The sequence below is a fragment of the Caballeronia zhejiangensis genome, from assembly GCF_000698575.1.
Taxonomy (GTDB): Bacteria; Pseudomonadota; Gammaproteobacteria; order Burkholderiales; family Burkholderiaceae; genus Caballeronia; species Caballeronia zhejiangensis.
In genome coordinates this window covers 55775-169151 of the sequence record NZ_JFHD01000005.1, presented here as the reverse complement: position 1 = coordinate 169151, position 113377 = coordinate 55775, and the positions used below count along the sequence as shown (strand labels likewise).

Below are 113377 nucleotides of genomic sequence, written 5' to 3'. Positions count from 1 at the left end.
AAGGCGCGTCAGTCGAGCGACGATGACGCCGCCGCCGTGCTCGACTGGCTGAGCCACGGCGCATCGGGAATGGCGCGGGACTGAAGCGCTTTCGAAGCGCGATGAACGAAGGGCCGCCGATGCGAATCGGCGGCCCTTTGTCTTGCGGATCGAACCGGCGCGTCAGAACGAGTGCTGGATGCCCGCGTACACGCCCGACTGGCTGTGTCCGACGAGCGGGTTGTCCGTCGCCGCCGACGTGCCGTAGTTGTTGGCGTTCAGGCCGTAGTTCGCGGTGCTGCTGTTGCGCACCGTGGCGATCTGAATGTCGAACAGCGTGCGCTTCGAGATGTTGTACGAACCGCCGACCGAATAGATGGTCGCGTTGCCCGCGCCGTTGTTGCCGTTCACGTGATACACCGCGCCGATCAGCGCCGCTGCCGGCGTGGCTTGCCACGTCACGCCGCCCCATTCGTGATCGAGCGTGCTCGGCTGGCCGGGCAGCAGGTTCGTCATGCCGGACGTGCGGATCGCCTGATAGCCGCCCTGCAGCTTGAACTGGCCGAGGAACACGTTGAACATCGCCGTGTATTCGCGCGAGTAGGCGTAGGCACCGTTGCCCGTGCTGTAGTCACCGCCGAGCGTGCCGTTCGCCGGGTTGCGGATCTCGTCGTAGATGCCGCGCACCTGAAACAGCGGCGATGTGTAGGTGATCTGCGCACCGGCCTGACGGCCCTGCGGCGTGGTGCCGTTGCCGTTCCAGTTGGTCGCGTTGGACAGCGCGTACTGGCCGTAGAAATCGAAGCCCGCGAACTTCGGCGACTGATACGAAATGTTGTTGCTCGACTGCGGCCAGTTGCGGCCACGCACCAGCGATGCCGACGACCAGTTCGACTGACCGAACGGATCGAAGTCCCATATGCCGTTCGAGATGAAGAGCTCACGGCCGAGCAGAACCGTACCGAACTGATCGTTGGCGATACCGACCGTCGCCCAGCGATTGAAGAGGTTGCCTTGCGCCTGGCCGTTCATCGCGTTGAAGCCGTTTTCCAGCCGGAAAACGGCGCGGTTGCCGCCGCCCAGGTCCTCGGCGCCCTTGATGCCCCACAGGCTCGTGCCCCAATCGCCGCTTTCGGCGCGAAAACGATGCGTGCTGCCGCCGGCGCCGTCGGGCACGCCGCTCATGTATTCGAGTCCCGCGTCGATGCGGCCGTACAGCGTCACGCTGCTCTGTGCATGTGCCGCTGCGCTGAACGCCATGAGTGCTGCCGACGCGAGCAATACCTTCTTCATCATCCCCTCCAAAACGCTGTCAAAGAAAACATGTGCATGACGAGGCATCGCGATCACGCCGCGATCCGCGTCATTTCTCGAATTCGGAGGGATTGTGAAGTAGAACTACTTTGTCGGATGCCCGGTTTTGTAGTTTTAGTTGCCGAGTTGACAAATGTCGTGCGCGGGCAGGATACCGTCGGCATCGACGTTCGTTATGCCCGAGCTGCAAACGCCCGAAAGTCTCGCGATCCAATAAAAAACGGTGCGATACCCTTTCGGGCACCGCACCGATACGCGCCTCTCGCAGCAGCGTGAAAACCTTCTAAAAGACTTTTCTGTCAGACCCGTTGCTTAGAACGAGTGCTGGATACCTGCGTACACGCCCGTCTGGCTGTGGCCAGGGAACGGGTTGTCCGTCGAAGCAGCCGAGCCATAGTTGTTGGCGTTGAGACCGTAGTTCGCGGCCTTGCTGTTCTGCACCGTCGCAACCTGCAGGTCGAGCAGCGTGCGCTTGGACAGGTTGTACGAGCCGCCGACCGTGTAGATGGTCGCGTTACCCGCGCCGTTGTTGCCGTTGACGTGGTACACCGCCGCGATCAGCGCTGCTGCCGGCGTGGCTTGCCACGTCACGCCGCCCCATTCGTGATCGAGCGTGGTCGGCTGGCCGGGCAACTGGCCCGTCATGCCCGAGCTGCGGATTGCCTGATAAGCGCCCTGTACCTTGAACTGACCGAGGAACAGGTTGAACATCGCCGTGTACTCGCGCGAGTACGCATAGACGCCGTTGCCGCCCGAGCCGCCGTCGATCGGGTTGTACGCGCCGCCGAGCATACCGTTTGCCGGGTTGCGGATTTCGTCGTACATACCGCGAATCTGGAAGAGGGGCGTCGTATAGGTGATGTACGCGCCCGCTTCGCGGCCTTGCGGCGTCGTGCCGTTACCGTTCCAGTTCGTCGCGTTCGAGAGCGAGTACTGACCGTAGAAGTCGAAGCCCGCGAACTTCGGCGACTGGTACGAAATGTTGTTGCTCGACTGCGGCCAGTTGCGGCCACGCACCAGCGATGCGGACGACCAGTTCGACTGACCGAACGGATCGAAGTCCCATACGCCGTTGGCGATGAAGAGTTCACGACCCAGCAACAGCGTACCGAACTGATTGTTCGCGATACCGACCGTCGCCCAGCGATTGAAGAGGCCGCCGCCGCCCGGGCCTTGACCCGTCATGGTGTTGAAGCTGCCTTCCAACTGGAACACGGCGCGATAGCCGCCGCCCAGATCTTCGACGCCCTTCAAACCCCACAAGCTCGTGCCCCAATCGCCGCTTTCCGCCTTGAAGCGGTGCGAAGAGCCGGTGGCGGGCGCGCCGGCCGGACCGGTCGGCACACCGTTCATGTATTCGAGCCCCGCGTCCAGGCGGCCATACAGCGTCACGCTGCTCTGAGCGTGCGCCCCCGCGCTGAACGCCAGCAGTGCTGCCGACGCGAGCAAAGCTTTCTTCATCATCTCCTCCAACCCTGTCAAGAAATAGAACCCAAGTGCTGCTGTGTGGTTCGATGCGAGCGCACCCAACCGAAAATGTTTTCAGAGGAAGGACACGCGCGGGCTGTAGTGCTAGTGACGATTCGCACGTCGTGGGCGCGAATCTGACCCCGATCCGTCGATCGGTGCCGTTCCTCAGTTTCTTTTGGACTTTTGAAGTAAAACTACTTTTTGTGTACTTCGTTTTGGTACTTTCGTTACCAATTTAACAAATTACGTTATGGTCGCCAAAGAAAAATGACGATCGCCGACCGTTTGTGTCAAAAATGCAATGCCCATGTGCTAGGCAGTCGACCCACAGGATGGGAAATACGCCGCAAAGCCTTATTCCATCAGGGCTTCAGCGGCATGTAAGTTTCGGGGTCAGGTTTGTCGCCTATTGACGGGCGCTCGCCGCGGCGCTAGGTCGAGGCAGGGCGCGAAAGAGGTCTAAAGCCTTGCGGCCGGGCGTAAAAAAAGCGCCTCACGGACGCTTTTTTTGGAGTGGAAGGCTGCTTCCGGCAGCGATCGCTTACTTCAGGCTGCCCGACAGAAACTGCTTCAGGCGCTCGCTCTTCGTGTTGCCGAACACGGCATCCGGATGGCCTTCTTCCTCGATGCGCCCCTGATGCAGAAACACCACATGGTTCGACACGTTGCGCGCGAACGCCATCTCGTGCGTGACGACTATCATCGTGCGGCCTTCCTCGGCGAGCGTCTGCATCACCTTCAGCACTTCGCCGACGAGCTCTGGATCGAGCGCGGAGGTCGGCTCGTCGAAGAGCATGACATCGGGATGCATCGCGAGCGCCCGCGCGATGGCCACGCGCTGCTGCTGCCCGCCCGACAGATGCGACGGGTACTGCTTCTCCACGCGCGGCGCGAGCCCGACTTTCTCCAGATAGGTGCGCGCGCGCTCCTCCGCTTCTTTCCGCGAAAGTCCGAGCACGTTGACGGGCGCCTCGATCACGTTCTCCAGCACGTTCATGTGCGACCAGAGATTGAAGTGCTGGAAGACCATCGACAGTTTCGAGCGAACCTGCCGCAATTGCTGCGCGTCCGCCGCCTTCAGCGCGCCGGTCTTGTCCTTCATCGTGCGGACTTCTTTCCCGTCGACGAAGATGCGCCCCTGATTCGGCTGTTCGAGAAAGTTGATACAGCGCAGCATCGTGCTCTTGCCCGAGCCCGACGACCCGATGATGCTGATGACGTCGCCGGCCTTCGCCTTCAGCGACACGCCCTTGAGAACTTCGTTGCTGCCGTACTGCTTGTGAATGTCATCGACGAAAAGCTTGTGCTGCTGGGAAATCATGAACGGTCCTTGAGCGGCGGTGAACTTATTTGCCTTGCGGCCGCAAATAAGCGAGCCAGCGATGCTCGGCGCGGCGGAACAGCCACACGAGCGCGAACGAAATGCAGAGGTAGAGCAGGGCGGCGAGGCCGAACGCCTCGAACGACTGATACGTCGCCGAGTTGACATCGCGCGCGATCTTGAGGATGTCCGGCACGGTCGCCGTGAACGCGACGGTGGTCGCGTGCAGCATCAGAATGACTTCGTTGCTGTAGTAAGGCAGCGCGCGCCGCAACGCCGACGGAAGAATCACGCGCCGATACAGCGTGAAGCTCGACATGCCATACGCGCGCGCGGCTTCGATTTCGCCGTAGGGCGTCGCCTTGATCGCGCCGGCGAAAATCTCGGTGGTGTAGGCGCACGTATTCAGCGTGAACGCGAGCAGCGTGCAGTTCATCCCGCTTCTGAAGAACTCGGAAAGCAGCATGTGATCGCGCACGACCTGGAGGCTATACAGGCCCGTGTAGCAGAGCAGCAACTGCACATAGAGCGGCGTGCCGCGAAACACGTAGGTATAGAGCCACACCGAACGCGAGAGCAGCTTGTTCTTCGACACCCGCGCGACCGCGAGCGGCACCGAAAGACAAAAGCCGAGGCCGATGGAGATGACGAGCAGCCACATCGTGATCGCGAGACCGGTGATGCGGTAGCCGTCGGTGAAGAGGTAATTCTTCCAGTATTCCTGGATGATTTCGATCATGATCCCTGCCGCCCTGTAATGGACCGATTAGAGGTCGGCCTTGCGCACGCCGATGGAATAGCGCCGCTCCAGCCAGATCAGCACGAGATTCGAGATCGTGGTGATCGCGAGATAGATCGCGCCCGCGAGCAGCGTGAAGAAGAAGAAACGCAGCGTGCCCTTGCCCGCGTCCTGCGAGGCCTTGACGACGTCCGCGAGACCGATGATCGACACGAGCGCCGTCGCCTTGACCATCACCTGCCAGTTGTTGCCGATGCCCGGCAGCGCGAAACGCATCATCTGCGGAAACATGATGCGCGCGAAGGTCTGCCACGGCGTCATGCCGTAGGCCGCGCCCGCTTCGAGCTGGCCGCGCGGCACGGAAAGAAACGCGCCGCGGAAGGTTTCGGTGAAATACGCGCCGTAGATGAAGCCGAGCACCAGAATGCCGGCGAGGAACGGATCGATGTCGATCTGATCCCAGCCCATCGCGTCGGTGAAGAGATTCAGCCAGATCTGGATGCTGTAGAAGAGCAGCAGCATCAGCACGAGATCGGGCACGCCGCGGATGAGCGTGGTGTAGACGGTGCCGACGCCCGACGCGACGCGGTTCTTCGACAGCTTCGCCGCCGCGCCGATCAGGCCGATCACGAAGGCGAACACGAGCGACAGCACCGCCAGCTTGACGGTCTGCCAGGTGCCCGCGAGGATCAGCGGACCGTAGCCTTGCAACATGGTGATTCCTTGGTAAGGTGCCTGACGTGCATGGAGTGTGACGAGCGCGGCGGTCGGTATTCTAGATGGCCAAAATTGCGAGCAGCCGCTGCTGCTAACCCTGCCAACGTTTCGGATGCGTTTTTCCGGCGCATCGCGGCGCGTTCCGGCGTCTCGCGGGCGTTCCCAACCCGTCGCCGCCCGGAAAAGCGCGGTATTTTACCCGAAGCCGGCCAGGGCGCGAGTTCGAAGCAGGATGTGTCCGATTACATGCATCAGCGGAACGATGTAGTGCCGTGGCGCGCGTTGTTTCGGAAGGGCGTCGCCCTTACATTCTCTCCATCGCAAAACAACGCCTTGGGCGGGAGCAAACACCATGATCGAGATTCGCCGCAGCAACGAACGGGGTCACGCCAACCACGGCTGGCTCGACTCGTATCACAGCTTCTCCTTCGCCGATTACTACGATCCCGAGCACATGCACTTCGGCGCGCTGCGCGTGATCAACGAGGACCGCGTCGCGGGCGGACAGGGCTTCGGCGCGCATGGCCATCGCGATATGGAAATCGTGAGCTACGTGCTCGAGGGCGCGCTCGCGCATCGCGACAGCATGGGCAACGGCTCGACGATCCGTCCCGGCGATGTCCAGCGCATGAGCGCCGGCACCGGCGTGCGCCACAGCGAATTCAACGGTTCGCCGACGGACACCGCGCACTTCCTGCAAATCTGGATCATTCCGGATGCGCCGGGCGGCGCGCCCGGGTATGAGGAAAAGCGCTTCGCCGACGATGAAAAGCGCGGCCGCCTGCGGGTGATCGCATCGCCGGAAGGCACCGACGGTTCGGTGAAGATCGGCGCGAACGCGCGCATCTTCGCGGGACTTTTCGACGGCGACGAGCGCGCGGACTTCGACGTGCCGGCGGGCCGCCGCGTGTATGTGCATGTGGCGCGCGGCGCGGTGACGGTCAACGGCGAAGCGCTCGGCGCGGGCGACGCCGTGAAGCTCGAAGACGTGTCGAAGGTGACGATCGAGAAGGGCGATAACGCGGAAGTGCTGCTGTTCGACCTCGCCTGATCGTTCCACTGATGTAAAGAAGGCCGCGGAGCGCATGCTCCGCGGCCTTCTTTCATGCGCCGAGACGGCTTACGGCTTGGCCGTGGCGGATGCGCCCGCCGCCGCGCCCGGTGCGCCGTCCGGGCCGCCGCGGTGCTTGCCCCAGCGCTCGTGCATCTTCTGCTCGTGCTCGCGCATCTTCGCGAAGTGCTTCTTCAGCGCCGTGCTGACCGTCGTCTTCTGCTGGTCGTTCAGCGCGTTATAGAAGTTCAACCACGCGGTCGCGGTCTGCTCGCGCAACTGCTCGTTCTGCTGCTCGATCTTCTGATGCGCGGCGTGCATCGCGTTCAGGTCGAGGATCGGCTGGTTTTCCATCGACTTCATCTGATCGTGCATCTGCCTGAAGCTTTCGCGCATCGCCTGACGATTCTGCTTCATCGTCGTGAGCGCGGTCTGCCACAGCTTTTCCTGATCCGCGTTCAGCTTCAACTGGCCGTGCAGTTCATCCAGCTGCTTCTGCATCCGCATTTCCATGCGGTGGCCGCCGTGACCGCCGGGGCCGCCCATCATGGCCGGACCGCCCGGAGGCGGCGGGGGCGGCGCGTCGTTCGTCGCGGCGTAGGCCGTGCCGAACGTCAGCGCGATTGCGGCAGCGGCGGCGGTGAGGATGCGATATTGCTTGGCCATCTTGGTACTCCCTTGATTGTTTTCGAAGCCGAAGCCGCGAAACCTGCATCGACGTACGGGTTGATGCGTGGAGGTCTCGCGCTTGTCGGTGAGACACAGCGTAGGGGTTCGCCGTGCACGGCGTGTTACGGCATGGTTTAGGCTTGTTACGCAGGTTTACGCCTCGCTTTCGTCGTAACACCCCGTAACCCTTATGGCAGGCCTGTCATCAATCGAGGTCTGACGCACGCGCTAAACTCCATTCCATGACTACGCAAATACTTGTCGTCGACGACGACGCCGAACTGCGCGACCTTTTGCGCGACTATCTGGTCCGGCAGGGCATCGAGGTATCGGTGCTGCATGACGCCGGCGGTCTCGAACGCCGCATCGAACGCGAGCGGCCCGATCTCATCGTGCTCGACCTGATGATGCCGGGCGTCGACGGGCTGACCGCGCTCAAAGCATTGCGCGCATCCGGCGACGACATCCCCGTCATCATGCTGACCGCACGCGCGGACGACGTCGACCGCATCGTCGGCCTCGAACTCGGCGCGGACGATTACCTCGGCAAGCCGTTCAATCCGCGCGAACTGCTCGCGCGGGTGCAGGCCGTGCTCCGCCGCCGCCGCACGATTCCGTCCGCCGCGCCGGAGCAGCGCGAACCGTATTCGTTCGGCCGCTTCAGGCTCGACTTCCAGTCGCGCACGCTGCAACAGGACGACAGGCCGCTCACGCTGTCGGGCAGCGAATTCGCGCTTCTGAAAATTTTCGTGAACAACCCGATGCGCACGCTCACGCGCGAGCGCCTGCTCGAACTGCTCCACGGTCCGGAGTACGACGGCACCGATCGCGGCATCGACGTGCAGGTGTGGCGCCTGCGCCGCATCCTGGAAACCGATCCGTCGGCGCCGCGCTTCATCCAGACGGTGCGCGGACGCGGTTACGTGTTCGTGCCGGACGGCGAGCAAAATGCGCCGGGCAATTGACACGCTGTTCGGCCGGCTGGTCGTCATCGTCATCGGCATGTTGGTGTTGTCGCATGTCGCGTGGTTCGCGATCATCCGCTTCGAGCGCGATAACGTGCAGACGCGCTTCGCCGTCGAGGAGGCCGTGTTCCTGGTCGAGGCGGTGCGCCAGCACATCGCCAATACGCCGGATCAACCGCTGCCGCCGCGCGTGCGCCTCGTGGCGCTCGATAGCCCGGACGTGCCGAAGCAGCCCGACGAGGGCACGCCGCCGCCGCTGCAGCGCTTTGTCGAGGATCTGAAAGACCGTCTGCCCGACGGCACCGACGTGCGTCTCAACGAGCCCGGCGGCCCGCCGAGCGTCTGGGTGCACGGCGCGAAGGACGCAGGCTGGGTCGTCGTGCCGGTGCAGCCGCTGCGTCCGCCGCGCTCGCGCGACCGCATGCTCGTCTGGCTCGCGCTGATCTTTTCGACCGCCGTGCTCGCCGCGCTTTTCGGCGCGTGGCAGCTGCAGTCGCCACTGCGCGCGCTCGCGCAGGCGGTCGGGCGCTTCGGACGCGGCCAGCCGACGCCGCCCGTGCCGGAGCGCGGTCCGCGCGAATTGCGGCAGCTCACGCACGGCTTCAATCAGATGGTCCGCGAGGTCTCGCAGACGGAGAACGATCGCGCCGTCATGCTTGCAGGCGTCGCGCACGATCTGAAGACGCCGCTCGCGCGCCTGCGTCTGCGCGCCGAAATGATGGACGACGACAAAATGCGCGACGGCGTCGTGCGCGATGTCGATTCGATGGCGCATATCGTCGACCAGTTCCTCGTGTTCGCGCACGACCGCCCGGACGGCAGCGAGCCGGTTCCCGTCGACGAGCAGTGCGAGCGGATCGCGCGGGCGTATCGCGCGGTGTCGCCGGACGCGCAGCCGATCCGCCTGAAGCTCGAAGCGGGGCCCGCTTTCGCGCTGCCGGCGGCGTCGCTGGACCGGTTGTTGTCGAATCTGCTGGATAATGCCCATGCATACGGCGCGCCGCCGGTCGTCATCGAGACGCGGCGGGAAGCCAAGGGCTGGGTATTGTCGGTGTCCGATCACGGCAAGGGCATCGCGCCGGACGATCTCATCAAGGCGAGCCGGCCTTTCGTGCGGCTCGATCCGGCGCGCGGCGGCAGCGGCCACAGCGGGCTCGGACTCGCGATCGTGGAGCGGCTCGCGCGACGTGCGGGCGGCGAGTGCGAGATCGGCAATCGTGCCGACGGCGGATTGCAGGTCACGATGACCTTTCCGTTCGACAGCGCCACGCGGCCGGTGCAGGAGCGCCGCGCCGGGTCGCAGCACGAAGAGCGCGCGCTGTAACGGCGCGCTCGGTCAGAGAGGCGGAGCGGCGTCAGTCGAACAGGGTTTCGAGCGCGGACGCCGCTTCGCTGTCCACCGTGTTGTACGTCACCGTCGACGCCTCGAAGATGTAGTGCGTCGTGTACTTGCCGAGGCGCGAGAGAATCTCCTCCTGAATCACCTCGGGCGCGAGATCGATCTTCAGGAACCACGTCGTCGACGACAGCCGCGTCTGAAAAGAGCCGTACTCGGCGAGCAGGTGGTCGAACGTTTCTGCGTCCTGATCCCGGCACACGATGACCAGATTTCCCTTCATGCAATCCTCCCGATTCACGCCAGCGGCATTCGATTTCGAACATCGATGATACCTGCGCGATGCGTGCGCGTCGCGGCACGCGCATGACCGTGCGGTGACTCGACGCGCCGGTTCGGCCGGCTACTTGCCGGCCAGCGTGTCTTCGGGATGCCGGGTGGACGGGCCGGGATCGGCGGGGCGCACTTCGCTGCGGTCGCGCCCGCGCGATTTCGCCTCGTAAAGCGCGAGGTCGGCGCGCGAGAGAATCCATTCGAGCGCGTCGTCGGGCGCGAGCTCCGTGATGCCGATGGATACCGACAGCGCCGCGTCGTCCGGCAGATGCGCGCAGTGCTCGTGATGGAAGCGCTTCCGCAGGCGCTCAAGCACGGCGTGCGCGTCGGCGAGCGGGGTTTGCGGCAGCAGGATGCCGAATTCCTCGCCGCCGAGCCGCCCGATCGCATCGCTCGGACGAAGCTGCGCACGGCACACTTCGACGAAATGCTCCAGCGCGCGATCGCCCGACGCGTGCCCGAAGCGGTCGTTGATCTGCTTGAAGTGATCGAGATCCGCGATCGCCACCGACAGCGGGGTGCCGACCGAGCGCGCGAGCTCCACTTCGTGACGCAGCGTGTCGAGGAAATAGCGGCGCGAGAGGGCGCCGGTGAGCGCGTCGTGGCGCGCTTCGGCCGAAAGCAGCGTATTGGCCGACTGGAGCTGTTCAGCGAGATCGCGGGTCGCGCGGTGCAGGCGCCGCTCACGCGAATACGACGTCGCGATCACGATCGCGAGCGTCACGACGCCGAGCATCGTCAGGAACACGAGGAAGCGGTCGCGGCTGTGATTGCGGCTGATCTCCGGCCAGCTCGTGAGCGGATGCACGATATGCGCCGACAGTCCCGAATTGAGACCCGTGCGCTCGTCGTAGAGCGAAGGCACGTTGCTGCCGTTCGCGGCGTAGAAGGTTTGCGCGAGCGCGGGCGCGAGCCAGTGCTCCGAGGCGCGCATCTGCTCGCCAATGTGCGCGATGCGCAGCTCCGGAAACGACTCGCGCCGATAGTGCTCGACGCGTTCGCGCTCCGTCATGCGCGCGATGGGCGCATTGGGCATCGCCTGGTATTCGAGCCGGCCGTCGTGCGCCATCACGACGACGCCGTTTTCATCGGTCACGAAGGTGCCGGCGCGCGACACCCAGTGCCGCAGCCGGTCGATGCTCACTTTGGCGATCACCGCGCCGACCAGGATGCCGTCTTCGTAAGCGGGCGCCGCGATGAAGATGCCCGGCTCGCCGGACAGCCGCCCGACGCCGTACATCTCGACGAAGCCGCCGAGCAGCGCGCGGGCGACATAGCCCCGGGCGCTCATGTCGTAGCCGATGAAGCTGTCGTCGTCGGCGGCGTTGCTCGACGCAATGCAGAAGCCGCGCTCGTTGACGAGCCAGATCGAGTCGAGGCCGGAGAAGCCCTGCGCGTCGTGCAGGAAGTGATTGACCTTTTCGAGCGCGGGGCGCGCGGTCCAGTCCTTGCGGCGTTCGAGTTCCGTCCCGGCCGGGTTCGAGGCATAATTCCGCGACTCCGCGAGCGCGCGCTGCGTGAGGTCCATCTGCGCGAGCGTGGCGGGAATGGCGCGCGACATCGCCAGATCGCTCGCGATGATCTGCGCCATGTTGTCGACGATCGACCCCGCCATCTGACGCTCGGTACGCACCGTCGCCGTCATCTCCTGTTGTACCATTCGGTCCGACAACAAGCCGGCGGCCACCCAGCACGCGCACGCCAACGCGGCGATGCCGAGCGTCGCGATCACACGGTGCAGGATGAGTTTGTTCATCGGACGCGCGCGCATGGGAGGTTCACGCGAGACAAAGGTCGCATGCGCCATGCCGGCCATTCGGCGCGGTGTGCACATGGCGGTCGACGCGGGCGTGTGGATTGCAGCGCGTGATGTCTGCCGTATTCCGGCTTGTGCTCGCAACGGGGCGGCGGGCGCGGCTCAGGCGGTTATTCGGCTCGGATCTGGCGTCTCGCATCGCATCGGCGCTCAAATTATTGTTTGTGATAAGCCCAGATTGGACGATGTTTTTTGCCGCCTATCAAGCGCCATGTCACGGCGTGCGACGTCTGTCCAACACAACGGACGCGCGCCGGGCGCACGCGCTGGCGCTTCTTCGTCGAATAGCGGCGAGCCGCAGCCAAACTGAAAGGAAGCGAAAGCACGAGCGCCGGGCGCATTCGACGCGGGCTGCCCTTCATTTTGCCCGTGCCGTGCCGAAGAGCAACAGAAACATCGCATGATTCGCGTGCCGGACCGCATGAAGGTTGTGCCTGTCACGCGGGTTGGTGTAGTGTCGCGCGGTTCAGAACGGGGATCGTCTGACGCGGCGACTGCCTGGCGCCGCGCTGCGAGCTGAACGTGTCGTCGTTTCGGCGGCTCCGTGCGTTGAGCATGGGGTCGTCCCGGGCAGAGGCTTCTTGCCCGCCTGACGGTTATCTGCCGTCGGAAGCAACATCCCGCGCCCGGCGCGGTCGGAACAAAGCCTTACGGGGAGGGCCTTGCATGGAATTTGGTTTCAATCTGAATCGCACGGCGAATGCGTCGGCGTGGCGGATCCTGCCCAACCGCTGGGATTTCGTCGCGTTCCCGATGATCATCTGCATCATCGCGCTCGCCGCAGTCGGTTTCCACGAGACCCTGGCGCCGATCTCGACCCTGCAGACCCAGGCGATCTCGCTCGACCCCGCGAATCTCCCCGAATACGCGTTGCGCACGACCTTGCGCATGCTGCTGGCGATGGTCGCGTCGCTCATTTTCACGCTGATCTACGGCACGCTCGCGGCGAAGAGCCGGCGCGCGTCGATCGTGCTCGTGCCGATTCTCGACATTCTCCAGTCGGTGCCGGTGCTGGGCTACATCTCGTTCACGGTGACGTTCTTCCTCGCCATGTTCCCGGGGCGCGTGATCGGCGCCGAATGCGCGGCGATCTTCGCGATCTTCACGAGTCAGGCGTGGAACATGACGTTCAGCTTCTATCAGTCGCTGCGCACGGTGCCGCGCGATCTGGACGAAGTCTCGCGCGGTTTTCATCTCACCAACTGGCAGCGCTTCTGGAAGCTCGAAGTGCCGTTCTCGATGCCGGGCCTCATCTGGAACATGATGATGTCGATGTCGGGCGGCTGGTTCTTCGTGGTCGCCTCCGAGGCGATCACGGTCGGCAACCGCACGATCGTACTGCCGGGCATCGGCGCGTATCTCGCGACCGCCATCGGCGAGCGCAATCTCTCCGCGATCGGCTGGGTGATTCTCGCGATGACCGTCGTCATCCTGGCCTACGACCAGTTGATGTTCCGCCCGCTCGTCGCGTGGGCGGACAAATTCCGCATGGAGAACACGAGTTCCGGCGACGAGCCGAAGTCGTGGCTGCTCGACCTGATCCGCCGCACGCGCCTGATTCATCGTCTGCTGGTTCCGGCCGGCTGGATTCTCGCGAAGGCGGCGCGCGTGCCGATCAAGCTGCCGTCGCTGCAGGGCGCGCTGGAAAACGTCGGCCTGCCGCTGCGCGCGAAGGTGCCGTCCACGCGCGCGGGCGATATCGCGTGGGGCACGGCCGTGCTGCTAGTCACGGTGTTCGTCGTGTGGAAGGTCGCGTCGTTCGTCGCGACGGGCGTCACGTGGAGCGAAGTCGGCCACGTGTTCGTGCTCGGCTTCATCACGCTCTTGCGCGTGGTCGTGCTGATCGCGATCGCTTCGGTGATCTGGGTGCCGCTCGGCGTGCTGATCGGCCTGCGCCCGGCGCTCGCCGAGAAGATCCAGCCGCTCGCGCAGTTCCTAGCCGCGTTCCCGGCGAACCTGCTGTTTCCGGTGTTCGTCGTCGTGATCGTGCGCTGGCATCTGAACCCGGATATCTGGCTCTCGCCGCTGATCGTGCTCGGCACGCAGTGGTATATCCTTTTCAACGTGGTGGCGGGCGCGTCTTCCTACCCGAACGATTATCGCGAGGCCGCGACCAACTTCCAGATTCGCGGCTGGCAGTGGTGGAAGAAGTGCATGCTCCCCGGCATCTTCCCTTACTACATCACCGGCGCGATCACCGCTTCGGGCGGCGCGTGGAACGCGAGCATCGTCGCGGAAGCGGTGTCGTGGGGCAAGACGGAGGTTGTCGCGCATGGTCTCGGCGCGTATATCGCCCAGACGACCGCCGCGGGCGACTATCCGAAAATCATTCTTGGCATCGCCGTGATGTCGCTGTTCGTCACGCTGTTCAACCGACTGTTGTGGCGCCCGCTATACGCCTACGCCGAAGCAAGACTCCGGCTGGATTGAGGACGAGTTCCGATGCAGAACCTGAAAACTACGCAGACGTCCGCTGCGCAAGACTCGCGGCGACCCCAGGGCACGCCGCCGCGTCTCGGCGCGGAAATCCTGCGCGTCGCGAACGTGAGCCGCGGCTTCAACAAGACGCAGGGCGAACTGCTCGTGCTCGACGATGCGAATCTCTCGCTGCGCGAAGGCGAGATCGTCGGATTGCTCGGACGTTCGGGCTCGGGCAAGTCGACGCTTTTGCGCATCATCGCCGGGCTGATCGAGCCGACGGGCGGCGAAGTCACTTATCTGAACGAGCCGTTGCGCGGTCCCGCGAAGGGCGTCGCGATGGTGTTTCAGACCTTCGCGCTGTTTCCGTGGCTGACCGTACTGCAGAACGTGGAAGCGGGTCTGGAAGCGCAAGGCGTGGCCGCGCGCGAGCGGCGCGAGCGCGCGCTGGCCGCGATCGACCTGATCGGTCTCGACGGCTTCGAGAACGCGTATCCGCGTGAATTGTCGGGCGGGATGCGTCAGCGCGTGGGTTTCGCACGGGCACTGGTCGTCGATCCGACCTTGCTGTTGATGGACGAGCCGTTCTCCGCGCTCGACGTGCTCACCGCCGAAAACCTGCGCACCGACCTGCTCGATTTGTGGACGCAAGGGCGCATGCCGATCAAGTCGGTGCTGATCGTCACGCACAACATCGAGGAAGCGGTGTTCATGTGCGACCGCATTCTCGTGCTGTCGTCGAATCCGGGCCGCGTGATGGCCGAGATCAAGGTGCCGTTCAAGCATCCGCGCAATCGCCTGGATCCGGCGTTCCGGCGTCTCGTCGACGATATCTACGCGAAGATGACCGCGCGGCAGATGGGCGAAGCGAAGAAGAAGGGGCTGGAGTTGGGAAGCTGGCTGCCCGAAGTCTCGACGAACCTGATGGCGGGTCTCATCGAAACGCTCGCGGCCGAGCCGTACCACGGCCGCGCGGACATGCCGGAAATCGCGCGGTCGCTGCATCTCGAAGTGGACGATCTCTTCCCGATCGCGGAAGTGCTGCAACATCTCGGTTTCGCGGACGTGCGCGAGGGCGACATCTATCTGACGCCGCAGGCGCGCGTGTTCGCGGAGTTCGGCACGCAGGAGCGCAAGATGATGTTCGCGGAGCATCTGCTGCGGCACGTGCCGCTGGCGGCGCGGATCAAGAAGGTGCTGAACGAGCGGCCTGGGCATCGCGCGCCGCGCTTGCGCTTCGAGCAGGAACTGGAGGACTTTCTCTCCGACAAGGCCGCGCAGGAAACGCTCGATGCGGTTATCGACTGGGGCCGCTACGGGGAAATTTTCTCGTACAACGATCAGACCGAGATGCTGAGCCTGGAGGACGTGGAGGCTTGAGTTTCCTGTGGATGCGAGCACGTGAAGCGCGGTTGCCGGCGACGGCGCCGCGCTTTTTCTTTGCGCGTTGGCCGTTTGGCTGAATGTTCGCGCGGTGCGTTGAATCGTACCGTTTTCGTCTTGAACAGTGTTGCTGCGTGTGTAAAGCTACACACGCAGCGTTCGGAGACGAGATGGATTCATCGCGCTTGATACGAATGCTGCTGGATGACGGGTGGGAGCGCGTTCGCTCGCGCGGCAGTCATCACCAGTTCAGACACAGGACCAAGACCGGTTGTGTGACTGTGGTTCATCCAAAGAAAGACGTGGCGATCGGGACCGTCAGATCGGTACTCAAAGCCGCCGGATTGCTCAACCGTCTGTATTCGTCGTAACGGAGTTGGACATGGAGTTTGCCCTCGCCATTCACAAGGATCCTGATAGCTGCTACGGCGTGACCGTGCCCAATGTGCCCGGCGTTTTTTCGGCCGGCGATACGATCGACGAAGCGATTCATAACGCCCGGGAAGCCATCTTCTTCCACATCGAGTCGATTATCGAAGACGGCGGGGAAGTCGAAATCACGTCGCGAAGCATCGAGGAACTGATCGTCGATTCCGACTTCGCCACGGCAATCTGGGCCTACGTCGAAGTCGATCTCTCGAAGCTCGACTCGCGTCCCGAGCGCATCAACATCAGCCTGCCGCGATTCGTGCTGCGCAAGATCGACAGCTACGTCGAGGCGCGCCACGAAACCCGCAGCGGCTTTCTGGCGCGGGTCGCGCTCGAAGCGATCGCGAACGGCTGAGACCGCAAAAAAGCGCGGCGCTCGTGACGAGCGCCGCGCGTTCGATATCCAGCCGCGGGAAACCTACTGCAGATTCCCCCAACGCTCGACGGCCGGTTCCGCCGACGCCCATTTCCATCCTTCGGATTGCTGGCAGGCCGTAGCGACGAACCACTCGGCGGGCGCTTTCGCATCGTCGCCATCGACGACCGAAAACGCGAATTCCTTGCAGCTCGCGAGCGCGCTATTGAACTCGCGCAGCACGCGCACCTCGCCGTGGCCGTTCTCGACCGGCAACGTATGCTTGACCTTCCATGGCCGCGTTTCGCCGACCTGCGACATGCCCGCCGTCACCGCGATCATGACCTGCTGATCCTGATGCAGCGATTTCATCGTGCGCGCGACGAGTTCGTCGGTGGCGGCCTGCACCGCGATGCCGACGCCCAGGCCCACAGCCGGGTTCGTCGTGAACGCGCCGGTCGCGACGCCCGCCACCGCACCCGTCGCGGCGCCGATCGATGCGCAGCCGCTCATCGTCACGCACGCGGCCGCGCCGGCAGCGACGAGCCCAAGACGCAGCGCAAAAGATACGTCGAAAGACAGCGTCATTGCAGGGCGCCCCAGCGCGGCGTAGCCGGTTCGGCCGACGCCCACTTCCACTTGTTGCCGTCGCGGCAAACCGATGCCACGTAGAACGCGCTGTCGGCGGGGCGGTCCTTGGTCGCGTCGCGATCGACGGAAAACACGATCTCCTTGCATTCGAGCACGCCGCTGCTGATGGTGCGGCTCACCGTCACGCGGCCTTTTTCGTCGTCCTCGATCGGCACTGAATGCACGGCCTTCCACGGCGCAACCGCGCCGACCGCAAGCGGACCGGCGACCGTCGCAATCTGATCCTGCGAGTAGGTATGCGCGACGCGCTGCGTGTACTGCACGCCCGCGCGCGCGGCGGCGACCGCGCCGAGGCCGATGCCCGTTGCGACGGCGGCGTTGCTGGTGACACTGTTTGCCACCGCGGCGCCCGCGATACCGGCGCCGGCCGTCGCGCCTGCGCTGTAGAGCGAGTTGCATCCGCTGAGACTCACGCAAGCGATGGCGCCCGAAACGATCGCGGCGAGCGCGGCGGCACGCGACCCGCGCCGATGAACCCTGATCTGCATGTTGCTTTTCCTTCGTCTTCCGTTTCCCGACGCTTGCGATCGGGGTTCGAGGGGCTCGAATCTACTTGAGGTTCCGCCCTCAAGTCACCGCCCGGCAACGCGCAGAGACGAAACGCGCACGCGGGCTTCGCGCATTTTGAAGCATGCTTCTAATTACCGGTTTGAGAAAATTGCAAGAAATTGCAAGCGTGAAGAGCACGTTTCGATCCACGTATCGCTCCGTGCGCGAAAAAAAAAGCGAGCGCGGATGTCTGCGCTCGCTTCCCGGTCATGCGGATATCGCCTCGGATACGCTTCAGCTTTCGCTATTCGACGACGCGTCGCTGCCCTCGGTGTCCTCGTTTTCGTACGCGCCCAAGCGGTTGTACAAAGTCTTCAGGCTCACCCCGAGCGCTTTCGCGGCGCGCCGCTTGTCGCCGCCGCAGTGTTTGAGCGTGCCGAGGATGATCTGCTTCTGCGCATCGGCGAGCGGCGTACCGACCCAGACGTTCATCGCGTCGCCTTGCGTGACGGGCTTCTTCACGCGCGATGCGAGATGCGGATGCGCGATCTCCACCGTCTTCTCCGCCAGAATGAACGCGCGATAAACCGTGTTCTTCAGTTCGCGCACGTTGCCCGGCCACGAATACGTTCGCAGCACGTCGAGCGCGCGTTTGCTGAACACTTTGTTCGTGCCTTCCTGCGCGTTCATTTCGGACAGGAAATGCTGTGCGAGCAGTTCGCGATCCGAATCGCGCTCGCGCAACGGCGGCGCGCGCAGCGGGAATACGGCGAGCCGGTACATGAGATCCTCGCGCAGGCCGTTTTCCTTCACGGCCGCGACAGGATCGCGGTTCGTCGCTGCGATCACGCGCACATCGGAGCTGATGAGATCGTTGCCGCCGACGCGAAAGAACGTGCCTGTTTCCAGCGCGCGCAGCAGCTTGACCTGGCGCACGGGCGACATCTCGGTCACTTCGTCGAGGAAGAGCGTGCCGCCGTTCGCATGCTCGAAATAGCCGATGCGTCCCTGCACCGCGCCCGTGAAGCTGCCTTTCTCGTGGCCGAAGAGCTCGGCCTCGATGAGATTGTCGGGAATCGCACCGCAGTTCACCGCGATGAACGGCGCGTCCTTGCGCGCGCTGTGGTCGTGAATCGTACGGGCGACGAGCTCCTTGCCTGTGCCCGACTCGCCGATGATGAGCGCGGTCGCATCGGTCGCGGCCACGCGCTCGATTTGCGCGTACAACTCCTGCATCACGGGCGACGAGCCATAGAGCAGTCCATAAGACTTCAAGCCCGGCACTTCCCCCGTGTTGCGTTTTCTTTGCGCGGGTGTATCGCCGACCGCGGCGGGCGGCTGATCCAGATCGGTTGACGCCATGTGTCCTGATCGTTCCTGAGTGCTGCGTATGTAGTGGGCGGGCGGCGGACTCGCGCGGGCGCTTCCGGTTGCAATCGGCCTGGCGCGGCTCGGCGCGCGCGAGCGGCGCAACCGTGGATGACCGCGCGCATCGGCATATGACGCGCCCTTGCGCGCTGCCCTTGAGACTCACGCGATCCGTGAGCGTCGTTCCTGGTTGAGCGTCGGTCCAGGCGCGTCTGCATCGGCTGCTTGTTCAGAGCCGGTTCGTTGCAAACGCACCTATCTCATAAACGCTATTTAACCATTCGCAACGACATTGCGGCAATGCGCGGGCCGGCCGTTCAGCGCATTTTGTCTGCATCGCGCGGGCCCTCGCGGCGCTTCCGGAAAGGTTCTCCTTGCCGTACTGAAAATTTACAAGGCGACGGCGTAATTGTTACCCGATCGTCGGCGGGTTCGCCTCCCATCGGCAGTCCTGCGCGGTGTCGCCGGATCTGGCACGAAAGCTGCATGATAGGGCTCACATCGTGACTCATATTCGAAAAATTGCCGACGGGCGCGGTCTCGGAGGCGCACACACGAGGATGGGCGAGAGAGGCAACGCATCATGGAAGACATTTTCAACTTCGACGGGGGCGCACATCCGCGCTCGATTCCCACGCGGCCGGCCCGGACCCGGAAGGAACTCACGGCCGGCGAGCCGATCGACATCTATCACTGGGCCGCTGTCGCGCTCGTGACCGCGCTGATGTGCGCGGTGCTAGGCTATGCGGCGGGCACGCCAGCGCTCGCGCGTGCCGCGAACGTGACGAGCCTCGTGTTCGGCGCGATGGGCGGCGCGTTGATGGCGAGCGGCGTCGTGCGCAGCCTGCGCGCGCGGAGCGCGGCGGGCGAGCGCCTCCGCGTCGCGGGCGTGCCGGTCGCCGAAACGCGCTGACGCGCGCCGACGATCCCGCAAACCCACTTGGGCGAGGACTACATTCCATGAGTCAAACGACTGTCCAGCTTGCGTTGGGCAAGCAAAAGATCATCGAAGACATCAAGGTGCTGCTGAACGACGCGGAGGAATTGCTGCGCTTGTCGGCGACGCTGCCAGGCGAGGGCGTCGATGCGCTGCGCTCGCGTCTGCGCGATCACGTCGATTCGGCGCGCGGCGCGCTCGAAGATGCACAGGCGAGTGCGCAAAGCCGATACCGCGCAGGCGTCGATTGCACCGAGAAATACGTGAAGGACAATCCCTGGCAATCGCTCGGCATGGCGGCGGGCGTCGGTTTTCTGGTGGGACTTCTGGTTTCGCGGTGATTTACAGCTTTATCGCTCCGGCCGGCTTTCCTGACAGCGGCGATTTTCATTAGACGAAGGAGAGAACACAAATGGCACGGCCTTCAATCGGAATTTTCGGCGCGCTGTTCGCGCTAGGCGGCGTTCTCGCATGGAAGTGGGTGCAGTCTCAGGACGCCGGGCGGCGCACTGCACGCGATCTGAGCCGTTGGGAAGACGAGGGCGGCAAGGTGCTCACGCCCGCCACCGGCGCGAGCGGGCAGGCCGTAAATGGCCACGGTGCGGTCGGCGGCACCGCCGATGCATGGCATTTTCCGCGGAGTTGATTCACTTCAGACATTCGGCCGAATTAATGGTCCGATCAATCAAACGCACGCTGGACCAGCGTGCGTTTTCATCTTGATAAACGCTTATAATCAGTGAAACTTCGGCCATAAGTTGCCTAAATGGAAAAACTTACTTGGGCCGAATCAAGCGTGCAGAAATCGGAAATTATTTTATTTTTCGCGCATTCTGCGTGACGCCGATTATCTTTTTTCGGCCGTAACCGCGAATCGCACCGGCCCGTGCGGCAGCGCCGCCGCGCGGAGAAGACCACGCCGCCACCTGGCGTGTGACCCTGAAACGCTTAGGAAGAATTCGAAACGCAATGCCACACGTATTGATTGTCGATGACGATCCCAGTACCCGCGAGGCGCTAGCCGCGATCATCGGCGAAGACGGATTGACGACGGCCACCGCCAGCGATCTGCGCGAGGCGCGCATCCAGCTCGTGCGGCAAACGCCGGACGTCGTATTCACCGATCTCAAACTGCCCGATGGCACGGGCGTCGACCTGTTCGAGGATCTCGATCCGCGCTCGGGCGTCGAGTTCATCGTCATTACGGGACACGCGACGGTGGAATCCGCCGTCAGCGCGCTCAAGATGGGCGCCGCCGACTACCTCGTCAAGCCGATCAACATGCAGCGCGTGAAGGCCATCCTTTCGCGCCTGCCGCGCGCCGGCGACCTGAAAGCGGAAATCGGCACCTTGCGCGGCGAGTTGCGCCGCATGGGGCGCTTCGGCCTGATGCTGGGCAATTCACCTGCCATGCAGACCGTCTACGACCAGGTCGGCCGCGTCGCGCCGACGGCGGCATCGGTGCTGCTCATCGGCGAGTCGGGCACCGGCAAGGAAGTCGCCGCGCAGACGCTGCACGAGCTCTCGCTGCGCCGCAAGCATTCGTTCATCGCGGTGAACTGCGGCGCGATCTCGCCGAACCTGATCGAATCGGAGATGTTCGGCCACGAGCGCGGCTCGTTCACGGGCGCGGATCGGCAGCACAAGGGTTATTTCGAACGCGCGAACGGCGGCACGCTGTTCCTCGACGAAATCACGGAAATGCCGATCGAGCTTCAGGTGAAACTGCTGCGCGTGCTGGAGACGGGCATGTTCATGCGCGTCGGCACGACCAAGGAAATCGAGACGGACGTGCGCCTGATCGCCGCGACCAATCGCGATCCCGAGCAGGCCGTGCTCGAAGGCAAGCTGCGCCTCGACCTTTATCACCGTCTGAACGTGTTCCCGATCAACCTGCCGCCGCTGCGCGAGCGCGGCAAGGACGTCGAGCTGCTCGGCCAGGCGTTTCTCGACGAACTGAACGCCCGGTACAACACGAAAAAGGATTTCCCGCCCGCCGTCCGCGAGATGCTGGCGTCGTACAACTGGCCCGGCAACGTGCGCGAACTGAAGAACTACGTGCAGCGCGCGTACATCATGTCGGCGTCGGACTCGGACAGCACCGCGACCGTGCCGCTGCAGATTTCGCTTTCGAAGCCGTCGGCGGGCACGGCGGTGACGATTCCGTTCGGCACGTCGCTCGCGCAGGCCGACCGTCAGCTCATTCTGGCGACGCTCGATCAATGCGGCGGCGTGAAGACGCGCGCGGCGGAAATCCTCGGCATCAGCCTGAAAACGCTCTATAACCGGCTCGTCGAGTACGGCGAGGATGCGAACAAGGCTGCCGTCGGCGAAGGCGGCGACATAAGCGATTCCGACAGCGAAAATCCCTGAACTTCGCGTATCTTTAGACAAATCGACGCCTGCGGCTTGTAAAACCGCAGGCGTTTTTCATTGGCAGGCGCGTTTTCTACGCCGATAATGTCTCAGAAGCGAACGTAGCCGATGTGTCTCAGGGGCATGGCCCTTGCTGCCGATCGAATGACATCCGCGCAGTCGCGCCAGTGCGTGTCGCGGATGGGAAAAGTACGATCACAAGACCGCAAGGAGCCCATCATGTCACTCAACATGTCGATCCGCGCTTCCGACGATGCCCGTTTCGAAGCTCAGACGCCGCAGCCGCCGGACCCGCCGGTGACGCCGCCGGACCAGCCGCCGCCCACGCCGATTCCGCCCGACACCAATCCGGACCCGACGCGCGAGCCGCCCGAACCGCCGTCGCAGCCGATCGGCGATCCGCCGCCTGGACCGGGCGATCAGCCGCATGTGCAATAGCGTGTCAGAACGATGTTGAACCGCAGACGTTGGACAATGCCCAGAATTCGTGCAAGGTTTGAATAAGTTTCCATCCCGGACGTAGGGATTACAACGGATGACGCAACGATGACCGGCGACACGTTCTGTCGCCGGTCGTTTTTTCTGAAGCCGCGCTCATCGCAGCGCATCGGTCCGACGCCGCCGACGTCACTATCGCGACGGCCTTCTTACCTGGAGGCATCATGAGGCATCCCGCACTTCGACGCTCCGCGCGTCATTCTTCCAAGCGCGAAGCGCGCGCCGAAGCCGCCAAGTCGGCCGGCACGCAGAGCGCGTCCGCACCGCCCGCCGAACACGATCCCGCCTCGCAGAACCGCCCCGCGCCTGGCGTTCCGCCCGATGGCGAACACAATCAGGGCGGCGTGCGGCGCGAAGGAATCGACTATCAGCGCGATTTGGGCTCCGAGCAGGACTCGTGATTTCAGCCGGCGGCAGCATCCGGCAAAAGAACAAAAATTTCTACGCGGCGCGCCTTCGCCGCGTGTTTTCGTTCGTCCGTAACATCTCCATACAAACTTTCGTTTACAAAAACCAACAAAAAGGCACAGCTTTTGCATACCCTTGATCGCCAATTCGAGCATGCAACGACAACTGAGAGGTGATGCTGTAATGAGCAGATTGATCGTGGTATCGAATCGCGTCGCACCGATCCAGGAAGGCAAGCCCAGCGCGGGCGGCCTCGCGATCGGCGTTCTGGACGCGCTCAAGGAGACTGGGGGCGTGTGGTTCGGATGGAGCGGCGAGATCGTCGGCGAATCGGGCGCGCCTGTTCTGGAGAACAGCGGAAAAGTGACCTACGCGACCGTCGGCCTGACGCGCCGCGATTACGACCAGTATTACCGAGGTTTCTCGAACGCCACCCTGTGGCCGACTTTTCACTATCGCAACGACCTCTCGCGCTTCGATCGAGAGGAGTACGCGGGCTACATGCGCGTGAACGCGAGTCTTGCGGCCAAGCTGAAGACGCTGCTCAAGCCCGACGACATCATTTGGGTGCACGACTATCACATGCTCCCGTTCGCGCAGGAGCTGCGCAAGCTCGGCGTCGCGAATCCGATCGGCTTCTTCCTGCACATTCCGTTTCCGGTGCCGGAGATGATGCGTACGGTTCCGCCGCATGAGGAACTGATCGCGGCGATGTGCCAGTACGACGTCGTCGGCTTTCAGACGGATGCCGACAAGCAGTCGTTCATCGATTACGTGGAACGCACGAGCCGCGGCCACTACAACGACGACGACGGCATGCTTCAGGCCTTCGGCCGCATGCTCAAGGTGGGCGCGTATCCGATCGGCATTTATCCGGACGCCATCGCCAAGGCCGCCGAGCAGTTCTCGAACCGCAAGCCGGTGAAAAGCCTGCGTGACAGCATGCGCGGCCGCAAGCTCATCATGAGCGTCGATCGTCTCGACTACTCGAAGGGTCTCGTCGAGCGCTTTCAGGCGTTCGAGCGCCTGCTGCTGAATGCGCCCGGCTGGCATGGGCGCGTGTCGCTCGTGCAGATCGCGCCGCCGACGCGCTCGGACGTGCAGACCTATCAGCGCATTCGACAGAATCTGGAAGGCGAGGCGGGGCGCATCAACGGACGTTTCGCGCAGCTCGACTGGACGCCGATCCAGTATCTCAACCGCAAATACGAGCGCAATCTGCTGATGGCGCTGTTCCGGCTCTCGCAAGTCGGCTACGTGACGCCGCTGCGCGACGGCATGAATCTCGTCGCGAAGGAATATGTCGCGTCGCAGGATCCGGCCGATCCAGGCGCGCTCGTCCTGTCGCAGTTCGCGGGCGCGGCGGACCAGTTGCCGGGCGCGCTCGTCGTCAATCCGTTCGATCTGTCGCAGATGTCCGAAGCGCTGGAGCGCGCATTGTCGATGCCGCTCGCCGAACGCCAGGCGCGTCACGCCGACATGATGGCGCCGCTGCGCGAGAATAATCTTTCGGTCTGGCGCGATTCGTTCCTGTCGGACTTGCGCAGCGTCGCGACGGCGACTTCCGTCACGGAGAAAACCGTCAAGACCGTGAAGCAGGGCGCGTCCGAAGCCAAGCGGCCGGCCGCCAAGGCCTGAACGCTCCGATTCGCCGATAGAGAAGAACCCGCGCTTCGAAAGAAGCGCGGGTTTTTTACGCGCGGAACGGGACTTGCGGATTCATCGTGGACACGAACGAAGGAGGTCATGATGAGCGGAAGCACATTGAACCCGCCCGAAGACGACGGCGCGGAATACGGCAAGGGACACGGCACCGGCGCGCTCGGCCCGAGCGACTCGTCGGATAGCGGCTCCGACGTGCAGGGCGAAAAGCGCTATCCCGGCGACATCGAGGACGAGCTCGACGCCCACGCGCTCGGGCAGTCCGAGGCGGAGCTGAACAGCGATACGGACCGCTTCGGCACGGGCGAGGCGGCATCGGCGGATGGCGACAACAATCTGGAAGCCGATGCCGACATCCTGCCCGACGAAATCGAGGACGAAACGCGCGATCTCCCCGACGAGGACGCCGACCCCGCAGCCGACCGATCCTGACACGCATCGGCTGAGGCACACTGCAAGCGGCGCGCTCCGGACGGAGCGCGCCGCTTTTTACACGCGCTTCGCATCGCGGGGCTAACATCGTCGGATTGCTCCCAGTCACGCTCACGATGGATCAGGACGTCTCCGCCACACAATCCGCGCCCGTCGCATCGGGCCGCACGTCGCGCTTCGGCTGGCTTTCGTGGATCGTCGATCCCGTCATGCAATGGTCGCAGGACCACTGCCTGATGTTCTCGGCGGCGATCGCGTTCTTCGCCGCGTTCTCGCTTGCGCCGACACTCGTCATCGTGATCGCGGTGGCGAGCGTCTTCTTCGGCGCCGATGCCGTGCAAGGCAGGCTCTTCGACGAAATCAGCGGCGTCGTCGGCGTCGATGCGGCGCACGCGCTGGAAGCGATCGTCGCGAACGCGTGGCACGCGGACATCGCGCGCAGCACGGCGATCCTGTCGCTCGCGGGCGTGCTGATCGGCGCATCGGCGACATTCTCGTCGCTGCACAGCGCGCTCAACGTCATCTGGCCGACGCCCGCCGTGAGCACGCGCGAAAGCATCGTCACGCTGCTGCGCGTGCGGCTGATGTCGTTCGGGCTCGTGGTCGGTTCGGGTTTGCTGGTCGCGGTGCTGCTCGTGCTCGACGCGCTCGTCGAGTTGCTCGGACATTGGGTGCTGGGCGATGGCAGTCCGTTCGTCGTGCTCTCGGGGCTGACGCGACGCGCGATATCGCTCGGCGTGCTGATGATCGCCTTCACCGTGCTGCTCAAATTCCTGCCGACGACGCGCATGCTCTGGCGCGATGCCGCGCTCGGCGCCGCCGCCGCCGCGATGCTTTTCGAAGCCGGCAAGCGCCTCTTCGCGTTCTATCTCGCGCACGCGGGCACGGCGAACATGTTCGGCGCGGCCGGTTCGCTCGCGATCATCCTCATGTGGCTGTACTACTCGGCGGCGGTGTTTCTGCTAGGCGCGGAGCTAGCGGCGACGGCGGCGAGGAAGCGCACGCATCGCGCATCGGGCTGGCGTTGAGCATCAATGAAAGAGGCCGTCCGCGAAGGGACGGCCTCTTCAGCAGTTACCCGCTGTGATGGGTGAAACGCCTTACGCCTGACGACGCAATTCCGCAGGCGGCACCTTCATCAGATGGCGATACTTCGCTACCGTCCGGCGCGCGACGATCACGCCCTGATCGGCGAGCATCTTCGCGAGACTCACGTCGGAGAGCGGATCGCGCGTGTTCTCCTTCGAAATCATTTCCTTGAGCAGCGCGCGCACGGCCGCGGCCGAACACGTGCCGCCGCTTTCCGTCGACAGCTCGCGCGGGAAGAAGTGCTTGAACTCGAAGATGCCGCGTGGCGTCGCCATGTACTTGTTGCCCGTCGCGCGCGAGATGGTCGATTCGTGCAGGCCGAGTTCATCGGCGACATCGCGCAGCACGAGCGGCTTCAGCGCAATTTCGCCGTAATCGAAGAACGCCTTCTGATGCGACACGATGCATTCGGCCACGCGCTGAATCGTCGTGAAGCGCTGCTGCGCGTTGCGAATCAGCCAGCGCGCTTCCTGCAACTGCTGCGCGAGCGGCGAACGGCTCGCGCCGGCCGACTGCGCGAACAGTTCCGCGTACATCCGATGGATGCGCGCACGCGGCAACACCGCCGGATTGATCGTCACGACCCACTGCTTTTTCACCTGACGCACGATGACGTCGGGCACGACGTAGTTGTCCTCGCTCGATCCGTAGTTCTCGCCCGGTTTCGGATCGAGGCGGCGTACGAGCGCGCACGCGATGCGCAGTTCATCCGCGCTGCAGCCGATCTTCTTCTGCAGTTCCGCCTGCTCGCGGCGTGCGAGGCGCTCCAGATGATGCGCGACGATTTCCATCGCAACGGCGCGGCCCGGCGTGTCCTCGTCGAGCGCCTGGAGTTGGAGCGTCAGGCATTCCGAGAGATTGCGCGCGCCGACGCCCGGCTTGTCGAGCGATTGCACGAGCTTCAGCGCGATGTTGAGTTCGTCCTCGTGAAGCGCGGGTTCGATCTCCACGACATTCGCGAGGTCGCTCAAGTCCTGCCGCAGATAGCCGTCGTCATCGAGCGCTTCGATGATGAGCTGCGCGATGGCGCGATCGCGTTCGTTCAATTGATAAAGGCGCAGCGCGTCGTGGAGCGTTTCGTGCAACGAAGGTTCGATGCGAACCCAGTCGGCGGGATCGGAACCTTCGCCGTCGCCGTTGTTGCGCGACGCGCCGCGGCCGAACGGATCGGACGAGAATTCGCTGACGGAATCGTCGCGCGAGCCGGAATCCACGTTCGATTCGGCTTCCATGCTCGCTTCGGGCGCGAGCGGCGTCTCGGTGGCGTTGTCGGATGTGGTCGACAGGGTCGAGTCGGACATCGAGCTGCCGTTGTCGGCGCCGAGCGCGTTGTCCTCGGTCTGGGACTCGTCGTATTCGAGAAAGGGGTTGGTATCCAGTGCGTTTCGCAGTTCCTGCTGGAACTCGAGCGACGAGAGTTGCAGAAGGCGAACCGACTGTTGAAGGCGCGGCGTGAGTGCGAGCGTTTGCTTCGCGCGTAGTTCGAGTGTAGGCGGCATTGCTTGCTAATCCTCGATTGTTCCAGACGTGATGGGCAGGTTTGCGACTAATAAAGCAACAGCCATGCCATCGAACGTTAAGGTCGTGCAGGGACTACGTTTTTCGTCACCGGCACCCTTCTTTTGAAGCCTTTCCGAGGCCGCTTTCACGCAGTTTTTACACGCGCTCAGACAAAACCGCTGCGGGTTTCAGGCGCGTCGCGTTGCGTGCGGGCAAGCCTTCCAATGAACGTCGAAGATTTGTTCGCCCACGCACTCAGGCCTTGCCGCGCGGGGCATTCAGGACGCTTCGGCTTCGGTCGGCTCGCGCGGCCGCCGGATCTGGCACGCAAGTTGCGGATCGAAGTTCACGATCCGCGTGCTACGGCGCGGACGTCATCGAAGAGCCGCATCTAGCACGGAATGCGTGAACGCGGCGTCAGACCAAAATCGAAAAAAGGGAGTATCGACATGAAGACGACTCAAATCCTGAAGGCAGCCGGCGGTATCGCGTGCGTGGTGTTCGCGCTCAACGTCGGCGCACAGACCAACGCAGCGTCGTCGACGAGCGGTTCTGGCACGTCGATGGGCCAGAAGGTCGACGACAGCGCGATCACCACCAAAGTGAAGGCCGAACTGCTCGGCGCGAAGAACGTCAAGTCCACGCATATCCACGTCAAGACGCACGCGGGCGTCGTGTCGCTGACGGGCACGGTGCCGTCGGCGGAAGACAAGACCGCCGCCGAAGAAGTCGTCTCGAACGTCTCGGGTGTTGCTTCCGTGAAGAACCATCTTAAAATTGCCGCCAAGTAATGGCATAGTTCGTATGCCCGGCTTCGCCTCGGCGGGCCGCGGTTGAGTGCCAGCAGTACCGGAACCCGCGCGGGTTCGACGATTCGCCGCAAAAGGCGATGACTCGGACGAAGCGCGGGTTCTCGCTTGGAGGCATCGGTTCACGTTTTCGTCGTCCGGTGCTTCAGTCGCAAGTTCTCGCAAGACGCTTCACCAGTGCGCAGCACCTCGCAGCACTTCGAAACTCAAAAACGAGACGGCCGTTCAGGTCGACACTCAAACAGGCGGCTCACGAATGCGCAGTAGCCCGGCGTTCAGAGGCCCCGGCAAAAAGGAGCTCTTCATGAAGACGAAAAAGATGGCATTGATCGGCGCGCTCGCGCTGGCATTCTCGACGACGGCATTCGCCCAGGCAGCCTCCGATGCGGCAGCCTCGGCGCCGGTGGCGAAGAAGCAGAAGGGCACCAATCTGCATCAGCAGAACAAGGCGCATAAGCTGCACGGCGCATCCGCAGCGGCAGCGGCTTCGGCGCTCGGCACCAATGACAAGGGTCAGCCGCAGTAACCCGCGTCGTACTGTCGCTTGACGAACAAACGGCCGCTTCGTGCGGCCGTTTGCTTTCGAAGCGGCCCGGAAAGCCGGGCCGCGTGCTTCACCGCGTCAGCATCAGGACTTCGCGGCTGCGTATTGATCGCGCAGATCGCGGATGCGGTCGTGGTTCTCCAGCACGCCCTGATACTGGCGCTCCACCACGGCGCGGACATCGGCGGGCAGGTCCTTGTCGAGCGCCTCGCGATAATTCTTCTTCGCTGCATCCTCGCCGCGCTCGCATTCGGCGAGGATCGCGTGATCGCTATGGCCGGTTACGGCCGACTTCACGTCGACCCAGCCGCGATGCAGCGCGCCCGACACCGATCCGCCGGTTTCGGGCTTGCCGCCCAGGCGTGCAACGATGTCCTGCAATTCGCGCGCGCCCTCTGCGCACTTTTGCGCGCGATTCTGAAACAGCAGCTTGAGGCTTGGATCACGCGTATCCTCGGCGGCCTTGAGAAAACCCTTTTCGCCGTCCTTCGAGGTTTCGACCAGATCGTTGAGTACCGATACGACATTCGTGCTCATATGAGACCTCCTTTTCGTTAGGACATTGCCACTGCGCAACCCCTGCGGGATGCGGCTCGCGGATTCATGACGCACGCGGCGTGCCCGATCGCGGGCCGCGCGGCATACGCCTTGCTGCCGTCACCGCACTACAGCGCGCGACCGGTTCGGGACGTGCGCACGACAAGGCAACAGGAGAACGTAGTGAAATTTTTCAACCGGCTCGCGCATCGCGAGTTTCTGGTGCTGGCGGCTGTCGCCGCATCGGCGCTGACCTTGCATGTCCGACAAGAAAGCATCGACGCGCACGCGCGCTCGGCACACGTTTCGCGCGCGGAATATGGACGCATCTGCGAGCCGCCCGTCGCACATGCGGAGAAGGGGCGCGTGCTGCCGGCCGACTGCGCCATTCGCGCCAACGTGCAGCCGAATCGGCCGAGCGCGCCCTGGGTCTAGCACAGACGAAAACGCCCGCACGAAGCGGGCGTTTCATCGATACGGCGCGAAACTACGATCACACGCGCGATTGCGCGAACTCGCCAGCCGGTTGCGGCGGCTTCAGCGGATCGAAGTCGCTCCAGCGGCCTTGTTGCCAGCGGCCCGACGCGCGTTCGATGTCCATTCCGCCTGCTTCACGCAGCACCGCCGCGGCCTGATCGTGCGTTTCCGGCGAAACGTGCACGGCCACCAGCACGCCCGCATGACGCGCGGGCTCTTCCGCTTGCGCCGCGCCGTGCGGCTTCTTCTTCGTATGCGACATCGCGCCGACGAGCGATCCGACGTACGCGCCGACGCCCGCCGCGATCACCGAAACCAGCAGCGGCGCCTTGAAGACGGCGAAGATCGCGGCGCCGATGACCGCGCCGACCACCGCGCCGATCGTCACGCCCTTGCCGGCGCCCTTGGGCGCGCCGCTCGCACCCGCATCGGTGCCGACATCGCCGCCGATCGGATGGCGTGCGTGCTGGCCGCTCGGATTGACGAAGAAAAGCGTCACGTCTTCTTCCAGGAAGCCGCGCGCAAAGAGCTTCTGCGCTGCCGTTTCGGCCGCGCGAAAAGTCTGAAATCGGCCCGCAATGATCAGGGACATGTTCCCTCCTTGTTGGCTTGGGTTTTGGGAATGCGTCGTTCAGACGGCAAGGCCGCTCACTCCGGCTCCAGGCCGGCGACGCGGAACAATCCGCTCCTCAGCACGGCGGGCTGGCCGCCGTTGTCGTCGAGCACTTCGGCGCACACCGCGCGGATGCGCGACGCGCCTTGTTCGAACGCGGCGAGCAGATCGTCCTCGCGCGGCGATTTCGCGCCGAAGTGATCTTCGAGGGCTTCGGCGGTGATCGAGCAGACGACCGGCTCGCCGTCGATGAGCGCGGCGAAGTGAATCGCGAGATCGTCGCCGTCGTAGACAGGCGGTTCGTCGGCAAACGTGATGTGCATGGTCGAGTCCTCATAAGCGGGACGGGAAACGGAACGCAAGGCGGCGCGACCGGCGACGTGCGCGATCCTCATGACGCCGCCTTCGCTTTTGCGAGCTGCTGCGCCATCTCGTAGTGATGGCTGATGATCGGCAACGCCTTGGTCGCCGCGGCTTTCAGCGCGGTGTCGTTGCCGGTTTCGCTCTCTTTTCTGAACAGTTCGACGGCCTTTTGATGCCCGCCCACGGCCACCTTTTCAATATAGGCCTTGTCGAACTCGGCACCCTGGAGATTTTGCAGGCTGCCGATCACGGCGGTATCGGCGACGGGCGGCGCGGTGATGCCGTGACGCTTCGCGAGCACGTCGAGATTGCGCGCGAGCTTCGTGTGATCGACGATCATTCGCTGTGCGAACTCCCGCACCTGCCGGTCGCTCGCATGCGTGAGCGCGAGCTTGCTCGCCGTGAGTTCGGTCGCCCCCGCCTGACCCGCGTCCTGCAGGAATTGCTGATCGATGGGCGAGAGCTTCTCGCTTGGCGTCTGTGCCTGCGAGAGCGGCGCGAAAGCAGCGGCGAGCGACAGCACGATCACGCGCGTCACGGATGGAAAGTATTTCGGCATCGGCGGGCCTCCGATGAACATGCGCTCACGCGCGCGCCTTGCCGAGCGCGTCGATCAGCGCCTCGTTGAACGCCGGAATATCGTCGGGCTTGCGGCTCGTGATGAGATTGCCGTCGATCTGCACTTCCTGATCGACCCACGTTCCGCCCGCGTTGCGCACGTCGTCCTGCAGGCTCGGCCAGCTCGTCATCGTGCGGCCCGCGACGATGCCAGCCGAGATCGGCAGCCAGCCGCCGTGGCAGATCACTGCGATCGGCTTCTTCGCGCGGTCGGCGTCCTTGACGAAGGCTTGCGCTTTCGCGTCGAGGCGGATCGCGTCGCCGTTGACGACGCCGCCCGGCAGGACGATAGCGTCGTAGTCGGCGGGATTGGCGGCGTCGAAGGTCACGTCGACATCGACCTTGTCGCCCTTGTCGACATGCTTGAAGCCCTGAATCTGACCGGCTTTCTGCGATATGACGTCCACCTGCGCGCCCGCTTCCTTGAGCGCGCGTTGCGGTTCCACGAGTTCGGCCTGCTCGAAGCCGTCGACGGCGAGAATCGCGACCTTGCAACCGTTGAGGGAATTGGCCATGAACACACTCCTTATTGCTGATTTCGACTCTTCCGCGCGTGCGGAATCCATGGTCGAAGTTCAGCAAAGGCTGTGCCCAGCGGAACGGCCGGGCGGCCTTGAGCGGGAAGGGCGGATCAGGCGGGCTCGACGCTGCGTTTGCCCGTCAGACGCAGCACGCTGACGACCGCTGCGGCAGCCGCGAACACGGCTGCGACGCCGAGCGCGATCACCGGGCCTTGCTTGGGCGCGACGCCGAAGATCAGCGCGACGAGCGCGGCACCGAGCGTCTGACCGGTGAGGCGCGCGGTGCCGAGCATGCCGCTCGCGCCGCCGCTGCGATGACGCGGCGCGGAGGCGAGCATCTGACGGTTGTTCGGCGACTGGAACAGCCCGAAGCCGAGCCCGCACACGGCCATGCGCCATGCGACGTCGAGGGCCGTCGGATGCGCGCCGACGCTCGCGAGCAGCACGAGTCCGACGGTCAGTATCGCGAGACCGATGCCGCCGAGCAGGCCGGCCGAATACCGGTCCGCGAGCACGCCCGCGAGCGGCGCGACGAACACGATCACGAGCGGCCACGGCGTCATCAGAAACCCGGTCTCGACCTGGCCCATGCCGAAATTGTTCTGCAAAAGGAACGGCAGCGAAACGAACGCGAGCATCTGCGCGCAGAACGAACACACCGACGCGCCGACCGACAGCGCGAACACCGGAATGCGCAGCAGATCGACGGGCAGAAGCGGCGCGCTTTGCGTCAGTTGCCGCTTGACGAAGAAATAGCCGATGACCGCCGTCGCGATGAATTCGGCGACGAGATACGGCCGATGCTCGCCGTGCCCGATGCCGTCGACGGCAACGATCGCGAGGCCGAAAAAGAGCGCGTTCATGATCGCGCTGATGTAGTCGTACGGCTGCCGATGCCCCGGCGTGCGCGGCATCGCGTTCCAGCCGATCGCGAACGCCGCGACGCCGATCGGCACGTTGATCGCGAAGAGCCACGGCCACGTCGCGACCGAAAGCACGCCGGACGCGACGGTCGGCCCGATCACCGACGAGATCGCCACGACCGTCGCGTTGATCGACACGCCGCGACCGAGCTGATCCTGCGGATAGATGATGCGCACGAGCGCCGTGTTCACGCTCATGATGCCTGCCGCGCCGAAGCCCTGGACGACGCGCGCGATGGTGAGCGCAGCGAGCGAGCCCGACAGCGCGCACGCGAGCGACGACAGCGTGAAGAGCGCGAGCCCCGTCATGTACACGCGCCGGTAGCCGATGCGGTCGCCGAGCGAGGCGAGCGGCAGCAGCGATATGGTGATCGTGAGCTGATACGCATTGACGATCCAGACGGAGTCGGCGGGAGACGCGTTCAGATTGCGCGCGATGGTCGGCAGCGCGACGTTGGCGATGGCGCCGTCGAGCACCGCGAGCGTGATGCCGAGCGCGACGACGGCAATGGCCCAGTATCGCTGGGGCAGCGGCAGACCTTTATCGGAGTCCATCGATGGGCGGGAAGTGGCGGGCGGCGCATCGTGTGTCGCGCCGTTTTTTCGAATGGCCAGGACGAAGACGCCGCCACGCGGGGCCGCGTCTTCGCCCGCGTGCTTACTTCAGTTCGTAGAGGCCGGTGTAAGTTGCCGAATCGATCTCGTTGAGATGCGTCATGAAGCGCGCGACGGCATTGGTCACGTTGACATCGAGCGGCAGGCTTTCCGCCGAGAGCGCGTGGATGCGAAAGATGTAGCGATGCGGCTTGTCGCCACGCGGCGGCGCCGCGCCGCCGAAGCCGACCGTGCCGTAGTCGTTGCGCAACTGCAGCGCGCCTGGCGGCAGCAGGCTGCCGTCGGCCTTGCCGGCGTTGCGCGGCAGCGAGCGCACGTCGGGCGGAATGTTGACGACGATCCAGTGCCAGAAGCCGCTGCCGGTCGGCGCGTCGGGATCGTAGACGGTGAGCGCGAGACTGCGCGTTTCGGCGGGCGGATCTTCCCATTGCAGCGCCGGCGATACGTTCTCGCCCGAGCCGCCGAAGGCCTGCTGGTCGAATTCCTGCGCGCGCGTCATGAAGCCGTTCGCCGGAAATTCGTCGGACCAGATGCGGAAATCAGCCATGAGAGTCGAGCCTCCTTCTTATAGCGATGTGGATGGATGCGGCACGGCGCATCGGACTGCGTGGCGCCGCGAGCCTCGCGTGAGCTGGTGCAGCAAACGTGCCCGAGGCGGCAAGGACGAAGCCAGTCGAGTGTAGCATCCGCCCCCGATATCCCGCATGAGCGCGAATGCCGCTGGACGGAATGCGCGAAGACGGCCGGAAGCGGGCGATCGAGCCCTCGAAATACGACGCGCGTTACAATAATGAGATGAATTCAGCCGGCGCGAGCCGAAAGGACGACCATGCCAAACGACCCGCGCCGCGCTGCCGGTCAATTCGTGCCGGCGAGCATGCCGGCGGACGACGCCGACATGTTCGAGCTCGCGCCCGTTTCGCTCTGGCTCGAAGATTTCAGCGCCGTGCGCGAGCAGTTCGAACGCTGGCGCGCGGCGGGCGTCGCCGATCTGCGGTCGTTTCTCGCGGAGAATCCCGGGCGTATCGCGGAGTGCTCGTCGCGCATTCGGGTCGTGAAGGTCAACCGGCGCACGCTGTCGCTCTTTCACGCGAAGGATGTCGATCATCTCGTGCAGAACCTCGATCGCGTGTTCCGCGACGACATGCTCACCACGCACGTCGACGAACTCGAGCAACTCTGGGCGGGTCAATCGCGCTTCGTCAGTCAGACGGTCAACTACACGCTCGACGGCAAGCGTCTCGACGTGCTGCTCAAGGCGGTCGTGCTGCCGGGACACGAGGACACATGGAGCCGCGTGCTCGTCACGATCGAGGACATCACCGAGCTCGAAGCGATGCGCCGCAGCGCCGCCGCGAGCGAGCTCTATGCACGCGGGCTCTTCGAGCATTCGCCGGTGTCGCTGTGGGTCGAGGATTTCAGTTCCGTCAAGTCGTTGCTGGACGATGTGCGCGAGCGCGGCATCGTCGACTTTCGCACTTTCACGAACGTGCACCCGGAGTTCGTCGAGCGCTGCATGCAGGAGATTCACGTTCTCGACGTCAATCAGCACACGCTGCGGATGTTCGCCGCGCCCGACAAGGCGACGCTGCTCGCGCGCCTGTCCGATGTGTTCCGCGACGACATGCAACAGTACTTTCAGGAACAGCTCATCGATTTGTGGGACGGCAAGCTCTTCCAGCAGCGCGAAGTGCTGAACTATTCGCTCGAAGGCCACGAGGTGCACGTGCATCTGCAGTTCTCGGTGTTTCCGGGGCACGAGGCGCGCTGGGATCTCGTGCTCGTCGCGCTGACGGATATCACCGCGCGCAAGAAGGCCGAGGCGTATCTGGAGTTTCTCGGCAAGCACGACGTGCTCACGAAGCTCAAGAATCGCTCGTTCTATATCGATGAGATCAATCGTCTCGAACGCAAAGGCCCGTTCCCGGTGACGGCGATCGCCATCGACGTGAATGGCCTTAAGGCCGTCAACGATCAACTCGGCCACGCCGCCGGCGATGCGCTTCTGCGGCGCGCCGGCGAAGTGCTCGCCAAGGCGGTGGAGAAGCCGTTCCAGGCGGCGCGCATCGGCGGCGACGAGTTCATGGTGCTCTTGCCGGGCACCGACGAGCGCGGCGGCGAGACGGTCATCGAGAGCATTCGCCAGTTGCTCGAAGTGAACAATCAGTTCTATTCGGGCAATCCGCTTTCCTTCGCGACGGGCGCGGCCACCGCGCACGAAGGCGAGCGTCTCGAACCGATGCTGCAACGCGCCGATGCCGCGATGTACGCGGAAAAGCGCGCGCATTACGACGGCGCGAGCGAGTGATCACTGCGACTGTGTGACTTCGTCGATGCCGCGGCTGAGCGCCGGACACGCTTCGCCGATCTGCTTCTTGTACTCGGCGGGATTGCTCGTCTTCAGCTTGTCGAAGCGATCGACGGTCGGTTGCGCCTGCGCAAGGCCGAGCTTCCATTCGCCATCGAAATCGGGTGCGTCGGGATAGCTTGTCCGCACGACGTTCTTGAAGCGCGCGACCTTGGCGGCGTCGATATGACAGACATCCGCCGCGCCCCGAGCGATGTTCGCGCTCGTCATCACGCCTTCCGCAGCCGCCAGTTCCTTCGATGACGGATGGCCCGGCGGCATCGCGGTCTGCGCCATCGCACACAGGCACCATGTGGTCAGAACGGCGGGAACGAGTAGGGTCGAGCGCTTCGTCGGCATGTGATTTTTCGCTTTGTTCGTGGGGTCAAAAAATTATAGGTGAAGCCCTCCGTGCGCAACGTCTGTTATGGCGAGGATGCGTCAATATCGCGTGCTAGAATCGATTTTCAACGCCGTTCTCAGACAGAAAAATGAAAAAAGGAAGCAAGGCCGCTAGCGCCGCGCCCTCGTCGACCACGGAGCAGGGGCGGCGCAAGTACGATCCTGAGGAGACCAAGCGGAACATTCTCGACATCGCCACGCAGGAGTTCTCGGCGATGGGACTCGCGGGCGCGCGCGTCGATGCCATCGCGGAGCGCACCAACACCACGAAGCGCATGCTGTATTACTACTTCGGCAGCAAGGAAGGGCTGTACGAAGCGGTATTGGAGCAGGTCTATGGCGATATCCGCGCGCTCGAACAGGAATTGCAGCTCGCGGAAATGGAGCCGGAGGAAGCGCTGCGCGAATTCGTCGGCTTCACGTTCGACTATCACGACAAGCATCGCGATTTCGTGCGGCTCGTGACAATCGAAAACATCCACGGCGCGAAGTACATCGAACAATCGAAGACCTTCAAGGCGCGCAATTCGACGGTCGTGAAGACGATCGAAGATCTCATCGCGCGTGGCGTCGCGGCCGGCAAGTTTCGCGAAGACGTCGATCCGATCGACCTGCATCTGATGATCAGCTCGTTCTGCTTTCATCGCGTGGCGAACCGTCATACCTGGGGCGCGGCGTTCGGGCGCGATCCGTCGGGCGCGCGCTCGCGTGCGCGTCATCGCGAGATGATCGTCGATGCGGTGCTGCGGTTCATGCGGCGCGACGGCTGATTTCCCCGCGCGCAAAGCAAAAACGGCGACGCTCTCGCGAGGTCGCCGTTTTTTCATTGCTGCCGATGCATCAGCGTTCCAGCAGGCTCTGGAAGTGCGCGAACATGCGCTCGGCATCCGGCTCCAGCCCGGTGAAGATGCGCAACGCATCGACCGCCTGACACACCGCCATCCCGCCGCCGCTCACCGTGCGGCAGCCGAGCGCCTTCGCCACTTTCAGCAGCTCGGTTTCGAGCGGGAAGTACACGATTTCCGCGACCCACAGTTCCTTGTGCAGATACTCGGCCGGCAACGGCAGGCCGGGCAGTTTCGCCATGCCGGTCGGCGTCGCGTGGATGAGGCCGCTCGCGCCGGCGAGCGTGTCGCGCAAGTCGCCGCCGCTTTTCACGACGCGATCCGGAAAGCGCGCCGCGAGCTCGGCGGCGAGCGAAGCCGCGCGGGCGTCGTCGGAATCGAAGAGCGTGAGTTCGCGCGCGCCCATCGTGAGCGCCGCGTGCGCGACGGCCGCGCCCGCGCCACCCGCGCCCAGTTGCACGACGCGTTCGAGCGGCGCGTCCGGCAGACCGCGCTGAAACGCGCGCGCGAAGCCCGACCAGTCCGTGTTGTAGCCGATGCGCTTGCCGTCCTTCAGCACGACGGTGTTGACCGCGCCGAGCGCGCGCGCGTCGGGATCGAGGTCATCGAGCAACGGGATCACGCTTTGCTTGCACGGATACGTGATGTTCAGGCCGTCGTAACCCATGCGCTCGGCGGCATCGAGCAGATCGGGCAGGGCGGACGGCTCCAGTTCCAGCGCTTGCAGGTCGATGCGCCGGTAGACGTAATTGAGTCCGAGGTTGCTGCCTTCCTTTTCGTGCATGGCGGGGGTGAGCGAGCCGCCGATGCCCGATCCGATCAGGCCGATGAGATACGAAGTCTTGTTGGTCATGCGAGCGCTCCGGCATGGATGAGCACTGCATGCTGCAGTGCGAGATGAATACGTCGCAGTGTGAACGCCCGCGCGAGGCTTGTCGGTTCGTGTTTCCACTGATTTGTACGGTCTAGTTAGTTTGTTATTATCTCGCAGAATGACATGGATTGCGCGCGTTCGCCATGCGGACGTCCTACACTGGAAGGCACCGCTCGATCCATCCCGCATTCACTGAATTGCAACGAGGAGGCAGCGATGCTGCGTTCGATCCGCACTTCCATCGCGACGGTTTCCATCAGCGGCACGCTTCCCGAGAAGCTGCACGCTATCAAGGCCGCCGGATTCGACGGCGTCGAGATCTTCGAGAACGACCTGCTGTATTTCGACGGCACGCCCGCCGACGTGCGCCGCATGTGCGCGGATCTCGGCCTCGAGATCTATCTGTTTCAGCCGTTCCGCGATTTCGACGGCGTGAGCGCCGAGCGTCTCGCGCGCAACGTCGAGCGCGCGAAGCGCAAGTTCGAGCTGATGCACGAGCTCGGCACAGACCGCATTCTCGTCTGCAGCAACGTGTCGCCGGATACGATTCGCGACGACGCGCTCATCGTCGACCAGCTCGGCGTGCTCGCCAAAATCGCGGAAGAAGCGGGGGTGATCGTCGCGTACGAAGCGCTCGCGTGGGGCCGCTACGTCAACTCGTACAAGCACGCGTGGAAACTCGTCGATGCCGTGAATCATCCGAGTCTCGGCCTCGCGCTCGATACGTTCCACACGCTGTCGATCCGCGATTCCGTCGACGAGATCGCGTCGATTCCGGGCGAGCGCATCGCGTTCGTGCAAATCGCCGATGCGCCCATTCTCGCGATGGACGTGCTCGAATGGAGCCGTCACTATCGGTGCTTTCCGGGGCAAGGCGCGTTCGATGTCGCACGCTTCACCGCGCGCGTGCTGGAAGCGGGCTACAAGGGGCCGCTGTCGCTCGAAATCTTCAACGACGGCTTTCGCGCCGCGCCGACCGCGATCACGGCGGCGGACGGCTATCGCTCGCTGCGCTTTCTGGAAGAGCAGACGCGCGAGCTGCTGGTTTCCGAAGGCAAGGCCGTGCCGCCGGAGTTGTTCAATCCGCCCGCGCCGCCCGAACACATCGGCTTTCAGTTCCTCGAATTCGCCGTCGACGATTCGACGCGCGAGCATCTGTCGCAATGGCTCGGACGGCTCGGCTTCAGGCTCGCGGGCAAGCATCGCTCGAAGGATGTCGCGCTGTATCGGCATGGCGCGGGTTCGATCGTGCTGAACGCCGAGGCCGATTCCTTCGCGAGCGCGTTCTTCCAGAAGCACGGCTTGTCGCTGTGCGCGTCGGCGTTTCACGTCGATGACGCGAAGCAGGCGTTCGAGCGCGCCGCCGCGTATGGCTCGCAGCCGTTCTCGGGGCGCGTCGGTCCGAACGAGCGCGTGGTGCCGGGCGTGCAGTCGCCCGACGGCAGCCTCGACTATTTCGTCGACGAAGCGAAAGGCGGCCCGACTTTGTGGGAATCGGATTTCATCCTGACGGACATCGACGGGCCGTACGAAGTCGGCCCGCTGTCGCGCATCGATCACGTGTGCCTGTCGCTTCCCGCCGATGCGCTCGATACCTGGGTGCTTTTCTTTCGCAGCGCGTTCGGTTTCGAGACCGAGCCCGCCGTGCTCGTGCCCGATCCGTACGGGCTCGTGCGCAGCCGCGCGGTGCGAAGCCGCGATGGTTCGGTGCGAATCGCGCTGAATGCGTCGATGGATCGCTATACGGCGGTGTCGGAGTCGCTGTCGACGTATCGGGGCTCGGGTCTGAATCACGTCGCGTTCAGCACGCCCGATATCTTCGACGCGATTCCGCGCCTCGAAGCCGATGGCGTCAAATTCCTGCGAATCCCGCGCAACTACTACGACGACCTTGTCGCGCGTTTCGGCCTGCCCGACGAGCAGATCGATCAGATGCGCGAGCACAATATCCTCTACGACCGCGACGAGCGCGGCGGCGAGTTCTTCCATGCGTACACGGAGCAGCTCGATCAGCGCTTCTTCCTCGAAGTGATCGAGCGGCGCGGCGGCTACGACGGCTACGGCGCGGCCAACGCGGCGGTGCGGCTCGCCGCGCACGCGCAACAGCGCGCGCGTCAGTCGGCCTGAAGACGCTCAGGCGCTTGCGGTTTTTCCGCTGCCCGCGGCGAGTTCACGCTCGCGCCTGAGTTCTTCTTCGCGGGCGCGGCCGGCGGCCTCGAACGCGTCGATGTGCAGAAACAGCCGATGCACGGTCTGGATCTGCGTATGAGAGAGATGTGACCGACGTGTGATCGATGCGAGCCGCTCGCGCCAGTACGAAGGCGGCAGCAGCGGGCCGCCGAGATCGCACGACAATGAACGGCGCAGCACCAGTTCGAGGTGCGTCAGGTCTTGGTCTGCCAGCAACGCCGAAAACGCGCCCTGCGGCTTTGTATCGGGAAATGGGTCCATTACTCCGATGGCGGCGCGATCAGGCGGAACTTGATAGGTGCAAACCCTGGTTTTCGCCGATTTTTCGGATACGCGGCGAACGAAAGCGTTTGCTATACTCTGCGCTCGCTTCGCCGACGCTGTCGGCCCTGCGCGGTCCGCTCCCCGTAGTTCAATGGATAGAACGAGTGCCTCCTAAGCGCTAGATGCAGGTTCGATTCCTGCCGGGGGGACCACGATTCCCGCACGCCGTTTTTCCCCCTTCTTTTTCTTCGCCGTATCCGGTCCGCATTGGACCGCGCGCGCTTTCCCGTCGATAATGCGTCCACTCCGGTCACGCCATCACGGCTCGCGCGCTCATGACGGAAATTCAATCCGCGGTGCTCGTCTTCGTTCTCCTTCTGGCCAGCACGGGCATCGGCGCGATCGTGCGGCCGCTTCTGCCCGAGGAACACAAGGCGCAGGAGACGGTGCAACTGGTCCAGTTGCTCGTCGGCATGCTGGTCACGTTCGCGGCGCTCGTGCTCGGCCTTCTGACCGCATCGGCGAAAACGGTTTTCGACACGACCAACAACGACATGCGCAGCTACGCGTCCTCGATCATCGAACTCGATCGCACGATGCGCGACTACGGCGCCGAACTCGGTCACGCGCGGCAACTCCTGCGCAAATACACGGCGGCGGCGGTGGCGAGCACGTGGCCGAGCGAGCCGCGGCCGCCCGGCGAATATCCGGCGGTCGAGGCACCGAACAAGAACGACAGTCTCGCGAGCAGCACGCTCGGCGCCATGCTGAGCGAGGCGCAGCGCGAAGTGCGCTTGCTGGTTCCGCGCGATGACTATCATCGCCAGCTCGCGGTCGAAGCCGCCGCGCGCTTCGAGCAGCTGATCGCGCTGCGCTGGAAGCTGATCGAGGAGGCGCACGGATCGATTTCGTATCCGTTCGACCGGATTCTCGTCGGCTGGCTGCTCATCATCTTTCTGTGCTTCGGGCTGATCGCGCCGCGCAACGCGCTCTCGCTCGTGACGATCATGCTCGGCGCGCTGTCGATCGCGTCGGCGGTGCTCGTGATCCTCGACCTCGATACGCCGTTCACCGGGCCGATCATGGTCGGCAGCCAGCCGATGCGCGACGCGCTCTCCTACGAATCCCGCTGATGCTCTACGACGATCCGCGCCTCGTCGCGCTCTACGACGTCCTCAATCCGTTCGCCGCCGACACGGCGTTTTATCTCGCGCTGGCGCAATCGGCGCGGCACGTCGTCGATCTGGGTTGCGGCACGGGGTTGCTGGCTTGCGAGCTGGCCAAGCGCGGCCATCGCGTGACGGGCATCGATCCGTCGCCGCAGATGCTGCGCGTCGCGCGCTCGCGTCCCGACGGCGACGAGGTGACGTGGATCGACGGCGACGCGAGCGCGCTGCCGTTCGTCGGCGCGGCCGATCTGCTCGTGATGACGGGCCACGTCGCGCAAGTCTTTCTCGACGATGACGCGTTTCTCGCGACGCTCAAAGCCGCGCGCCGGGCGATCCGGCCGGGCGGCGCGATCGCGTTCGAGAGCCGCCATCCGGCGGCGCGCGCGTGGGACAACTGGACGCGCGAGCGTTCGTCGAGATGCGTGAGCGCGCCCGATGGACGCGCGGTGGAAGTGTGGCAGGAGCGGCACGCCGAGCCCGATCCGCTTTCGACGGGACGCGTCGCGTTCACGACGCATTACCGCTTCATGCCGACGCCCGATGCGCCGGAGGAAACGCTGAGCGCCGTGAGCGAGCTGCGCTTTCGCACGCGTGACGAACTTGCGCGCTTGCTGACCGATGCGGGTTTCGCAAAAATCGACTGGTTCGGAGACTGGAACCGCGCGCCGGTCGATGAAGTGAGCCGCGAGTTGATCGCGGTGGCGCGCTGACTGGATCAAGTTCAATCCCCTGACTTAACGCGTTGGCATTCTGTCCAGCGGATCGATGTTCTTCGCATTGTTTGAACCTCGGCGCGCGGTGTCATGCGCGAATCCTATGCCTTTCGCCGAGATCGATAAGTTGACGCGCCGAAAACCTCGGACGTTTGCAATCTAATTCGCGATATTATCCTGATAAATAGGCTTATACAAATAGCAGTTGCGCATCTAAACCTGTACATCGGAAAACAATTTATCACAGAATAAACGCCGAAATTTCCTAAATCATCGTTGTATTCAGCGCATCATGATCGACCTGTGAGCATCGGCGATTACACTTATAGTGTTCAGGCCTTAGCGGAAGATGCGAAGGTTAATTCCGAAGGTCTGCTGAAGGGCAAGCGTCTGTTGATTTTCGGCAATTATCGCGCATGGCTCGGATCGTCAATTTGAGACCCAGTTAGACATCCGGCTGGTTCGGGCCTTAAGGCGCATAAAAGCAAATGGTTCGCACTTTATGAATTCAACCCGTCCCATCTCGGCATCGGATTTCTCGATGTCGCGAAACCTCTACAAGTCAGCGGTCAAGGAATCGTCATGATCGGGATTGTGATGCGTACGAAGGACCGGCCAGTCCTTCTGCGTAGAGCGCTGAAAAGCGTCATGCGGCAATCGTGGAAAAAATGGCACGTCGTCATTGCTAATACCGGTGATCCGCGAGTCGTTCAACGCGTGTTGGAAAGCTTGGGAGCCACCGACGGTCTAGCTATCGAGATAGTGCATCTGGACAAGGAGCTCAGCGCGGAAGATGCAACGAACGCGGCGCTGGAGCGTCTGAGCGGCGCAGAGCATATCGCATTTCACGACGATGACGATAGCTGGGCCCCGGATTTTCTGGGAATCTGCGTTAGGCAATTAGAAACATTATCGGAAATATATCCGGCAACGGTGGCCGTGATAGCTTTGGGAAAACGCGTCGATGAGGAAATCGACGGTAACGTGGTGCGTGTCAAAAGCACGGAGCTGATGCGGCCGCATATGAGCGCGGGATTTATTTCGCTTAATGCGATGGTGGTCGAAAATCAGTTCAAGAACATTCAGCTACTCGTAAAGAAAAGTGCGGTTGCCAAAATTCGCTTCGATTCGCTATTCGGCGGAATGTCAGACTGGGATTTTCACCTTCGTCTGCTCATGGCAGGAGATATCTATGTTATTCCGCAGGTGCTAGTGTTTTCTCACGTCCGAAGCTCGGTACGCGGCCCCTATGCAAACCGTTCGGCCGCCGCTCGTGCATTTGCCGGGACCGTCGCAGAAGCAACGATTTTGGGAAATGCCTGGCTTAGAGCCGACATTTCATCGGGAACAGTCGGCCTTGGGTTTCTGAACAGCATTCGACCGGTTCTTGAGCACTTGTCGTGGTACGCGACGCAAAGCAGCAACTCGTCCCGAGCGATGCTCGAACGATTACACGGCGACATAGGGGCCTTGGGGGCGGAGCTGTCGAACGTGTCCGGCAGAGTCTCACGTCGTCCAGTGCGAAACGTGTTCAAGCTCGGCTATTTGTGGCTGCGCTCTGGCCGCGCACTTCATTACTTGCTTCAGTTCTTGCGGACGGCGAATTCGGTCGGCTTGCGGCAAGCCGTGGACCGAACAAAAACCTGGTTACTCCTGCAGCGATAGATATGTGGCGCATAAACAAGAATTGCAGTTTTGAGGACGCAAAACGTCTGATCGACGAAGCAGGAATCGTGTCGTTCGACGTGTTCGATACGCTCATTCATCGTCTGGTTGCAAGACCTGCTGACGTTTTCGACTTGGTGGCGGCTCAATTGCGGCACGATGAGTACACTGAATTGGATTACGGGATGGTCGACTCGTTTCCGGCGAATCGACTTCTCGCGGAAATTCAGACGCGCGAGAAGTACTACAGGCTCCGCAACTCCTACGAAGTGACTTACGACGAGATCTATGAAGAGTTGGCATCGCAACTGGGAGCGGATCGCCTGGTTGACCGGTGCAAGGTGGTAGAACTCCAGGTGGAGCGGGCAATCGTCTGTTGCAACCCAGTCATGCGGGAGCTAGTGCAATACGCGCAAGCCATTGGCAAGCCCGTGGTGCTTTGCTCCGACATGTATCTCCCGTCGACGGTCATTCTCGAACTCATTCAGGCATGCGGATACGGAAAGATAGAACTGGTGGTGTCCTGCGAGGAGGGAGCCAGCAAGCACGAAGGCTCTCTTTTCGCGATCGCTGCAAAAAGGACAGGCGGCACGACGCGGGGCATGCTGCACTTCGGTGACAACCTCCACGCAGACGTAGAAATGGCGAAGCGCGCTGGCGTGAAGGGCGTGCATTTCGATTATCTCGCCCGCATCGAGTCCGATTTCTTACGGAATCCGATAGTGTCGTCAGTGGACATGCCGCACACCGCCAGTCTCATCGCCGGCGGGACGCGGGCAGTACTTATGCAGAGAAAGCGCGAGGTGGCGGAGCCATGGTTCGACATCGGCGCACAGGTGTTTGGACCGTTGTTCCTCGGCTACTTCATCTGGATGATGCATCAGTTGAAGCTGGACAACGTTGACAAGGTTCTGTTCTTCGCGCGTGACAGTTACCTGTTCCATAAGCTGTATGAGCAGTACGCGGAGCAAATGGGTGTCAAAATTCCGAGCGAGTACGTTTACATTTCGCGCGCCGCCACGCTCCTGCCGAGCTTCGTCGATTTTCCGCCCGATCGTGTGTGGCATCTTTTCGGTGGAAAAACGGAGAGAACGGTCAAGCAGCATTTCAAACGTCTGGGGCTCGACGTTTCGCGTAATCGTGCCGCGATAAAGGCGGTCGGCTTCGCAAGCGAAGACGAGCGAGTAGTAGGCGGCGACATGCGAATGCACCGGCTGATCAGTATTCTTCTTTCGCAACTCATGGACGTCGCAGCCGAGCAGCGTGCGCTGGTATCTGCGTACTTGTCGAAGACAGTTATCGGATGCAAGAGAATCGCCGTGTCTGACATTGGCTGGGGAGGAAACATGCAAGGGGGCCTCTCACGTATCCTCCAGACGTCTCGAAGCGACTTCCGTACGTTTGGCTATTATTTCGGGACTTTCGAATCGGTGCGAATCAATCAGCTACCGAGTGACGCCTACTTCGGTTTCATGGTTCAGAACAGCGATCCCCGTCACGAAACGGAGCTTTTGCAAGCGGGGGGCGTCGAAATTCTGGAGTTTGCGACGGTAGCACCGCACGGCACGACATTGGGATACCGTCGTGAAGGAGACGAGATCGTTCCCATACTCGAGGAGAACAACGAAGACATCTCCGTGCAAAAGCTTGCGGCGGAGGTTCAAGCTGGCGCGCTCGAATATGTGCATACGGTCTTGCCGACGATCCTGGCTTTCGGCTACGAGAAATTCATCTCGCCGGCATGGGCGCAGCCGTTCAGCCGACTGGTCGAGCGTCCGAGCAAGAGCGAGGCGGCGTTATTCGGCGCGCTCACGCACTCGGATTCTGCAGGCGACACCAGCGCACGAACGAGTCTCGCCGAACGGCTTGACGTCAAAAATGGCCGGCCGAGTAACGAGGAAATCGCGCTCAGCAGAGCTCGCTCTTTCTGGAAGGCTGGTTTTGATGTATTGAATGCGCTAACTTAAAACAAGTAGCTGGATTGCTGAGAGGAAGAAGCGCCGCAAATGGCTCGCGCACGACGCGAGGACGCATTGCACGCTTCGTTCAAGTCCCATCGAAAATAACGAAGCATCAGACCGGCAAATCGTATGACGCATTTCGTCCTGTTCGTTCCACTCGTCGCTCCGGTGGAAGGAACTGCTCATTACTATTGGGTAATCCTGAAATGGCTTCACGCGTTCAGAGCAAAGCAGTCGACCATTCTTTTACCGCGGTACTACTTGAATATCGAATCCGACCTTTCTCGTTGGGAACTGTCGGACTGGTCAAAGCAGTTTCACGAGTATAACGTGGGGAATTTGGATTCTGAAAGGGTCCGGCTGGTTTGCTATGAAGACGGTTTGACGGACTGGTCACTTGACAAAGCACCGCTTGACCGGTTCATCTCTTACGTGACACGAGACTCTTCGGAATTGCATCGATATTTCGCAGACGCCTTTTCGCGCTTGAAAGCGCTGCATCAAGAAGTTGTCGCGGTCACATGGCTCAATTGTCCGTCAATGCGACGCGCGGCCCAAGAGTCCGGTTGCGCGCTTGTTTTCAATGAGATCGGACCACTGCGAAAACCGTATTACGCACAATGCGCCTACTGGGACACGAGCGGAGTCAACGGAGATACTGAAGTCGGCATCCGGTGGCAGCGCGAGAAAGCCGCATTTCGCGATTGGGTCGGCGATCGAGGTGACGCCGCGATTTCCGAGACTCTCGAATCGGTACTGATCTCGGATGCAGCGCGCGAGATGTATCGTTCTTCGGAAGACTCGCATACGATCGGCGTCGCGCTGCAGGTGGAAACGGACTCTAACGCGCTCGCCTTCAGCAAAGGATGGAACAATCTCTCGCTGCTCGAATTCGCGTCAAGATCAACCTCCGAACACACTCCGCTTGTCCGATATCATCCGAACGGAAAGGCGCTTTATCCCGGCAAGGTCGACCTGGGAAGCTCGCCATTGAAATTCCTTGGCGCGATTCAGGAATTATGGACCATCAATTCGAGCCTCGGGATCGAGGCGGTACTGTGGCGCAAAAAGGTTCGATTCTTCGGTAGCACCCCTATTCAGACTTTTTTCGACGAGTCCGGCGAGTCGTCACGGTTATTTCGGATATGGTTCTTCCTGAATTATTTGATACCGTATTCGCTGTTGTTTTCGTCTGAATACTACTTATGGCGGTTATCGAACCCTTCAGTTGCGGACATCGCAGAAAAGCACTTCGTTTCGTTCCAGAATCAACGGCGCGGTGAACGGCTCGTGGACAAAAAGCCAGTTCCGGAAACTAGCGGCCGAACGCTGGAGGTTGATGCTCCAAATAAAATCCTTGATGAGCTCTTCAATCTGAGACGTCAGTGCGCTGAGCAAAATACCCGTATCTCACAACTGCAGACGTTCATTCTCGACCGTGATCGCTGGATAAGCGATAGGGACGGCTGGATAAAAGAGCGTGATCAGTGGATCGAGGAGCGAGACGCCAGAATTCGGGTGCTGGAAACCTGCGGCATCGAGCACAACGCAAGTTCGGAAAGACGGGATGGCCGAAGCGCTGCCGAGGAACTCGCGCTGAATGACCGCAACGTTGCGCTTGATCGGCTGTCGGCAGAAGCCGAAGTGTTACGGCTGGAGTTGGCGGAGTCGAAGGAAGCGCGGGAAATTGCAAAGCAAGAACACGAGCGTTTAAGGGAGGAATTTGCAAACATCAACGCGCAGAAAGCAACGGAAGTCGCGTTGCGCGAGAAAGCAGAAAGCGATGCGGTGATGTTGAGTAGCAGGCTGGCGGCGCTAGAATTGCGCCATGACCGACTGCTTCATGCCGCGCGCATCGTAGCGTCATATCTGCAAAGTAGATTGGTCACAACCAGATGGCGCACCCGCCACCTTGTCGCGATGCTAAAACTTTGCGATTGACAGGGCCTGCGCCGCACCGCCAATTAGGCGCGGCGCCCGCATCAAAACTCGACGACGACGAAATCGGCCTTGCCCACGTCGCACAGCGGGCAGCGCCAGTCGGCGGGGATGTCGTCGAAACGGGTTCCGGCAGCGATGCCATCGTCCGGCAGACCTTCTTCCTCGTTGTAGATCCAGCCGCAAATCAGGCAGACCCAGCTTTTGAATTCGATGACTTCGCTCACGACAGACTCTTGATTCGAAAGAAATAAACGGACCGCGTGCGTTCGAAGACGATGCGCGGCGCAGCGAGCCGGCATCTTACCGTAATCGGCGCGATCGTTCCCCGATCGCCGTAGGCAGGATGGTCCCGATTCCGGCGTGCGGAAAGCCCGGTGTATGCTTTTCGAGGCTCCGGCGCCGACTCGCGCCATGGACCGGTTTCACAACGTGGAGAAAACGATGAAGAAAAAGCTCTTGGGCGCGATGCTGACGGGCGCGGTCCTGCTCACCCAGTACGCCGGCGCGGCGCATGCGCAGGCGCGCGTCTATTTCGTCGAACCGAAGGATGGCGCGACCGTCACGAGCCCCGTGCACGTCAGATTCGGCGTCGACGGCATGTCGGTCGCTCCGGCGGGCACGATGACCGATGGAACCGGCCATCACCACCTGCTGATCGATAGCAAGCCGCTGCCCAAAGGCACCGTGATTCCCGCGAACGACACGTCGCTGCACTTCGGCAAGGGCCAGACCGAAGCCGACGTGAAGCTGCCGCCCGGCGATCACACGCTGACAATGCAGTTCGGCGACGGCGCGCACCGCTCGTACGGCCCCGAAATGAGCCAGACGATCAAGGTGCACGTGCAGTAAGTTGTTTCGGCACGACGCGAGGAAAGGCCGCCACGGAGCGCATCCGGGCGGCCTTTCGCGCTTGCTGGCGCCGCGCGCCTCGTCCGTTCGGCCAATGGCGGATGCAGCGTGCGTGATCGCGCGCCGCGCCCGGTACAATGGCCGCTTCCATCGGTTGCTCGCGTGTTCGGCGCCGATTCTTCGCCATTCATCCGGTTTTCCCATGTCGCTTTATTCCATCTCGGACGCGCAGCTCGCGTTCGGCCACGTCGCATTGCTCGATCACGCCGACTTCTCGCTCGAAGCGGGCGAGCGTGTCGGGCTGATCGGCCGCAACGGCGCGGGCAAGTCGTCGCTTCTCAAGATCGTCGCGGGGCTCGCCGCGCCCGACGACGGGCTCGTCACGCGTCAGAGCGAGCTCACGACCGTCTACGTGCCGCAGGAGCCCGAGTTCGATCTCGACGCATCCGTGTTCGATGTCGTCGCCTCCGGCCTCACCGAAGCGCGCGCGTTGCTCGACGAGTACGACGCCGTCGCGCACGCGCTCGCCGATACGCCCGAAGGCGCGAAGCACGACGAGCTGCTCGCGCGCATGAACGCGCTGCAGTCGGCGCTCGATACCCGCGACGCGTGGAACTGGCGCACGCGCGTCGCGACGACACTCGCGCAGATCGGTCTCGATGGCGATGCCCGCGCAGGCGATCTGTCCGGCGGCATGAAAAAGCGCGTGGCGCTGGCGCGCGCGCTCGTCGTTCAGCCCGACGTGCTGCTGCTCGACGAGCCGACCAACCACCTCGACTTCGACGGCATCCGCTGGCTGGAGGAACTGCTCGTCACGTTGCGCACGGGCCTGCTCTTCATCACGCACGATCGCGCGTTTCTGGATCGCGTGGCGACGCGCATCGTCGAACTGGATCGCGGTCGGTTGCTGTCGTATCCCGGCAATTTCAGCGCGTATCAGACGAGGAAGGCGCAACAGCTCGAAGTCGAGCAGATCGAACAGGCGAAGTTCGACAAGCTGCTCGCGCAGGAAGAAGTGTGGATCCGCAAAGGCGTCGAGGCGCGGCGCACGCGCAGCGTCGGACGCATCGCGCGGCTCGTCGAAATGCGCAAGGAACGCGCCGAGCGCCGCAACGTGCAGGGCAATGTCAGGCTCGATGTCGGGCAGGGCGAGAAGTCCGGCAAGATCGTCGCCGAACTGACCGATGTGACCAAGCGCTACGGCGAACGCACGATCGTCGACCGGTTCACGGCAACTGTCATGCGCGGCGACAAGATCGGTCTCGTCGGCCCGAACGGCGCGGGCAAGACCACGCTGCTCAAGCTCATCCTCGGCGAACTGCAGCCCGACGAAGGCCGCGTGCGGACCGGCACCAACATTCAGGTCGCGTATTTCGATCAGATGCGCGCGCAACTCGATCTCGACAAATCGCTTGCCGACACCATCAGTCCCGGCAGCGAATGGGTCGAAGTGAACGGCGTGAAGAAGCATGTCATGAGCTATCTCGGCGACTTCCTGTTCGCGCCCGAACGCGCGCGCTCGCCGGTGCAGTCGCTGTCCGGCGGCGAGCGCAATCGCCTGCTGCTCGCGCGCCTTTTCGCGCGGCCGGCGAACGTGCTGGTGCTCGACGAGCCGACCAACGATCTCGACATCCCGACGCTCGAACTGCTCGAAGAACTGCTGGCGGATTACGACGGCACCGTGTTGCTCGTGAGCCACGACCGCGCGTTCCTCGACAACGTCGTGACGTCGGTGTTCGCCGCGGAAGGCGGCGGCAAGTGGCGCGAATATGTCGGCGGTTTCTCCGACTGGCAGGTTCAGCGCGAACGTTCGGAGCGCATTGCCGAAGAAGCGGCGCGTCAGACCGCGAAGGACACGCCGAAAGACGATGCGCCGAAAGACAGCGCCGCCGGCCGCAATGCGCAGCGCACGGTGAAGCTGTCGTTCAAGGAACAGCGCGAACTCGAAGCGCTGCCGGGGCGCATCGCCGAACTCGAAGACGAGCAGAAGGTTATCGGCGCGCAACTCGAAGACGGCTCGATCTTCGCGAAGGACGCGAAGGAAGGTGCGCGTCTTTCCGAGCGACACGCGGCGATCGAAGAGGAGTTGCTCGTCGCCCTCGAGCGCTGGGAAGAGCTCGAAGCGAAGCGCAAATAGCGGCTCGCGCCCGCTGTGCGTGTGCCGAACGCATGTACGCGAACGAAGCGCGTTTTATCGCGCCGAGGTGGGCGCGGCGGGCGAAAACCGCTATTCTCCTAGCGCGGCTCGGATCGGCGGGCGTTTTTTTGCCTCGCTTTCAACGCATCCGGCCAGGCACAACATCAAGCATTTGCCGGCAGATCGGGCGTCATGTCGTGACATTCCGTCAGGCGTTCGAGAGCCGGATCAACGTTCAACTATGTCCACGAAAAAATCCAGCGCAATGGCGACAGGCACTGAACGAGGCAAGCGCCAGGTCATGAACGCCAAGGCAGCCGGCTACAGCGAAGCATCGATCAAGGTGCTCAAGGGCCTGGAGCCGGTCAAGCAGCGGCCCGGCATGTACACGCGGACCGAGAATCCGCTGCACATCATTCAGGAGGTGATCGACAACGCCTCCGACGAAGCGCTCGGCGGCTTCGGCAAGCAAATCACCGTCACGGTGCATCAGGACAACTCCGTGACCGTCGAGGACGACGGCCGCGGCATTCCTTTCGGCCTGCATCCGGAAGAAGGCGTGCCGGTCGTCGAGATCGTCTATACGCGGCTGCATGCGGGCGGCAAGTTCGATAAGGCCGCGGGCGGCGCCTATACGTTCTCGGGCGGTCTGCACGGCGTCGGCGTCTCGGTGACGAACGCGCTCGCAACCCGTCTCGAAGTCACCGTCTGGCGCGACAACAAGGTCGCGCAGCTTGCGTTTTCCAATGGCGACGTCATCGAAGAACTGACGACGCGCCCAGCCGAACGCGGCGCGAAGAAGAGCGGCACGCGCGTGCGTGCATGGCCGAATCCGAAGTATTTCGACTCGCCGAATCTGCCGCTCGGCGAATTGCAGCGCCTCCTGCGTTCGAAAGCCGTGCTGTTGCCGGGTGTCGAAGTGGTGCTCGTCATCGAGGAAACGGGCGAGCGTCAGACGTGGAAATACGAAGACGGTCTGCGCGGTTATCTGCTCGAAGGCATGGGCGGCAGCGAACTGCTGATTCCGTTGTTCGAAGGCGAACGCTACGCGGAAAGCTCGAAGAACACCGAGGAAACCTTCGCGGAAGGCGAGGGCGCGTCGTGGGTCGTCGCGTGGACCGAGGAAGGGCCGCTGCTGCGCGAATCGTATGTCAACCTCATTCCGACGCCCGCGGGCGGCACGCATGAATCCGGTCTGCGCGACGGTCTCTTTCAGGCGGTGAAGAACTTCGTCGAGATTCACAATCTCCAGCCGAAGGGCGTCAAGCTGCTCGCGGAAGACGTGTTCGCGCGCGTGTCGTTCGTGCTGTCGGCGAAGGTGCTCGATCCGCAGTTCCAGGGGCAGATCAAGGAACGCCTCAATAGCCGCGATGCCGTGAAGCTCGTGTCGTCGTTCTCGCGGCCGGCGCTGGAGTTGTGGCTGAATCAGCACGTCGAATACGGCAAGAAGCTCGCGGAGCTCGTGATTCGCCAGGCGCAGGCGCGCACGCGCGCGGGCCAGAAGATCGAGAAGAAGAAGAGTTCGGGCGTCGCCGTGTTGCCGGGCAAGCTCACCGATTGCGAATCGACGGATATCTCCCGCAACGAACTCTTTCTCGTCGAGGGCGATTCGGCGGGCGGCTCCGCGAAAATGGGCCGCGACAAGGAGTTCCAGGCGATTCTCCCGTTGCGCGGCAAGGTGCTGAATACGTGGGAAACGGAACGCGACCGGCTCTTCGCGAACAACGAAGTGCATGACATCGCGGTGGCGATCGGCGTCGATCCGCACGGTCCCGACGATCAGATCGATCTGTCGAATCTGCGCTACGGCAAGATCTGCATTCTCTCCGATGCGGACGTCGACGGCGCGCACATTCAGGTTCTGCTGCTCACGCTCTTCTTCAAGCATTTCCCGCAACTGATCGAGCGCGGCCATGTGTGCGTCGCGCGTCCGCCGTTGTTCCGAGTCGATGCGCCCGCGCGCGGCAAGAAGCCCGCGCAGAAGCTCTACGCGCTCGACGAAGGCGAACTCGAAGCGATCCTCGACAAGCTGCGCAAGGACGGCGTGCGCGAAACGGCGTGGACCATCAGCCGCTTCAAGGGCCTCGGCGAAATGAGCGCCGAACAGCTCTGGGACACGACGATGAACCCGGACACGCGCCGTCTTCTGCCGGTCGCGCTCGGCGATCTCGGCTTCGATCTCACCGTTTCGCGCATGACGATGCTGATGGGCAAGGGCGAAGCGGCCTCGCGCCGAAGCTGGCTCGAAGAAAAGGGCAACGAAGTCGAAGCGGACATCTGACGCGAACGCATTAACACGGACATTCGATGGGAATCACAGACGATCTCTTCGCCGAACAGACTGCACCGGACGGCGAACAACTGACGCTCGGCGATTACGCCGAACGTGCTTATCTCGACTACGCGGTGAGCGTGGTGAAGGGCCGCGCGCTGCCCGACGTGTGCGATGGACAGAAGCCCGTGCAGCGCCGCATTCTCTACGCGATGAGCGAGATGGGCCTCGCGGCCAACGCCAAGCCGGTGAAGTCGGCGCGCGTGGTCGGCGACGTGCTGGGTAAATATCACCCGCACGGCGATCAATCGGCGTACGACGCGCTGGTGCGTCTCGCGCAGGACTTTTCGATGCGCTATCCGCTCATCGACGGTCAGGGCAATTTCGGCTCGCGCGACGGCGACGGCGCAGCGGCCATGCGATACACCGAAGCGCGTCTGACGCCGATCGCGCGCTTGCTGCTCGATGAAATCGATCAGGGCACGGTCGATTTCATGCCGAACTACGACGGCTCGTTCGAAGAGCCGAAGCTATTGCCCGCGCGCTTGCCGTTCCTGTTGCTGAACGGCGCATCGGGCATCGCGGTCGGGCTGGCGACGGAAATTCCGTCGCACAATCTGCGCGAAGTCGCGCAAGCCGCTGTCGCGATGATCCGCGATCCGAAGATCGGCCACGCGGGCTTGATGGAGAAACTGCCCGGACCGGATTTCCCCGGCGGCGGGCAAATCATTTCATCGCCGACGGAAATCTCGACGGCCTACGAAACCGGACGCGGCAGCCTGAAGGTGCGTGCGCGCTGGAAGATCGAGGATCTCGCGCGCGGCCAGTGGCAGGTCGTCATCACGGAATTGCCGCCGGGCGTGTCGAGCCAGAAAGTGCTCGAGGAAATCGAGGAACTCACGAATCCGAAGATCAAGCTCGGCAAGAAGACGCTCACGCCCGAGCAGGTGCAGACCAAGCAGTCGATGCTCGCGCTGCTCGACGCCGTGCGCGACGAGTCGGGCAAGGACGCGCCCGTGCGGCTCGTGTTCGAGCCGAAGTCGAGCCGTATCGATCAGACCGAGTTCGTCAACACGCTGCTCGCGTACACGAGCCTCGAATCGAACGCGTCGATCAACCTCGTGATGATCGGCTCGGATGGCCGGCCGCGTCAGAAGGGCATCGTCGAGATCCTGCACGAGTGGATCGGCTTTCGCTTCGTCACGGTGACGCGGCGCACGCAGCATCGTTTGGGCAAGGTCAACGACCGCATCCATATTCTCGAAGGACGAATGATCGTCTTCCTGAACATCGATGAAGTCATCCGCATCATCCGCGAGTCGGAGGAACCGAAGCAGGCGCTGATCGCGCGCTTCAATCTCTCTGACCGGCAGGCCGAAGACATTCTCGAGATTCGTCTGCGTCAGTTGGCGCGGCTGGAGGCGATCAAGATCGAACAAGAGTTGTCCGACTTGCGCGACGAAAAGACGAAGCTCGAAGAACTGCTCAACAGCGACGCCGCGATGAAGCGCGTGCTGATCAAGGAAATCGAAGCGGACGCGAAGCAGTACGGCGACGATCGCCGCACGCTGATTCAGCAGGAGAAGCGCGCGACGTTCGAGGCGCGTGTCGTCGACGAACCGGTGACGGTGGTCGTGTCGCAGAAGGGCTGGGTGCGCGCGCTGAAGGGCCACGGGCTCGATCCGGCGGGCTTCACGTTCAAGCAGGGCGACGGGCTGTACGCCGCGTTCCAGGCGCGCACGCCGGATTCGCTCGTCGCGTGGGGCAGCAAGGGTCGCGTGTATTCGGTGCCGGTTTCGGCGTTGCCGGGCGGACGCGGCGATGGCGTGCCGGTGACGTCGCTGATCGAGCTCGAATCGGGCACGCATCTGCTGCATTACTTCGCGGCGAATGCTGAACAACAACTGCTGCTGGCATCGAGCAACGGCTTCGGCTTCATCGCGAAGCTCGGCGACATGGTGAGCCGCCAGAAGGCCGGCAAGGCGTTCATGACGATCGACGAAGGCGCGGCACCGCTCGCGCCGATGCCCGTCATTCCGGGCGCGATCTATGTCGCGTGCTTGTCGAGCGCGGGCAAACTGCTCGTCTTCGGCATGGACGAGATGAAGACGTTGTCGGGCGGGGGTCGCGGCGTCATTCTGATGGGCCTCGATCCGAAGGAAACGCTGCGCCAGGCGCTCGCCATCGATGCGCGCGGCGTGATGATGATCGGCACCGGGCGCGGCGGGAAGGCGAGGGACGAGAAGCTCAGCGGATCGCAGTTGCAACTGCATCTCGGCAAGCGATCGAGAAAGGGAAGGGCGCCGGATTCGTCGTTGAAGGTGACGGAGCTGCGGCCGGTGTTCGAGGGGTGATGTTTCAGTGGGGCGCCGCGCGCGCTCCATGACGGCATGAAGCCCGCTCAGTGCGGGCTTTTTATCGTCTGTCGTTCGCGAGATTCAGACATTAATCATTTCAACGCTTCTTGGCATCAGTCAGCCCAAGCTCTCGCAGCTGATGCGTGGCCAGTTTCGCGGGCTCGGCGAGGCGAAGATGCTCGAACTGCTCGCGCGCCTTGGTCGCAATGTGCAGATCGTCGTCGGTCCACCGCGGCGCTCGGCGAAGCCGGGGCGGGAAAGCTGCCCGGCGGCCGATATCCGTCACTAAGGCAAGCCTCGGACTGGCATGGGGCATCGGCAAAACATATCCCATTCGCGCGATCCTTAGGGTCACGAATAATCCGGTTCTTTCGCGTGCCACGCTGTCATCGTCGAACAAAATCGGCCGGGCGGGGAACTCCACACTCCGCGCGTATTCCTATGCCTTGTGCCTGCACGTACTCAACAACTCAAATCAGCCCCGGAATTCACAATGAACAAAGCCATCGAAGCGGCGCTCTTTCTGCATTTGCTCGGCGTCGCCGTTTGGATAGGCGGAATGATCTTCGCGCATTTCTGCCTGCGTCCCGCGCTCGGCGATCTCACGCCGCAACTGCGTCTTCCGCTTTGGGAGTCGGTATTCGCGCGCTTCTTCAACTGGGTGGGCGCCTCGGTGATCGTCATCCTGCTCACCGGCGGTTTCCTGCTCATGCAATTCGGCGGCGGTCATGCGGCGTGGCCGCTGCACGCGATGGCCGGTCTCGGCATCGTGATGATGCTGATCTTCGGTCACATCCGCTTCGCCGTTTTTCCGCGCATCCGCCGCGCGGTGCAGGCGCAGAACTGGCCCGATGGCGCGAGGGCGGTCGGCACCGTGAGAAGGCTCGTCGTGATCAATCTCGTGCTGGGCGTCGTGACCATCGGCACGGCGGTTCTTTCGCGCGGCTTCTGATTCGACCCGTCGCTTAAACGCCGCGCTCGTCGCTGAGCGCGGTGCTCGATTCGTGGCCGGCGTCCTTGCGCGATCGCGGGGCGTGTCCGCGCGGCCATCCGCATACGCCGAAACGGTCGAGCAGCGCCTGCACGCCATCCGCCGGCACCGGGCGAGAGAACAGGAAGCCTTGCGCTTCCACCGGCCCGAGCGCGGCGAGCCACGCAATCTGCTCCTCGCGCTCCGTGCCTTCGACAATCACCGTCAACCCGAGCGAGCGCGCCAGATTGACGATCGCCGACACCATCACGCAGACGCTGCGATCTTCCGGAATCGCCTGGATGAACGAGCGATCCACCTTCAGCGTATCGACCGAAAAGCGGTTCAGATACGACAGCGACGAATATCCCGTGCCGAAGTCGTCGAGCGCGATACGCACGCCCAGCCGCTTCAGCGCGACGATCTTCTCCTGCACGAGCTCCGGATACTCGACCATCACGGTCTCGGTGATTTCGAGCTCCAGCTTGTCGGGCGGAATGCCGCTCGCCTCGATCGCGCGCGCGACCGTCTCCAGCAAATCGCCGCGCCAGAACTGCACGGCCGAAATGTTCACGGCGAGCGACAGTCCCGTATACCCGTCGCGCTGCCATTGCGCGAGCTCCATGCACGCGGTGTGAATCACGAAATCGCCGACCGCGACGATCAGTCCTGTCGATTCCGCCACCGGAATGAACTCGTTTGCCGGAATGAGCCCGTGCTGCGGATGATTCCAGCGCACGAGCGCCTCGAAACCGGTGATGCAGCGGCGCGTCAGATCGATCTTCGGCTGATAGACGAGGAAAAGCTGCTGCTCCGTCAACGCGACGCGCAGTTGCTGCTCCCACTTCATCAAATGGTCCGCGCGATGCGACAACTGCGGCGAATAGAACTGATAGCAGTTCCGGCCCGCGTCCTTCGCGCTGTACATCGCGAGATCGGCCTTCTTCAGCAGATCGATTTCGCTCTCGTTCGACACGGAAAAGAGCGCGATGCCGATGCTCGCATGCAGCACGAACGCGCTGCCGCGCACGTCGAAGGGCGTGGCGAACATCGTCGAGATGTCGTCGGCGAGCGTGACGGCGCGTTGCTCGACGTCGTCGCCCTTCACGACGACCACGAACTCGTCGCCGCCGATGCGCGACAGCGTGCCGCTTTGCCCGACCGTTTCGGCGAGCCGCGACGCGGTCATCTGCAGGACGATGTCGCCGGCGTTGTGGCCGAGCGTGTCGTTGACGGTCTTGAAGTTGTCGAGATCGATGAAGAGCAGCGCCAGGCGCCCGATGTTTTCCGGCTGCGCCACGTCGAGCCTGAGCGCGCGCAGCGTCGAATACCGGTTGCGCAGGCCGGTGAGCAGGTCGTATTCGACGAGATGCGTCATCTCGCGCTCGCGCCCGAGCAGCTTGCCGATGAGGCCCGTCGCGACCGCGAAGAAGCCGAGCATCGCGAGCGAAATGAAGCTCGCCATCAGCAGATAGACATTGCGCGTGTGGTTGTAGTCGACCATCTCCTCGCGCTCGGACAGGCCGACGAGCACGCCGAGCGGATAGCCGTCGATATGCCGGTACGACACGATGCGCTTCACGTGATCGATCGGATCGACGTAGATGCCCGACGCGTGATCGGTCGTCGGATACACGCCGGTCGCGCTGAACGCGGCGTGCGAGCGATCGGCCGGGCCGCTGCGCGCGCTGCCTTTCGCCGGGGCGCTCGCGGCGGCATTCGCGGCGGCGCTCTCGGCCAGGCTGCCGCCCGTGCTGCGCGCGAGCACGGAGCCGTTGTCCGACACGACCGCGATCACGCCTTCGTGCCCGATCGACGCGACGTTGTAGAAGTCGTTCGTGAAATACGCCGGGTCTTCCGACACGACCACGACGCCCGCGAACGAGCCGTCCGGATGATTGAGCCGCCGCGTGATCTGCAGCGTCCAGAGCCCGGATACCCGCCCGCGCACCGGGCGGCTGATGTAGAGCAGATCGTCGTTCGAATGCGCGTGGACCTTGAAGTGTTCGCGGTCGGAGAGATCGATCGGTTTCGGATGCGGATCGGATGTATTGGCGATCAGCGTCCCGTATTCGTCGATCAGCGAAACCTGCACGAGCGTGTCGCTTTGCACGACGCCTTTTTCGACGGTGGCGATCAGATCGAAGTTGTCGGGCGACTTCTCGTACTCGTATTTGACGAAGCGCGTGATCTGGTCGACCTGGTGAATCGCCTTGATGGTGTGCTGTTCGAGCGCCGACGAAAGAATGGCGGCGGACGACATCGACTCATGCGTGGTCGCTTCGCGCTCGACCGATAGCCGGGCGAAGATCACCGCCCACAGCAGCACCAGCACGAAGGTGCCGAGCACGGGAATCGCGAGAAGCGCGCGCCGACGCCGCGCCGACGGCGCGCCGAGGACGGTGTCGGAAAAGGCGTGGGAGCGCGTGCGCTTCATGGGGTGTCCGTCGGCGCTCTGTCGCGTGGCGCCTTGCGTGCTGCGGACTGCGCGAGGTGGATGAAGCGATGCATGTTCTGAGGCGTTCGACCGAAACGAGTGAATATACCGCGCGCGGCGCACAGCGGATGATCGGCGGATATTTTCTCCGAGACCCGATCCACATCTCGATCCACCTCAGGTCCGCGCGCGACGGCCGTTCGGCGAGCCGTTTGCCGCTGCAGCGCCCGAAGCCCGGCATGAGCGAGACGGCGAGCATCCGGTGTCGTCGAGTGCATACGTTTGCGCTGCGGCGCGAGCGGTTCACCCTCACGACGCCTGTCGCCCGCCGATGTGAACCGCCATTGCGTTCCGATCCCCGATTGTTCAGATATTAACGAAGCCGCCGGGATTAAGAAAGGGGCCGCGCTTGGGGGTATACGCGCGGCGTCGGGCAGCGCGTAGGTCATTGTTTCAGATGCGGAATGTGCCGTCGATCACAGTTACCGAGGCGCCGCCGATCCAGATCGGTGCGCCGTCCGCCGCATCGTCGTATTCGATGCTGACGCGGCCATCGCGGCCGAGCGCCGTGCCCTGTCTCACCGTGAAACGCTGGCCGGGCCGCTGGTCCCGCGCGCGCAGCAGCGTCGCGAGCGCCGCGTTCGCGCTGCCCGTCACCGGATCTTCGATGTTCTCCGCGCCGAGCAGAATCACGCGCAATTCGAACGTCGCGGGTCCGCCGGCTTCGTGCGGCCCATACATGGCGATGCCGTGCGTGCCGACTTCCGCGACGAGCGCCGCGAGCGATTCGCGCGCCGCGCCTTGCAGCGACGTCGCGAAACACTGCGCCGCGTCCTTCACGCGCACGACGAGCCACGGCACGCCGTTGTCCAAGGCGGCGGGCGGCGAACTGAAATCGATTACGGCGGGTGCGAGTGCGGCGGCGAGGCGCTCGCACTGCGCATCTGAAAGCGGCGCGATGGTGGCGGGCGGCGCGGCGAACGCCCACTCGCCGCCATCGGCATCGCCATTGGCATCGCCGCGTTGCGCGAGCTCCACGAGTCCGACGCCGCATTCCTGCACGAGCCGGCCGGGCGTCTTCGGCGTGTAACCGGCATCGATGAGCGCGTGCGCGCTGCCGAGCGTCGGATGTCCGGCGAACGGCAGTTCAACTGCCGTCGTGAAGATGCGTACGCGGTAGTCGGCGCGCGGATCGGTCGGCGGCAGGAGAAACGCCGTCTCCGACAAATTCGTCCAGCGGGCGATTTCCTGCATGCGCTCGGCCGTGAGGCCTTCGGCGTCGAAGATCACCGCGAGCGGATTGCCCTTGAATGGAACGGCTGTGAAGACATCGACCTGCTTGAACTGGACGGTGCGTGAGGACATGGTTTTCGAATGAGTTCGATGGAAGGGCCATTCTGCCCCCAATACACTCCGGCGCGGTCTGTGAAAGGTCGCGGTCCGCGCTTCACGTTGCGGTCTGGCGCCGGGCGCCAGCGACCAATGCGGCGGCAAGCCGCTTCGTCGGCGTTTCACCTTCGACGGTCGACAATGCGAAGTACGCGATCTCGCTGGCGATCGACTATCAACTCGGCGTGCTTGTCACGAGTGCGCTCGACAACACCCCGACGCTTGACGGCAACGGCAAGGCAATCACCGACAGGAACGGTAATCCCGTCTATGCGACCTTGGGAGCCGATGCGGTGGCCAATCCGGCCGGTGGCGGTTATCTGTCCGTCGCGGATGCAGCACGTTTGACGTGGTCGGGTCCGAATGCAACGATCAGCACCGATCTGAAGGGCGTCTCCGCCGCGGCATACGATTCGCTGACCTTCCGCGTCGCCGTGGTGCGCCCGATGGGGCTGGACCTCGAGTTCCAGAGCTTCGGCCGTCCGGCAAAGTAAGACTCACATGAAGTGACGTGACGCACGCCCCGTTCTCGCGGTCTGAGGACGGGGCGTTGTCATTGGAGCAGGCGTTTGGTTCGCCTCCATGCAGAAGCGAAAGCGCGCCTTACGCGACTTCCGCGATCAGCTCGATCTCGACGCACGCGCCGAGCGGAATCTGCGCGACGCCGAACGCCGAGCGCGCGTGCTTGCCGGCATCGCCGAAGATTTCCGCGATCAGCTCGGACGCGCCGTTCGTGACGATGTGCTGCTCGGTGAAATCGAAGGTCGAGTTGACGAGGCTCATCACCTTGACGATGCGCTTGACCTTGTTCAGATCGCCGACGTGCGCGTGCAGCGTCGCGATCAGGTCGATCGCGACGCTGCGCGCCGCCGCCTTGCCTTCTTCCGTCGTGATGTTGTCGCCGAGCTTGCCGACGTGGACCTTGCCGTCCTTCTTCGCGATGTGTCCGGAGAGATACACCGTGTTGCCGCTCTGCGCGCTCATCACGTAAGCGGCGGCGGGCGCGCCCGCGACGGGCAGGTCGATGCCGAGTTCCTTCAGCTTGTCGTACACGTTCGATGCCATCGGTTGCTCCTCTAAACGTTGAAATCAGATGCTCGCGCGGATCAGCGCGCCGAGCTTCGCGACGCCTTCGTCGATCGTGGCGGGCGGCACCGTCACGAACGAAAGACGCATGGTGTTGTGTTCGGCTTCGTTGGCGAAGAACGGGCCGCCCGGCACGAAGGCCACGTTCTGCGCGATCGCCTGTTCGAGCAGCTTCATCGAATCGATGTGTTGCGGCAGCTTCACCCACACGAACATGCCGCCTTCCGGCCGGTTCCATTCGACGCCCGCGGGCATGTGGCGTTCCAGTGCGTCGAGCATCGCGTTGCATTGATCGCGATAGAGCGCGCGGATCTTGGGAACGTGCGTGTCGAGGAAGCCGTCTTTCACCACTTCATAAACGATGCGCTGCGTGAGGCTCGGCGTGTGCAGGTCGGTCGCCTGCTTGGCCTGCACGAGTTTGAAGTGCAACTCCTCGGGCGCGATGATGTAGCCCACGCGCAGGCCCGGCGCCAGCACTTTCGAGAACGAGCCGAGATGCACGATGTGATCGGGCGCCATCGACAGCATCGTGGGCAGCGGCGCGCCCGCGTAGTCCAGCGCGCCGTAGGGATCGTCCTCGATCACCGGGAACGACGCTTTTTGAGCCAGCGCGGCGAGCGCGCGGCGGCGTTCGAGCGGCAGGCGGCGGCCGGTCGGGTTCTGGAAATTCGGCTGCGCGTAGAGCAGGCGCGCGTTCGCGGTGAGCGTGGCGTCGAGCGCTTCGGGGATCAGGCCCGATTCATCGGTCGGCACCTGCACGTAGTGCGGCTCGAATAGCGAGAACGACTGCAGCGCGCCGAGATACGTCGGCGTTTCGACGAGCACGCGGCTGCCCGGATCGACGAGCGTCTTGCCGAGCAGGTCGAGCGCCTGCTGCGAGCCCGTCGTGATGAGCACCTGCGTCGGACGGATATGCGCGCCGTTCACCGAATACCGCTTCGCGATCCACTCGCGCAGCGGCATGTAGCCTTCGGTCGCGCTGTACTGGAGCGCGGCGGCGGGCTGGTCGCGCAGGATGCGTTCGGAGGCGTGGCGCATTTCCTCGACGGGGAACGTCGCCGGCGAGGGCAGGCCGCCCGCGAACGAAATGACTTCCGGCCGCTCCGTGACCTTCAGGATTTCGCGAATCGCCGAACTGGTGAGCTTGCGAGCACGTTCGGAGAGTTGCCACGGCGTGGCGCGGAGATCGGCTTGATTCATGAAATGCCTCGATTGTCTCTGGGGTGATTTCTTATCGCGGAACGTACCGCAAACGTCGATTATCGCGCGAAGGCGTCATCTTGCGTGCGTCGTGCCGGCAGCGACCACGGCCGGCTGCGGCGCGGCGCGCACGGCGGACTTGCGTCCGAGCACGACCGTCACGATGACGGCGGCCGCGTACAGCCACGTCGACCCGCTTACGTGCTCGCCGAAGAAGAGCGCGGAAAACGCCATCGTGAAGAAGATCTGCAGCAGTTGCACTTGCCCGACGCGCGCGATGCCGCCCATCGCGAGTCCGGCGTACCACGCGAAGAAGCCGATGAACTGCGAGAACAGCGTCACGTAGCCGAACGCGAGCCAGGTCTTGAGAGCGAGCGGTTCGGGATGCGTCGCGTGGCTGCCGAACAGTTGCGCCCACGCGAGCCAGCCGACCGGCAGCAGCAGGAACGGCGCCGAGAGCACGAGCGCCCAGCAGATGACCTGCCAGCCGCCCATCTGACGCGCGAGCCGCGCGCCTTCCGCATAACCGAGCGCGCCGATGCCGACCGCGACGAGCATCAGCAGGTCGCCGGCCTGCAGCCCGCCGCCGCCCGCCTGCAACGCGAACGCGACGACGATCCCGCTGCCCGCGATCGCGCTCGCCCAGAACGCCTTCGACGGCCGCTCGTGCGAGAGCCACGCGGCATAGATGGCGACGCACAGCGGCTGCAGGCCGTTCACGACCGCGCCGTGCGACGCGGGCACGGTTTTCATCGCCCACGCGGAAAACACCGGAAACGCGATGATGACGCCCAGCGCGACCACCGCGAGGCTCTTGACCTGCGGCCACGTCGGCAGCTTTTCGCGACGCCACAAAAGCAGCGCGGCGGCGGGAATGGCCGCGACGAGCGCGCGTCCGAGGCCGTTCAGGATCGGATTGACTTCCGCGACGACGATGCGCGTCATCGGCAGCGTCAGGCTGAAAGTGACGACGCCGATCAGGCCGAGCAGCATGCCTTCGGTTTCGCGGGTCTTCATTGTGCGGTGTCTCCGTGGTCGGTCATGTCGGGTGATTCCGTTTTCTTCGGGCGACGTGGCTTCGATGCCGCCCGCGCCTCGGCCTGTTCCGCCGATTCGCCGAGCGTGAGCGTCGTGCCATCGGGCAGATCGAACTGCGCGACGAGCACCGGCGCGCCCGCCGTCTCCTCGACGCGCATCAGATGCGCCGCGCCGAGCCACGCGAGCTGCTCCGCCACGGCCCGCGCGCGCGGATGAAACCCCGTCAGCGAACGCAGCGCGATGCCGGTTTCCGGCAGCGCGCCGCTCGGATGACGCGGCGTGTCCCACTGAATCAGCGACGGCAGCACGCCATCGCCGGCGCCCTGCCACGCGGGGAACGCGCCGTCGTCGGGAACGGTCAGGCCCCAGGTATTGCCTGCGCGCGACATCGCCGCGACGGGCGCGATGCGCTCCGGATACTGCTCGCGCCAGCGCGCGAGCGACTTCGGCCGGTCCACGCGCGCGACCCAGTGCACGAGCTGCGGTCCGTGCTCGTCGAGGCGGCGCTGCATCGACGGATCGTCGAGTGCGAAAAGGCGTGGCCGCGCTGCTTCGGCATTCGCCGCCGGATCGATCGCGATCACTTCGAGATACGCGCCGCCCCACAGATTCAGCAGCCGGTTATGCGTGCCCATCAGCGGATGCGCGCCGCCGGGCGCGGTTTCCACGCCGAATTTCGCGGCGACGAACTGCGCGCCTTCTTCCAGCGTGCGTGCGGCGATCACGAGGTGATCGAGTTTCAGTCGATGGTCGGTCATGACGGGCAAAGCCATAAAAAGGGCCGATAGCATAGCGCTTCGTTCGCACGCGCCGCGCAGCCCGAAAGCAAAATGTAGCCGCTTGCACCGGAACAGTAACGGTACAATCGGCCCCATACTATTCGGTACACTTTTTGACGGCCCAGTCACGCTGCGCGCCGCAGACCGGAGGCCCGCATGTCCGTTCCGCTCGATCAGATTCCCGCCCCGCACGACGCCGCGCAGCTCACGCTCGTCGATCAACTGGTGCAATGGGGGCGCAGGCGCATCGACGAGCGCGTGTTTCGTCCGGGCATGCGGATGCCGTCGATCCGCAAACTCGCGCTGGATAAAGGCGTGTCGCGCTTTACCGTGGTCGAGGCGTACGAGCGGCTCGTCGCGCACGGCTATCTCGATTCGCGGCGCGGCTCCGGTTTTTACGTGCGCGAGCGCATCGCGCCGACGCTCGTCGCGAAGGGCGAGACGCCCGCCGTCGCGGCGGATCGCGAGCCGGTGCAGAACACCATCGACGTGGTCTGGCTGCTGCGCAACATGCTGCATACGTCCAGTCCTGAAAAAGGGCCGGGGCTCGGCTATTTGCCGGGCCGCTGGCTCGACGGCGAATTGATCACCAACGCGCTGCGCTCGCTGTCGCGCCAGAGCGGGGCGCAGATGCTGGGCTTCGGCACGCCGCAAGGCTTTTTGCCGCTGCGCCAGCAGTTGCAGACGCGGCTCGAGGAACTGGAGATCGGCGCGTCGGCGGCGCGGCAGATCGTGCTCGTGTCGGGCATCACGCAGGCGATCGATCTCATTTCTCGTCTCTATGTGAAGCCGGGCGATGCCGTGATCGTCGGCGATCCGGCGTGGTTTCAGATGTTCGGCCGCTTCGCTTCGCAAGGCGCGCGGCTCGTCGGCATGCCGTACACGCCCGACGGCCCCGATCTCGATGCGCTGGAGACGCTCGTCGCGACCTGGCGGCCGAAGATGCTCATCATCAATTCGGTGCTGCAGAATCCGACCGGCACGTCGCTGACGGCGGCGCAGGCGTACCGCATCCTGCAACTCGCGCAGGAATACGACTTCATCGTCGTCGAGGACGATGTCTACGGCGATCTGTGTCCCGCTGGCTTTCCCGCGACGCGCCTCGCATCGCTCGATCAGTTGAAGCGCGTGATCTTCCTCGGCAGCTTTTCGAAGACGCTCGCGGCGAATCTGCGCGTCGGGTATATCGCGGCGGCGCCGGAAGTCGCGAAAGCGCTCGCGGATCAGAAGATGCTCGTCGGCATGACGAGTCCCGAGCTCAACGAGCGCGTCGTCTACAAGGTGTTGACGGAAGGGCATTACCGGCGTCACGTCGAGCGGCTGCGGGCCCGGCTCGACGGCGTGCGCGACAAGACCGCGCGCATGCTGGAAAAAACCGGCCTCAGACTTTTCGCGCCGCCGGCTGCGGCGGGCATGTTCCTGTGGGCGGACGCGGGCATCGATTCCGATGGACTCGCGGCAGCCGGACACGAAGCCGGCTTTCTGCTGACGCCCGGCAGCCTGTTTTCGCCGCATCAGTCTCCGACGACGTGGATGCGCTTCAACATCGCCAATTGCGGCGATCCGGCCTTGCCCGCCTTGCTGTCGAACTATCTGGAAAAGGCCGCGCGGCGCAGCGCCTAGCGGCGCCGTCCGGCAAGCCTTGGCAGATTGCGGCGCGCGGCGGGCGCGCGGATGAACTCCGCGAGCACGGTCTCATAGAGCGCGAGCGCGCCGGGCGTATGCCGGTAGCGATGCTCGTAAAGGCGGTTTTGCCCGTCGCAGAACTTGAGCGCGAAATAATCCGCGAGCAGGTTGCCTTGCGCTTCCATGTTGTAATCGCAGAGGCGCTTGTCATCGGCGAGCGTGTACGCATACCGCAGGCCGATGCGAATCGCGCCGCGCAGCCGCACCGGATAGCCGAGCTGGAATTGCCAGACATGCGTCATCTCGTGGATGAACCACATGCGGTCGGCGATGTCGCAGGCGGAGAAGTCGTCCTGAAAACATCCGCGCGGAAAATAGAGGTTGCCGTTCGGCGCCATCGCCGTGCGGCGCGGCTGCAGGCCGAACGGCAGATAGGCGCGCGCGTGCACGCGCACCCGCGAATAGTCGATGGCGTCGCGGAAGATCGAACGGGCGATGTCGATCTCGCCGGGTGTGAGTGCGCGGGCGGTGCGGTGCATGCAGGCATCATAACGGCGTGCACGTCGCTCTTGAAATCGAGCGGCGCGCCCTTATATCGGACGAATTCGGCCAACACGGCCAACGCATCCGCATCAACGAAATCAAAGAGGAACCGACATGGCGCAAGAAACCATGAGCTTTCAGGCAGAAGTGAAGCAGCTTCTGCATCTGATGATCCATTCGCTCTACAGCAACAAGGAAATTTTCCTGCGCGAGCTGATTTCCAACGCATCCGATGCCGCGGACAAGCTGCGCTTCGAAGCCATCGAGAACAGCGCGCTCTACGAGAACGATCCGGATCTGCGCATCCGCGTGTCGTTCGATAAAGCCGCGCGCACGGTCACCATCGACGACAACGGCATCGGCATGAGCCGCGACGAAGCGATTTCGCACCTCGGCACGATCGCACGTTCGGGCACCAAGGAATTCTTCTCGAAGCTCTCCGGCGACCAGCAGAAGGACGCGGCGCTCATCGGGCAGTTCGGCGTCGGCTTCTATTCGGGTTTCATCGTCGCGGACAAGATCACGGTCGAGACGCGCCGCGCCGGTCTCGCGGCGAACGAGGGCGTGCGCTGGACGAGCGCGGGCGAGGGCGATTTCGAAGTCGAGGACATCGAGCGCGCGCAACGCGGCACGACCATCACGCTGCATCTGCGCGCGGACGAGGACGAGTTCCTGTCGACGCATCGTCTGAAGTCGATCATCCAGAAGTATTCGGATCACGTCGCGCTGCCCATCCTGATGAAGAAGGAAGAGTGGGACGCCGAAAAGAGCGAGATGGTCACGAAGGACGAGGACGAGACCGTCAACCAGGCGAGCGCGCTCTGGACGCGTCCGAAGAACGACATCACGGACGAGCAGTACAAGCAGTTTTATCAGCACGTTTCGCACGATCACGACGAGCCGCTCGCGTGGACGCATAACCGCGTCGAAGGCCGCAGCGAGTACACGCAACTGCTGTACGTACCGAAGCACGCGCCGTTCGATCTGTGGAACCGCGAGCATCGCGGCGGACTGAAGCTCTACGTGAAGCGCGTGTTCATCATGGATGACGCCGAGCAACTGCTGCCCGCGTATCTGCGTTTCGTGAAGGGCGTCGTCGATTCCGCCGATCTGCCGCTCAACGTATCGCGCGAAATCCTGCAGGAAAGCCGCGACGTGAGGGCGATTCGCGAAGGCGTGACCAAGCGCGTGCTGTCGATGCTCGAAGAGCTCGCGACGTCTTCGGCCGAAGCCACCGAAGACGCCGACAAGCAGAAGTACGCCACGTTCTGGAACGAGTTCGGGCAAGTGCTGAAGGAAGGCATCGGCGAGGACTTCAGCAATCGCGAGCGCATCGCGAAGCTGGTGCGTTTCGCATCGACGCACAACGACAGCAACGAGCAGAACGTGTCGCTCGCGGACTACGTTGCGCGCATGAAGCCCGAGCAGACGAAGATCTATTACGTCACCGCCGATAGCTGGCAGGCCGCGAAGAACAGCCCGCATCTCGAAGTGTTCCGCAAGAAGGGCGTCGAAGTGCTGCTGCTGACGGACCGCGTCGACGAGTGGATGCTGTCGTTCCTCAATGAGTTCGATGGCAAGCCGCTGCAGAGCGTCGCGCGCGGCGACCTCGATCTCGGCGCGCTCGACGACGAGGAAAAGCAGCAGCAAGAGAAGGTCGGCGAGGAAATGAAGCCGCTCGTCGAGAAGATGAAGGAAGCGCTCGAAGGCAAGGCGAAGGACGTGCGCCTCACGTTCCGTCTCACCGATTCGCCGAGCTGTCTCGTCGCGGATGAAGGCGACATGAGCGGTTATCTGCAACGCATGCTGAAGGCAGCGGGGCAGAACGCGCCGCAAGCGGAACCGATTCTCGAAGTGAATCCTGAGCATCCGCTGGTGAAGTCGTTAAATGCGGATAACGCCAATTTCGTCGACTGGTGTCATCTGCTGTTCGATCAGGCGTTGCTGGCCGAAGGCGGCGCGCTGGAGGACCCGGCGAGCTTCGTGAAGCGCACGAACGCGTTGTTGCTTGCGCGGTAAGTCTTTGCAGGTGATTTGAATGAACGCGCCGCCGGGGAACCGGCGGCGCGTTTTTTACTTGCTCTTGCGTTCCTTGTTCGACTGAGCGATGAGCGATGCCGCCATCCTTCGGGTCTCTTCCGAATACTTCGGGCTTCTCAATGCTTGCGATGCCTTGTGTTCCATTGCCGCGCCGGTCTGTTTGTTCGTGTGGCGCTGCGCGAGAACCGATCCCGCGAAGCTCTTCGCAATCTTCGATGCGTGCGGATCATGCAATGTCTTTTCGGCGATCTCGGTGACTGCTTTCGACGACTGTTTCTTGTTGATTGTCATAGTCTTGTTTCATTGATTCTTCGTCTGGACGCCGCGCCTCGGTGATGCAGTGTTCGCGGCCAATCCCCTTATATCCGTGGATGGCGAGCAATTCCAGCCGAAACGTCCGAATAGCGGGTGCCTCTATAATCCGCCGCATGCTCACGCCCAACGATCCCATCGACGCACACTGGCGCGTCGTCCCGCTTGCCTCGCTCACCGACGCTCAAAAGGACTGGCTCACGCGCGGCGGCTCGCTGACCGCGCATCTGCGCACGCTCGGCGCGGTGACGGTCGAAGTGACGCGCGAAGCCGTCGCTATGCCGTGGCGCGACGAATGGCGCGCGCTCGATGTCACGCCGCGCACGCCCGTCTGGACGCGCGAAGTCACGCTCAAGGTCGATGGCGCGCCGTTTGTCGTCGCGCATAGCGTCGTGCCGCTTTCGCACAGCACGGGTATCTGGCAATCGATGCGCCGTCTGCGCACGCGTCCGCTCGCCGAACTGCTTTATAGCGATAGCAGCGTGTCGCGCTCGGCGCTCGTCAGCAGAAGGATCACCGCGCGGCATCCGCTGCATCGGCTGGCATCGGCGCATAGGGAAAGCGCGCATGCGCTCGTCGCGAGACGATCCGTGTTCAAGCGTCACGGCGCGCCGCTGATGGTCACCGAATGCATGCTCGATGCGCTCTGGACGCGCCTCGACGTATCAGCCGCGAAAAAGCACCATTGGGAACACGCGCGTTCGCTCGAACATCTGAGCTCGCATGCGAAGCGCGTCGCGCACGGCGAGGCGAAATGAAGCTCGCGGGATTCGAACCGGTCGGCGATGACGCCACGCACACCCTCATCCTCGGCAGCTTTCCGGGCGTCGCATCGCTGGCGGCGACGCAGTATTACGCGCATCCGCGCAATCAGTTCTGGCGGCTCGTCGGCGCGGCGATCGGGGAACCGCTCCACGAACTGAGCTACGACGAACGTCTGGCGCGCCTGAAGCAGCACGGCATCGGCTTATGGGACGTGCTCGCCGCGTGCGAACGCGAAGGCAGTCTCGATGCCGCGATCCGCAACGCATCGCCCAACGACTTCGCCGTGTTCCGCACGCGCTTCCCGAACTTGCGCAAGGTCTGCTTCAACGGCAAGACCTCGGGCAAGTTCGCGCCCGTCCTTGCAGCGGCAGGCTACGCGACGCTCGTGCTGCCGTCGTCGAGCGCGGCCAATGCTATCCTCTCGTTCGATCAAAAATTGCGCATCTGGCGCGACATCCTCACCACACAATGACGAATCTCATCAAGCGCGCGTCGGCCGAAGCCCGCGCGTTCGGCCGCAAGAAAGACAACGCCAAATCGAAGCGCAATCGCGACGATGACGAGCTCGCGAACGCCCCGCGCATCGAGGCGCCGCGCAAGCCGCGCTTCGCGCCCGTGACGTTCTCGGAAGAGGGCGGCGTGCGCTATCTGCATTTCGGCACCGAATGGGTGCAAGGCGCGATGCGTTTGAAGAAGCCCGATCACATCGAGCTCGAATACGCGCAGCAGATGATGGCGTGGCTGCTCTTCATCGAAACGCCCGAGCGCATCGCGCAACTCGGTCTCGGCGCGGCCGCGCTCACGAAGTTCTGTCACCGCTTTCTCAAGCGCGCGAAGGTCGAAGCGGTCGAACTGAACCCCGCGGTCGTGATCGCCGCGCGCGCGATGTTCGAACTGCCCTATGACGACGCGCGCCTCACCGTCACCGAGCGCGACGCGTGGGAGTTCGTCAACGATCGCGCGAACCACGGCACGATCGGCGCATTGCAGATCGATCTCTACGACGCCACCGCGCGCGGCCCCGTCCTCGACAGCGTGTCGTTCTATCGTGCGTGCCGCGCGTGTCTCACGCCCGAGGCGGGCGTCGTCACGATCAATCTGTTCGGCGATCATCCGAGCTTCGTGCGCAACATGCGGCATCTGAACGAAGCGTTCGATCATCGCGTGATCGCGCTGCCCGAAGTGCACGACGGCAATCGCGTCGCGCTCGCCTTCGCCGGTCCCGCGCTCGACGTGCCATTCGCCGCGCTCGAAACGCGCGCGAAGCTCATCGAAGCCCAACTCGGCCTGCCCGCGCGCAAGTGGGTGAAGGGTCTCGCCGAAAGCGCGGGCATCCCGACGACGGGTTCGTTCTCCATCTGACCGAACATGCATCGGGCCGGAGCGTGCGTTCTGGCCCTTTCGCGGCTATCACAGAAGCAAGCAGAGAAATCAGCGGAATCTGAATAGTCGGGATTCTCCCTGATTTGAGCGCTATTTATCGGTCCATATACTCCCTCTGTTATTTCGGGGCGCTTCAAGCGGCATGTCTACCCGACGACCGGCATCCCGCCGGGCTCGCAATAACGACAAAACAAGAGGAGACCGTTCATGGCTCACGAAGCTACGACCGGCACCGGACAACCGCGCAACAAGCATTGGCTGTGGCTTCTGATCCTTCCGTGGATCGGTGTGGTCTGGGTGCCTTTCTACAACAAGATCGAGCCCGTTCTGTGGGGCTTTCCGTACTTCTACTGGTATCAGCTGCTGTGGGTGCTGATCAGCGCCGTCATCACCGCCGTCGTCTATAAGAAGACGAAGGCGCTGCCCTCGGGACGAAAGAACGGAGGCGCGCGATGATGAACACCACCGCAACCTTCGTCTTCGTCCTCTTCTTCGTCGGCGTCACGATTCTCGGCTTCATCGCCGCGCACTGGCGCAAGGGCGATCTCGCCCAGCTCGACGAATGGGGCCTCGGCGGACGCCGCTTCGGGACCATCGTCACGTGGTTCCTGCTCGGCGGCGATCTCTATACCGCCTACACGTTCGTCGCGGTGCCGGCGCTCGTGTTCGGCGCGGGCGCGACGGGCTTCTTCGCGCTGCCGTACACGATCCTCATTTATCCATTCGCGTTCGTCGTGTTTCCGAAGCTCTGGAGCATCGCGAAGCGTCACGGCTATGTGACCGCCGCCGACTTCGTGCACGCGCGCTACAACAGCCGCATGCTCGCGCTCGCCGTCGCGCTGACGGGCATCGTCGCGACCATGCCGTACATCGCGCTGCAACTCGTCGGCATCGAAGTGGTGATCGGCGCGCTCGGCTTCTCGACGCAGGGCTTCGTCGGCGATCTGCCGCTCATCATCGCGTTCGCGATTCTCGCCGCGTACACGTACACGTCGGGCCTGCGCGCACCCGCGATGATCGCCGTGGTGAAGGACGTGCTGATCTACGTCACGATCATCGCCGCGATGATCGTGATTCCAGCGCAGCTCGGCGGCTTCGGCCATATTTTCAGCACCGTGCCGCCTGAAAAGCTGCTGCTGAAAGCGCCCGATGCCGCGAGCCTGAACGGCTACAGCGCGTACGCGACGCTCGCGGTCGGCTCGGCGCTCGCGCTCTTCCTGTACCCGCACTCGGTGACGGCGATTCTGTCGTCGAATTCGGGCAACACGATCCGCCGCAACATGTCGCTTCTGCCGGCGTACTCGCTCGTGCTCGGCCTGCTCGCGCTGCTCGGCTACATGGCGCTCGCCTCGGGCGTGAAGGACATGCCGGAATACGCGCAGTACTTCAAGGCCTACGGCGCGAACTTCGCCGTGCCGGCGCTGTTCCTGCACTACTTCCCGTCGTGGTTCGTGGGCGTGGCGTTCGCGGCGATCGGCATCGGCGCGCTGGTGCCGGCGGCGATCATGTCGATCGCGGCGGCGAACCTGTACACACGCAACGTGCATCGCGAGTTCGTCAACACGAACATGACGCCGGAGCAGGAGACCAACGTCGCCAAGCTCGTGTCGCTGATCGTGAAGGTCGGCGCGGTGGTGTTCATTCTCGCGCTGCCGCTCACGTACGCGATCCAGCTGCAACTGCTCGGCGGCATCTGGATCATCCAGACGCTGCCCGCGCTCGTGCTCGGCCTCTATACGCGCGTGCTCGATCATCGCGGCTTGCTGATCGGCTGGGCGACGGGCATCGGCGTCGGTACGTGGATGGCCGTGTCGCTGCAACTGAAGGGCTCGATCTATCCGCTGCATCTGTTCGGCTACGTCGTGCCGGGCTACGCGGCGGTGTGGGCGCTGATCGCGAACCTCATCGTTTCGATCGTCGTGAGCGTGCTCGTGCGCGTTCTCGGCCTCAAGCGCTCCGACGACCGCACGCGTCCGGAAGATTATCTGGACATCGTGGAAGGCTGATTCCGGCCGTCGCGCACCTGCCCGGCGCGGCGCGCGAAAAGCTGGTAAAACGCCCGTAACAGGCTTCTCGCCTTTGCGGGCGTTTTTTTGGACAGCCTTCGTGTGAGCGAACCATGCTTTCTCCGACATCGACGTCAATCAGGCGCGGCCGTCTCTCACGCCTCGTTCACTGGGTCACGTCGCCGTACTTCCGATACCGGCACGCGAACCTGATCCACGGGCTGCGCGTCGGCCTTGCCGTGGCAATGTCGATCGCCGTCACGACGGGCGTCGACATGCCGCACGGCATCTGGGCGACGGTGTCGGTGCTCGTCGTGATCGGCGGGCTGCAGCACTACGGCAACATCCGCAAGAAGGCCGCCGAACGCGCCATCGGCACGACGCTCGGCGCGGGCTTCGGCCTCGTGCTGATTCTCGCGGAGACGCTGACCGGCTCGCAGATGGTGTTCTTCGTGCTGATGTGCCTGGTCGCGGGCGGCTGCGCGTATTACGCCATCGGCAAGCCGGGCTATGTCGCGCTGCTCACGGCGATCACGATGGTCATCGTTTCCGGGCACGGCGACTTGCCGCTTTCCACGGGTTTGTGGCGCACGGCCAATGTGATGATCGGCGTCGTGATCGCGCTCGCGTTCTCGTTCGTGCTGCCGCAATACGCGACGTATTCGTGGCGCTACCGTCTCGCGGACAATCTGCGCGAATGCGCGAGGATCTACGGCGCTTTACTGGATGGCACGCCGCTCGTCGCCGAGGACACGGCGCGCCGCATGTATGCGATGAGCCAGCGGCTCGTGCAGGCGCGCGCGCTGATGGAGTCGGTCGCGAAGGAAACCGATGTGCCGATGGCGCGGCTGGAAGAGATCCAGCGCCTGCATCGCTCGATTCTCGCGGCGCTGGAAATGCTCGTGACGTCGATGCCGGAAGTCTCGGGCGCAACGCCCAGCCGTTTTGCGATTGCGTGCTCGCCGGGCGAACACGCGGTGCGCGGACAGCTCCTGCAGATGGCGCGCGCGCTGCGCTTCGGGCGCGTCGGTTTGCTGTATCGCGCGATGGATGCGTCGGGCGCGCCGCAATCGAACGCCGCCGCCGACGAGAACGCGACGACGCAGGGCATGCACTGGCTCGCGATGCGTTTCGTCGAGCAGGTGGATCGCTTGCGGATGCGGCTGTCGGAAATCGAGCGGCAGTGGAATATCGAAGGGGCGCGGCCGCTCAATCCATGAAGCAGTGAATGCTCAGGCTGCCTGCACTTCGGCTTCGTGCACCACGTTGATGAGCCAGGGCACGCCGAAACGATCCGTCAGCATGCCGAAGCCTTGTGTCCAGAACGTGGATTGCCACGGCGTGAGCACGTTGCCGCCTTCGGCGAGCATGTTGAAGATGCGCTCGCCGGATTGCGCGTCGTCCGCGGCGATCGACAGCGTGAAGCCCGAATAGTCCTTGCGCGGCTGACCATAGCGGCCGTCGGACACCAGAATCGCGTTCGGGCCGACGCAGAATACCGCATGCATGATCTTGTCTGCCCAGTCGGGCGGGGCGTTGCCGCCGTCCGGCGCATCGCGGAAGCGCACCAGCGCGGCGATCTGCGCGCCGAACGCGGCCTGATAGAGTTCGAGCGCCTCGGCGCAGTCGCCGTTGTAGAAGATATAGGTATCCAGTTGCATGACCGAATGACTCCGTGCATATAAAGCGGACATGCCGCCAGAGCCCGAAAGTCTATTGCAACGGCGTCCTACGTCGACTCGGAAACGGTCAAATTAGGTCAAGAAGCAGCGAAATGGAAAAAACCGCAAATCGCACCAGTGATCCGGCGCGATTCGCGGTTCTGTTTTCAGCGCGCTTATTGCAGCGCGGTGATCAGCTTTTCGAGCTTGATCGCATCGGCGGCAAAAGCGCGGATGCCTTCCGCGAGCTTTTCGGTCGCCATGGCGTCGTCGTTGACGAGGAAGCGGAACGTCGGCTCGTCGACGGCGATCTTCTCCACGTTCTCGTTCTTCACGCTCTCCGGCGAGAGCTTGCGCTCGACCTTTTCGTTGCTGTCGGCGAGTTTCTTCAGCAGATCGGGGCTGATCGTGAGCAGGTCGCAGCCCGCCAGTTCGGTGATCTGACTCACCGTGCGGAAGCTCGCGCCCATGACTTCCGTCTTGTAGCCGAACTTCTTGTAGTACGAGTAGATGCGGCGCACCGACTGCACGCCCGGATCGTTCGCGCCGCCGTTTTTCACTTCGTCCCATTCCGCGCCGGCCGACTTCTTGTACCAGTCGTAGATGCGGCCGACGAACGGCGAAATAAGCTGCGCGCCCGCTTCGGCGCACGCGACCGCTTGCGCGAGCGAGAAGAGCAGCGTCATGTTGCAGTGAATGCCTTCCTTCTGCAGCACTTCGGCCGCGCGGATGCCTTCCCACGTCGACGCCAGCTTGATCAGCACGCGATCGCGACTGATGCCCGCGTTCTCGTACAGCTTGATGATGTCGTGCGCCTTGTCGATGGACGCTTTCGTGTCGAACGACAGGCGCGCGTCGACTTCGGTGGACACGCGGCCCGGAATGATCTTGAGAATCTCGGTGCCGAACGCGACGAGCAGATTGTCGATGATCTGCGGCATCGGCTTCTTCGCGTGCTCCTTGACGGTCTTTTCGAGCAGCGGCTTGTAGTCGTCCTTCTGGACGGCCTTCAGGATCAGCGACGGATTGGTCGTCGCGTCCTGCGGCTTGAATGCGATGAATTGCTGGAAGTCGCCCGTGTCGGCGACGACGGTCGTGTATTGCTTGAGCTGGTCGAGAGCGGATGTCATGTCGAGTCTCAGACGCGTGGCGTCTTGTCAAATTGCGGAAAACAACCCGCGGATTGCCCATGATTGCGACGCCGCGCGGCGACTTCGTTCGCGCGGCGCGCCCCTGAATTCATTTTCCCATTCTAGTCCCGAGCGCGGCGAACGCGCTGATACCGTGCGCGCACGCACGCGGCGTGCCGGAATTCGACCGGCGCGCCGCCTCGCGCGTTCAATCGCGTTCAAGCGCGTTCAGTCGCGTTCAATCGGCCGCGTAAGCGAGCTCGTGCCAGCGCCGCACCGTGCCCGAGTCCAACTGGCCGCGCGCGAAGCGCATCTTGCGGACTTCGTCGAGCGCGTGCGCGTCTTTCGCCGGATCGCCGCAGCTCATCTTCATGACGACGTCCTGGACGTGCCCGGCGTCGTCGAGCAGCACGCGCACGATCGTCTTGCGCTTAGGTGCGGTGGCAGGCGGCGTGGAGCGCGCCAGCAGTCTGTCGATCAAAGCCATGACGGAAATGCCAAAAACGATTGCGGAAGCATCGGCCGGAAATCGGGGCCGATTCCGCCATTGTAGGCTGCGTCAGGCGCGTCTGGCATTGAGCACGACATGCGTCACAACGCCCGCGATCAAGCCCCAGAACGCGGAGCCGATCGACAGCAGCGTGAGGCCCGACGCCGTCACCATGAACGTGACGAGCGCGGGCTCGCGTTGACGCGCGTCCTGCATCGCGTTGGCGAGGCCGCTCATGATCGAGCCGAAGAGGGCGAGCGCCGCCACCGACACGACGAGCTCCTTCGGAAACGCCGCGAACAGCGCCGCGATGGTCGCGCCGAACGTGCCCGCGAGCAGATAGAACACGCCGCACCAGACGGCCGCCGTGTAGCGCTTGTCGCGATTCTCGTGCGCCTCGCGGCCGGTGCAGATCGCGGCGGTGATGGCGGCGAGATTCACGCCGTGCGAGCCGAACGGCGCGAGCACGAGCGACGCGAGGCCGGTCGTCGAGATGAGCGGGGCGGAAGGCGTCGTGTAGCCATCGGCGCGCAACACGGCGATGCCTGGCACGTTTTGCGAGGCCATCGCGACGACGAAAAGCGGAATGCCGATGCTGATCGCCGAGGCGATCGAGAACGCGGGCATCGTGAAGACGGGATGCGCGAGCGCCACATGAAAGCGCGAAAAGTCGAGCAGCCCGAGCGCGCCCGCGACCGCGATGCCGACGACGAGCGTCGCCGGGATCGCGTAGCGCGGCAGGAAGCGCTTGCCGGCGAGATACGTGAAAAACATCACGATGACGAGCGAGGTGCGATGCTCGGCGGCGCGAAAAATCTCGATGCCGATCTCGAACAGGATGCCCGCGAGCAGCGCGGCGGCGATGCCCGACGGAATGCGCTTCATCAGCGTGTCGAACCAGCCGGTCAGGCCGACGGCGGTCAAGAGCACCGCGCAGACGATGAACGCGCCGATCGCATCGGCGTAGGCGACGTTCGGCAGCGACGAGACGAGCAGCGCCGCGCCCGGCGTCGACCATGCGACGACGATCGGCGCGCGATAGCGCAGCGACAGGCCGATCGTGCAGACCGCCATGCCCATCGAGAGCGCCCAGATCCACGAGGAAATCTGCGCATCGGACAAATGCGCGGCCTGGCCCGCCTGGAACATCAGGACGAGCGAACTGGTGTAGCCGGTCATCATCGCGACGAAACCGGCGACGATCGTGGAGAGCGACGTATCAAAGAGGAAACGCGGCGCGGCGGGCGCCGGAGCGGAAGCTTTCATTCGGGTGTCTCGATTACTTCGACAGGGCGCGCATGGCGGTTTCGAGGCCGGCCATCGTCAGCGGATACATGCGATTGCCGAGCACGTTGCGGATCGCGGAGATCGACTGGCGATATTCCCATAGCCGCTCGGGCTCGGGATTGAGCCATGCGTGATGCGGGAATTGATCCGCGAGACGGCGCAACCACACCGCGCCGGCCTCGGCATTGTTGTATTCGACGGAGCCGCCCGGCTGCAGCACTTCGTAGGGACTCATGGTGGCGTCGCCGACGAAGATCAGCTTGTAGTCCGGCGTGAACCTGTGCAGCACGTCGAAGGTCGGCGTGCGCTCGGTGTGACGGCGGCGGTTGTTCTTCCACAAATAGTCGTACACGCAGTTGTGGAAGTAGTAGAACTCGAGATGCTTGAACTCGGCCTTCGCCGCCGAGAACAACTCTTCGACGCGCTTGATGTGATCGTCCATCGAGCCGCCGACGTCGAGCAGCATCAGCACTTTCACGTTGTTGTGGCGCTCGGGCACCATCTTGAGATCGAGCCAGCCGGCGTTGGCGGCGGTGCTGCGGATCGTGCCGGGCAGATCGAGCTCTTCGTTCGCGCCTTCGCGCGCGAAGCGCCGCAAGCGCCGCAGCGCGACCTTGATGTTGCGCGTGCCGATTTCGACCTGATCGTCGTAATCCTTGTACGCGCGCTCGTCCCACACTTTCACGGCGGTGCGGTTCCCCGCCGATTCCCCGCCGATGCGAATGCCTTCCGGGTTGTAGCCGCCATGCCCGAAGGGCGACGTGCCGCCCGTGCCGATCCATTTGTTGCCGCCTTCGTGACGCTCCTTCTGCTCGTCCATCAGTTCCTTCAGGCGTTCCATGAGCTTGTCGAGGCCGCCCAGCGCCTCGATGCGCTTCTTCTCTTCCGCCGTGAATTCGCGTTCGAGCCGTTTCCTGAGCCAGTCGAGCGGAATGTCGAAGACTTCGTCGGGAAGCTGCGTCAGGCCGTGGAAATACGCGCCGAACGCGCGATCGAACTTGTCGAAGTACTTCTCGTCCTTCACGAGCGTCATGCGGGCGAGGAAATAGAACTCGTCGAGCGAGGGCGAAATGACCTGCGCCTTCAGCCCTTCGAGCAAGGTCAGATATTCCTTCACCGAAACGGGCAGCTTCGCGTCGCGCAGCGAGTAGAAGAAGTCGATCAGCATGGCGCGCTCTCCATCGTGCTTAACGTTCGAGCCGGAAATTCAGATTGGCGCGCACCGCCGGCCATTCCGAGCGGATGATCGAAAACACGACGGTGTCGCGCAACACGCCGTCCTTGCCGACCTGATGATTGCGCAGAATGCCGTCCTGCTTCGCGCCGAGCCGCGCGATCGCCGTGCGCGACGCGTGGTTCATGAAATGCGTCCGGAATTCGACGGCGATGGCATCGAGCCTGTCGAAGGCGTGCGTGAGCAGCAGCAGCTTGGCTTCGGTGTTGAGCGCGGTCTTCTGCACGCGCTTCGCATACCACGTATGCCCGATCTCCAGCCGACGATTCGCTTCGTCGACGTTGAAGTAACGCGTCGATCCGACGATGTCGCCGCTCTTCGCATCGATCACCGCGAATGGATGCGCGCCCGAGCGGTTGCGCATGTCGAGCGCGGTGTCGATATAGGCGCGCGTCTTGTCGGGCGGCGGCACGAAGGTGTACCAGAGCTTCCACAATTGGCCATCGCTCGCGGCGGCCGTGAGGGCCTGCTCGTGCTCGGGCGTGAGCGGCACGAGCCTGACGTGTTCGCCTTGCAGCGTGACGGGTTCGATCCAGCGGCTCATGTCGTTATCAGCGATGGTTGCGGTTCATGAACAGCAGCCGCTCGAAGAGCGCGACGTCCTGTTCGTTCTTGAGCAACGCGCCGTGCAGCGGCGGCACGATCTGTTTCTGATCCGACGAGCAAAGCGCCTCGGGCGGAATGTCTTCGGCCAGGAGCAGCTTGAGCCAGTCGAGCAGTTCGGACGTCGACGGCTTCTTCTTCAGGCCCGAGACCTGGCGCAGCTCGAAGAAGCTCTGCATCGCCGCGGCGAGCAGATCCTGCTTGATGTTCGGAAAATGCACCTCGACGATGGCCTTCATCGTCTCCGCGTCCGGGAACTTGATGTAGTGGAAGAAGCAGCGGCGCAGGAACGCGTCAGGCAACTCCTTCTCGTTATTCGACGTGATGATGACGAGCGGCCTGTGCTTCGCTTTCACGAGCTCGCGCGTCTCGTAGACGTAGAACTCCATGCGGTCGAGTTCGCGCAGCAAGTCGTTCGGAAATTCGATGTCCGCCTTGTCGATCTCGTCGATGAGCAGCACGCTCTGCTGGTCCGACTCGAACGCCTGCCACAGCACGCCCTTGACGATGTAATTGCGGATGTCCTTCACGCGCTCGTCGCCGAGCTGCGAATCGCGCAGGCGCGAGACGGCGTCGTATTCGTACAGGCCTTGCTGGGCTTTCGTCGTCGATTTGATGTGCCACTGCAGAAGCGGCATGCCGAGTGCTCCCGCAACTTCCTCGGCGAGCATGGTCTTGCCGGTTCCCGGTTCGCCCTTGATGAGCAGCGGCCGTTGCAGCGTCATCGCGGCGTTCACCGCGAGCTTGAGATCGTCGGTTGCGACGTATTGCGATGAGCCTTCGAAACGCATGACGAAGATCCGGTTGGCAAAAAAATCCCAGTATAAGTCAGAAGACCTTTCCGCATTGAGGCGCGCCCGGTATCGTTTGAGCCGCTTTATCGGCAGGTCGACGCTGCATGCCCGAGCGCGGGTGAAGCGTGCGCGCAAGCGGGTTCATCGCGTGTACAGGGACGAATTGTCGCAGGGCAAACGGCTGCTTTTCAGCCGATTCCCCTTGTCAGCAGGGCTTCGGCGCGGTTCGCGTGTGGACGGAGGGTAGGTCGCGCGGTACAATTAGCGCGATTTTTTTGGCCTGCGTGGCGACAGACCCTGCAACAGCAAACAGTCCCGAGAAGGTTGTATTGCGCTCGGCGCGGGCCGCGGCCTTGTGAGCGCCGGATTTCCCCTCAAGCCAGGTTAGAAGAGCTATGAACAATTTCGTCGGCAAATGTGCCGTGATTGCAGCGCTGTCCGGTCTCGCCGGCTTCGCGAGTGAGGCGTCGGCCGACGTCGTCGGCAACGCGAAGGCCGCAGAGGGCAAGGTTGCGATGTGCATCGGCTGCCACGGCATCCCCGGCTATCGCACCGCGTACCCCGAGGTGTACGAAGTGCCGATGCTGGGCGGCCAGAACGCGCAGTACATCGCCAATGCGCTGCATGCCTACAAGAAGGGCGACCGTCATTTCGACACGATGCGCGCCATCGCGACGACGCTGTCGGATCAGGATATCGCCGATATCGCCGCGTACTACGCTGCGCAGACTCCCCAATCGAAGAACAATCCCGACAAGTGATCCGCGCGTGAACGCAAAGCGACAACGGGAAGGAGAATTCATGAAGCCGTCCAAGGCACTTCACTCAAGCTTCAAGGCAGCGAGCGCCGCAGCGGCGCTCATCGGCATGACGGCGTTCGGCAGCGCGCACGCAGCCGATGTCGCAAACGGCAAGGCGCTTTCCGACAGCCACAACTGCGCGGCCTGTCACGGTCCCGGTCTGAACAAGCCGGTGAGCGGCGAGTATCCGCGTCTCGCGGGTCAGCACGCGACGTACATCTACTGGGCGCTGCGGCAGTATCAGATCGGCGGCAACAACCCGAACTTCGGACGCAACAACGCCATCATGGCGGCGCAGGTGCAGAACCTGTCGCAGAGCGATCTGAAGGATCTCGCGGCATACATCGAATCGCTCGATGGCAGTCTCGTGCTGAAGAAGTAAGCGCGATTTCTCCCGCAATCCGCACAACGAAACACCCCGCTCGAAGCGGGGTGTTTTGCTTGATGCGTCCGGTTTCGATGCTTAGTCGCGCGAAGCACGGCGCTCGATCAGCGCGAGATAGGCGTCGGTGTCGGGCGGGGTGCCGGAGCGCTGCGCTTCCCAGATGATCTGGCCGAGGCAATCCATGATCGCGTGCTGCGCGTCGTGCGGCGAGCCGAGGCGTGCGACGAGCCTGTCGTGCGCGCGGCGGATGCCCGGCGGCTGATCGATCGAAAGCTGCTCGCTGATCGCGAGATGCATCGACAGATGCAGAAACGGGTTCGTCTGACCGCGATCGGGCGAGTAATCGGCTTCGCGCGATTCGGGGTTCACGAGCGCGTCGTGATATTCCGGATGCTCGCCGATCCAGTCGGCGGCCATGCTTTCGAGCGGCGTCAGAATCTCGCCGGCGCGCTCCTTGCGCCACGTTTCGGTGAAGAACTGGCGAACTTCGTCGCGGCTGGGGTTGAACATAACGTATTGATTCGATTGCGGGTTTCTGAATCCGCTATTGTAGACCGCGATGCACCGGTTCTGCCCAAACCCTCTTCATTCGACGGGCGCGGGCGTCTTCGGCCGATACTCGCAGAGCGGCTCGATCGCGCAATGCCAGCATTCCGGCACGCGCGCCTTGCAGACATAGCGTCCATGCAGGATCAGCCAGTGATGCGCGTCGTGCAGAAATTCCTTCGGCGTGAATTTCTCGAGCGCGGTTTCGACGGCGCGCACGTCCTTGCCCGGCGCGAGCCCGGTGCGATTCGCGACGCGAAAGATGTGCGTATCGACGGCGATAGACGGCTGCCCGAACGCGATGTTCAGCACGACGTTCGCGGTCTTGCGGCCGACGCCCGGCAGCGCTTCCAGCGCCTCGCGATTGTCCGGCACCTCGCCGCCGTGCTGCTCGACGAGCATGCGGCACGTCGCGATCACGTTCTTCGCCTTCGTGCGATACAGCCCGATCGTGCGGATGTATTCCGCTACGCCTTCCTCGCCGAGCGCGAGCACCGTTGCCGGCGTGTTGGCGACGGGAAACATCTTGCGCATCGCCTTGTTCACGGAGACGTCGGTGGCCTGCGCGGAGAGCATCACGGCGATCAGCAGTTCGAACGGCGTCGTGTACTCGAGCTCGGTCACCGGGTGCGGATTCAGGCTCTGCAAGGTCTCGTAGATCGCGCGGCGCTTCGTGGCGTTCATGATTCGATGTCCGTTCTTACGCGGGTTTATCGCCTTTATCGGGATGGGACGCGTTTGCGTCGTCCGTAATGCCAAGACGGCGGCGGCGCGCTTCCGCTTCGTCGATCTGCGCCTGCACGGCCGCGCTCACGTGAGCCGTGTTCTTGGGACCGGCGCCGAGCTTCGCCATCTCTTCTTTCTTCTTGCGGGCGCGCTCCAGCGCGGCCTGGATGATCGCGCGTTTCTTCGCTTCCGGATCGTCGCTCGCGGGCTGCGCTTCGTGCGTGGCCTGCGTCGCTTGCGCTGTTTGCGCCGCCCGCGCGGCCTGACGCGCGCTCGCGCGTGCCTGCGCCTCGGCGCGCTCGCGCTCCAGACGTGCCACGCGGCGGTCGTGCCGGGCGCGCGCGGCATCGGCTTGTTCCTGACTCCACGCGTCCCAGCCGGTGCGATCGCCGGTCACGGGCACCATCGCGATGCAATCGACGGGGCAGGGCGGCACGCACAGATCGCAACCCGTGCACAGTTCGGCGATGACCGTGTGCATCTGCTTCGCGGCGCCGACGATCGCATCGACCGGACACGCCTGCATGCACAGCGTGCAGCCGATGCACACGTTCTCGTCGATCACCGCGACGGGCCGTGCGCGCTCGACGCCATGCGTCGTATCGAGCGGTATATCGGGCGCGCCCAGCAGCGCGGCGAGACGCGCGACACCTTCGGCGCCACCCGGCGGGCACCGGTTATAGCTCGCCTCGCCCGCGGCGATGGCGTCGGCGTAGGGCCGGCAGGCCGGGTAGCCGCACTTGGTGCATTGCGTCTGCGGCAGCAGGTCTTCGATGCGCTCGGCGAGCGTCTTGGAAAAGGTTGCGGTCACGAGGAATTGCGATGATGCCTTGGGGACTGGCGCAGCGTGGGCGAAGATCGCGTTGGGAATCGCGCGGTGCGCTTCGGATGCGAAGAGAACGCTTCGGCGTCCACGACGACGGGCACGCTGCCTGTTCGGCGCGCGTCCCGTTTCGCGGGCGCACGCTCGGCTTTGATCGACATTATCGCCGAAGTCGTCAACAGTCGTGCCGAATGGCTTCTACTCCCAATTGCCAACGTCCTTTCGATGTGCGCATAATCGAAGCGCTTTTCCGTTTGACCGCAGGACGGTGTTTCCCAATAACCCTGGGCAGCGCCCGTTCACGTCATGTACCCAATGCGGGCCGCGTGACGCTAATCCGGCAACGCGGCTCCCGAGTCATGCCACCATGAATCAGCCGAAAATCAAAAGAGATCCTGAAGGCACCCGGCGCCGTATTTTGCTTGCCGCCGCAGAAGAGTTCGCGGCCGGTGGCTTGTTCGGCGCCCGTGTCGATCAGATTGCGCGTCGGGCGGAGACCAATGAGCGCATGCTCTATTACTACTTCGGTAGCAAAGAGCAGTTATTCACCGCCGTGCTCGAACATGCGCTATCGGCGCTCGTCGAAGCGGAACGCACGCTCGAACTCGACGGCATTGCGCCTATCGAAGCGATGACGCGTCTCGCGCATTTCGTCTGGGATTACTACCGGGATCATCCGGAGTTGCTGCGCCTCATCAACAACGAGAATTTGCACGAGGCGAGATATATCAAAGGATCGAATCGAATACGCGAGCTCATTTCGCCGATCGTCGCGACGCTCACGGCCATTCTCGATCGCGGTCAGAAAGCCGGACTGTTTCGCACCGACGTCGATCCGCTCAAGTTCTACATCATCCTGTCGGGACTCGGTTATTACATCGTTTCGAATCGCTTCACGCTGGAAGCGACTTTCGGGCTCGATTTCAGCGAGCAGGCGCAGCGCGAGCAGATCGTGCGGATGAATACCGAGTTGCTGCTGGCCTTTTTGACGCGCCGCTAAATCGACGCGGTCGGGAGAAAAAACGTCGCGCCCTTTGCAAGGCGTGACGTTTTTGTTTTCCGCGATGGAATCGGTCCCGGCGCGCTCGTGCGTTCGTACCGCTCGTACCTTAGGCCGGCACGGCTTCGGTCTTCGGCGTCTTGTCGTGCTCGAGAATGAACTCGCGCAATTGCGGATACACCATCGTGCGCCAGCGGCGGCCCGAAAAAATGCCGTAGTGGCCGGCCTTTTCCGCCGTGAAATGGCGCTTGTGCTTCTCCGGAATGCCGGTGCACAGATCGTGGGCGGCGCGCGTCTGGCCGCTGCCGGAGATGTCGTCGAGTTCGCCTTCGATCGTGAAAAGAGCCGTGTGCTTGATGTCCTGCGGACGCACGAGCTCGTCGTTGACTTCCCATGTGCCTTCGGCGAGCCGGAATTCCTGGAACACGATGCGGATCGTTTCGAGGTAGTACTCGGCGGCCATGTCGAGCACGGCGTTGTATTCGTCGTAGAAACGGCGATGTTGCTCGGCGTCCTCATCGTCGCCGCGCAGCAGATTTTGATAGAAGTCCCAATGGGCCGTGAGATGGCGCTCGGGATTCATCGCGACGAAGCCCGCGTGCTGCAGGAAGCCCGGATAGACCTTGCGCCCGACGCCGGGATAGTTCGCCGGCACCGTGTAGATGACGTTGTTCTCGAACCACTCATACGAGTGCTCGTTCGCGAGCGAATTGACGGAGGTCGGGCTGCGGCGCGCGTCGATCGGGCCGCCCATCATCGTCATCGTGCGCGGCGTGTCTTCGCCGCGGCTCGCCATCAGCGAAATGGCGGCGAGCACCGGCACGGTCGGCTGGCACACCGAAATGACGTGCAGGTCCTTCGCGCCGATATGACGGATGAACTCCTGGATGTACTCGACATAATCGTCCAGATGGAACGGGCCGTTCTCGGTCGGGACCATTCGCGCGTCGATCCAGTCGGTGATGTACACCTTGTGGTCCTGCAAGAGCGTTTTGACCGTATCGCGCAAAAGCGTCGAATGGTGGCCCGAGAGCGGTGCGCACACGAGCACGATCGGCTCGTTCTTCAGCTTGGTGACGGTTGCGCTGTCGTCCGCGAAGCGCTTGAAGCGCAGGAGGCGGCAGAACGGCTTCTCGATCACCGTCTGCTCGACGATCGGAATGTTGTGACCGTCCTTGACGATCTGATGAAGATTGAACTCCGGCTTCTCATAGTCCTTGCCCAGCCGGTAGAGCAGTTCGTAGCCTGCGGCGAGACGGCTCGAACCCGGCACATAGGCGAGCGGACTGGCCGGGTTGACGAAGGATTTCGATGCTGCCTGGGCCCATGCTGTGAGGGGAGACAGCATGGCGCGTTGGAATTCGTGAATTTGATAGAGCATGGTTGCCCCAGTAACTCCGGTGGAAACCGGTACGCCCGTTGATCCCGGCAATGCTTCCGGCGACGAACTTCAACGGCTTTCGAAGATCCCCGGCGGCGCGGCGGGCTGTCGCCTTGCTGCCGGGGCACTGACTTCCTGCGATGCTTCGCGTGCCTTTTCGCGTTGCCCCCTGCGCGTTATCGACGCGGGAAGAATGCAACTTGAGTCGAGGCAATATTTTCCGCGCATTAAACGTTCAATTCAACCGATCGGTTGAAATTGCTCGCCTGGAAACACACATCCTGCAATCATACTTTTTGTGCATTGCACAAATATTACCGTCAAAACACTGATTTCGCCAATAAAACAGAGATTTATGACTTTCCCGCCGCGGCGTCGATTTCGGCCTGCGCTTCAGATTCGGCGTGATGTTCCGAGCCGGACGGCTGACCGGTCGCCTTCGCCATTTCTTCCTCGTGACGCATCAGGTTCATCCCGGTGTGCACGAGAGCCACGTGGGTAAAGGCTTGCGGGAAATTCCCGACCATGCGCTTCGCCACCGTGTCGTACTCCTCGGCCAACAACCCGACATCGTTCGCGAGACCGACGAGGCGCTCGAACATTTGATGCGCTTCGTCGATCCGGCCCTGCAGCGCCAGATTGTCGACCAGCCAGAAGCTACAAGCCAGAAACGTGCCTTCCCCGGGCGGCAGCCCGTCCGCGACTTCCGCGGTGTGGTAGCGCTTGACGAGCCCATCGTGCGTCAAATCGGTCTCGATCGCATGTACGGTTCCGGTCACTCGCGGATCTTTTGGCGGCAAAAATCCGAGCAACGGAATGAGCAGCAGGCTGGCATCGAGCGCGTCGCTGCCATAAGCCTGCGTAAAGGAGTTGAGCTTCGGATTCCAGCTTTTCTTCAGCACCTCGGCGCGGATGCGCGCACGCATCTCCCGCCAGTGATCGATCGGGCCGGGCAGGTCGAAGCTTTCCGCCGACTTGATCGCCCGGTCGTACGCGACCCACGCCATCACCTTCGAGAACGTGAAGTGTTGCTTGCCCCCACGCACTTCCCAGATGCCTTCGTCGGGTTCTTCCCAGATCGTGTCGAGGTGTTGCAGCATGGCGCACTGGATCGACCACGCGGTTTCATCGCTCTGCAGCCCGCCGACGCGCGCGAGATGCAGCGCGTTCATCACTTCCCCGTAGACATCGAGCTGCAACTGGTCGACCGCGCCGTTGCCGATCCGCACCGGCGCCGCGCCTTCGTATCCCGGCAGCCACGGGATCTCCCATTCGGGCAGGCGGCGCTCGCCCGCGATGCCGTACATGATCTGAATCTGCGCGGGCGAGCCCGCCATCACGCGGCCCAGCCACGCGCGCCATGCGCGGGCTTCGTCGTAGTAGCCGCCGCGCATCATCGCGAGCAGGGTGATGGTCGCATCGCGCAGCCAGCAGTATCGGTAGTCCCAGTTGCGCGTGCCGCCGAGCTGTTCCGGCAGCGATGTCGTCGGCGCGGCGACGATGCCGCCCGTCGGCTCGTACGCGAGCGCCTTCAGCGTGATGAGCGAGCGGCGGATCGCGCTCGCCCAGCGGCCGTTGAGCTCGCTTTGCCCGGACCACTCGCGCCAGTGATTTTCGGTGCGCGCGAGTTGCGTATTCGGATCGGATGCGTGCGGCAAGCGCAGATGCGACTGCGAATAGCACAGCGAGAACGGCACGCGCTCGCCCTCGCTCACATCGAAGCAGGCGGTCGTGTGCATGTTCTCGCCGACGAGATCGACGGGCGTGCGCAGCACCGCGAGATCCGGCCCGGCGATCGCGCGGATGCCACTGTCGTCGGGCAGGCGGCTGACCCACGGCACCGCGGAGCCGTAATCGAAGCGCAGCACGAGTTCCATCTTCATCCGTACCGTGCCGCGGCGTCCGATCACGATACGCACCAGCTCCGAATGGCCGTTGCGAAGCGGCATGAAATCGACGATCGTCACCGCGCCTTGCGGTGTCTCGAAATCGGTTTCGAGGACCAGCGTGTCATCTCGATAGCGGCGGCTGACGACAGGCGACTCGCCGTCGGGCATGTCGGGCGCGAGGAGCCATCGGCCGTGCTCGGGCGTGCCGAGCAGCGCGGCGAAGCACGCGCCCGAATCGAAGCGCGGCCAACAGAGCCAGTCGACGGAGCCGTCGCGGGAAATGAGGGCGGCGGTGTGGCCGTCGCCGACCATTGCATAGTCTTCGATCAGTGCGGGCATAAGCGAACATCTTCCTGCAGGCGGCGCGGGCCGAATCGAAACGCGCCGCGGGTTGAGCAAACGATTCGGGACACGAGCGCCCGAGCGAAACGCGGCGTCGTCGGCGGTCGGGGCGACGGACGTCATGCATGCTTTCTGGCCGCATTCTGCCGCAATCGTTCACGGCGAGCAGGAAACCGGGCCGGGCGTCATCGGGACGTGTCGCACGGTTGGCGGAAAATGACTAGCGAAGCGCCGAACGCACCGTTGCTTCTGCTTTCGACTGATGTTTAGAATGAAGCTTCGTGAAAGGCATCCGCGCCGCGGCCTTTTCGAGCAGGGGGCGGAAACTTTCTGTGCCTTTCATTTGTCTTTCAGCATGTTCCCGGTCGTCTCGCGCGCGGGTCATGCAGTCGCTTCGCGCAACGTCTCTTCCGGTTTTCAACGTAGCGTTTTCGAGGAACAGAATCCCATGCTCTATCCGTCGAAAGCTGACTGCATCGCCATTCTTTCCGCCGCGAGCCGCGTATCGGACGCCGACATGCTCCTCGCGCTCGATCACAAGAACCTCGGCCTGTCGCGCAACGCGATGGACGCCGCCGCCGCGTTCCTTACGGAGCGCGGCTGTTTCAACCGCTATACGTTCGGCGTGACCGGCGTGTCGGTCGGTGCGCTGTCGCTGCAGGGACGCCTGCGTCTCGATCAGCTCGCCAACGGCTGACACGGCCGATCCGCGCGGCAGGCCCGCGCGTCCTTCTTTCGTGACACTTTGCGCACGCGCACGGACATTCCGTACGCGTGCGTTCGCGCGTTCGTGCGCGTCCGCGGAACCGCCGACGGGAATCGGCGTCACAACGACAGTCGCGCGCCCGTCAGAAATGAGCCGATCCCATGCCGAACAGGCCGATCAGCCCGATCACGATCAGATAGATCGCGACGATGAAGTTCAGCAGCCGCGGCATGATGAGAATGAGGATCCCGGCGATCAGCGAGACGAGCGGGGCGAGGCTTAGGTGGATGGTCATCGCGGCAACTCCTGTTGTTGGTTCGAATCGTGTCGGTTGGCTGGTCGTGCAAAGGTGTATCGTCGTTTTCATCGTTTGGAGCGGAACTTGCTCCCGCACGTCCTTGGGCCTTGCGATGTCGGCGGTTTCGCGCGCCGCTCCCGATAACAAGCATCAAAGAGACGAAGAGGAGGTTTCATGCACCCGAGCCAACCTTGCGGCGCGAATCCGCTGATGCACGTCTTGCAAGACGCGCGCCCGAAGCGCGCCAAGCCCGTCGCGTGGGCGAAAGGCGTCGCGCTGATGCTCTCGTTTGCAGCGGCGCAGGCCTTCGCGCAAACGGGCGCGACGCCCGCCGCGCCGGGCACCGCGAGCGACGTCGCCGCGTCGAAACCGGCCAGCGGCGACGTCTACGATCTGCTCATCGGCACCTATACGGGCGGTGGCAAGAGCGAAGGCATCTATGTCTATCGGTTCGACACGGGCAGCGGCGAGCTGTCCCGCATCGCGTCGGCGCAGACGGTGAATCCGTCGTATCTCGTCGTGAGCCGCGACCGCCATTACGTGTACGCAGTGAACGAATTGCCCGGCGACAACGGCCCGGCAACGCAACGCGGCGGCGTCAGCGCCTTTCGCTTCGATCGCGCGAGCGGCCAGTTGAGCTTTCTCAATCGCGTGTCATCGGACGGCAACGATCCGTGCTATCTCGCGATATCGCCCGACGGCAAATATCTGCTGACAGCCAACTATTCGGTCGCGTCCAATCCGGGCGGCAGCTTCGCGGTGTTTCCGCTGGCTTCCGATGGCCACGTCGGCAATTCGGTGCTGACGGTGCATCACGAAGGCGCCGGCCCGGTGAAAGGACGGCAGGACAATTCGCATGTCCACTCGACCGTGTTCTCGCCCGACGGCAAGTATCTCTTCGCGCAGGATCTCGGCGTCGACAAGGTGTTCGCCTATCGGTACACGGCCGATCCGTCCGCATCGAGCCGCGGTCTGCTGGGTCCGACCGAATCGCGCTACACACCGATCAAGGCGGGCTCGGGGCCGCGCCATCTGGTCTTCGACGCAAGCGGCAAGCACGCTTATCTGACGACCGAGCTGAACGCATCGGTGCTAGCGTTCGATTACCGCGACGGCAAGCTCACGCAAATCCAGACTGCCTCGCTGATCGCGCCGGGTTTCAGAGGGAAGATCGGCGGCGGCGCGATTCATCTGTCGCCTGACGGGCGCTTCCTGTACGCGACCAATCGCGGCGACGCCAACGAACTCGTGCAGTTCTCGATCGATCCGGTGAACGGCCATCTGAAGCTCGTCAAGCGCTATCCGACGCTCGGCAAGACGCCGCGCGAATTCGCAATCGATCCGACCGGGCGCTGGCTCATCGTCGGCAATCAGGAGAGCGACAGCGCGTATTTCTTTCGCCGCGATCCGCAGACGGGCGAGCTTGCGTCGGACCCGAAGCGGCTGTCGATCGGCTCGCCGGTCGATTTCAAGTTCGTATCGCCATCGTGACGCGTCGATCGCGGCGATTGAAACGACCGGGCGCGGACGATGAAAACAACACTGGTCAAGGCAGTCACGATTTCGATGCTGTGCGTGTCGTGCGCGGCCCACGCGGACGACAAGGAATGCGATTACAAGCGCGACTGGATGTCGTCGGCGTGCCAGCGCGTGATGCGCGTCGCGCATGAAGGCACCTGGGATCTTTACGTGACGGGCTACGGCTGGCACATCAACGGCTTCGACAATCGCAGCGAACTGAATCCGTGGTCGTGGGGCGGAGGCGCGGGCAAGCACTGGACCGACGCGAACGGTAACGAAGACATCCTGTTCGCATTCGCCTTTTCCGATTCGCATCACAATTTCGAGCCGATCGGCGGCTACGCGCGCCAGTGGTATACGAAGCCGGTGCTCGGCGGATTGCAGGCGGGCGGCGGATTCTTCGTCGGCTTCACGGCGCGCAGCGACATCGCGCATTACCTGCCGTTGCCGCTCGCGCTGCCGATCGGCTCGATCCGCTACCGGAGCACGTCGGTGATGGCGACGATCATCCCGCACATTCCCGGTCTCAACGACGGGAACGTCGCCTTCTTCTGGGGCCGCTACGAGTTCTAGTACGATGCCTTTTTGATACGCCTGTCTTTCGCATCGACTGAAAGGTGTACTGAGGAAATCGAAAGGCAATAGCAGGGAAAGCAACTTGAACACGACTCATACATTCGACGCCCGCGAGCGCCCGGCGAAGCGCAACGAACCGGCGCCGCCGGGATTCATCAGCGCATTCAGCTTCGCGGGCGGCGAGGCGTTGCGGCTGACGTGGGACGAAGCGCGCGCAGCCGTCGCCGGAGATGGCCCGACGTGGCTGCATCTGTCCGCGAACGACGACGCCGTCGAAGGCTGGCTCGAAGGCGTCACGTCGATGCCGGACGTCGCGCGCGAATTCCTGAACGGCGAGGACAAGCGTCCGCGCGTGCATATCGGATCGAACTTCATGTATGGCGTCGTCGCGGACCTGGAGCTCGTCGCGAAGACGCCGGACGCCACCGCGCCCGATGCCCGCGAGGCGAACCGCGCGACCGGCGCGCTGCGCTTTTACGTCGACCGGCATCGCATGATCACGGTGCGCGCGCGGCCGCTGCAATCGACCGACCGGCTGCGTCACGCCGTGCTCGAAGGCGCGATGTTCCGCGATACCGTCGATCTTTTCGCGGGCCTGATCCGCGCGCTGAACGACACTTTCGCGGATCGCATCGACGAAATCGGCGACTGTCTCGACGATGTCGAGGAAAGCGTGCTCGAAGGCGGCCACGCCAGGTGCCGCTCCGTGCTCGGCGACGTGCGTCGGCGGCTCGTGGAAGTGCGGCGCTTCATCGATCCCGAGCGCAATGCGCTCACGCAGCTCGTCTTGCGCAAGCTCGAATGGGCCGAGCCGCGTTCGATGGAAGCGCTCGTGCAGGCGATCCAGGTGCTGAACGGCTTGGGCGGCGGTCTGGAAGGGCTGTACGAACGCGCGAAGCTGTTGCAGGACGAGATCGCCGCGGCGCTTTCGGAGGACATCAACCGCAAGCTGCTGTGGCTCGCGATCATGTCCGCCTTGCTCTTGCCCGCGACGCTCGTGACCGGCATTTTCGGCATGAACGTGGCCGGTTTGCCCGGCACGAAAGATCCGGCGTCGTTCTGGATCGTGGTGGGCGTGATGGCGTGCTGCGCCGCCATCACGATCTTTCTGTTGCGCCGCTTGCGGCTCTGGTAACGCTTCAGGCGCGCCGCTTATTCGGCGGGGCCAGGCGGCGCGAGCACTTCGCGGTTGCCGTTGCTGCCCATCGGCGAGACGAGGCCTGCTGCTTCCATCTGCTCGACGAGCCGCGCCGCGCGGTTATAGCCGATGCGCAATTGCCGCTGCACCGACGAAATCGACGCGCGCCGCGTACGCACGACGAATGCGACAGCTTCGTCGTAGAGCGGATCGGCTTCGGCATCGGACGAATCGCCGAAAAGATCCTGCGTGCCGCCGCCTTCGGGCGTCGGTCCGGACAGAATGCCTTCCTCGTACTCCGGTTCGCCGAACTGCTTCAGATGTTCGACCACGCGATGCACTTCCTCGTCCGCGACGAACGCGCCGTGCACGCGCTGCGGATAGCCGGTGCCGGGCGGCAGGAACAGCATGTCGCCCGCGCCGAGCAGCGATTCCGCGCCCATCTGGTCGAGAATCGTGCGCGAATCGATCTTGGATGACACCTGAAACGCCACGCGCGTCGGAATATTCGCCTTGATGAGGCCGGTGATGACGTCCACCGATGGCCGCTGCGTCGCGAGAATCAGATGGATGCCGGCCGCGCGCGCCTTTTGCGCGAGACGCGCGATCAGTTGCTCGATCTGCTTGCCCGCGACCATCATCAGATCGGCGAGTTCGTCGATGACCACGACGATGAGCGGCAGCGTCGAGAGCGGCTCGGGCGCATCGGGCGTGAGCGAGAACGGGTTCGTGAGCTTCTTGCCGGCGGCTTCGGTGTTGCGGATTTTCTGGTTGAAGCCCTGCAAATTGCGCACGCCGACCGCCGACATCAGCCGGTAACGCTTTTCCATTTCGCCGACGCACCAGTTGAGCGCGTTCGACGCGAGCTTCATGTCGGTGACGACGGGCGCGAGCAGATGCGGAATGCCTTCGTAGACGGAAAGCTCCAGCATCTTCGGGTCGATCATGATGAGGCGCACGTCCTCGGGCTTCGCCTTGTAAAGCAGCGAGAGGATCATCGCGTTGATCGCGACCGACTTGCCCGAGCCCGTCGTGCCCGCGACCAGCATGTGCGGCGCCTTCGCGAGATCCGTCACGACCGGATTGCCGATGATGTCCTTGCCCATCGCGATCGTCAGATTCGACTTCGAGTTGCGGTACACGTCGTCTTCGAGGATCTCCGAAAGGCGGATCATCTGGCGTTTCGGATTAGGCAGTTCGAGGCCCATGCAGGTCTTGCCGGGAATCGTCTCGACGACGCGAATCGACGTAAGGCCGAGGCCGCGCGACAAATCCTTCATCAAGCCGACGATCTGGCTGCCGCGCACGCCGAGCGCGGGTTCGACCTCGAAGCGCGTGATGACCGGACCCGCCGACGCGCCGACGACCGTGACCGGCACCTTGAATTCCTGAAGGCGCTGCTCGATGAGCAGGCCGGTTTCGTTCAGACGCTCCTCGGAGACTGGCTCGACTTCATCGGATGCGGGTTCGAGCAGATCGAGCGTCGGCAATTCCACCGCCGATGCGTGCGGCGCGTGGAATTCGAATTCCGTCGGCGCGGAACCGCGTACCGGCGGGCGCGGTTCGGGCGCCGGGCTCGGCTGATTCACGACGGGCGCAGCGGCGGGCGCGGCGACCGCTGGCAGCGGCGCGACGGGCGCGGCGGCGATCACCGGAAAGCGCACGATGTTCGACGGCGTCGCGAACTCGTCGCCCGATGCCTGCTGTTCGGCGACCGGTTGTTCATCTTCGGCGGGCATTTCGTCCGGCTCATCGACCACTCGAAGCAGCGATGGGGGAGGGGGCTCGCCTTGCTCGTCGGCGGGCTCGGGCGCGTCCAGCCAAGGCGGCGTTTGCGCAAGATCGCGCAGGTCCGGCTCGGGCTCGAGCTCGGGTTCTCGCTCCCGGACCACAGGCGCGGGTTCTGCCGTCGTTGCGTCCGGGCGAGGCAGCGGCGGTTCGGACGGCAAATCGATGCGCGCCGGCTCCGGCATCGCAGTTTCTTCCGCTTCCTCTTCGACGGCTTCGATCGCGGGCGGCGTGTCGGGCTCGGAGGCCGCGAATTCGGGAATCGACGGCTCGGGCAGACGCATGTCGAAAAGCGGCGGCGGTTCGACGAGCGCGGGCGCGATGACGTGCGCGTCGATCGACGGCGGATCGATGCGCTCATCGATTTCCTGCACGTCCACGAGCGGCGTCACTTCCGGCGCCGTTTCGACGATGCTTTTCACGGGCGCCGCCAGCTCCGGTACGTCGGTGGCCGGCTGGACTTCGGGCTGCGCGGCGCGCGCCATTGCCACATGCCCGCGCGCGAGACTCGCGCCCGCGAGTGACGTCCACATCGCGGTCTTCTCTTCGATCGAGCGCAGCGCCGCCTGGATGGCTTCGGGCGCGGGCGGCGGCGTCGGCGGTCCGAGCGGCGCGGCAGGACGCGAGAACGCGGGCGCGGCGAGCGGCGAGGGCGCGAACTCGCGCGTCGAAACGGCTGCGGCGGCTGCGGCGGCTGCGGCCGGACGCGCCGGGGGACGCCTGAAGCCCTGCGGGGCTTGCGTCACAGGCGGCCGGCGTGACGCGCCGGGATTCGTGCCGGGATTCGTGCCGACGGATGTCGACATGCTCGCCACGCCCGTCGATCGCTGCGCGGGCATCGATGTCGCCGGACTGCGCGGGCGATCCACGCGCGGCGCAGGAGGCGGCGTCTGGACGCGCGGCTTGTCGACGGCGACGGATGCGCGCAAGCCCGATCCGGAAGGCTCGAACGCCGACGCCTGACGCGGCGCAAACGGCGCGCGGGCCTCGCGATTCGCCGCCGATGGCGACGAATTCAACCAGCCCGAAGGCGCCATCGGCTCGGTCTGCGTCACGGGAGGAGCGACGCCTGCGGCCTCGAAGGCGGGGCGTTTCGCGTACGCCTCGGCCGTGGCGACGGCGCTCGCGGCGGCCGCCACCGTGCGGCTCGCGCCGCTCTTGCCGGTCGCGGGCGGGCGCCACGCTGTCGGCCGCTGATAACGTGTGCTGCGATGACCGGTCGGCAGACCGAGCGTCGGCTCGTCGGGCAAGGTGCGCGGCGTCGGCGAATCGAAACGCTCGGCGCGATGGGCGCGTTCCTGCGAATCGCGTGCGGTCTTCGCGCGGGCGCGCCGTTCGAACCAGTTCGCCGTCTTGTCACGCGTTTTGTCGCGCGCCTTGTCACGGGTCGTCGACTGTTGCCGCGACTCGCTTTCGCGTTCGCGGGGCGTGAGCCAGCTTTGCGGCAGGCCGAAGCCGAACGCTTCGTCGGCCCATGCGAGCACCGAGCGCCAGCTGAATTCGATCAGCCAGGGCAGAAAGATGGCGAGCACGAGCGCCGCGATCGCGCCCGCGCCGGCCAGATGCGCCGGGCCGCTCAGCGCCGCGGCGAGCGCGAGTCCGATGCGATTGATGTTCGCCTGCGTTTCGAGCGAGTTTGCGAGCGCGCCTTCGAGCGTGCTGCTCGCAATCAGCACGGCGACAAACCCGATCCAGAGGCGGATCGTGCCGGGGCCGCGCACGCCTGCGCCGCCGGGCAGCGCCTGTTTGACGATGCGCCAGAAGAGCGGAAGGAACCAGACGACCGATGCACCGAACCAGCCGAGAACTACCATGTGCATGCTTGAGATTGAATCAATGTTGGGTGAAACAAATGAGACTGCTGCCCGGCCGCAGCGATATCGCCGGTCGGCCGGGCTGTTCGATCGAGCAGTTTAACGGCTGGCGCACGCGCACGACGTTCCTGCCGCGAGTACGCAACACATCATTTCCCACGTGGCGCGAAGGTGAGCACCTGACCGTCGTCGAGCGTCAGTTGCAGCGCTTGCGGCGGATTCATCTGCACGCCGCTCTTCGCGACGCGTGCGAGCGCGTCGAGATACGGCCGCTCGAGCGCCGCGCCCGCGCCGGACACGCACGCCATGCGCGTGCCGGCGAGCGGACCGAACGTGAGCTTGCCGTTCTTCAGCTCGTAGGCGCCCGCAAAGCGGTTGCAGCCCGAGAAGCCGCTCGCCTGACGGCGTCCGTTCGCGGTAGAGAAATCGAGCGTGAGCGGCTGCGCGTTGTTCTCGCCCGCGTACGGGATGGCGCGCGGCTGGCCGCTCGCATCGGTCCAGCTCGTGAGCGCCCATTGCGTATCGTCGAGCAGTTGCGTGGCGGCAGGATTATAGGGATCGGTGGGCGGGGCGCTTGCATCGGTGTGCTTCGGCATCGCGCAGCCGGCGACGACGCTCGCCGCGACCACGAGCGCGCACGTGCGGGAGACCAGCGCGAGCGCCTTCTTGCGGCGCCACAGCGGATTTGACGATGAGCGCGGCGAGGTAAGCGCGGACGCGCGAGGGAAGTGCGTGGGCATCGATGATCCTGAAGCTGGCGAAAGCGTAAGGGTATCGCACGCGTCCTGTGATTTGTCCAGCGCCGCGATGCAACAAAATGCCTGGCTGCGCTTTCGGGAGCTTGCCATCGATCGGAAACGCGCCGGGAATTCCGGCGCGCATTCGCCTGTCAATAGGCCGAACGGCAAAGTGTCGCCGCTGGTGCTGCGTGTTAACATCGCGCCCAATTCAGCCGCTTTGCGCCTCGCTGACCTCACCACCCGATTCTGGAGCACTCATGCAGACCGATCCACGCCGCACCGGCGCCACGCGCCTCGGCACGCCGCTTTCTCCCAATGCCACGCGCGTGATGCTGCTCGGCGCGGGCGAACTCGGCAAGGAAGTGATCATCGCATTGCAGCGGCTGGGCGTCGAAGTGATCGCGGTGGACCGGTACGCGAACGCGCCGGGGCATCAGGTCGCGCATCGCGCGCACGTGATCGACATGACCGACGCCGCCGCGCTGCGCGCGCTCGTCGAGAAGGAGCAGCCGCATCTGATCGTGCCGGAGATCGAGGCGATCGCGACCGAAGCGCTCGCCGATATCGAATCGGCCGGGCTCGCAACCGTCATCCCGACGGCGCGCGCCACGCAGCTCACGATGAATCGCGAAGGTATCCGGCGGCTCGCGGCCGAAGAACTGGGCTTGCCGACTTCGCCGTACGCGTTCGCGCAATCGCTCGACGAGATGAAGGCGGCGATCGCGAAGATCGGCTTTCCGTGCGTCGTGAAGCCGGTGATGTCGTCGTCGGGGAAAGGCCAGTCGGTGCTCAAAAGCGACGCCGACGTCGAACCCGCGTGGAACTACGCGATGGCGGGCGGGCGCGTGAATCACGGGCGCGTGATCGTCGAGGGCTTCATCGACTTCGAATACGAGATCACGCAGCTCACCGTGCGCGCGGCGGACCCCGCGAGCGGCGAGACGCAAACTTACTTCTGCGATCCGATCGGTCACGTTCAGGTCGCGGGCGATTACGTCGAGTCGTGGCAGCCGCAGGCGATGAGCGCGGCCGCGCTCGCCAAATCGCGCGATGTCGCCGCGAAGGTCGTGACCGCGCTCGGCGGGCGCGGACTCTTCGGCGTCGAACTCTTCGTGCGCGGCGACGACGTCTGGTTCTCGGAAGTGAGCCCGCGTCCGCACGACACCGGCCTCGTCACGCTCGCGACGCAACGTTTCTCCGAGTTCGAACTGCACGCGCGCGCGATCCTCGGCTTGCCCGTCGATACCGCTTTGCGCGCGCCCGGCGCGTCGGCGGTGATCTACGGCGGGCTGGACGAAGCGGGCATCGCGTTCGAGGGCGTCGCCGAAGCGCTCGCCGTGCCCGGCGCGGATCTGCGGCTTTTCGGCAAGCCGGAAAGTTTCGTGAAGCGCCGCATGGGCGTCGCGCTCGCAACGGGCGCCGACACCGGCGAAGCGCGCGAACGCGCGAAACTCGCAGCGTCGAAGGTGAGGCCGGTTTCGGCCAGATGACCGGCGCGCGCGCCGGCGGGAGCGAGCAATTGAAATGGAAACCGATGTCCGCGCTCGTCGTGGTCTGCGTGGCGCTTTCGGGCTGCGGACTTGCGGCGGCGCCGTGCCGGATCGCGTCGGCGGGACTGAAAATCGTGCCGGTGGTCGGGCATGTCGCTGCCGCGCCGACCGACGCATGCGCGGAAGTCATCGACCCTTGAGCGCTGCCTCGCGCACTAAACACAAGTGAATCGAACGATGAAAAAACCGATTGCGATCATGCTCGCGTTGCTCGGCGCCCAGGCGGCGCTCGCCATGCCGCTCACCGTGCCGCAGATCCAGACCGCGTCGACGCAGACCACGCGCTACGACTGCAAGGACGGCAAAAGCGTGTCCGTTCAATACACGAACACGCGCAACCATCAGAGCTTCGCGGCGTTGACCGTCGACGGACGTAAGCTCCTGTTCGTCAACGTGATCGCGGGATCGGGCGCGAAATACGTCGCCGATCAATATACGTGGTGGACCAAGGGCCCGCAGGCGAATCTCTACGATGAGATGGCCGCGAAAGATTCGCCGCCGCTGCTCGCCGATTGCGAGGCGCGCAAGAAATAGGCGCGCCGCTTGCTGTACGCTCCGGGTGCGCTCTCGCGCCGCCGGAGCGCCTCGGCGCGCGGTGCTACAATGTGCGGCTTTCCGGCTGTAAAAATCGCGGCCGGATCGAGTCCAGAATTTCCGGCATCGCCGTTCGATGCCGCTTGAGCGGGCACATGGGCGTCGAGCGCCCGGCCGCTTTGGAAGACAGATCGCGCGATGCCGCGTGCCTTGAAGGCGTCATCGAAGCCGTGTTCCATCGGAACGCCGGCACGCGGATCGAAACAGAGCAATGAGCGGGGCGTGATGCTCGATTGACCGGCCGCCCCGTCCAGCGCGCGCACCTTGCGCTTGACCGACGCGCCGCGTGCACCAACGAAACCATCCGCGTAAGCAACCGATCGCGACGATCGACCGAAACAACCGACCGAGTTTTTTACGCGCGCCGCATCGTGCGGCATTTTAGCGAAAGCCAATATAGTCACCATGTCCGATTCCGTCGCCACGAACACGTCCACCGCACCGGCCGCAGCGCCGACGTTCGACCAGTTCGGTTTGTCCGCCGACATCCTGAAAGCGGTGCGCGAGTCCGGCTACACGACGCCCACGCCGATTCAGGCGCAGGCCATTCCCGTCGTCCTCGCGGGCCGCGACGTCATGGGCGCCGCGCAGACCGGCACCGGCAAGACCGCGAGTTTCTCGCTGCCGATCATCCAGCGGCTCTTGCCGAGCGCGAACACGAGTGCCTCGCCCGCGCGTCATCCGGTGCGCGCGCTGATGCTCACGCCGACGCGCGAGCTCGCTGACCAGGTCGCCGCCAACGTGCAGACGTACTCGAAGCACACGCCGCTGCGCAGCACGGTCGTGTTCGGCGGCGTCGACATGAATCCGCAGTCCGACGCGTTGCGCCGTGGCGTCGAGATCCTGATCGCGACGCCGGGCCGTCTGCTCGATCACGTTCAGCAGAAGACGGTGAATCTCGGTCAGGTTCAGATGCTCGTGCTCGACGAAGCCGATCGCATGCTGGACATGGGCTTTCTGCCCGATCTCCAGCGCATCCTGAATCTGCTGCCGAAGGAACGTCAGACGCTGCTGTTCTCGGCGACGTTCTCGCCGGAAATCAAGAAGCTCGCGTCCACGTATCTGCGCAATCCGCAGACGATCGAAGTCGCGCGCAGCAATTCGACGAATGCGAATGTGCGCCAGATCGTCTACGAAGTGCACGAGAGCGACAAATCCGGCGCGGTCGCGCAGCTCATCCGCGAGCGCGAACTGAAGCAGGTGATCGTTTTCTGCAATAGCAAGATCGGCGCGAGCCGCCTCGCGCGCGTGCTGGAGAAGGACGGCATCGTCGCGACGGCGATTCACGGCGACCGCTCGCAAAGCGAACGCATGCAGGCGCTCGATGCGTTCAAGCGCGGCGAGATCGAGGCGCTCGTCGCCACCGACGTCGCCGCGCGCGGTCTCGATATCGCCGAATTGCCGGCGGTCATCAACTTCGATCTGCCGTTCAACGCGGAAGATTACGTGCACCGCATCGGCCGGACCGGGCGCGCGGGCGCATCGGGCGATGCGCTGTCGCTGTGCAGCGCGAACGAGCGCAAGCAGCTCGCCGACATCGAGAAGCTGATCAAGCGTCCGCTCCAGGTCGAGCCGCTCGAAGTGACGATTCGCGCGCGCCGCGACGCATCGGCGCCGCGTCGTGACGAGCGATTCGGTCGACCGGAGCGCACGGAGCATCGGCATTCGCCGCGCGACGAGTCGGGTCCGCGCCGCCGCACGACGGGCACGCACGATCGCCCGCGCGGCCGTCAGCAGCCCATCGACGAATTTTTCCTAAAGCCGTACGAGCCGTCGCCCTCGGCGATGAAGCGTCAGGAAGAAACGGTCGAGCCCGAGCGCAAGAGCGCGCCGAAGCAGCCGCTCGCGGCGTTGCTCGGCGGTCTGGGCATGCCGCGCAAGTCGTGATTTTCGTTGCGCTTCGAATCGAAAAAGGCGGCCCGCGCGGCTGCCTTTTTTGCGTCTAGCGCGCGAAACGCTTCGCCCATTCCGCCGTTGCGGCGCTGTAGAACGTTTCCAGCGATGCGGCCGGCGCTTCGATGCCCAGATGCCGCGCCGCTTCGACGAGCTCATCGAGCGGCGCGTTGCGATCGAGCGGCGCCGCGCCCGTCTGCTTGCTCAGCTTTTCGCCGATGCCGTTGTTGACCACAGGCACATGCAGGTATTCCGGCGTCGGCACGCCAAGGCACTGCTGCAAGTAGATTTGCCGCGCGGTCGAATCGAGCAGGTCGGCGCCGCGCACGACGTGGGTGATGCCGGCATCGGCATCGTCGACGACGACCGCGAGCTGATAGGCCCACAGTCCATCGGCGCGTTTCAGCGCGAAATCGCCGACTTCGGTCGCGAGATCCTGCGTCTGCGCGCCTTGCCAGCGATCGACGAACCTGACGACTGCCGCGTCGCCGTCCGGCACGCGCAGCCGCCACGCGCGCGCGGGCTTGCCGTGCAGGCCGGTGCGGCACGTTCCCGGATAGGCGAGCGTCGCATGGCGCGCGTGGGCGTTCACCAGCGAGTCGGCGATTTCGCGGCGCGTGCAACCACACGGATAGATGAGACCCGTCGCCTGAAGACGCTCGAACGCGGCGCGATACGCGTCGCCGCGCGCGCTCTGCCAGACGGGCGGCTCGTCCGAGTGCATGCCGAAGTGTTCGAGCGTCGCGAGGATTTCATCGGCGGCGCCGGGAACCGTGCGCGGTGCGTCGACATCTTCGACGCGCACGATCCAGCGTCCGCCGTGCGCGCGCGCATCGAGAAAACTCGCGAGCGCGCTGACGAGCGAGCCCGCATGCAGCGGGCCGGTGGGTGAGGGCGCAAATCGTCCCCGATAAATCATTACGCGGCGGCGCCGACCTTCGCGTCGGGATGGCAAGCCGGGCACGTCTCGCCCGGCTTGTAGAACGGCGACTGCTGATCTTCGACCGACACCACCGCGCGGCAGCCGAAACATTGTGCGGTTGCGGTCGGCTGCAGGTTCGGATCGAGCGCCGTGCGGTAATCGAACACGAAGCACTCGCCGTTGTAGTGCGCGCCGCCGACTTCCTCGAAATACTTCAGAATGCCGCCTTCAAGCTGATAAACATGCTCGATGCCCACTTCCTTCATGTGAATCGCGGCTTTCTCGCAGCGAATCCCGCCGGTGCAGAACGACACGACCGTCTTGCCGTCCAGATCCGCCCGATTCTGCTCGATCACTTCAGGAAACTCGCTGAACTTCGTGATTCGGTAGTCGAGCGCGTTGTCGAACGTGCCGACATCGACCTCGAATGCGTTGCGCGTGTCGAGCATCACGACAGGACGGCCTTCGTCGTCGTGGCCGCGGTCGAGCCAGGCTTTGAGCGTGGGCGCGTCGACGGACGGCGCGCGGCCGAGTTCCGGCCTGATCGCGGGCTTCTTCATCGTGATGATTTCGCGCTTGAGCTTCACCAGCATGCGGCGAAACGGCTGCTTCGCGGAAAGGCTTTCCTTGAATTGCAGATCGGCGAAGCGGCCGCCGAAGAGCGCGTCCGTGCGGATGTAGTCGATGAACTCGCGGACCTCGGCGACCGGCCCAGCGATGAACAGATTGATGCCCTCCGGCGCCAGCAGAATCGTGCCCTTCAGACCGAGCGCGTTGCAGCGTTCGGTGACGAGCGGCCGCCACGCGGGGCCGTCTTCGATGGTGACGAATTTATAGGCGGAGAGATTCAGGATGCTCATGATCGGATGACGCGCAAAACGGCTGTGACGGGTAAAAAGTGCGGGCGAAAATCGCGCGCAAAACACGTATTATCCCGCAAACGGCGCGCATCTTCGCCGGATTCCCGCTGTCGCGTCGCGAAGCCTTGCGCACGCGCAATTCCGGGCGCGGCGCGGGCCTTATCCGTTCGGCTAACGCGCCCTTCGGCGCCGGTTCAGCCGATGGCCCGCATGTACAATACCGCCATGTCAGATCCCCGCTTCGTTCATCTCCGCGTCCACTCCGAATTCTCGATCGCCGACGGCATCGTGCGGCTGGACGACGTCGTCAAGGCTGCCGCAAAAGACGGGCAAGGCGCGCTCGCGCTGACCGATCTCGGCAACGCATTCGGTCTCGTGCGCTTCTATAAGGAAGCGCGCGGCATGGGCGTGAAGCCCATCGCCGGTTGCGACGTCTGGATTACCAATCCCGCCGATCGCGACAAGCCTTCGCGCCTCCTGTTACTCGTTCGCGACAAACAGGGCTACCTCAACCTGTGCGAGCTGTTGAGCCGCGCGTGGCTCACGAACCAGTATCGCGGCCGCGCCGAGGTGATGGTCGAATGGCTCGAAGAAGGGCTCGCAACGGGACTGCTCGCGCTTTCGGGCGCGCAGGGCGGAGATATCGGCATGGCGCTCGCGGCGGGCAACGTGCAATCCGCGCAACGCAACGCCGAGCGCTGGACGAAGCTCTTTCCGAACGCGTTCTACATCGAACTGCAGCGCGCCGGTCAGCCGGGCGAGCAGGCTTACGTGCAGGAAGCGGTCAAGCTCGCGGCGAAGCTGAAGTTGCCGGTCGTCGCGACGCATCCGATGCAGTTCATGACGCCCGACGACTTCACCGCGCACGAAGCGCGCGTGTGCATCTCCGAAGGCGATATCCTCGCGAATCCGCGTCGGCAGAAGCGCTTCACGCAGGACCAGTATTTCCGCACGCAGGACGAGATGTGCGCGCTTTTCGCGGACATTCCGTCGGCGCTCGCGAACACTGTCGAGATCGCGAAGCGCTGCAATCTGACGCTCGAACTCGGCAAGCCGAAGCTGCCGCTGTTCCCGACGCCCGACGGCATGTCGCTCGACGACTACCTCGTGCAGTTGTCGAAGGAAGGCCTCGAAGTCCGTCTGCAACAGCTTTATCCCGATGAAGCCGAACGCAGCGCGCAGCGCGAAACGTACTACGCGCGCCTCGATTTCGAATGCGGCACGATCATCAAGATGGGCTTTCCGGGCTACTTCCTGATCGTCGCCGACTTCATCATGTGGGCGAAGAACAATGGCGTGCCAGTCGGTCCGGGGCGGGGCTCGGGCGCGGGTTCGCTCGTCGCGTACGCGCTCGGCATCACCGATCTCGATCCGCTGCGCTACAACCTGCTGTTCGAGCGCTTCCTGAACCCGGAACGCGTGTCGATGCCCGACTTCGACATCGACTTCTGTCAGGAAGGGCGCGACCGCGTCATTCAGTACGTGAAGGGCAAGTACGGCGCGGATGCCGTGTCGCAGATCGCGACCTTCGGCACGATGGCGGCGAAGGCGGCGGTGCGCGACATCGGCCGCGTGCTCGATCTCGGCTACATGTTCACCGACGGCGTCGCGAAGCTGATTCCGTTCAAGCCGGGCAAGCACGTGACCATCGCGGACGCGATGAAGGAAGAGCCCACGCTTCAGGAACGCTTCGATTCCGAAGACGAAGTGCATCAACTGCTCGAACTCGCGCAGCGCGTTGAAGGGTTGACGCGTAACGTCGGCATGCACGCGGGCGGCGTGCTGATCGCGCCGGGCAAGCTCACGGACTTCTGCCCGCTCTACACGCAAGGCGAAGACGGCGGCGTCGTCAGTCAGTACGACAAGGACGACGTCGAAGCCGTCGGCCTCGTGAAGTTCGACTTTTTGGGCCTCACCACGCTGACGATTCTGGACTGGGCGGAGCGCTATATTCGCCGCCTCGATCCGTCGAAGAAGGACTGGAGCCTCGCGCAGGTTCCGCTCGACGATCCGGCCTCGTTCCAGATATTGAAGAAAGCGAACACCGTCGCCGTGTTCCAGCTGGAAAGCCGCGGCATGCAGGGCATGCTGAAGGACGCGCAGCCGGACCGCTTCGAGGACATCATCGCGCTGGTTGCGTTGTATCGGCCGGGCCCGATGGACCTGATCCCGAGCTTCTGCGCGCGCAAGCACGGGCGCGAGATCGTCGAATATCCGGATCCGCGCGTCGAACCTGTTCTGAAAGAGACCTACGGCATCATGGTCTATCAGGAGCAGGTGATGCAGATGGCGCAGATCATCGGCGGCTACTCGCTCGGCGGCGCGGACTTGCTGCGTCGCGCGATGGGCAAGAAAAAGCCCGAGGAAATGGCCAAGCATCGCGAGATTTTCGCGGAAGGCGCGGCGAAGAACGGCCTCACGCGCGAGAAGGCGGACGAGACCTTCGACCTGATGGAGAAGTTCGCCGGCTACGGCTTCAACAAGTCGCACGCGGCGGCGTATGCGTTGCTCGCGTATCACACGGCGTGGCTGAAGGCGCATCATCCGGCGGAATTCATGGCCGCCAACATGTCGCTCGCCATGGACGACACGGACAAGGTCAAGATCCTGTTCGAAGACTGCCTGGCGAACGGCATGGCGGTTTTGCCGCCCGATATCAACCAGTCGGCGTATCGCTTCGAACCGGTCGCGGAAGCCGATGGCAAGCGCTCGAAAACCATTCGCTACGGCCTGGGTGCGGTGAAAGGCAGCGGCCAGAACGCAATCGAAGAGATTCTGCGTGCGCGCGAAGACGGCCCGTTCGTCGATCTGTTCGACTTCTGCGAGCGCATCGACCGTCGTGTCGTGAATCGGCGCACGGTGGAAGCGCTGATCCGCGCGGGCGCGTTCGATTCGATTCACGCGAATCGCGCGCAGTTGCTCGCCTCCGTCCCGATGGCGATGGAAGCCGCCGATCAGGCCGCCGCCAACGCAATGCAAGCCGGCCTCTTCGACATGGGCGACGCGCCGCTCGCGAAGCACGAGTATGTCGACGAAGCCGAGTGGTCCGACAAGAAGCGTCTGCAGGAAGAAAAGACCGCGCTCGGCTTCTATCTGTCGGGCCATCTGTTCGATGCCTACAAGGGTGAAGTGCGCCGCTTCGTGCGCCAGAAGATCGGCGAGCTAAAGGAAGGGCGCGACAAGCTCATCGCGGGCGTGATCTCCGCCATGCGCACGCAGATGACCCAGCGCGGCAAGATGCTGATCGTGAATCTCGACGATGGCAGCGGCCAATGCGAAGTCACCGTCTTCAACGAGCAGTTCGAAGCGAACAAGGCGCTCTTCAAGGAAGACGAGCTGCTCGTCGTGCAGGGCATGGCGCGCAACGACGCGTTCACGGGCGGCATCCGTTTCACCGTCGATACGGCGATGGACCTCGAACGCGCGCGCAGCCGCTACGCGCAGTCGGTCAAGGTCGAGATGAACGGCAACGCCGATGCCTTGCGCCTGCGCCGCGTGCTCGAAGCGCATGCGGCGGGCGCGCAGGAAGCGCCGCCGCCCATGCCCGTGAAGGAGAACGGCCGCCAGCGTCAAAGCGCGCCGATTCCGAACGGCCTGAACGTGAGCATCGTCTATCGCAGCGAGCATGCCGAAGGCGAAGTGCGCCTCGGCGACGCGTGGCGCGTGAAGCCGACCGACGATCTCATCACGGCGCTGCGCGGCGAATTCGCGGGCAGCGCGATCGAAATCGTCTACTGATGCGGATCGGCATTTCGGCGAATGCGCTCAAGCATTCCGGCGGACTCGAACGCTACGCGATGGATCTCGTGCGCGGCCTCGCCGCCGCGGGCTTCGAAGGCAAGCGCAAGCCCGCGTTTTTCGCCCGCAAGATCGACACGTCGCTGCCCGAAAGCCGATTGATCGAGCCGCATCGCATCAAGGTGTCGTTTCTGCCGGGCAAGCTGCGCGACGCGTATTTCTCGTGGGCGCTCAAGCGTGCGCGCAAGAAGGCGAAGGTCGACGTGCTCATCGGCTGCAATCGCGTGGAAGGTTCCGAGATCGCCATTTGCGGCGGCACCCATCTCGGCTTCCTGCGCGCGACCGGGCGGCGCGAGAAACCCTCGGACACGCGGCAGATCGCACTGGAGCGGCGTCAATACGCGCACGCGAACGTGGTCGTCGCGCATTCGGACATGATGAGCGACGAGCTGCGCGCGTTGTATGGCGTGGATATCCGCAAGATTCGCGTGCTTTATCCGCCCGTCGACGGCGCGCGATTCTCGCCCGTCGGTGCCGCTGCGCGTGCGCGTCTGCGCGAACAGTTCGGCTTCAAACCGGATGAAACCGTGCTGCTGTTTCCGTCGAGCAGCCACGAGCGCAAGGGCTTGCCGCTGATCGAGAAGGCGCTCGCCGGGATGAACGTCGTGATCGCCGTCGCGGGCCGCGCGCCCGAGAAGCCGGCAGCGAACGTGCGCTATGTCGGCTACGCGAAGAACATCGAAGATGCGTATCGCGCGGCGGATTTCACCATTCTTGCGTCGAGCTACGAGCCATTCGGACTCGTCGGCATCGAATCGGTGATGTCCGGGACGCCGGTGATCTTCCCGGCGTGCATCGGCTGTTGCGACGCCATTGCAGATCACGCGAAGCACGTCTTCAAACCTGGCGACGCCGACGATCTGCGCCGCACGGTGCAGGAGGCGATCGAAGCGCGGCGCGACGCCCCGCGCGCGCTAGCCGGCGCGGTGCGCTATGACGCGAGCGTCGAGTCGCATGTGCGCGCTTTGCTCGATCTCGCGCGTGACATCGATGCGAAGCGCTGAGCCAATCAGCGCGCTTCGTTGAGATGCGCCAGCTTCAGGAACCGGTAGTAGACGGTCTGCGCGTTGAATAGCGCGATCATGAAGCCGGTTTTGCCGTCCAGAAAGCCGCGGCGCAGCACGTAAGTCCGCACGAACGCCCACGCGCCGCGCGACACCGCGATGCCGAAGCTGCCGCGCTTTCCGGCCGCGTGGCGTTGTTGCGCACCCGCCGTCGAGTAGGCGTCGAGCTTGCGCAATACCGCTTCGAAATCCTCGTAGGAGTAGTGCATCAGCTTGCCGGAAAGGCGCACGACGGGCTTGCCGGTCGACAGCACGAGCCGCTCGTGCACGAGATCGGGCGAGAAGCGCGCCGTGCCGCGCCGGAACAGGCGCGGAATCCAGTCGGGATACCAGCCGCTGTGCTTCACCCATGTGCCGCAGAAGCTCGACAGGCGGTCGACCGCGTAGACGTCGGCTTGCGGATCGGTGATCGCGGCGCGGATCGAAGCGGCCAGTTGGGGCGACACGATCTCGTCGGCGTCGATGGACAGCACCCAGTCGGTCGAGAGCGCGTCGAGCGCGCGGTTCTTCTGCGGGCCGAAGCCTGGCCAGTCGCGCGCCACGATCACGCGCGCGCGATGCGCCTCGGCGATGCCCACGGTCGCATCGCTGCTGCCGCCGTCGACGACGACGATTTCATCGGCGAAGGAAACGGCCTGCAGGCATTGCGCGAGCCGCGCGGCCGCGTTGTGGGTGATGATGGCGATGCCGAGGGTTGGAAATGTCATGGTGCCTTTCGAGTGGCGCTAGCGCCTTGTTGTTCTGCCGGGCGCGACGCTCGCGCGCTCATCCGCGCACATGCCACTTCACGAAGAAGAACGGGGAAAGCAGCCACGGACACGTCGCATAGACGAACATTTTGACGCGAAAGCCGAAGTCCACGTCTTTCGACGCCATGACGAGCGCGAGCTTGCGCGCGAGCGAGCGCTCGCCGAACATCGCGCTGACATAGCTTTCGCGCGCGGACTTCTTCGCGAGCAGCGCGCGCATCGGGCCGCCGACGCCCACTTTCTCGGCATCGCTCACGAGCTGGCTCGTTTCGCCCGTACCGTTGACGTTCGCCAGCTTGATGCGCGCGACGAAATCCGCGGGCGTGCGCCATTTGCGCTTTCTCGACAGTCCGCCGCGCCGGTACTGCACGAGCGGTTCATGCAGCGTATGAGCGCCGTGACTCATGATCGCGCGAAACGTCATGATCTGGTCCTCACCGTAGATGCCGGGCGCGATCGGCCCGAATTCGTTGAAGAGACGCCGCGCCCAGGCATGCGCCGCGCCGACGACGTGCGGCCGGTTCCGCGACCAGTCTTCGAAGCTGCGGTAGCCGTCGAGGTCGGTCACGCGCAGCACGCCGTGCGCATTGCCGTCGGCGTCGATATCCTGCAGGTCCGTCGCGACGAGGTCGTAGCGCCTGTCGCTCGCGAGCCAGTCGCGCATCACGCGCTCGACGCGCTCGGGGCGGGAGATATCGTCTCCCGCCGCGATGAAGAGCATTTCCCCCGATGCGCGTGCCGCGAGCGCGCTCAGATGCGCGCTGATGCCGAGATTCTTCTCGTTGCGATAGAGGCGCACGGTGTGCGGGCCGCGATAATCGCGCACGCAGCGTTCGGCGACAGAGAAGGTGCCGTCGGCGGAGGCGTCGTCGGAAATGAGGATTTCGAGCGGCGTCCAGGTTTGGGCCAGCGCGCCGCGGATGGCGTCGGCGACGGTTTCTTCCTGATTGAACGTGATGAGCAGGAGGCTGGCGAGCGGTGCGTCCGGCTCTGTTTTAGGTGTCGCTGGCATTTCGGATTCACAACGCATGGAATGACCGGCATGCCTTCCCGGCGCGAGTCAGGCGTTCCGTGAGCGAAGAGCGTGCCAGGCGGCAACGGCTATAATATCGCGGGTTTTCGGGGCGCGCGACCGGAACGGCCGGTCGAACCCATGTCAGGTTCATCGATTTGGAAAAAATTCTGCGTTATGTCATCGCCGGCATGGTTTTGCTGGCGCCCGCGACCACACTGATCGTGCGCGGTGGAACCGGTTACTGCTTTTTCCTGTTGCTCGCTATTGCGCTCTTTGCCGGATTCAGCAAGCCGTTTCGGCTGAAGGGCGGTCTGCTCGTCACCGCTTATCCGTGGTACACCGCAGCCATGCTGTGCTTCATGGTTTATCTGCCGCTGCAACAGGCGATCGAAGGCTACTATCTGCCGCGTGAATTCGACGGCCTTTCGCGTCTGGCGCTGAGCCTGCCTATTTTTCTGCTGCTCGTGAATCTCCCGGTCCGCTACCTGAAGGCGCTCGGCTGGGGTTGCGCGCTGGGCGCGATCGGCGCGGGCCTCTGGGCCGTCGACAGCAACCTGCACATGACGATCAACGATCTCAATCGTCTCGGCAACGACTATACGAATCCGATTCCCTACGGCAATACGGCGCTCCTGCTCGGCTTTCTCTCAGTGATGACGATGCGCTGGGACGACTACCCCAACGTGCTCGTAAAACGCGTCGGTATTGCGATCAAGCTTCTGGGGCTCGCGGGCGGCGTGTATGCATCCTACTTGTCCGGCACGCGCGGCGGATGGCTCGCGATCCCGCTGTTCCTCGTGCTGTGCTCGCTCAATTTCGGCTGGATCAGGCGGCGGCGACATTGGCTCGCCGCGTTGCTGGTCGCGATCGTGGCGATGTCCGCCTTGCTCGCGTCGCCGCTCGGCCGCGAACGCGTGATGGCGACGCGCTCGGATCTCGTGATGCTTTCGGAAGGCTCGGGCGCCTACAGTTCCATCGGTGCACGTTTGCAGCTCTGGCGCGCGTCGATCCATCTGTTCGAGGCGCATCCGCTGCTGGGCGTCGGTAAGGGGCATCTGGAGGCGTCGCTGAAAGAGATGGCGAACAAGGGCGAAGTTCCGGGTTTCATCGTCAATCAGCGCGCGCATAGCGAGTTCTTTTCGACGATATCCGAACTCGGCGCGGTGGGCGTCGTCTGTCTGGCCTTGCTCTACTTCGGGCCGCTTCTGTATTTCGTGCGCTATCGGAAATCGCCGCAACGGGACGTTTCGACGGCCGCCTATTGCGGGATCGCGGTGTCGGGGTCGGTTATCATCTTCGGTTTGAGCATCGACGTGTTCACGGTGGTGATGAGCACGGCGCTCATCGCGCTTTTCTGGGCCGTGCTGCTCGCGGTCATCACACACGACACGCGCCAGCCGCAAGGCAACCCGGGCCGCGGTCCGATCGGCTGATCGGCGAGCCGTCCTGGCTGATGACCAAACCAACAAACCTTGCGCGACAGGCGATTCCGGCGCTGTGCGAAGTGGAGATACGCTCTTGAACAACCAGGCAAGTTTGCGCAAACCGATCGGCGGCGAGGAAAGCAGCTCGCCCATGGCCGTCATGAAACGGCTATGGCCGTATATCCGTCCGCTGCTCGGCATGGTGATGCTAGGCCTGCTGACGATGGGCATCGTCGCCGCGACCGAGGCCGGCATTCCGATGTTGCTCAAGCCGCTGCTCGACCATGGTTTCGGCTCGAAGAGCAGCGATCATGCGAAATGGCTCGTGCCCGCAGCGGTCATCGGCCTTGCGCTGGTGCGCGGCGGGGCACAATACGCATCGGGCTATTTTCTCTCCTACGTGACGAACAAGATCCTGCTGCAACTGCGGCTCGAAATGTTCCAGCGCATGATCCATACGAGCGCGGGCTTCTTTCAGCGCGAAACCGCGAGCACGGTCATCAACGCGATCGTCTTCGAGGTCAATCAGATCCTGAGCGTACTGCAGAGCGTGGTCGTGACGCTCGTGCGCGATTCGCTCACGGTCGTGTTCCTGCTCGGCTATCTGTTCATCCTCAACTGGCGGCTCACGCTGATCGTCGCGGTGATCCTGCCGGCGATCGGCTGGCTCGTCAGCAAGATCAACCGCCGGCTGCGGCGCCTGAATCGCGAGCATCAGTCGTTGACGAACGATCTGTCGTATATCGTCGAGGAGACGGTCGGCGGCTACAAAGTCGTCAAGGTGCACAACGGCGAGCCGTACGAAATCGACCGCTTCACGGAGATGAGCCAGCGGTTGCGCGGCTACTCGATGCGCATGCAAGTCTCGGGTGGTCTCGCGCAGCCGCTTACGCAGTTTCTCGCATCGATCGCGCTCGCCATCGTCATCACGATCGCGGTCGTACAATCGGCCAACGATCAGACGACGGTCGGCGGCTTCGTCGCGTTCGTCACGTCGATGCTGCTCGTGATCTCGCCGCTCAAGCATCTGATCGACATCAATCAGCCCTTGCAGCGCGGCATGACGGCGGCCGAGCTGATCTTCGGCCTGATCGACGAGCCGGCCGAGCCCGCTGGCGGCGGCCGGCGTCTCGAACGCGCGCGCGGCGAAGTCGAATTCCGCGACGTGTCGTTCAGCTATGGCTCGGTCGACCGGCCGACGCTCGATCGCGTGTCGTTCAAGGTCGCGCCGGGCGAGATGGTCGCGCTCGCGGGCCCCTCTGGTAGCGGCAAGACGACGCTCGTGAATCTACTGCCGCGCTTCTTCGATCCGCGCGCCGGCCAGTTGCTCGTCGATGGCGTGCCCATCAGCGAGTACAACCTGCACGACCTGCGCGGCCAGCTCGCGATGGTCAGCCAGGACGTCGTGCTCTTCAACGATACGATCGCCGCGAATGTCGCGTACGGGCAGACGCCGGACCCCGAACGCGTGATGTCGGCGCTGACGGCGGCGAATCTCGCGGATGTCGTCGCGTCCCTGCCGGACGGAATCAACACGCTCGTCGGCGGCAACGGCATGCGTCTGTCGGGCGGGCAGCGTCAGCGTCTCGCGATCGCGCGCGCGATCTACAAGGACGCGCCGATCCTGATTCTCGACGAGGCGACCTCGGCGCTGGACTCGGAATCGGAGCGGCACGTGCAGTCGGCGCTCGAGACGCTGATGAAAGGACGCACGACGCTCGTCATCGCGCACCGGCTCTCGACGATCGAGCGCGCCGACCGCATCCTCGTGATGGAAGCGGGGAAGATCGCGGAGCAGGGCAGTCATGCGGAGTTGCTGCGCAAGGACGGCTTGTACGCGCATCTGCATCGGATTCAGTATCAGCAGCAGGCGGCGTGAGGCAGTCGGCCTCGCTCGAATGACTCTGGGCGAGGCTACATCAACACGATGTCGTATTGCTCTTGCGACAAATTACTCTCCACCTGCAGCGAAACCGGCTTCCCGATGAAGTCCATCAGCATCGCCAGATGCTGCGATTCCTCTTCCAGAAACAGATCGATCACCTGCTGCGAAGCCACCACGCGAAACTCGCGCGGATTGAATTGCCGCGACTCGCGCATGATTTCGCGCAGCACGTCGTAGCAGACGGTGCGCGGCGTCTTCACCTGACCTTTGCCCTGACACACCGGACACGGCTCGCACAGCACGTGAGCCAGTGACTCGCGCGTGCGCTTTCGCGTCATCTCGACGAGCCCGAGCTGCGAAAAGCCATTCACGGTCACGCGCGTTCTGTCGCGCGAGAGCGCCTTCTTCAGCTCGCCCAGCACCTGATCGCGATGCTCGACATTCTCCATGTCGATGAAATCGATGATGATGATCCCGCCGAGATTCCTCAAACGAAGTTGCCGCGCGATCGTATGCGCGGCTTCGAGATTGGTCTTGAAGATCGTGTCGTCGAAGTTGCGCGCGCCGACATACCCGCCCGTATTCACGTCGATGGTCGTCATCGCTTCGGTCTGGTCGATCATCAGATATCCGCCCGACTTCAGATCGACGCGCCGCGACAGCGCC

110 protein-coding genes and 1 tRNA gene (2 of these 111 cut by a window edge) are annotated in these 113377 nt (G+C 63.7%); 59 read left to right on the top strand and 52 right to left on the bottom strand.

The window, feature by feature from the left end; all coding sequences use genetic code 11:
* Positions 1-84, top strand: partial view of a bifunctional transcriptional regulator/glucokinase gene (locus BG60_RS10190; RefSeq protein ID WP_033536676.1) — the final stretch only. Its footprint begins 1827 nt before the window's first position; only the last 84 of its 1911 coding nucleotides appear in the window; its start codon lies off the left edge, out of view; it ends in the stop codon at positions 82-84.
* Between the two features lie 78 nt (positions 85-162).
* Here BG60_RS10190 and BG60_RS10185 read toward each other — a convergent pair whose 3' ends face one another.
* The 5 genes from BG60_RS10185 to BG60_RS10165 all read right to left on the bottom strand — a co-directional run bounded on the left by BG60_RS10185 (position 163) and on the right by BG60_RS10165 (position 5537).
* Complete coding sequence (locus BG60_RS10185) at positions 163-1272, bottom strand: porin (protein ID WP_008350824.1); 1110 nt, start codon at positions 1270-1272, stop codon at positions 163-165.
* A gap of 333 nt (positions 1273-1605) precedes the next feature.
* On the bottom strand, positions 1606-2754 hold the full coding sequence (locus tag BG60_RS10180; RefSeq protein ID WP_034471419.1) for a porin: 1149 nt from the start codon (positions 2752-2754) through the stop codon (positions 1606-1608).
* 550 nt (positions 2755-3304) lie between these two features.
* Positions 3305-4084 (bottom strand): ABC transporter ATP-binding protein, encoded by a 780-nt coding sequence (locus tag BG60_RS10175; RefSeq protein WP_008350821.1) that lies wholly within the window; start codon positions 4082-4084, stop codon positions 3305-3307.
* Between the two features lie 25 nt (positions 4085-4109).
* Complete coding sequence (locus tag BG60_RS10170; protein ID WP_008350819.1) at positions 4110-4823, bottom strand: ABC transporter permease; 714 nt, start codon at positions 4821-4823, stop codon at positions 4110-4112.
* A 27-nt stretch (positions 4824-4850) separates the two neighbouring features.
* Complete coding sequence (locus BG60_RS10165; protein ID WP_008350817.1) at positions 4851-5537, bottom strand: ABC transporter permease; 687 nt, start codon at positions 5535-5537, stop codon at positions 4851-4853.
* A gap of 355 nt (positions 5538-5892) precedes the next feature.
* Here BG60_RS10165 and BG60_RS10160 point away from each other — a divergent pair, with 355 nt between their 5' ends.
* A complete protein-coding gene (locus tag BG60_RS10160) occupies positions 5893-6591 on the top strand; it encodes a pirin family protein (RefSeq protein ID WP_008350815.1) in 699 nt (232 codons plus the stop codon).
* 69 nt (positions 6592-6660) lie between these two features.
* Here the strand turns inward: BG60_RS10160 and BG60_RS10155 are convergent, their stop codons facing one another.
* Positions 6661-7257, bottom strand: coding sequence for a Spy/CpxP family protein refolding chaperone (locus BG60_RS10155; RefSeq protein WP_034471310.1), 597 nt, complete (start codon positions 7255-7257; stop codon positions 6661-6663).
* 245 nt (positions 7258-7502) lie between these two features.
* Between BG60_RS10155 and BG60_RS10150 the strand changes: the two genes are divergently transcribed.
* Both BG60_RS10150 and BG60_RS10145 read left to right on the top strand, forming a co-directional pair.
* On the top strand, positions 7503-8225 hold the full coding sequence (locus tag BG60_RS10150) for a response regulator (RefSeq protein WP_008350810.1): 723 nt from the start codon (positions 7503-7505) through the stop codon (positions 8223-8225).
* Positions 8209-9549, top strand: coding sequence for an ATP-binding protein (locus BG60_RS10145; protein WP_008350808.1), 1341 nt, complete (start codon positions 8209-8211; stop codon positions 9547-9549). Before BG60_RS10150 ends, BG60_RS10145 begins: the two co-directional genes overlap by 17 nt.
* A gap of 31 nt (positions 9550-9580) precedes the next feature.
* On the opposite strand, the gene BG60_RS10140 is transcribed toward BG60_RS10145, so the two are convergent.
* Positions 9581-9844 (bottom strand): hypothetical protein, encoded by a 264-nt coding sequence (locus tag BG60_RS10140; protein ID WP_008350806.1) that lies wholly within the window; start codon positions 9842-9844, stop codon positions 9581-9583.
* 120 nt (positions 9845-9964) lie between these two features.
* Positions 9965-11650 carry a sensor domain-containing diguanylate cyclase gene (locus tag BG60_RS10135; protein WP_034471417.1) on the bottom strand — a complete coding sequence of 562 codons (1686 nt, stop codon included), beginning with the start codon at positions 11648-11650 and terminating at the stop codon, positions 9965-9967.
* Positions 11651-12376: 726 nt separating this feature from the next.
* Between BG60_RS10135 and BG60_RS10130 the strand changes: the two genes are divergently transcribed.
* The 4 genes from BG60_RS10130 to BG60_RS10120 all read left to right on the top strand — a co-directional run bounded on the left by BG60_RS10130 (position 12377) and on the right by BG60_RS10120 (position 16295).
* The gene (locus tag BG60_RS10130) at positions 12377-14140 is read left to right on the top strand and encodes an ABC transporter permease (RefSeq protein ID WP_008350803.1); all 1764 of its coding nucleotides are present in this window, start codon (positions 12377-12379) and stop codon (positions 14138-14140) included.
* Positions 14141-14152: 12 nt separating this feature from the next.
* The gene (locus tag BG60_RS10125; RefSeq protein ID WP_033536675.1) at positions 14153-15508 is read left to right on the top strand and encodes an ABC transporter ATP-binding protein; all 1356 of its coding nucleotides are present in this window, start codon (positions 14153-14155) and stop codon (positions 15506-15508) included.
* Between the two features lie 83 nt (positions 15509-15591).
* Positions 15592-15882: a type II toxin-antitoxin system HicA family toxin gene (locus BG60_RS36815; protein ID WP_420912049.1), complete on the top strand. Its 291-nt coding sequence runs from the start codon at positions 15592-15594 to the stop codon at positions 15880-15882.
* Positions 15883-15893: 11 nt separating this feature from the next.
* On the top strand, positions 15894-16295 hold the full coding sequence (locus tag BG60_RS10120) for a type II toxin-antitoxin system HicB family antitoxin (protein ID WP_034471308.1): 402 nt from the start codon (positions 15894-15896) through the stop codon (positions 16293-16295).
* A 63-nt stretch (positions 16296-16358) separates the two neighbouring features.
* On the opposite strand, the gene BG60_RS10115 is transcribed toward BG60_RS10120, so the two are convergent.
* From BG60_RS10115 to BG60_RS10105, 3 genes are all read right to left on the bottom strand, one after another.
* Positions 16359-16883, bottom strand: coding sequence for a hypothetical protein (locus BG60_RS10115; protein ID WP_008350799.1), 525 nt, complete (start codon positions 16881-16883; stop codon positions 16359-16361).
* On the bottom strand, positions 16880-17434 hold the full coding sequence (locus tag BG60_RS10110) for a hypothetical protein (RefSeq protein ID WP_034471306.1): 555 nt from the start codon (positions 17432-17434) through the stop codon (positions 16880-16882). Before BG60_RS10110 ends, BG60_RS10115 begins: the two co-directional genes overlap by 4 nt.
* A gap of 295 nt (positions 17435-17729) precedes the next feature.
* A complete protein-coding gene (locus BG60_RS10105; RefSeq protein ID WP_008350797.1) occupies positions 17730-18797 on the bottom strand; it encodes a sigma-54 interaction domain-containing protein in 1068 nt (355 codons plus the stop codon).
* Positions 18798-19386: 589 nt separating this feature from the next.
* Between BG60_RS10105 and BG60_RS10100 the strand changes: the two genes are divergently transcribed.
* The 9 genes from BG60_RS10100 (at position 19387) to BG60_RS10060 (ending at position 26144) form a co-directional block, all read left to right on the top strand.
* Entirely contained in the window at positions 19387-19716 is a 330-nt protein-coding gene (locus BG60_RS10100) for a hypothetical protein (RefSeq protein ID WP_008350796.1), read from the top strand.
* A 47-nt stretch (positions 19717-19763) separates the two neighbouring features.
* Positions 19764-20081: an ElaB/YgaM/YqjD family protein gene (locus BG60_RS10095; protein WP_008350795.1), complete on the top strand. Its 318-nt coding sequence runs from the start codon at positions 19764-19766 to the stop codon at positions 20079-20081.
* A 71-nt stretch (positions 20082-20152) separates the two neighbouring features.
* Positions 20153-20386 carry a hypothetical protein gene (locus tag BG60_RS10090; protein WP_008350794.1) on the top strand — a complete coding sequence of 78 codons (234 nt, stop codon included), beginning with the start codon at positions 20153-20155 and terminating at the stop codon, positions 20384-20386.
* Positions 20387-20709: 323 nt separating this feature from the next.
* Positions 20710-22113 carry a sigma-54-dependent transcriptional regulator gene (locus BG60_RS10085; protein ID WP_008350792.1) on the top strand — a complete coding sequence of 468 codons (1404 nt, stop codon included), beginning with the start codon at positions 20710-20712 and terminating at the stop codon, positions 22111-22113.
* 222 nt (positions 22114-22335) lie between these two features.
* A complete protein-coding gene (locus BG60_RS10080) occupies positions 22336-22554 on the top strand; it encodes a hypothetical protein (protein WP_008350790.1) in 219 nt (72 codons plus the stop codon).
* 224 nt (positions 22555-22778) lie between these two features.
* Entirely contained in the window at positions 22779-23015 is a 237-nt protein-coding gene (locus BG60_RS10075; protein WP_008350788.1) for a hypothetical protein, read from the top strand.
* 190 nt (positions 23016-23205) lie between these two features.
* Positions 23206-24660, top strand: a complete 1455-nt coding sequence (otsA, locus tag BG60_RS10070) for an alpha,alpha-trehalose-phosphate synthase (UDP-forming) (protein WP_008350786.1) — start codon at positions 23206-23208, stop codon at positions 24658-24660.
* Positions 24661-24768: 108 nt separating this feature from the next.
* Positions 24769-25116, top strand: a complete 348-nt coding sequence (locus BG60_RS10065; protein ID WP_008350784.1) for a hypothetical protein — start codon at positions 24769-24771, stop codon at positions 25114-25116.
* Positions 25117-25232: 116 nt separating this feature from the next.
* Positions 25233-26144, top strand: coding sequence for a YihY/virulence factor BrkB family protein (locus BG60_RS10060; protein WP_034471304.1), 912 nt, complete (start codon positions 25233-25235; stop codon positions 26142-26144).
* A 72-nt stretch (positions 26145-26216) separates the two neighbouring features.
* Here the strand turns inward: BG60_RS10060 and BG60_RS10055 are convergent, their stop codons facing one another.
* Complete coding sequence (locus tag BG60_RS10055; protein ID WP_008350781.1) at positions 26217-27704, bottom strand: RNA polymerase factor sigma-54; 1488 nt, start codon at positions 27702-27704, stop codon at positions 26217-26219.
* Between the two features lie 450 nt (positions 27705-28154).
* Between BG60_RS10055 and BG60_RS10050 the strand changes: the two genes are divergently transcribed.
* Complete coding sequence (locus tag BG60_RS10050) at positions 28155-28496, top strand: BON domain-containing protein (protein WP_008350779.1); 342 nt, start codon at positions 28155-28157, stop codon at positions 28494-28496.
* 322 nt (positions 28497-28818) lie between these two features.
* A complete protein-coding gene (locus BG60_RS10045; protein WP_008350777.1) occupies positions 28819-29040 on the top strand; it encodes a hypothetical protein in 222 nt (73 codons plus the stop codon).
* Between the two features lie 102 nt (positions 29041-29142).
* On the opposite strand, the gene BG60_RS10040 is transcribed toward BG60_RS10045, so the two are convergent.
* Positions 29143-29595 carry a PA2169 family four-helix-bundle protein gene (locus BG60_RS10040; protein WP_008350776.1) on the bottom strand — a complete coding sequence of 151 codons (453 nt, stop codon included), beginning with the start codon at positions 29593-29595 and terminating at the stop codon, positions 29143-29145.
* 183 nt (positions 29596-29778) lie between these two features.
* Between BG60_RS10040 and BG60_RS10035 the strand changes: the two genes are divergently transcribed.
* Positions 29779-30030 carry a hypothetical protein gene (locus BG60_RS10035; RefSeq protein ID WP_152563196.1) on the top strand — a complete coding sequence of 84 codons (252 nt, stop codon included), beginning with the start codon at positions 29779-29781 and terminating at the stop codon, positions 30028-30030.
* Positions 30031-30088: 58 nt separating this feature from the next.
* Here the strand turns inward: BG60_RS10035 and BG60_RS10030 are convergent, their stop codons facing one another.
* The 6 genes from BG60_RS10030 to BG60_RS10005 form a co-directional block, all read right to left on the bottom strand.
* Positions 30089-30664, bottom strand: coding sequence for a glycine zipper domain-containing protein (locus BG60_RS10030; protein WP_034471300.1), 576 nt, complete (start codon positions 30662-30664; stop codon positions 30089-30091).
* A gap of 56 nt (positions 30665-30720) precedes the next feature.
* On the bottom strand, positions 30721-31080 hold the full coding sequence (locus BG60_RS10025; RefSeq protein WP_008350770.1) for a DUF1488 family protein: 360 nt from the start codon (positions 31078-31080) through the stop codon (positions 30721-30723).
* Positions 31077-31607 carry a DUF4142 domain-containing protein gene (locus tag BG60_RS10020; RefSeq protein ID WP_051996469.1) on the bottom strand — a complete coding sequence of 177 codons (531 nt, stop codon included), beginning with the start codon at positions 31605-31607 and terminating at the stop codon, positions 31077-31079. The genes BG60_RS10025 and BG60_RS10020 overlap by 4 nt, the downstream gene beginning before the upstream one ends.
* 25 nt (positions 31608-31632) lie before the next feature.
* Positions 31633-32181 (bottom strand): type 1 glutamine amidotransferase domain-containing protein, encoded by a 549-nt coding sequence (locus BG60_RS10015; protein ID WP_008350765.1) that lies wholly within the window; start codon positions 32179-32181, stop codon positions 31633-31635.
* A gap of 116 nt (positions 32182-32297) precedes the next feature.
* Entirely contained in the window at positions 32298-33665 is a 1368-nt protein-coding gene (locus BG60_RS10010) for an MFS transporter (protein ID WP_034471296.1), read from the bottom strand.
* 103 nt (positions 33666-33768) lie between these two features.
* On the bottom strand, positions 33769-34272 hold the full coding sequence (locus BG60_RS10005; protein WP_034471294.1) for a YbhB/YbcL family Raf kinase inhibitor-like protein: 504 nt from the start codon (positions 34270-34272) through the stop codon (positions 33769-33771).
* Between the two features lie 282 nt (positions 34273-34554).
* Between BG60_RS10005 and BG60_RS10000 the strand changes: the two genes are divergently transcribed.
* Positions 34555-36033 carry a sensor domain-containing diguanylate cyclase gene (locus tag BG60_RS10000; protein WP_008350760.1) on the top strand — a complete coding sequence of 493 codons (1479 nt, stop codon included), beginning with the start codon at positions 34555-34557 and terminating at the stop codon, positions 36031-36033.
* Here BG60_RS10000 and BG60_RS09995 read toward each other — a convergent pair whose 3' ends face one another.
* The gene (locus tag BG60_RS09995) at positions 36034-36432 is read right to left on the bottom strand and encodes a hypothetical protein (protein ID WP_239295192.1); all 399 of its coding nucleotides are present in this window, start codon (positions 36430-36432) and stop codon (positions 36034-36036) included. It lies immediately after the preceding gene.
* A 131-nt stretch (positions 36433-36563) separates the two neighbouring features.
* On the opposite strand from BG60_RS09995, the gene BG60_RS09990 reads away from it, so the two are divergent.
* On the top strand, positions 36564-37244 hold the full coding sequence (locus tag BG60_RS09990; protein WP_008350756.1) for a TetR/AcrR family transcriptional regulator: 681 nt from the start codon (positions 36564-36566) through the stop codon (positions 37242-37244).
* Positions 37245-37314: 70 nt separating this feature from the next.
* Here BG60_RS09990 and BG60_RS09985 read toward each other — a convergent pair whose 3' ends face one another.
* Positions 37315-38172 (bottom strand): shikimate dehydrogenase, encoded by an 858-nt coding sequence (locus BG60_RS09985; protein WP_034471290.1) that lies wholly within the window; start codon positions 38170-38172, stop codon positions 37315-37317.
* Positions 38173-38421: 249 nt separating this feature from the next.
* Between BG60_RS09985 and BG60_RS09980 the strand changes: the two genes are divergently transcribed.
* Positions 38422-40320, top strand: coding sequence for a bifunctional sugar phosphate isomerase/epimerase/4-hydroxyphenylpyruvate dioxygenase family protein (locus BG60_RS09980; protein WP_033536690.1), 1899 nt, complete (start codon positions 38422-38424; stop codon positions 40318-40320).
* Positions 40321-40326: 6 nt separating this feature from the next.
* On the opposite strand, the gene BG60_RS09975 is transcribed toward BG60_RS09980, so the two are convergent.
* Positions 40327-40644, bottom strand: coding sequence for a hypothetical protein (locus BG60_RS09975; protein ID WP_008350750.1), 318 nt, complete (start codon positions 40642-40644; stop codon positions 40327-40329).
* A gap of 140 nt (positions 40645-40784) precedes the next feature.
* Between BG60_RS09975 and BG60_RS09970 the strand changes: the two genes are divergently transcribed.
* The 6 genes from BG60_RS09970 (at position 40785) to BG60_RS09945 (ending at position 48096) form a co-directional block, all read left to right on the top strand.
* A tRNA-Arg gene (locus tag BG60_RS09970) sits at positions 40785-40859 on the top strand.
* Between the two features lie 123 nt (positions 40860-40982).
* Complete coding sequence (locus tag BG60_RS09965) at positions 40983-41780, top strand: bestrophin-like domain (protein ID WP_008350748.1); 798 nt, start codon at positions 40983-40985, stop codon at positions 41778-41780.
* The gene (locus BG60_RS09960) at positions 41780-42526 is read left to right on the top strand and encodes a class I SAM-dependent methyltransferase (RefSeq protein ID WP_051996464.1); all 747 of its coding nucleotides are present in this window, start codon (positions 41780-41782) and stop codon (positions 42524-42526) included. Before BG60_RS09965 ends, BG60_RS09960 begins: the two co-directional genes overlap by 1 nt.
* Positions 42527-43111: 585 nt before the next feature.
* Positions 43112-44194: a glycosyltransferase family 2 protein gene (locus BG60_RS09955; protein ID WP_034471288.1), complete on the top strand. Its 1083-nt coding sequence runs from the start codon at positions 43112-43114 to the stop codon at positions 44192-44194.
* Between the two features lie 2 nt (positions 44195-44196).
* Positions 44197-46161 carry an HAD family hydrolase gene (locus tag BG60_RS09950; RefSeq protein ID WP_034471286.1) on the top strand — a complete coding sequence of 655 codons (1965 nt, stop codon included), beginning with the start codon at positions 44197-44199 and terminating at the stop codon, positions 46159-46161.
* Between the two features lie 123 nt (positions 46162-46284).
* A complete protein-coding gene (locus tag BG60_RS09945; RefSeq protein WP_034471284.1) occupies positions 46285-48096 on the top strand; it encodes a GT99 family glycosyltransferase N-terminal domain-containing protein in 1812 nt (603 codons plus the stop codon).
* A gap of 41 nt (positions 48097-48137) precedes the next feature.
* On the opposite strand, the gene BG60_RS09940 is transcribed toward BG60_RS09945, so the two are convergent.
* The gene (locus BG60_RS09940; RefSeq protein ID WP_008350739.1) at positions 48138-48320 is read right to left on the bottom strand and encodes a rubredoxin; all 183 of its coding nucleotides are present in this window, start codon (positions 48318-48320) and stop codon (positions 48138-48140) included.
* Between the two features lie 217 nt (positions 48321-48537).
* Between BG60_RS09940 and BG60_RS09935 the strand changes: the two genes are divergently transcribed.
* The 6 genes from BG60_RS09935 (at position 48538) to BG60_RS09910 (ending at position 56663) form a co-directional block, all read left to right on the top strand.
* Positions 48538-48945 (top strand): DUF4399 domain-containing protein, encoded by a 408-nt coding sequence (locus tag BG60_RS09935; RefSeq protein WP_033536673.1) that lies wholly within the window; start codon positions 48538-48540, stop codon positions 48943-48945.
* 202 nt (positions 48946-49147) lie between these two features.
* Positions 49148-51082: an ATP-binding cassette domain-containing protein gene (locus BG60_RS09930; protein WP_008350736.1), complete on the top strand. Its 1935-nt coding sequence runs from the start codon at positions 49148-49150 to the stop codon at positions 51080-51082.
* 301 nt (positions 51083-51383) lie between these two features.
* A complete protein-coding gene (locus BG60_RS09925) occupies positions 51384-53363 on the top strand; it encodes a DNA topoisomerase IV subunit B (protein WP_034471413.1) in 1980 nt (659 codons plus the stop codon).
* A gap of 26 nt (positions 53364-53389) precedes the next feature.
* Positions 53390-55708, top strand: a complete 2319-nt coding sequence (parC, locus tag BG60_RS09920; protein ID WP_034471282.1) for a DNA topoisomerase IV subunit A — start codon at positions 53390-53392, stop codon at positions 55706-55708.
* 82 nt (positions 55709-55790) lie between these two features.
* On the top strand, positions 55791-56000 hold the full coding sequence (locus BG60_RS39930) for an XRE family transcriptional regulator (RefSeq protein ID WP_081851840.1): 210 nt from the start codon (positions 55791-55793) through the stop codon (positions 55998-56000).
* A gap of 204 nt (positions 56001-56204) precedes the next feature.
* Positions 56205-56663, top strand: a complete 459-nt coding sequence (locus BG60_RS09910) for a CopD family protein (protein ID WP_008350729.1) — start codon at positions 56205-56207, stop codon at positions 56661-56663.
* A 13-nt stretch (positions 56664-56676) separates the two neighbouring features.
* Here the strand turns inward: BG60_RS09910 and BG60_RS09905 are convergent, their stop codons facing one another.
* Both BG60_RS09905 and BG60_RS09900 read right to left on the bottom strand, forming a co-directional pair.
* On the bottom strand, positions 56677-59118 hold the full coding sequence (locus BG60_RS09905) for a bifunctional diguanylate cyclase/phosphodiesterase (RefSeq protein ID WP_034471280.1): 2442 nt from the start codon (positions 59116-59118) through the stop codon (positions 56677-56679).
* Between the two features lie 453 nt (positions 59119-59571).
* Entirely contained in the window at positions 59572-60483 is a 912-nt protein-coding gene (locus BG60_RS09900) for a PhzF family phenazine biosynthesis protein (protein ID WP_034471278.1), read from the bottom strand.
* Here BG60_RS09900 and BG60_RS38175 point away from each other — a divergent pair.
* Positions 60474-61001, top strand: coding sequence for a hypothetical protein (locus BG60_RS38175; RefSeq protein ID WP_152563195.1), 528 nt, complete (start codon positions 60474-60476; stop codon positions 60999-61001). The genes BG60_RS09900 and BG60_RS38175 overlap by 10 nt on opposite strands.
* A 109-nt stretch (positions 61002-61110) precedes the next feature.
* Here the strand turns inward: BG60_RS38175 and BG60_RS09890 are convergent, their stop codons facing one another.
* The 4 genes from BG60_RS09890 to BG60_RS09875 all read right to left on the bottom strand — a co-directional run bounded on the left by BG60_RS09890 (position 61111) and on the right by BG60_RS09875 (position 64589).
* A complete protein-coding gene (locus BG60_RS09890; RefSeq protein ID WP_008350722.1) occupies positions 61111-61572 on the bottom strand; it encodes a RidA family protein in 462 nt (153 codons plus the stop codon).
* A 24-nt stretch (positions 61573-61596) separates the two neighbouring features.
* Positions 61597-62793 (bottom strand): aminotransferase-like domain-containing protein, encoded by a 1197-nt coding sequence (locus BG60_RS09885; RefSeq protein ID WP_008350720.1) that lies wholly within the window; start codon positions 62791-62793, stop codon positions 61597-61599.
* Positions 62794-62868: 75 nt separating this feature from the next.
* Positions 62869-63810 (bottom strand): DMT family transporter, encoded by a 942-nt coding sequence (locus BG60_RS09880; RefSeq protein ID WP_034471276.1) that lies wholly within the window; start codon positions 63808-63810, stop codon positions 62869-62871.
* Positions 63807-64589 (bottom strand): VOC family protein, encoded by a 783-nt coding sequence (locus tag BG60_RS09875; RefSeq protein WP_051079033.1) that lies wholly within the window; start codon positions 64587-64589, stop codon positions 63807-63809. The genes BG60_RS09880 and BG60_RS09875 overlap by 4 nt, the downstream gene beginning before the upstream one ends.
* Before the next feature lie 177 nt (positions 64590-64766).
* Here BG60_RS09875 and BG60_RS09870 point away from each other — a divergent pair, with 177 nt between their 5' ends.
* On the top strand, positions 64767-66233 hold the full coding sequence (locus BG60_RS09870; protein WP_034471274.1) for an aminotransferase-like domain-containing protein: 1467 nt from the start codon (positions 64767-64769) through the stop codon (positions 66231-66233).
* On the opposite strand, the gene BG60_RS09865 is transcribed toward BG60_RS09870, so the two are convergent.
* Positions 66230-66775, bottom strand: coding sequence for a hypothetical protein (locus BG60_RS09865; protein ID WP_034471272.1), 546 nt, complete (start codon positions 66773-66775; stop codon positions 66230-66232). The two genes, BG60_RS09870 and BG60_RS09865, sit on opposite strands and share 4 nt — an antisense overlap.
* Positions 66776-66893: 118 nt before the next feature.
* Here BG60_RS09865 and htpG point away from each other — a divergent pair, with 118 nt between their 5' ends.
* Complete coding sequence (gene htpG, locus BG60_RS09860; RefSeq protein WP_008350715.1) at positions 66894-68798, top strand: molecular chaperone HtpG; 1905 nt, start codon at positions 66894-66896, stop codon at positions 68796-68798.
* Between the two features lie 54 nt (positions 68799-68852).
* On the opposite strand, the gene BG60_RS09855 is transcribed toward htpG, so the two are convergent.
* The gene (locus BG60_RS09855; protein ID WP_034471270.1) at positions 68853-69110 is read right to left on the bottom strand and encodes a hypothetical protein; all 258 of its coding nucleotides are present in this window, start codon (positions 69108-69110) and stop codon (positions 68853-68855) included.
* Positions 69111-69247: 137 nt separating this feature from the next.
* Between BG60_RS09855 and BG60_RS09850 the strand changes: the two genes are divergently transcribed.
* From BG60_RS09850 to BG60_RS09825, 6 genes are all read left to right on the top strand, one after another.
* Positions 69248-69889 (top strand): chorismate--pyruvate lyase family protein, encoded by a 642-nt coding sequence (locus tag BG60_RS09850; RefSeq protein ID WP_034471268.1) that lies wholly within the window; start codon positions 69248-69250, stop codon positions 69887-69889.
* The gene (locus BG60_RS09845) at positions 69886-70368 is read left to right on the top strand and encodes a DNA-deoxyinosine glycosylase (RefSeq protein WP_034471266.1); all 483 of its coding nucleotides are present in this window, start codon (positions 69886-69888) and stop codon (positions 70366-70368) included. The genes BG60_RS09850 and BG60_RS09845 overlap by 4 nt, the downstream gene beginning before the upstream one ends.
* Positions 70365-71258, top strand: coding sequence for a class I SAM-dependent methyltransferase (locus BG60_RS09840; protein WP_034471265.1), 894 nt, complete (start codon positions 70365-70367; stop codon positions 71256-71258). Before BG60_RS09845 ends, BG60_RS09840 begins: the two co-directional genes overlap by 4 nt.
* A gap of 228 nt (positions 71259-71486) precedes the next feature.
* On the top strand, positions 71487-71735 hold the full coding sequence (locus BG60_RS09835; protein WP_008350708.1) for a DUF3311 domain-containing protein: 249 nt from the start codon (positions 71487-71489) through the stop codon (positions 71733-71735).
* On the top strand, positions 71735-73285 hold the full coding sequence (gene mctP, locus BG60_RS09830) for a monocarboxylate uptake permease MctP (RefSeq protein ID WP_008350706.1): 1551 nt from the start codon (positions 71735-71737) through the stop codon (positions 73283-73285). Before BG60_RS09835 ends, mctP begins: the two co-directional genes overlap by 1 nt.
* Before the next feature lie 113 nt (positions 73286-73398).
* Positions 73399-74505: an FUSC family protein gene (locus BG60_RS09825; protein ID WP_034471263.1), complete on the top strand. Its 1107-nt coding sequence runs from the start codon at positions 73399-73401 to the stop codon at positions 74503-74505.
* Between the two features lie 12 nt (positions 74506-74517).
* Here the strand turns inward: BG60_RS09825 and BG60_RS09820 are convergent, their stop codons facing one another.
* The 7 genes from BG60_RS09820 to BG60_RS09790 all read right to left on the bottom strand — a co-directional run bounded on the left by BG60_RS09820 (position 74518) and on the right by BG60_RS09790 (position 80481).
* The gene (locus BG60_RS09820) at positions 74518-74946 is read right to left on the bottom strand and encodes a VOC family protein (RefSeq protein WP_008350703.1); all 429 of its coding nucleotides are present in this window, start codon (positions 74944-74946) and stop codon (positions 74518-74520) included.
* 176 nt (positions 74947-75122) lie between these two features.
* Positions 75123-76076, bottom strand: coding sequence for a transaldolase (gene tal, locus BG60_RS09815; protein WP_008350701.1), 954 nt, complete (start codon positions 76074-76076; stop codon positions 75123-75125).
* 238 nt (positions 76077-76314) lie between these two features.
* Positions 76315-76563: an energy transducer TonB family protein gene (locus BG60_RS09810; RefSeq protein ID WP_034471261.1), complete on the bottom strand. Its 249-nt coding sequence runs from the start codon at positions 76561-76563 to the stop codon at positions 76315-76317.
* A 72-nt stretch (positions 76564-76635) separates the two neighbouring features.
* Positions 76636-77832: a benzoate/H(+) symporter BenE family transporter gene (locus BG60_RS09805; protein WP_034471259.1), complete on the bottom strand. Its 1197-nt coding sequence runs from the start codon at positions 77830-77832 to the stop codon at positions 76636-76638.
* 13 nt (positions 77833-77845) lie between these two features.
* Positions 77846-79021, bottom strand: a complete 1176-nt coding sequence (locus BG60_RS09800) for a vWA domain-containing protein (RefSeq protein WP_008350694.1) — start codon at positions 79019-79021, stop codon at positions 77846-77848.
* A gap of 19 nt (positions 79022-79040) precedes the next feature.
* Positions 79041-79631: a GNAT family N-acetyltransferase gene (locus BG60_RS09795; RefSeq protein ID WP_034471257.1), complete on the bottom strand. Its 591-nt coding sequence runs from the start codon at positions 79629-79631 to the stop codon at positions 79041-79043.
* A 7-nt stretch (positions 79632-79638) separates the two neighbouring features.
* Entirely contained in the window at positions 79639-80481 is an 843-nt protein-coding gene (locus BG60_RS09790; RefSeq protein ID WP_034471255.1) for an AAA family ATPase, read from the bottom strand.
* A gap of 398 nt (positions 80482-80879) precedes the next feature.
* Here BG60_RS09790 and BG60_RS09785 point away from each other — a divergent pair, with 398 nt between their 5' ends.
* Together BG60_RS09785 and BG60_RS09780 are read left to right on the top strand one after the other, a co-directional pair.
* Complete coding sequence (locus BG60_RS09785; protein WP_008350687.1) at positions 80880-81245, top strand: c-type cytochrome; 366 nt, start codon at positions 80880-80882, stop codon at positions 81243-81245.
* 40 nt (positions 81246-81285) lie between these two features.
* The gene (locus tag BG60_RS09780) at positions 81286-81666 is read left to right on the top strand and encodes a c-type cytochrome (RefSeq protein WP_008350685.1); all 381 of its coding nucleotides are present in this window, start codon (positions 81286-81288) and stop codon (positions 81664-81666) included.
* 81 nt (positions 81667-81747) lie between these two features.
* Here BG60_RS09780 and BG60_RS09775 read toward each other — a convergent pair whose 3' ends face one another.
* The 3 genes from BG60_RS09775 to rsxB all read right to left on the bottom strand — a co-directional run bounded on the left by BG60_RS09775 (position 81748) and on the right by rsxB (position 83752).
* Positions 81748-82179 carry a DUF1841 family protein gene (locus tag BG60_RS09775; RefSeq protein ID WP_008350683.1) on the bottom strand — a complete coding sequence of 144 codons (432 nt, stop codon included), beginning with the start codon at positions 82177-82179 and terminating at the stop codon, positions 81748-81750.
* Between the two features lie 75 nt (positions 82180-82254).
* A complete protein-coding gene (gene nth, locus BG60_RS09770; protein ID WP_008350681.1) occupies positions 82255-82899 on the bottom strand; it encodes an endonuclease III in 645 nt (214 codons plus the stop codon).
* A gap of 16 nt (positions 82900-82915) precedes the next feature.
* A complete protein-coding gene (rsxB, locus tag BG60_RS09765; RefSeq protein ID WP_034471253.1) occupies positions 82916-83752 on the bottom strand; it encodes an electron transport complex subunit RsxB in 837 nt (278 codons plus the stop codon).
* A gap of 379 nt (positions 83753-84131) precedes the next feature.
* Here rsxB and BG60_RS09755 point away from each other — a divergent pair, with 379 nt between their 5' ends.
* Positions 84132-84764, top strand: coding sequence for a TetR/AcrR family transcriptional regulator (locus BG60_RS09755; RefSeq protein WP_008350673.1), 633 nt, complete (start codon positions 84132-84134; stop codon positions 84762-84764).
* Between the two features lie 109 nt (positions 84765-84873).
* On the opposite strand, the gene BG60_RS09750 is transcribed toward BG60_RS09755, so the two are convergent.
* Positions 84874-86145, bottom strand: coding sequence for a polyhydroxyalkanoate depolymerase (locus BG60_RS09750; protein WP_008350671.1), 1272 nt, complete (start codon positions 86143-86145; stop codon positions 84874-84876).
* 353 nt (positions 86146-86498) lie between these two features.
* Positions 86499-88373 carry a glycoside hydrolase family 15 protein gene (locus tag BG60_RS09745; RefSeq protein WP_034471251.1) on the bottom strand — a complete coding sequence of 625 codons (1875 nt, stop codon included), beginning with the start codon at positions 88371-88373 and terminating at the stop codon, positions 86499-86501.
* Between the two features lie 451 nt (positions 88374-88824).
* On the opposite strand from BG60_RS09745, the gene BG60_RS09740 reads away from it, so the two are divergent.
* Positions 88825-89073: a hypothetical protein gene (locus BG60_RS09740; RefSeq protein WP_033536686.1), complete on the top strand. Its 249-nt coding sequence runs from the start codon at positions 88825-88827 to the stop codon at positions 89071-89073.
* Positions 89074-89224: 151 nt separating this feature from the next.
* On the opposite strand, the gene BG60_RS36805 is transcribed toward BG60_RS09740, so the two are convergent.
* The gene (locus BG60_RS36805) at positions 89225-89377 is read right to left on the bottom strand and encodes a DUF3096 domain-containing protein (RefSeq protein ID WP_008350665.1); all 153 of its coding nucleotides are present in this window, start codon (positions 89375-89377) and stop codon (positions 89225-89227) included.
* A gap of 177 nt (positions 89378-89554) precedes the next feature.
* Between BG60_RS36805 and BG60_RS09735 the strand changes: the two genes are divergently transcribed.
* The 3 genes from BG60_RS09735 (at position 89555) to BG60_RS09725 (ending at position 92612) form a co-directional block, all read left to right on the top strand.
* Entirely contained in the window at positions 89555-90871 is a 1317-nt protein-coding gene (locus BG60_RS09735; protein WP_034471249.1) for a lactonase family protein, read from the top strand.
* Positions 90872-90910: 39 nt separating this feature from the next.
* A complete protein-coding gene (locus tag BG60_RS09730) occupies positions 90911-91474 on the top strand; it encodes a phospholipid:lipid A palmitoyltransferase (RefSeq protein ID WP_008350661.1) in 564 nt (187 codons plus the stop codon).
* A gap of 85 nt (positions 91475-91559) precedes the next feature.
* Positions 91560-92612, top strand: coding sequence for a transporter (locus BG60_RS09725; RefSeq protein WP_008350659.1), 1053 nt, complete (start codon positions 91560-91562; stop codon positions 92610-92612).
* 17 nt (positions 92613-92629) lie between these two features.
* Here the strand turns inward: BG60_RS09725 and BG60_RS09720 are convergent, their stop codons facing one another.
* Both BG60_RS09720 and BG60_RS09715 read right to left on the bottom strand, forming a co-directional pair.
* The gene (locus BG60_RS09720; protein ID WP_034471247.1) at positions 92630-96223 is read right to left on the bottom strand and encodes a DNA translocase FtsK; all 3594 of its coding nucleotides are present in this window, start codon (positions 96221-96223) and stop codon (positions 92630-92632) included.
* 143 nt (positions 96224-96366) lie between these two features.
* A complete protein-coding gene (locus tag BG60_RS09715) occupies positions 96367-96957 on the bottom strand; it encodes an META domain-containing protein (RefSeq protein WP_152563192.1) in 591 nt (196 codons plus the stop codon).
* A gap of 257 nt (positions 96958-97214) precedes the next feature.
* Here BG60_RS09715 and purT point away from each other — a divergent pair, with 257 nt between their 5' ends.
* Genes purT through BG60_RS09700 form a run of 3 tightly spaced genes read left to right on the top strand, consistent with a single transcriptional unit; the run spans position 97215 to position 99041 of the window.
* Entirely contained in the window at positions 97215-98447 is a 1233-nt protein-coding gene (gene purT / locus BG60_RS09710; RefSeq protein ID WP_034471245.1) for a formate-dependent phosphoribosylglycinamide formyltransferase, read from the top strand.
* Positions 98448-98491: 44 nt separating this feature from the next.
* Entirely contained in the window at positions 98492-98647 is a 156-nt protein-coding gene (locus BG60_RS09705; RefSeq protein WP_308196654.1) for a DUF6726 family protein, read from the top strand.
* A 37-nt stretch (positions 98648-98684) separates the two neighbouring features.
* Complete coding sequence (locus tag BG60_RS09700) at positions 98685-99041, top strand: MliC family protein (RefSeq protein ID WP_008350649.1); 357 nt, start codon at positions 98685-98687, stop codon at positions 99039-99041.
* Here the strand turns inward: BG60_RS09700 and BG60_RS09695 are convergent.
* Positions 98975-99526 (bottom strand): hypothetical protein, encoded by a 552-nt coding sequence (locus tag BG60_RS09695; RefSeq protein WP_152563191.1) that lies wholly within the window; start codon positions 99524-99526, stop codon positions 98975-98977. The two genes, BG60_RS09700 and BG60_RS09695, sit on opposite strands and share 67 nt — an antisense overlap.
* Between BG60_RS09695 and BG60_RS09690 the strand changes: the two genes are divergently transcribed.
* Positions 99507-100988 (top strand): DEAD/DEAH box helicase, encoded by a 1482-nt coding sequence (locus BG60_RS09690; RefSeq protein WP_034471240.1) that lies wholly within the window; start codon positions 99507-99509, stop codon positions 100986-100988. The two genes, BG60_RS09695 and BG60_RS09690, sit on opposite strands and share 20 nt — an antisense overlap.
* 55 nt (positions 100989-101043) lie before the next feature.
* On the opposite strand, the gene gluQRS is transcribed toward BG60_RS09690, so the two are convergent.
* Positions 101044-101913: a tRNA glutamyl-Q(34) synthetase GluQRS gene (gene gluQRS / locus BG60_RS09685; protein WP_034471237.1), complete on the bottom strand. Its 870-nt coding sequence runs from the start codon at positions 101911-101913 to the stop codon at positions 101044-101046.
* The gene (locus BG60_RS09680; protein ID WP_008350644.1) at positions 101913-102776 is read right to left on the bottom strand and encodes a sulfurtransferase; all 864 of its coding nucleotides are present in this window, start codon (positions 102774-102776) and stop codon (positions 101913-101915) included. Before BG60_RS09680 ends, gluQRS begins: the two co-directional genes overlap by 1 nt.
* 210 nt (positions 102777-102986) lie before the next feature.
* On the opposite strand from BG60_RS09680, the gene dnaE reads away from it, so the two are divergent.
* Both dnaE and BG60_RS09670 read left to right on the top strand, forming a co-directional pair.
* On the top strand, positions 102987-106514 hold the full coding sequence (dnaE, locus tag BG60_RS09675; protein WP_033536668.1) for a DNA polymerase III subunit alpha: 3528 nt from the start codon (positions 102987-102989) through the stop codon (positions 106512-106514).
* Positions 106514-107578, top strand: a complete 1065-nt coding sequence (locus BG60_RS09670) for a glycosyltransferase family 4 protein (protein ID WP_034471235.1) — start codon at positions 106514-106516, stop codon at positions 107576-107578. Before dnaE ends, BG60_RS09670 begins: the two co-directional genes overlap by 1 nt.
* 5 nt (positions 107579-107583) lie before the next feature.
* Here BG60_RS09670 and BG60_RS09665 read toward each other — a convergent pair whose 3' ends face one another.
* Together BG60_RS09665 and BG60_RS09660 are read right to left on the bottom strand one after the other, a co-directional pair.
* Positions 107584-108345 carry a glycosyltransferase family 2 protein gene (locus tag BG60_RS09665; RefSeq protein ID WP_034471233.1) on the bottom strand — a complete coding sequence of 254 codons (762 nt, stop codon included), beginning with the start codon at positions 108343-108345 and terminating at the stop codon, positions 107584-107586.
* Between the two features lie 58 nt (positions 108346-108403).
* A complete protein-coding gene (locus BG60_RS09660; protein ID WP_033536667.1) occupies positions 108404-109399 on the bottom strand; it encodes a glycosyltransferase family 2 protein in 996 nt (331 codons plus the stop codon).
* Positions 109400-109557: 158 nt separating this feature from the next.
* Between BG60_RS09660 and BG60_RS09655 the strand changes: the two genes are divergently transcribed.
* Positions 109558-110835, top strand: coding sequence for an O-antigen ligase family protein (locus tag BG60_RS09655; protein ID WP_034471231.1), 1278 nt, complete (start codon positions 109558-109560; stop codon positions 110833-110835).
* 142 nt (positions 110836-110977) lie between these two features.
* Entirely contained in the window at positions 110978-112705 is a 1728-nt protein-coding gene (gene msbA / locus BG60_RS09650) for a lipid A export permease/ATP-binding protein MsbA (RefSeq protein ID WP_372492573.1), read from the top strand.
* A gap of 35 nt (positions 112706-112740) precedes the next feature.
* Here the strand turns inward: msbA and rng are convergent, their stop codons facing one another.
* Positions 112741-113377 carry the 3' portion of a ribonuclease G gene (gene rng / locus BG60_RS09645; protein WP_008350634.1) on the bottom strand. Its footprint extends 833 nt past the window's final position, so 637 of the gene's 1470 nt are visible here — the last part of the coding sequence; the start codon falls outside the window, past its right edge; it ends in the stop codon at positions 112741-112743.

Bases quoted from the DNA above. Each gene is read 5' to 3' on its own strand.
- tal (WP_008350701.1), bottom strand. From the start codon at position 76,076: ATGACATCCGCTCTCGACCAGCTCAAGCAATACACGACCGTCGTCGCC.
- BG60_RS09865 (WP_034471272.1), bottom strand. From the start codon at position 66,775: ATGCACCGCACCGCCCGCGCACTCACACCCGGCGAGATCGACATCGCC.
- BG60_RS09910 (WP_008350729.1), top strand. From the start codon at position 56,205: ATGAACAAAGCCATCGAAGCGGCGCTCTTTCTGCATTTGCTCGGCGTC.
- BG60_RS10050 (WP_008350779.1), top strand. From the start codon at position 28,155: ATGAAGACGACTCAAATCCTGAAGGCAGCCGGCGGTATCGCGTGCGTG.
- BG60_RS10100 (WP_008350796.1), top strand. From the start codon at position 19,387: ATGGAAGACATTTTCAACTTCGACGGGGGCGCACATCCGCGCTCGATT.
- BG60_RS10140 (WP_008350806.1), bottom strand. From the start codon at position 9,844: ATGAAGGGAAATCTGGTCATCGTGTGCCGGGATCAGGACGCAGAAACG.
- BG60_RS09795 (WP_034471257.1), bottom strand. From the start codon at position 79,631: ATGAGCCGCTGGATCGAACCCGTCACGCTGCAAGGCGAACACGTCAGG.
- BG60_RS10180 (WP_034471419.1), bottom strand. From the start codon at position 2,754: ATGAAGAAAGCTTTGCTCGCGTCGGCAGCACTGCTGGCGTTCAGCGCG.
- BG60_RS10025 (WP_008350770.1), bottom strand. From the start codon at position 31,080: ATGAGGATCGCGCACGTCGCCGGTCGCGCCGCCTTGCGTTCCGTTTCC.
- BG60_RS09665 (WP_034471233.1), bottom strand. From the start codon at position 108,345: ATGACATTTCCAACCCTCGGCATCGCCATCATCACCCACAACGCGGCC.
- BG60_RS10165 (WP_008350817.1), bottom strand. From the start codon at position 5,537: ATGTTGCAAGGCTACGGTCCGCTGATCCTCGCGGGCACCTGGCAGACC.
- BG60_RS09775 (WP_008350683.1), bottom strand. From the start codon at position 82,179: ATGTTCAACCCCAGCCGCGACGAAGTTCGCCAGTTCTTCACCGAAACG.
- BG60_RS09755 (WP_008350673.1), top strand. From the start codon at position 84,132: ATGAATCAGCCGAAAATCAAAAGAGATCCTGAAGGCACCCGGCGCCGT.
- BG60_RS09740 (WP_033536686.1), top strand. From the start codon at position 88,825: ATGCTCTATCCGTCGAAAGCTGACTGCATCGCCATTCTTTCCGCCGCG.
- BG60_RS10045 (WP_008350777.1), top strand. From the start codon at position 28,819: ATGAAGACGAAAAAGATGGCATTGATCGGCGCGCTCGCGCTGGCATTC.
- gluQRS (WP_034471237.1), bottom strand. From the start codon at position 101,913: ATGATTTATCGGGGACGATTTGCGCCCTCACCCACCGGCCCGCTGCAT.
- BG60_RS36805 (WP_008350665.1), bottom strand. From the start codon at position 89,377: ATGACCATCCACCTAAGCCTCGCCCCGCTCGTCTCGCTGATCGCCGGG.
- BG60_RS10125 (WP_033536675.1), top strand. From the start codon at position 14,153: ATGCAGAACCTGAAAACTACGCAGACGTCCGCTGCGCAAGACTCGCGG.
- BG60_RS09890 (WP_008350722.1), bottom strand. From the start codon at position 61,572: ATGGCATCGAACGTGTACGACAAGCTGAAGGAACTCGGCATCGACCTG.
- BG60_RS09780 (WP_008350685.1), top strand. From the start codon at position 81,286: ATGAAGCCGTCCAAGGCACTTCACTCAAGCTTCAAGGCAGCGAGCGCC.
- BG60_RS09990 (WP_008350756.1), top strand. From the start codon at position 36,564: ATGAAAAAAGGAAGCAAGGCCGCTAGCGCCGCGCCCTCGTCGACCACG.
- BG60_RS09985 (WP_034471290.1), bottom strand. From the start codon at position 38,172: ATGACCAACAAGACTTCGTATCTCATCGGCCTGATCGGATCGGGCATC.
- BG60_RS09880 (WP_034471276.1), bottom strand. From the start codon at position 63,810: ATGAAGACCCGCGAAACCGAAGGCATGCTGCTCGGCCTGATCGGCGTC.
- BG60_RS09660 (WP_033536667.1), bottom strand. From the start codon at position 109,399: ATGCCAGCGACACCTAAAACAGAGCCGGACGCACCGCTCGCCAGCCTC.
- BG60_RS09690 (WP_034471240.1), top strand. From the start codon at position 99,507: ATGTCCGATTCCGTCGCCACGAACACGTCCACCGCACCGGCCGCAGCG.
- BG60_RS09950 (WP_034471286.1), top strand. From the start codon at position 44,197: ATGTGGCGCATAAACAAGAATTGCAGTTTTGAGGACGCAAAACGTCTG.
- BG60_RS09875 (WP_051079033.1), bottom strand. From the start codon at position 64,589: ATGACCGACCATCGACTGAAACTCGATCACCTCGTGATCGCCGCACGC.
- BG60_RS09700 (WP_008350649.1), top strand. From the start codon at position 98,685: ATGAAAAAACCGATTGCGATCATGCTCGCGTTGCTCGGCGCCCAGGCG.
- BG60_RS10130 (WP_008350803.1), top strand. From the start codon at position 12,377: ATGGAATTTGGTTTCAATCTGAATCGCACGGCGAATGCGTCGGCGTGG.
- BG60_RS10175 (WP_008350821.1), bottom strand. From the start codon at position 4,084: ATGATTTCCCAGCAGCACAAGCTTTTCGTCGATGACATTCACAAGCAG.
- BG60_RS10090 (WP_008350794.1), top strand. From the start codon at position 20,153: ATGGCACGGCCTTCAATCGGAATTTTCGGCGCGCTGTTCGCGCTAGGC.
- BG60_RS09930 (WP_008350736.1), top strand. From the start codon at position 49,148: ATGTCGCTTTATTCCATCTCGGACGCGCAGCTCGCGTTCGGCCACGTC.
- BG60_RS09905 (WP_034471280.1), bottom strand. From the start codon at position 59,118: ATGAAGCGCACGCGCTCCCACGCCTTTTCCGACACCGTCCTCGGCGCG.
- BG60_RS10000 (WP_008350760.1), top strand. From the start codon at position 34,555: ATGCCAAACGACCCGCGCCGCGCTGCCGGTCAATTCGTGCCGGCGAGC.
- BG60_RS09750 (WP_008350671.1), bottom strand. From the start codon at position 86,145: ATGCTCTATCAAATTCACGAATTCCAACGCGCCATGCTGTCTCCCCTC.
- BG60_RS09735 (WP_034471249.1), top strand. From the start codon at position 89,555: ATGCACCCGAGCCAACCTTGCGGCGCGAATCCGCTGATGCACGTCTTG.
- BG60_RS10145 (WP_008350808.1), top strand. From the start codon at position 8,209: ATGCGCCGGGCAATTGACACGCTGTTCGGCCGGCTGGTCGTCATCGTC.
- BG60_RS10110 (WP_034471306.1), bottom strand. From the start codon at position 17,434: ATGCAGATCAGGGTTCATCGGCGCGGGTCGCGTGCCGCCGCGCTCGCC.
- BG60_RS09900 (WP_034471278.1), bottom strand. From the start codon at position 60,483: ATGTCCTCACGCACCGTCCAGTTCAAGCAGGTCGATGTCTTCACAGCC.
- BG60_RS10080 (WP_008350790.1), top strand. From the start codon at position 22,336: ATGTCACTCAACATGTCGATCCGCGCTTCCGACGATGCCCGTTTCGAA.
- BG60_RS09715 (WP_152563192.1), bottom strand. From the start codon at position 96,957: ATGCCCACGCACTTCCCTCGCGCGTCCGCGCTTACCTCGCCGCGCTCA.
- parC (WP_034471282.1), top strand. From the start codon at position 53,390: ATGGGAATCACAGACGATCTCTTCGCCGAACAGACTGCACCGGACGGC.
- BG60_RS10040 (WP_008350776.1), bottom strand. From the start codon at position 29,595: ATGAGCACGAATGTCGTATCGGTACTCAACGATCTGGTCGAAACCTCG.
- otsA (WP_008350786.1), top strand. From the start codon at position 23,206: ATGAGCAGATTGATCGTGGTATCGAATCGCGTCGCACCGATCCAGGAA.
- BG60_RS09925 (WP_034471413.1), top strand. From the start codon at position 51,384: ATGAACGCCAAGGCAGCCGGCTACAGCGAAGCATCGATCAAGGTGCTC.
- BG60_RS09670 (WP_034471235.1), top strand. From the start codon at position 106,514: ATGCGGATCGGCATTTCGGCGAATGCGCTCAAGCATTCCGGCGGACTC.
- BG60_RS10005 (WP_034471294.1), bottom strand. From the start codon at position 34,272: ATGGCTGATTTCCGCATCTGGTCCGACGAATTTCCGGCGAACGGCTTC.
- BG60_RS09850 (WP_034471268.1), top strand. From the start codon at position 69,248: ATGCTCACGCCCAACGATCCCATCGACGCACACTGGCGCGTCGTCCCG.
- BG60_RS10030 (WP_034471300.1), bottom strand. From the start codon at position 30,664: ATGTCCCTGATCATTGCGGGCCGATTTCAGACTTTTCGCGCGGCCGAA.
- BG60_RS10105 (WP_008350797.1), bottom strand. From the start codon at position 18,797: ATGGCGTCAACCGATCTGGATCAGCCGCCCGCCGCGGTCGGCGATACA.
- BG60_RS09870 (WP_034471274.1), top strand. From the start codon at position 64,767: ATGTCCGTTCCGCTCGATCAGATTCCCGCCCCGCACGACGCCGCGCAG.
- BG60_RS10065 (WP_008350784.1), top strand. From the start codon at position 24,769: ATGATGAGCGGAAGCACATTGAACCCGCCCGAAGACGACGGCGCGGAA.
- BG60_RS10085 (WP_008350792.1), top strand. From the start codon at position 20,710: ATGCCACACGTATTGATTGTCGATGACGATCCCAGTACCCGCGAGGCG.
- BG60_RS09810 (WP_034471261.1), bottom strand. From the start codon at position 76,563: ATGGCTTTGATCGACAGACTGCTGGCGCGCTCCACGCCGCCTGCCACC.
- dnaE (WP_033536668.1), top strand. From the start codon at position 102,987: ATGTACAATACCGCCATGTCAGATCCCCGCTTCGTTCATCTCCGCGTC.
- BG60_RS09730 (WP_008350661.1), top strand. From the start codon at position 90,911: ATGAAAACAACACTGGTCAAGGCAGTCACGATTTCGATGCTGTGCGTG.
- BG60_RS09975 (WP_008350750.1), bottom strand. From the start codon at position 40,644: ATGGACCCATTTCCCGATACAAAGCCGCAGGGCGCGTTTTCGGCGTTG.
- BG60_RS09720 (WP_034471247.1), bottom strand. From the start codon at position 96,223: ATGCACATGGTAGTTCTCGGCTGGTTCGGTGCATCGGTCGTCTGGTTC.
- BG60_RS10010 (WP_034471296.1), bottom strand. From the start codon at position 33,665: ATGGACTCCGATAAAGGTCTGCCGCTGCCCCAGCGATACTGGGCCATT.
- BG60_RS10135 (WP_034471417.1), bottom strand. From the start codon at position 11,650: ATGAACAAACTCATCCTGCACCGTGTGATCGCGACGCTCGGCATCGCC.
- BG60_RS36815 (WP_420912049.1), top strand. From the start codon at position 15,592: ATGTTCGCGCGGTGCGTTGAATCGTACCGTTTTCGTCTTGAACAGTGT.
- BG60_RS09835 (WP_008350708.1), top strand. From the start codon at position 71,487: ATGGCTCACGAAGCTACGACCGGCACCGGACAACCGCGCAACAAGCAT.
- msbA (WP_372492573.1), top strand. From the start codon at position 110,978: ATGGCCGTCATGAAACGGCTATGGCCGTATATCCGTCCGCTGCTCGGC.
- BG60_RS10115 (WP_008350799.1), bottom strand. From the start codon at position 16,883: ATGACGCTGTCTTTCGACGTATCTTTTGCGCTGCGTCTTGGGCTCGTC.
- BG60_RS10120 (WP_034471308.1), top strand. From the start codon at position 15,894: ATGGAGTTTGCCCTCGCCATTCACAAGGATCCTGATAGCTGCTACGGC.
- BG60_RS09805 (WP_034471259.1), bottom strand. From the start codon at position 77,832: ATGAAAGCTTCCGCTCCGGCGCCCGCCGCGCCGCGTTTCCTCTTTGAT.
- BG60_RS09845 (WP_034471266.1), top strand. From the start codon at position 69,886: ATGAAGCTCGCGGGATTCGAACCGGTCGGCGATGACGCCACGCACACC.
- BG60_RS09855 (WP_034471270.1), bottom strand. From the start codon at position 69,110: ATGACAATCAACAAGAAACAGTCGTCGAAAGCAGTCACCGAGATCGCC.
- nth (WP_008350681.1), bottom strand. From the start codon at position 82,899: ATGAACGCCACGAAGCGCCGCGCGATCTACGAGACCTTGCAGAGCCTG.
- BG60_RS09820 (WP_008350703.1), bottom strand. From the start codon at position 74,946: ATGCAACTGGATACCTATATCTTCTACAACGGCGACTGCGCCGAGGCG.
- BG60_RS10020 (WP_051996469.1), bottom strand. From the start codon at position 31,607: ATGCCGAAATACTTTCCATCCGTGACGCGCGTGATCGTGCTGTCGCTC.
- htpG (WP_008350715.1), top strand. From the start codon at position 66,894: ATGGCGCAAGAAACCATGAGCTTTCAGGCAGAAGTGAAGCAGCTTCTG.
- BG60_RS09745 (WP_034471251.1), bottom strand. From the start codon at position 88,373: ATGCCCGCACTGATCGAAGACTATGCAATGGTCGGCGACGGCCACACC.
- BG60_RS09955 (WP_034471288.1), top strand. From the start codon at position 43,112: ATGATCGGGATTGTGATGCGTACGAAGGACCGGCCAGTCCTTCTGCGT.
- BG60_RS09790 (WP_034471255.1), bottom strand. From the start codon at position 80,481: ATGCGTTTCGAAGGCTCATCGCAATACGTCGCAACCGACGATCTCAAG.
- BG60_RS10060 (WP_034471304.1), top strand. From the start codon at position 25,233: ATGGATCAGGACGTCTCCGCCACACAATCCGCGCCCGTCGCATCGGGC.
- BG60_RS10160 (WP_008350815.1), top strand. From the start codon at position 5,893: ATGATCGAGATTCGCCGCAGCAACGAACGGGGTCACGCCAACCACGGC.
- purT (WP_034471245.1), top strand. From the start codon at position 97,215: ATGCAGACCGATCCACGCCGCACCGGCGCCACGCGCCTCGGCACGCCG.
- BG60_RS09935 (WP_033536673.1), top strand. From the start codon at position 48,538: ATGAAGAAAAAGCTCTTGGGCGCGATGCTGACGGGCGCGGTCCTGCTC.
- BG60_RS09705 (WP_308196654.1), top strand. From the start codon at position 98,492: ATGTCCGCGCTCGTCGTGGTCTGCGTGGCGCTTTCGGGCTGCGGACTT.
- BG60_RS10170 (WP_008350819.1), bottom strand. From the start codon at position 4,823: ATGATCGAAATCATCCAGGAATACTGGAAGAATTACCTCTTCACCGAC.
- BG60_RS09840 (WP_034471265.1), top strand. From the start codon at position 70,365: ATGACGAATCTCATCAAGCGCGCGTCGGCCGAAGCCCGCGCGTTCGGC.
- BG60_RS09800 (WP_008350694.1), bottom strand. From the start codon at position 79,021: ATGCTGATCGACTTCTTCTACTCGCTGCGCGACGCGAAGCTGCCCGTT.
- BG60_RS10055 (WP_008350781.1), bottom strand. From the start codon at position 27,704: ATGCCGCCTACACTCGAACTACGCGCGAAGCAAACGCTCGCACTCACG.
- mctP (WP_008350706.1), top strand. From the start codon at position 71,735: ATGAACACCACCGCAACCTTCGTCTTCGTCCTCTTCTTCGTCGGCGTC.
- BG60_RS09960 (WP_051996464.1), top strand. From the start codon at position 41,780: ATGCTCTACGACGATCCGCGCCTCGTCGCGCTCTACGACGTCCTCAAT.
- BG60_RS09995 (WP_239295192.1), bottom strand. From the start codon at position 36,432: ATGCCGACGAAGCGCTCGACCCTACTCGTTCCCGCCGTTCTGACCACA.
- BG60_RS10155 (WP_034471310.1), bottom strand. From the start codon at position 7,257: ATGGCCAAGCAATATCGCATCCTCACCGCCGCCGCTGCCGCAATCGCG.
- BG60_RS09965 (WP_008350748.1), top strand. From the start codon at position 40,983: ATGACGGAAATTCAATCCGCGGTGCTCGTCTTCGTTCTCCTTCTGGCC.
- BG60_RS09945 (WP_034471284.1), top strand. From the start codon at position 46,285: ATGACGCATTTCGTCCTGTTCGTTCCACTCGTCGCTCCGGTGGAAGGA.
- BG60_RS09885 (WP_008350720.1), bottom strand. From the start codon at position 62,793: ATGAATCAAGCCGATCTCCGCGCCACGCCGTGGCAACTCTCCGAACGT.
- BG60_RS09680 (WP_008350644.1), bottom strand. From the start codon at position 102,776: ATGAGCATCCTGAATCTCTCCGCCTATAAATTCGTCACCATCGAAGAC.
- BG60_RS10075 (WP_008350788.1), top strand. From the start codon at position 22,779: ATGAGGCATCCCGCACTTCGACGCTCCGCGCGTCATTCTTCCAAGCGC.
- BG60_RS10185 (WP_008350824.1), bottom strand. From the start codon at position 1,272: ATGAAGAAGGTATTGCTCGCGTCGGCAGCACTCATGGCGTTCAGCGCA.
- BG60_RS09825 (WP_034471263.1), top strand. From the start codon at position 73,399: ATGCTTTCTCCGACATCGACGTCAATCAGGCGCGGCCGTCTCTCACGC.
- BG60_RS10150 (WP_008350810.1), top strand. From the start codon at position 7,503: ATGACTACGCAAATACTTGTCGTCGACGACGACGCCGAACTGCGCGAC.
- BG60_RS10015 (WP_008350765.1), bottom strand. From the start codon at position 32,181: ATGGCCAATTCCCTCAACGGTTGCAAGGTCGCGATTCTCGCCGTCGAC.
- BG60_RS10095 (WP_008350795.1), top strand. From the start codon at position 19,764: ATGAGTCAAACGACTGTCCAGCTTGCGTTGGGCAAGCAAAAGATCATC.
- BG60_RS09785 (WP_008350687.1), top strand. From the start codon at position 80,880: ATGAACAATTTCGTCGGCAAATGTGCCGTGATTGCAGCGCTGTCCGGT.